The 115343-nt window shown below is 57.7% G+C and carries 105 protein-coding genes, 1 pseudogene and 1 riboswitch (2 of these 107 cut by a window edge); of the genes and pseudogenes, 36 read left to right on the top strand and 70 right to left on the bottom strand.

Annotated elements, in window-relative coordinates:
- Both M2366_RS07700 and M2366_RS07695 read right to left on the bottom strand, forming a co-directional pair.
- Positions 1–313, bottom strand: the beginning of a protein-coding gene (locus tag M2366_RS07700) for a PAS domain-containing sensor histidine kinase (protein WP_259269350.1). The gene continues 1775 nt to the left of window position 1, outside the view; only the first 313 of its 2088 coding nucleotides appear in the window; it begins with the start codon at positions 311–313; the stop codon falls past the left edge of the window.
- The gene (locus M2366_RS07695) at positions 310–1449 is read right to left on the bottom strand and encodes an FIST signal transduction protein (RefSeq protein ID WP_259269456.1); all 1140 of its coding nucleotides are present in this window, start codon (positions 1447–1449) and stop codon (positions 310–312) included. Before M2366_RS07695 ends, M2366_RS07700 begins: the two co-directional genes overlap by 4 nt.
- Positions 1450–1727: 278 nt before the next feature.
- On the opposite strand from M2366_RS07695, the gene yvcK reads away from it, so the two are divergent.
- Positions 1728–2636, top strand: coding sequence for a uridine diphosphate-N-acetylglucosamine-binding protein YvcK (yvcK, locus tag M2366_RS07690; RefSeq protein ID WP_224430815.1), 909 nt, complete (start codon positions 1728–1730; stop codon positions 2634–2636).
- Between the two features lie 16 nt (positions 2637–2652).
- On the opposite strand, the gene M2366_RS07685 is transcribed toward yvcK, so the two are convergent.
- From M2366_RS07685 to M2366_RS07660, 6 genes are all read right to left on the bottom strand, one after another.
- Positions 2653–3000, bottom strand: a complete 348-nt coding sequence (locus M2366_RS07685) for an Hpt domain-containing protein (RefSeq protein ID WP_042043351.1) — start codon at positions 2998–3000, stop codon at positions 2653–2655.
- 284 nt (positions 3001–3284) lie between these two features.
- On the bottom strand, positions 3285–4046 hold the full coding sequence (locus tag M2366_RS07680) for a Nif3-like dinuclear metal center hexameric protein (protein ID WP_224430816.1): 762 nt from the start codon (positions 4044–4046) through the stop codon (positions 3285–3287).
- Between the two features lie 167 nt (positions 4047–4213).
- Positions 4214–5596 (bottom strand): sigma-54 dependent transcriptional regulator, encoded by a 1383-nt coding sequence (locus tag M2366_RS07675; RefSeq protein WP_259269349.1) that lies wholly within the window; start codon positions 5594–5596, stop codon positions 4214–4216.
- 88 nt (positions 5597–5684) lie between these two features.
- Complete coding sequence (locus M2366_RS07670; protein ID WP_224430818.1) at positions 5685–6719, bottom strand: PAS domain-containing sensor histidine kinase; 1035 nt, start codon at positions 6717–6719, stop codon at positions 5685–5687.
- A 106-nt stretch (positions 6720–6825) separates the two neighbouring features.
- Positions 6826–8247, bottom strand: a complete 1422-nt coding sequence (locus tag M2366_RS07665) for a sigma-54 dependent transcriptional regulator (RefSeq protein ID WP_259269455.1) — start codon at positions 8245–8247, stop codon at positions 6826–6828.
- 226 nt (positions 8248–8473) lie between these two features.
- Positions 8474–9466: a DUF2726 domain-containing protein gene (locus M2366_RS07660; RefSeq protein WP_259235706.1), complete on the bottom strand. Its 993-nt coding sequence runs from the start codon at positions 9464–9466 to the stop codon at positions 8474–8476.
- A gap of 192 nt (positions 9467–9658) precedes the next feature.
- Between M2366_RS07660 and M2366_RS07655 the strand changes: the two genes are divergently transcribed.
- From M2366_RS07655 to ppx, 3 genes are all read left to right on the top strand, one after another.
- Positions 9659–10171, top strand: a complete 513-nt coding sequence (locus M2366_RS07655) for a glycine cleavage system protein R (RefSeq protein ID WP_259269348.1) — start codon at positions 9659–9661, stop codon at positions 10169–10171.
- Between the two features lie 81 nt (positions 10172–10252).
- The gene (ppk1, locus tag M2366_RS07650; RefSeq protein ID WP_259235705.1) at positions 10253–12325 is read left to right on the top strand and encodes a polyphosphate kinase 1; all 2073 of its coding nucleotides are present in this window, start codon (positions 10253–10255) and stop codon (positions 12323–12325) included.
- A complete protein-coding gene (ppx, locus tag M2366_RS07645) occupies positions 12315–13805 on the top strand; it encodes an exopolyphosphatase (protein ID WP_259269347.1) in 1491 nt (496 codons plus the stop codon). The genes ppk1 and ppx overlap by 11 nt, the downstream gene beginning before the upstream one ends.
- A gap of 63 nt (positions 13806–13868) precedes the next feature.
- Here the strand turns inward: ppx and mgtE are convergent, their stop codons facing one another.
- The 14 genes from mgtE to M2366_RS07575 form a co-directional block, all read right to left on the bottom strand.
- Positions 13869–15209 (bottom strand): magnesium transporter, encoded by a 1341-nt coding sequence (mgtE, locus tag M2366_RS07640; RefSeq protein WP_259235703.1) that lies wholly within the window; start codon positions 15207–15209, stop codon positions 13869–13871.
- Between the two features lie 114 nt (positions 15210–15323).
- Positions 15324–15493: riboswitch (M-box (ykoK) riboswitch) on the bottom strand.
- Between the two features lie 114 nt (positions 15494–15607).
- Entirely contained in the window at positions 15608–16813 is a 1206-nt protein-coding gene (flgL, locus tag M2366_RS07635) for a flagellar hook-associated protein FlgL (protein WP_042043338.1), read from the bottom strand.
- A 3-nt stretch (positions 16814–16816) separates the two neighbouring features.
- Positions 16817–18817 (bottom strand): flagellar hook-associated protein FlgK, encoded by a 2001-nt coding sequence (flgK, locus tag M2366_RS07630; protein WP_259235702.1) that lies wholly within the window; start codon positions 18815–18817, stop codon positions 16817–16819.
- Between the two features lie 3 nt (positions 18818–18820).
- Positions 18821–19882, bottom strand: a complete 1062-nt coding sequence (gene flgJ, locus M2366_RS07625) for a flagellar assembly peptidoglycan hydrolase FlgJ (protein ID WP_042043335.1) — start codon at positions 19880–19882, stop codon at positions 18821–18823.
- Between the two features lie 75 nt (positions 19883–19957).
- Positions 19958–21052, bottom strand: a complete 1095-nt coding sequence (locus M2366_RS07620) for a flagellar basal body P-ring protein FlgI (RefSeq protein ID WP_042043334.1) — start codon at positions 21050–21052, stop codon at positions 19958–19960.
- A gap of 14 nt (positions 21053–21066) precedes the next feature.
- Entirely contained in the window at positions 21067–21738 is a 672-nt protein-coding gene (gene flgH / locus M2366_RS07615; RefSeq protein WP_042043333.1) for a flagellar basal body L-ring protein FlgH, read from the bottom strand.
- A gap of 39 nt (positions 21739–21777) precedes the next feature.
- Positions 21778–22566, bottom strand: a complete 789-nt coding sequence (gene flgG / locus M2366_RS07610; RefSeq protein WP_042043331.1) for a flagellar basal-body rod protein FlgG — start codon at positions 22564–22566, stop codon at positions 21778–21780.
- A 13-nt stretch (positions 22567–22579) separates the two neighbouring features.
- Positions 22580–23326 (bottom strand): flagellar basal body rod protein FlgF, encoded by a 747-nt coding sequence (locus M2366_RS07605; protein ID WP_042043330.1) that lies wholly within the window; start codon positions 23324–23326, stop codon positions 22580–22582.
- A 132-nt stretch (positions 23327–23458) separates the two neighbouring features.
- Positions 23459–24799 carry a flagellar hook protein FlgE gene (gene flgE, locus M2366_RS07600; RefSeq protein ID WP_259269346.1) on the bottom strand — a complete coding sequence of 447 codons (1341 nt, stop codon included), beginning with the start codon at positions 24797–24799 and terminating at the stop codon, positions 23459–23461.
- 10 nt (positions 24800–24809) lie between these two features.
- Positions 24810–25538 carry a flagellar hook assembly protein FlgD gene (locus M2366_RS07595; RefSeq protein WP_042043327.1) on the bottom strand — a complete coding sequence of 243 codons (729 nt, stop codon included), beginning with the start codon at positions 25536–25538 and terminating at the stop codon, positions 24810–24812.
- A 17-nt stretch (positions 25539–25555) separates the two neighbouring features.
- Positions 25556–25975: a flagellar basal body rod protein FlgC gene (gene flgC, locus M2366_RS07590; protein WP_005894515.1), complete on the bottom strand. Its 420-nt coding sequence runs from the start codon at positions 25973–25975 to the stop codon at positions 25556–25558.
- A 103-nt stretch (positions 25976–26078) separates the two neighbouring features.
- A complete protein-coding gene (flgB, locus tag M2366_RS07585) occupies positions 26079–26483 on the bottom strand; it encodes a flagellar basal body rod protein FlgB (RefSeq protein WP_042043325.1) in 405 nt (134 codons plus the stop codon).
- Between the two features lie 62 nt (positions 26484–26545).
- A complete protein-coding gene (locus M2366_RS07580; protein WP_042043324.1) occupies positions 26546–27370 on the bottom strand; it encodes a protein-glutamate O-methyltransferase CheR in 825 nt (274 codons plus the stop codon).
- Between the two features lie 18 nt (positions 27371–27388).
- Positions 27389–28300, bottom strand: coding sequence for a chemotaxis protein CheV (locus tag M2366_RS07575; protein WP_042043323.1), 912 nt, complete (start codon positions 28298–28300; stop codon positions 27389–27391).
- A gap of 234 nt (positions 28301–28534) precedes the next feature.
- On the opposite strand from M2366_RS07575, the gene flgA reads away from it, so the two are divergent.
- From flgA to M2366_RS07560, 3 genes are all read left to right on the top strand, one after another.
- Positions 28535–29140 (top strand): flagellar basal body P-ring formation chaperone FlgA, encoded by a 606-nt coding sequence (flgA, locus tag M2366_RS07570; protein ID WP_042043577.1) that lies wholly within the window; start codon positions 28535–28537, stop codon positions 29138–29140.
- Between the two features lie 89 nt (positions 29141–29229).
- Complete coding sequence (gene flgM / locus M2366_RS07565; protein WP_224430828.1) at positions 29230–29550, top strand: flagellar biosynthesis anti-sigma factor FlgM; 321 nt, start codon at positions 29230–29232, stop codon at positions 29548–29550.
- Positions 29547–29963: a flagella synthesis protein FlgN gene (locus M2366_RS07560; protein WP_224430829.1), complete on the top strand. Its 417-nt coding sequence runs from the start codon at positions 29547–29549 to the stop codon at positions 29961–29963. The genes flgM and M2366_RS07560 overlap by 4 nt, the downstream gene beginning before the upstream one ends.
- A 132-nt stretch (positions 29964–30095) precedes the next feature.
- Here M2366_RS07560 and yfcE read toward each other — a convergent pair whose 3' ends face one another.
- Together yfcE and M2366_RS07550 are read right to left on the bottom strand one after the other, a co-directional pair.
- Entirely contained in the window at positions 30096–30665 is a 570-nt protein-coding gene (gene yfcE / locus M2366_RS07555) for a phosphodiesterase (RefSeq protein ID WP_042043320.1), read from the bottom strand.
- Positions 30665–32323, bottom strand: coding sequence for a peptide ABC transporter substrate-binding protein (locus tag M2366_RS07550; RefSeq protein ID WP_259269345.1), 1659 nt, complete (start codon positions 32321–32323; stop codon positions 30665–30667). The genes yfcE and M2366_RS07550 overlap by 1 nt, the downstream gene beginning before the upstream one ends.
- Positions 32324–32694: 371 nt before the next feature.
- Between M2366_RS07550 and M2366_RS07545 the strand changes: the two genes are divergently transcribed.
- Positions 32695–33597 (top strand): DMT family transporter, encoded by a 903-nt coding sequence (locus M2366_RS07545; RefSeq protein ID WP_042043315.1) that lies wholly within the window; start codon positions 32695–32697, stop codon positions 33595–33597.
- A gap of 181 nt (positions 33598–33778) precedes the next feature.
- Here the strand turns inward: M2366_RS07545 and rsuA are convergent, their stop codons facing one another.
- Complete coding sequence (gene rsuA / locus M2366_RS07540) at positions 33779–34471, bottom strand: 16S rRNA pseudouridine(516) synthase RsuA (RefSeq protein ID WP_042043314.1); 693 nt, start codon at positions 34469–34471, stop codon at positions 33779–33781.
- Positions 34472–34636: 165 nt separating this feature from the next.
- Between rsuA and M2366_RS07535 the strand changes: the two genes are divergently transcribed.
- The gene (locus tag M2366_RS07535) at positions 34637–35839 is read left to right on the top strand and encodes an HD-GYP domain-containing protein (RefSeq protein WP_259269344.1); all 1203 of its coding nucleotides are present in this window, start codon (positions 34637–34639) and stop codon (positions 35837–35839) included.
- 41 nt (positions 35840–35880) lie between these two features.
- On the opposite strand, the gene M2366_RS07530 is transcribed toward M2366_RS07535, so the two are convergent.
- On the bottom strand, positions 35881–36072 hold the full coding sequence (locus M2366_RS07530; protein WP_259235697.1) for a hypothetical protein: 192 nt from the start codon (positions 36070–36072) through the stop codon (positions 35881–35883).
- Between the two features lie 315 nt (positions 36073–36387).
- On the opposite strand from M2366_RS07530, the gene M2366_RS07525 reads away from it, so the two are divergent.
- Both M2366_RS07525 and M2366_RS07520 read left to right on the top strand, forming a co-directional pair.
- On the top strand, positions 36388–37281 hold the full coding sequence (locus M2366_RS07525) for an EamA family transporter (protein WP_259269343.1): 894 nt from the start codon (positions 36388–36390) through the stop codon (positions 37279–37281).
- 90 nt (positions 37282–37371) lie between these two features.
- Entirely contained in the window at positions 37372–39186 is a 1815-nt protein-coding gene (locus tag M2366_RS07520; RefSeq protein ID WP_259269342.1) for an extracellular solute-binding protein, read from the top strand.
- Between the two features lie 73 nt (positions 39187–39259).
- Here M2366_RS07520 and M2366_RS07515 read toward each other — a convergent pair whose 3' ends face one another.
- Together M2366_RS07515 and M2366_RS07510 are read right to left on the bottom strand one after the other, a co-directional pair.
- The gene (locus M2366_RS07515; protein ID WP_042043575.1) at positions 39260–39652 is read right to left on the bottom strand and encodes a DUF2750 domain-containing protein; all 393 of its coding nucleotides are present in this window, start codon (positions 39650–39652) and stop codon (positions 39260–39262) included.
- A 244-nt stretch (positions 39653–39896) separates the two neighbouring features.
- Positions 39897–40448: a hypothetical protein gene (locus M2366_RS07510; protein ID WP_042043306.1), complete on the bottom strand. Its 552-nt coding sequence runs from the start codon at positions 40446–40448 to the stop codon at positions 39897–39899.
- A gap of 211 nt (positions 40449–40659) precedes the next feature.
- Between M2366_RS07510 and M2366_RS07505 the strand changes: the two genes are divergently transcribed.
- Entirely contained in the window at positions 40660–40911 is a 252-nt protein-coding gene (locus M2366_RS07505) for a TIGR02647 family protein (RefSeq protein WP_042043305.1), read from the top strand.
- On the opposite strand, the gene M2366_RS07500 is transcribed toward M2366_RS07505, so the two are convergent.
- From M2366_RS07500 to M2366_RS07470, 7 genes are all read right to left on the bottom strand, one after another.
- Complete coding sequence (locus M2366_RS07500; protein ID WP_259269341.1) at positions 40895–41242, bottom strand: hypothetical protein; 348 nt, start codon at positions 41240–41242, stop codon at positions 40895–40897. The genes M2366_RS07505 and M2366_RS07500 overlap by 17 nt on opposite strands.
- A gap of 248 nt (positions 41243–41490) precedes the next feature.
- Entirely contained in the window at positions 41491–41700 is a 210-nt protein-coding gene (locus M2366_RS07495; RefSeq protein ID WP_042043304.1) for a cold-shock protein, read from the bottom strand.
- 208 nt (positions 41701–41908) lie between these two features.
- Positions 41909–43009, bottom strand: a complete 1101-nt coding sequence (locus M2366_RS07490) for a dihydrolipoamide acetyltransferase family protein (RefSeq protein ID WP_224430836.1) — start codon at positions 43007–43009, stop codon at positions 41909–41911.
- A gap of 94 nt (positions 43010–43103) precedes the next feature.
- Complete coding sequence (locus M2366_RS07485; protein WP_259269340.1) at positions 43104–44090, bottom strand: alpha-ketoacid dehydrogenase subunit beta; 987 nt, start codon at positions 44088–44090, stop codon at positions 43104–43106.
- Positions 44083–45177, bottom strand: coding sequence for a pyruvate dehydrogenase (acetyl-transferring) E1 component subunit alpha (gene pdhA, locus M2366_RS07480; RefSeq protein WP_042043301.1), 1095 nt, complete (start codon positions 45175–45177; stop codon positions 44083–44085). The genes M2366_RS07485 and pdhA overlap by 8 nt, the downstream gene beginning before the upstream one ends.
- Positions 45178–45415: 238 nt before the next feature.
- Positions 45416–46438 carry a succinylglutamate desuccinylase gene (astE, locus tag M2366_RS07475; protein ID WP_259269339.1) on the bottom strand — a complete coding sequence of 341 codons (1023 nt, stop codon included), beginning with the start codon at positions 46436–46438 and terminating at the stop codon, positions 45416–45418.
- 262 nt (positions 46439–46700) lie between these two features.
- On the bottom strand, positions 46701–46910 hold the full coding sequence (locus M2366_RS07470) for a DUF1127 domain-containing protein (RefSeq protein WP_042039552.1): 210 nt from the start codon (positions 46908–46910) through the stop codon (positions 46701–46703).
- 725 nt (positions 46911–47635) lie between these two features.
- Between M2366_RS07470 and uhpT the strand changes: the two genes are divergently transcribed.
- The 5 genes from uhpT to M2366_RS07445 all read left to right on the top strand — a co-directional run bounded on the left by uhpT (position 47636) and on the right by M2366_RS07445 (position 53831).
- Positions 47636–49042 carry a hexose-6-phosphate:phosphate antiporter gene (uhpT, locus tag M2366_RS07465; RefSeq protein WP_259269338.1) on the top strand — a complete coding sequence of 469 codons (1407 nt, stop codon included), beginning with the start codon at positions 47636–47638 and terminating at the stop codon, positions 49040–49042.
- Between the two features lie 209 nt (positions 49043–49251).
- A complete protein-coding gene (gene uhpA, locus M2366_RS07460) occupies positions 49252–49842 on the top strand; it encodes a transcriptional regulator UhpA (protein WP_259269337.1) in 591 nt (196 codons plus the stop codon).
- The gene (gene uhpB, locus M2366_RS07455; protein ID WP_259269336.1) at positions 49839–51356 is read left to right on the top strand and encodes a signal transduction histidine-protein kinase/phosphatase UhpB; all 1518 of its coding nucleotides are present in this window, start codon (positions 49839–49841) and stop codon (positions 51354–51356) included. Before uhpA ends, uhpB begins: the two co-directional genes overlap by 4 nt.
- A gap of 30 nt (positions 51357–51386) precedes the next feature.
- Positions 51387–52721: an MFS transporter gene (locus tag M2366_RS07450; RefSeq protein WP_259269335.1), complete on the top strand. Its 1335-nt coding sequence runs from the start codon at positions 51387–51389 to the stop codon at positions 52719–52721.
- A gap of 210 nt (positions 52722–52931) precedes the next feature.
- Positions 52932–53831 (top strand): DNA replication terminus site-binding protein, encoded by a 900-nt coding sequence (locus M2366_RS07445; protein WP_259269334.1) that lies wholly within the window; start codon positions 52932–52934, stop codon positions 53829–53831.
- 201 nt (positions 53832–54032) lie between these two features.
- Here the strand turns inward: M2366_RS07445 and M2366_RS07440 are convergent, their stop codons facing one another.
- The 26 genes from M2366_RS07440 to icd form a co-directional block, all read right to left on the bottom strand.
- Complete coding sequence (locus M2366_RS07440; RefSeq protein ID WP_259235687.1) at positions 54033–57881, bottom strand: DEAD/DEAH box helicase; 3849 nt, start codon at positions 57879–57881, stop codon at positions 54033–54035.
- A gap of 284 nt (positions 57882–58165) precedes the next feature.
- On the bottom strand, positions 58166–58849 hold the full coding sequence (locus tag M2366_RS07435; protein WP_259269333.1) for a YceH family protein: 684 nt from the start codon (positions 58847–58849) through the stop codon (positions 58166–58168).
- A gap of 168 nt (positions 58850–59017) precedes the next feature.
- Positions 59018–60751 carry a PglL family O-oligosaccharyltransferase gene (locus tag M2366_RS07430; RefSeq protein ID WP_259269454.1) on the bottom strand — a complete coding sequence of 578 codons (1734 nt, stop codon included), beginning with the start codon at positions 60749–60751 and terminating at the stop codon, positions 59018–59020.
- Positions 60752–60851: 100 nt separating this feature from the next.
- Positions 60852–61859, bottom strand: coding sequence for an LPS O-antigen chain length determinant protein WzzB (locus M2366_RS07425; protein WP_259269332.1), 1008 nt, complete (start codon positions 61857–61859; stop codon positions 60852–60854).
- A 160-nt stretch (positions 61860–62019) separates the two neighbouring features.
- Positions 62020–63030, bottom strand: a complete 1011-nt coding sequence (locus M2366_RS07420; protein ID WP_259269331.1) for an NAD-dependent epimerase — start codon at positions 63028–63030, stop codon at positions 62020–62022.
- A 73-nt stretch (positions 63031–63103) separates the two neighbouring features.
- Complete coding sequence (locus tag M2366_RS07415; protein WP_259269330.1) at positions 63104–64270, bottom strand: nucleotide sugar dehydrogenase; 1167 nt, start codon at positions 64268–64270, stop codon at positions 63104–63106.
- Between the two features lie 80 nt (positions 64271–64350).
- Complete coding sequence (rfbC, locus tag M2366_RS07410; protein ID WP_310508865.1) at positions 64351–64866, bottom strand: dTDP-4-dehydrorhamnose 3,5-epimerase; 516 nt, start codon at positions 64864–64866, stop codon at positions 64351–64353.
- Positions 64867–65166: 300 nt separating this feature from the next.
- Positions 65167–66069 (bottom strand): dTDP-4-dehydrorhamnose reductase, encoded by a 903-nt coding sequence (gene rfbD / locus M2366_RS07405; RefSeq protein WP_259269328.1) that lies wholly within the window; start codon positions 66067–66069, stop codon positions 65167–65169.
- Positions 66070–66108: 39 nt separating this feature from the next.
- Entirely contained in the window at positions 66109–68070 is a 1962-nt protein-coding gene (locus M2366_RS07400) for a nucleoside-diphosphate sugar epimerase/dehydratase (RefSeq protein ID WP_310508864.1), read from the bottom strand.
- 63 nt (positions 68071–68133) lie between these two features.
- Complete coding sequence (locus M2366_RS07395; protein ID WP_259269327.1) at positions 68134–69309, bottom strand: DegT/DnrJ/EryC1/StrS aminotransferase family protein; 1176 nt, start codon at positions 69307–69309, stop codon at positions 68134–68136.
- A 29-nt stretch (positions 69310–69338) separates the two neighbouring features.
- Positions 69339–69977, bottom strand: a complete 639-nt coding sequence (locus M2366_RS07390; RefSeq protein WP_259269326.1) for an acetyltransferase — start codon at positions 69975–69977, stop codon at positions 69339–69341.
- Positions 69970–70569, bottom strand: coding sequence for a sugar transferase (locus M2366_RS07385; protein WP_259269325.1), 600 nt, complete (start codon positions 70567–70569; stop codon positions 69970–69972). The genes M2366_RS07390 and M2366_RS07385 overlap by 8 nt, the downstream gene beginning before the upstream one ends.
- Positions 70562–71788, bottom strand: coding sequence for a glycosyltransferase family 4 protein (locus tag M2366_RS07380; protein WP_259269324.1), 1227 nt, complete (start codon positions 71786–71788; stop codon positions 70562–70564). The genes M2366_RS07385 and M2366_RS07380 overlap by 8 nt, the downstream gene beginning before the upstream one ends.
- A gap of 11 nt (positions 71789–71799) precedes the next feature.
- Positions 71800–72672, bottom strand: a complete 873-nt coding sequence (locus M2366_RS07375; RefSeq protein ID WP_259269323.1) for a glycosyltransferase family A protein — start codon at positions 72670–72672, stop codon at positions 71800–71802.
- A complete protein-coding gene (locus tag M2366_RS07370) occupies positions 72657–73865 on the bottom strand; it encodes an O-antigen polymerase (RefSeq protein ID WP_259269322.1) in 1209 nt (402 codons plus the stop codon). Before M2366_RS07370 ends, M2366_RS07375 begins: the two co-directional genes overlap by 16 nt.
- The gene (locus M2366_RS07365; protein ID WP_259269321.1) at positions 73862–74866 is read right to left on the bottom strand and encodes a glycosyltransferase; all 1005 of its coding nucleotides are present in this window, start codon (positions 74864–74866) and stop codon (positions 73862–73864) included. The genes M2366_RS07370 and M2366_RS07365 overlap by 4 nt, the downstream gene beginning before the upstream one ends.
- 562 nt (positions 74867–75428) lie before the next feature.
- A complete protein-coding gene (locus M2366_RS07360) occupies positions 75429–76463 on the bottom strand; it encodes a 3-oxoacyl-ACP synthase III family protein (RefSeq protein ID WP_259269320.1) in 1035 nt (344 codons plus the stop codon).
- A complete protein-coding gene (locus tag M2366_RS07355; protein ID WP_259269319.1) occupies positions 76453–77199 on the bottom strand; it encodes an SDR family NAD(P)-dependent oxidoreductase in 747 nt (248 codons plus the stop codon). The genes M2366_RS07360 and M2366_RS07355 overlap by 11 nt, the downstream gene beginning before the upstream one ends.
- A gap of 1 nt (position 77200) precedes the next feature.
- A complete protein-coding gene (locus M2366_RS07350; RefSeq protein ID WP_259269318.1) occupies positions 77201–78208 on the bottom strand; it encodes a ketoacyl-ACP synthase III in 1008 nt (335 codons plus the stop codon).
- 20 nt (positions 78209–78228) lie between these two features.
- Positions 78229–78447, bottom strand: a complete 219-nt coding sequence (locus tag M2366_RS07345; protein WP_259269317.1) for a phosphopantetheine-binding protein — start codon at positions 78445–78447, stop codon at positions 78229–78231.
- Positions 78448–78454: 7 nt separating this feature from the next.
- Positions 78455–79087, bottom strand: a complete 633-nt coding sequence (locus M2366_RS07340; RefSeq protein ID WP_259269316.1) for a NeuD/PglB/VioB family sugar acetyltransferase — start codon at positions 79085–79087, stop codon at positions 78455–78457.
- 37 nt (positions 79088–79124) lie between these two features.
- Complete coding sequence (gene vioA, locus M2366_RS07335; protein ID WP_259269315.1) at positions 79125–80234, bottom strand: dTDP-4-amino-4,6-dideoxy-D-glucose aminotransferase VioA; 1110 nt, start codon at positions 80232–80234, stop codon at positions 79125–79127.
- A gap of 39 nt (positions 80235–80273) precedes the next feature.
- Positions 80274–81704, bottom strand: a complete 1431-nt coding sequence (locus M2366_RS07330) for a lipopolysaccharide biosynthesis protein (protein ID WP_259269314.1) — start codon at positions 81702–81704, stop codon at positions 80274–80276.
- A 4-nt stretch (positions 81705–81708) separates the two neighbouring features.
- Positions 81709–82584, bottom strand: a complete 876-nt coding sequence (gene rfbA / locus M2366_RS07325; protein ID WP_259269313.1) for a glucose-1-phosphate thymidylyltransferase RfbA — start codon at positions 82582–82584, stop codon at positions 81709–81711.
- Positions 82584–83669, bottom strand: a complete 1086-nt coding sequence (gene rfbB / locus M2366_RS07320) for a dTDP-glucose 4,6-dehydratase (RefSeq protein ID WP_259269312.1) — start codon at positions 83667–83669, stop codon at positions 82584–82586. The genes rfbA and rfbB overlap by 1 nt, the downstream gene beginning before the upstream one ends.
- A 551-nt stretch (positions 83670–84220) precedes the next feature.
- Positions 84221–85474 (bottom strand): NADP-dependent isocitrate dehydrogenase, encoded by a 1254-nt coding sequence (icd, locus tag M2366_RS07315; protein WP_042039561.1) that lies wholly within the window; start codon positions 85472–85474, stop codon positions 84221–84223.
- A 412-nt stretch (positions 85475–85886) separates the two neighbouring features.
- Here icd and M2366_RS07310 point away from each other — a divergent pair, with 412 nt between their 5' ends.
- The 4 genes from M2366_RS07310 to M2366_RS07295 all read left to right on the top strand — a co-directional run bounded on the left by M2366_RS07310 (position 85887) and on the right by M2366_RS07295 (position 90237).
- Complete coding sequence (locus M2366_RS07310) at positions 85887–86993, top strand: ABC transporter substrate-binding protein (protein WP_259269311.1); 1107 nt, start codon at positions 85887–85889, stop codon at positions 86991–86993.
- 119 nt (positions 86994–87112) lie between these two features.
- Positions 87113–88165 (top strand): iron ABC transporter permease, encoded by a 1053-nt coding sequence (locus tag M2366_RS07305; protein WP_224430869.1) that lies wholly within the window; start codon positions 87113–87115, stop codon positions 88163–88165.
- On the top strand, positions 88158–88925 hold the full coding sequence (locus M2366_RS07300; protein ID WP_224430870.1) for an ABC transporter ATP-binding protein: 768 nt from the start codon (positions 88158–88160) through the stop codon (positions 88923–88925). Before M2366_RS07305 ends, M2366_RS07300 begins: the two co-directional genes overlap by 8 nt.
- A gap of 64 nt (positions 88926–88989) precedes the next feature.
- Positions 88990–90237, top strand: coding sequence for an MFS transporter (locus M2366_RS07295; protein ID WP_259269310.1), 1248 nt, complete (start codon positions 88990–88992; stop codon positions 90235–90237).
- 133 nt (positions 90238–90370) lie between these two features.
- Here the strand turns inward: M2366_RS07295 and M2366_RS07290 are convergent, their stop codons facing one another.
- Entirely contained in the window at positions 90371–91249 is an 879-nt protein-coding gene (locus M2366_RS07290; protein WP_259235660.1) for an AraC family transcriptional regulator, read from the bottom strand.
- 129 nt (positions 91250–91378) lie between these two features.
- On the opposite strand from M2366_RS07290, the gene manA reads away from it, so the two are divergent.
- Complete coding sequence (gene manA, locus M2366_RS07285; protein WP_259269309.1) at positions 91379–92590, top strand: mannose-6-phosphate isomerase, class I; 1212 nt, start codon at positions 91379–91381, stop codon at positions 92588–92590.
- 227 nt (positions 92591–92817) lie between these two features.
- Here the strand turns inward: manA and M2366_RS07280 are convergent, their stop codons facing one another.
- Both M2366_RS07280 and malX read right to left on the bottom strand, forming a co-directional pair.
- On the bottom strand, positions 92818–94008 hold the full coding sequence (locus tag M2366_RS07280) for a MalY/PatB family protein (protein WP_259269308.1): 1191 nt from the start codon (positions 94006–94008) through the stop codon (positions 92818–92820).
- A gap of 90 nt (positions 94009–94098) precedes the next feature.
- Positions 94099–95670, bottom strand: a complete 1572-nt coding sequence (gene malX, locus M2366_RS07275; RefSeq protein WP_259235655.1) for a maltose/glucose-specific PTS transporter subunit IIBC — start codon at positions 95668–95670, stop codon at positions 94099–94101.
- A 315-nt stretch (positions 95671–95985) separates the two neighbouring features.
- Between malX and M2366_RS07270 the strand changes: the two genes are divergently transcribed.
- From M2366_RS07270 to M2366_RS07215, 12 genes and pseudogenes are all read left to right on the top strand, one after another.
- On the top strand, positions 95986–97023 hold the full coding sequence (locus M2366_RS07270) for a Mal regulon transcriptional regulator MalI (protein WP_042039511.1): 1038 nt from the start codon (positions 95986–95988) through the stop codon (positions 97021–97023).
- A gap of 176 nt (positions 97024–97199) precedes the next feature.
- Positions 97200–97469: a hypothetical protein gene (locus tag M2366_RS07265; RefSeq protein ID WP_259269307.1), complete on the top strand. Its 270-nt coding sequence runs from the start codon at positions 97200–97202 to the stop codon at positions 97467–97469.
- Between the two features lie 73 nt (positions 97470–97542).
- Positions 97543–97685 (top strand): annotated as a pseudogene (locus tag M2366_RS07260) (GNAT family N-acetyltransferase); the annotation flags it as partial.
- 572 nt (positions 97686–98257) lie between these two features.
- Positions 98258–100153, top strand: coding sequence for a fructose-specific PTS transporter subunit EIIC (locus M2366_RS07255; RefSeq protein WP_259269306.1), 1896 nt, complete (start codon positions 98258–98260; stop codon positions 100151–100153).
- A 150-nt stretch (positions 100154–100303) separates the two neighbouring features.
- Positions 100304–100609, top strand: a complete 306-nt coding sequence (locus tag M2366_RS07250) for a PTS fructose transporter subunit IIB (RefSeq protein WP_224430878.1) — start codon at positions 100304–100306, stop codon at positions 100607–100609.
- On the top strand, positions 100609–101376 hold the full coding sequence (locus M2366_RS07245; RefSeq protein ID WP_259269305.1) for a PTS sugar transporter subunit IIA: 768 nt from the start codon (positions 100609–100611) through the stop codon (positions 101374–101376). The genes M2366_RS07250 and M2366_RS07245 overlap by 1 nt, the downstream gene beginning before the upstream one ends.
- 129 nt (positions 101377–101505) lie before the next feature.
- Positions 101506–102324, top strand: a complete 819-nt coding sequence (locus M2366_RS07240) for a pseudouridine synthase (protein ID WP_259269304.1) — start codon at positions 101506–101508, stop codon at positions 102322–102324.
- Positions 102325–102582: 258 nt separating this feature from the next.
- Positions 102583–103071, top strand: a complete 489-nt coding sequence (locus M2366_RS07235) for an NUDIX hydrolase (protein ID WP_224430881.1) — start codon at positions 102583–102585, stop codon at positions 103069–103071.
- A gap of 166 nt (positions 103072–103237) precedes the next feature.
- On the top strand, positions 103238–104344 hold the full coding sequence (gene mnmA / locus M2366_RS07230) for a tRNA 2-thiouridine(34) synthase MnmA (protein WP_224430882.1): 1107 nt from the start codon (positions 103238–103240) through the stop codon (positions 104342–104344).
- A gap of 262 nt (positions 104345–104606) precedes the next feature.
- Positions 104607–105218: a high frequency lysogenization protein HflD gene (gene hflD / locus M2366_RS07225; RefSeq protein ID WP_042039499.1), complete on the top strand. Its 612-nt coding sequence runs from the start codon at positions 104607–104609 to the stop codon at positions 105216–105218.
- Positions 105219–105244: 26 nt separating this feature from the next.
- On the top strand, positions 105245–106615 hold the full coding sequence (purB, locus tag M2366_RS07220) for an adenylosuccinate lyase (protein ID WP_224430883.1): 1371 nt from the start codon (positions 105245–105247) through the stop codon (positions 106613–106615).
- Positions 106616–106770: 155 nt separating this feature from the next.
- Complete coding sequence (locus tag M2366_RS07215; protein WP_042039497.1) at positions 106771–107913, top strand: cupin domain-containing protein; 1143 nt, start codon at positions 106771–106773, stop codon at positions 107911–107913.
- Positions 107914–107991: 78 nt separating this feature from the next.
- On the opposite strand, the gene M2366_RS07210 is transcribed toward M2366_RS07215, so the two are convergent.
- From M2366_RS07210 to M2366_RS07190, 5 genes are all read right to left on the bottom strand, one after another.
- Positions 107992–108513, bottom strand: a complete 522-nt coding sequence (locus M2366_RS07210; protein ID WP_259269303.1) for a GNAT family N-acetyltransferase — start codon at positions 108511–108513, stop codon at positions 107992–107994.
- A 177-nt stretch (positions 108514–108690) separates the two neighbouring features.
- Positions 108691–109677 carry a GNAT family N-acetyltransferase gene (locus M2366_RS07205; RefSeq protein ID WP_259269302.1) on the bottom strand — a complete coding sequence of 329 codons (987 nt, stop codon included), beginning with the start codon at positions 109675–109677 and terminating at the stop codon, positions 108691–108693.
- A 50-nt stretch (positions 109678–109727) separates the two neighbouring features.
- Entirely contained in the window at positions 109728–110366 is a 639-nt protein-coding gene (gene pdxH / locus M2366_RS07200) for a pyridoxamine 5'-phosphate oxidase (RefSeq protein ID WP_157013822.1), read from the bottom strand.
- A gap of 184 nt (positions 110367–110550) precedes the next feature.
- Positions 110551–110910, bottom strand: a complete 360-nt coding sequence (locus M2366_RS07195; RefSeq protein WP_259269301.1) for a hypothetical protein — start codon at positions 110908–110910, stop codon at positions 110551–110553.
- Positions 110907–112910 carry a reprolysin-like metallopeptidase gene (locus tag M2366_RS07190; RefSeq protein ID WP_404972790.1) on the bottom strand — a complete coding sequence of 668 codons (2004 nt, stop codon included), beginning with the start codon at positions 112908–112910 and terminating at the stop codon, positions 110907–110909. The genes M2366_RS07195 and M2366_RS07190 overlap by 4 nt, the downstream gene beginning before the upstream one ends.
- Positions 112911–113137: 227 nt before the next feature.
- Between M2366_RS07190 and M2366_RS07185 the strand changes: the two genes are divergently transcribed.
- A complete protein-coding gene (locus M2366_RS07185) occupies positions 113138–114349 on the top strand; it encodes an RsmB/NOP family class I SAM-dependent RNA methyltransferase (RefSeq protein WP_042039493.1) in 1212 nt (403 codons plus the stop codon).
- A gap of 81 nt (positions 114350–114430) precedes the next feature.
- On the opposite strand, the gene M2366_RS07180 is transcribed toward M2366_RS07185, so the two are convergent.
- A complete protein-coding gene (locus M2366_RS07180; protein WP_042039492.1) occupies positions 114431–114772 on the bottom strand; it encodes a Grx4 family monothiol glutaredoxin in 342 nt (113 codons plus the stop codon).
- Positions 114773–115078: 306 nt separating this feature from the next.
- Between M2366_RS07180 and sodB the strand changes: the two genes are divergently transcribed.
- On the top strand, positions 115079–115343 hold the start of the coding sequence (sodB, locus tag M2366_RS07175; RefSeq protein ID WP_042039491.1) for a superoxide dismutase [Fe]. It continues 320 nt past the right edge of the window; only the first 265 of its 585 coding nucleotides appear in the window; the start codon lies at positions 115079–115081; its stop codon lies beyond the right edge, outside the window.

Genomic DNA, 115343 nt, shown 5'->3' with positions numbered 1-115343 from the left:
TAGAATGGCGCCAGGTTTGACCACACTCCCCGGGCTCGGTGCTCAGATGGGTGACGCCCGATCCTTGCTCCCAGGCAAGGACATCCGCCTGCTCGAAACCGATAAAGGGCTGCAGGCTGCGGATCAGGCTGTCGAGCACCTGATCCAGCGTGCGGGCCTCGGCCAGGGTGCCCAGGCCGGCCAGCAGGGTCTGCGACTCCTGATGATACTGCTCCTCCCGCGCCCGACAGTGCACCAGCTCCAGCAAGGTCGCCTGCAGCTTGTCGTTCAGGGCTTCCAACTCCTTGCTGTCGGGGTTCGGAACAGGGGTCATGCGGGTTCTCCCAGCAGTATCACAGCGGAGACCATCAGGTTGCCGTGCGCCAGCTCGCCATAAGGCAAGCGCCCCTGCTCGCCGAAGGTAAAGGGGGTAATAAAGGGGATGGCGCCGAGCTGGGTCTCGAACAGGCTGCCAAATTCGTGGATCCGCTCCCCGAGCGCCAGCCGGCAACCGGCGCAGAAGATGAGCAGGGCGCCGAAGGGGCGCATCTCGCGGCAGCGGCCATAGGCGGGCTCGATGCGACCCGCCGCCAGACTGCGGGCGAGGAGCCCCTCTTCACTGCCATACATGAGCGTCAATCGCTCCCCTAGCTCGATATCGGTAAAGAGCCGCAGCCCACCACGGGCCGTCACCGCCTCCGGGTGGGAGAGCTTGTAGTAGGGCACCCCATCCAGGGTGCCCCGCTGACGCGCCAGCGGCGCCAAGGTGCTCTCCTTGAGGATGGGGCCGACCGGCAGGGTATTCACTCCTCGCCACCGGGCATAGACCTGGGCCGCTGGCTCACCATCCAGAGTCAGCACCTCACGCCCCTCCCTGGCCGTCACCACCCCATGATGGGCGGTGGCGAGGTAGCCGGAGTGAAACTGGAACGCCAGCTCACAGTCCGGATAGAGCAGTGCCAGCACGACCCCCTGCTTGCCCTCCCCTGCTTGCCAGCAGACTTGCCAGTCGCCACTCACCCTGTCGTCGGCGGCCGAGCCCCCCACCACTGGCACCTGGCTGCCAAATTCGGCCTCAATGGTCCCCAATACGGCCTCCTCCTGACCTGGACTGGCATGGAGCAATATCATGGCCGGCAACTCGCCCGGACGCGCCGCCTGGGCCATGGCGCCATGCAGCAGGCTTTTCATGTCAATCTGGTCACCGAGCGCCCCGGCCACCCCATAACTGCCCCGCTCATCGCACAGGGCCGCCACCGCCAGCCCCCAGCCCCCGGCACTGTGATAACCGGACTGGGTCTGTACCCCATGGCAAGAGCTGCATCCGATGAGGCGCGTGTTGGGATAACGGCTAGTCAGCTGAGCACGCAAGATGGCGGCATCATGGGCCTGGGTGAAATAGACAAGCAGCAAGGCCGGCTCCCCCTGCAGGGTCGCCAGGCGTTCGCACACCTCGCGACAAGCAAGCATCGAGCTGGTTGCAAGGGAGTGAGCCGTCAGAAAGTCCACCTGCTATCTCCTGTTAAATCTCATTGAACGATGACGCCTGGGAGCATCCGGGAAACAGGCCCGTTCTTGCATCGACCCTGTCATCGCAATCGGGGCCAAGAAAATCAGGTGCAGCGATCAAGCAAAAGTCATACCCTTTGCGAAAAATTCCGCTGTTGCCGAAAAATCGGATCAGGGGCAAACAACAACATGGGGCCCATGACTACACTGGGCCATCATGAGTCAGCACGGGGATCTCTATGTGGCAGAAAAATATCAATGACTTCCAGCATGTCGTTGCCATTGGCGGTGGCCACGGCCTGGGTCGGGTGCTCTCCTCCCTCTCTTTCCTCGGCGAACGCCTGACGGGCATAGTGACCACCACGGATGATGGCGGCTCCACCGGGCGGCTCCGTCAGGGTCAGGAGTGCATCGCCTGGGGCGATCTGCGCAACTGCCTCAATCAACTGGTCACCGAGCCCAGTATCGGCAGCATGCTCTTCGAGTATCGCTTTGCCGGCCGGGGCGAGCTGGCCGGTCACAACCTTGGCAACCTGATGTTGCTGGCGCTGGACAATTTGTCGGTGCGCCCTCTCGATGCCATTCGTCTCATCAGCAACATGCTGAAAATTGAGAGCAAACTGTTGCCCATGTCGGAGTTTCCCACCGATCTCAGCGCCCGCACCGCCTGTGGCAACCAGATCCTCGGTGAGGTATCCATCGACAAACTGGACAGCCCGCCCCTTTCACTCACTCTGAGCCCCAAGGTGGCGGCGACCCGGGAGGCGGTATGCGCCATCGCCGAGGCTGACATGATAGTGCTGGGACCAGGCAGCTTTCTCACCTCCATCATGCCCCCCCTGCTGCTGGAAGAGATTGCCCAGGCCATAGGTCAGAGCCGCGCAAAATTGGTCTTTATCACCAATCTGGTGGCGGAGAAGGGGCCGGCTGGCCAGATGGATCTGCTGACCCAGTGGCGCTGGCTCGAACAGCACATTGGCACGGGGCGGGTCGATGCCATCATAGGTCCGCAGGGTCAATACCCGGCCGAGCTGGATGGTTTGCTGATGACGGCCTATCTGGGTGAGGAGGGCCTGCCCCATCGTCACGACAGGGCCAGGCTCAAGGCGGCGCTGGACAGGGCAATTCACTGGCGCAAGCGTCACTGACCCCGGCGCCAGGGATTCAGGATGATGGCTGGCAGTAATGGTTCAACTGGGTGAATACCTGGGGCAAAGACTGCTGCAACTGGCCGATGAGCAGGCCGCTCTCGGCGCTATCCTGACGCTGGCAGGCCAGCTCCAGGGCCACCACCTGCTGCTGGCTGAGCCGGGCACCATAACTGGCGCAGGACGATTTGAGGCTGTGGGCCAGTCGCCCCAGCGCCCGCCACTCTTCCTGCTCATAAAGGGGCGGCAATTGGGCAAGCTGCTCGCCCACCTCCTCGATAAAGACCCCGATCACCACGGGCATCATCTCTTCGCCAATGTCTTCGGCCAACTGGGCCAAAACCGCCTGATCCAACAGTGTCATCTTGCCTCCTGCAATGTGGTATCCAAATAGAACATAGATCAATGGCGGCGAACAGGGGGAGTCAAATCATCCCCATGCATCCTGGCCTGGGGATGGAGAAACTGTGATCTGGCTCCATTATCGTGAAGTGGCCCGCCCCATGTCATCGCAATGACTTGCAACAAAATTAACATTCAGGCAACAATGCGAACCATGAGAATGAGCAGGGCTCAATATCACCTCATCCCTTTTTGCCTGTATGGCTGCTGCGAAGAACCAGGGTAGATTTCTACCCTGGTATTTTTTTAGACCGGGTTGTCGATATCGACAAAGATCACCTCAACGCCATGCTCGGTGGCCAACCACTCTCCCAGTGCCTTGACGCCATATCGTTCGGTCGCATGATGGCCTGCGGCGAAAAAGTGCATGCCCATCTCCCGGGCCGTGTGTATGGTCTGCTCCGACGCCTCCCCCGAGATGAACGCATCTATGCCCTGCTCCGCGGCGAGGTTGATATAGCTCTGTCCCCCGCCGGTACACCAGGCCACGGTTTCGATGAGGGCAGGTCCGCTCTCGCCGCAGTGCAGCACAGTGCGGCCCAGCCGTTCGCCAATCCGTGCGGCCAACGCCTCACCGCTCAGGGGTTCGTCAAACTTGCCGACCATGGCCACGCTTTTCTTGTCCCAGGGCTCCAGACCACGACGCACCCGGATGCCGAGCAGCTTGGCCAGCTGGGCATTGTTGCCAAGCTCCGGATGGACATCCAGTGGCAGGTGATAGGCGAACAGATTGATATCATGGGTGAGCAGCGTCTTGAGGCGGCGCTGCTTCATGCCGGTGACAACCTCGGCCTCCCCCTTCCAGAAGTAGCCATGGTGTACCAGTATGGCGTCGGCTCCCTCGGCCACGGCGGCGTCGAGCAATCCCTGGCTAGCGGTGACCCCTGTGACTATCTTGCGGATCTCGTCGCGCCCCTCGACTTGCAGGCCATTGGGGCAGTAATCCTTGATGGCATGGGGTTCGAGCAGCTGATTGAGTATGTTGGTGAGTTTCTGGCGGCGGATCATAGGCCCCTCTGTGCCCGGATGGGCGAGCTGACAAAGGGCCATGATAATCGAGCCCGCCGACCAAGGCCATGGTGGCGGGCTCACACTGGTGTCCTTGGCCCGTCAGCGAGACGGCAAGGGCGCCAGGGTCAGGCGCGACTGGGGCGCCTCCGGTTGCAGGGTAGGGCTCAGGCGGGCAGGAGAATACCCGCCTCTCGCATCTGCGCCAGCTTGTAGCGCAAGGTGCGCGAGCTGATGCCGAGCCGCTCGGCAACGGCTTTACGGCTCCCCTTGCAGTCGTGCAAGGTCTCCAGAATGATCTGGTGTTCCTGCTGCTTGAGCTCGCTGCCGAGCCGCTCGCCGTTGAAGGGGCGCTCGACATTGCCCGCAGTGTCCGCCGGGATGAGTCCGGCCTCGCCGACCCCCAGCGCGAATGCCCCCACGTCTCCCGGCTCCAGGATCAACTGGGCGACCCCTATCTCGCCATCGGTGGAGAGGATCAGCGCCCGCTGCACCACATTGTCCAGTTCGCGCACGTTGCCGGGCCAGGGATGGGCGAGCAGCAGCGCCGCCGCCTGAGAGTCCAGCCTTGGGGTCGGCAACCCTTGTTGAGCCGCATGGAGCGCAAGCAGGTGCTCGGCCAGGGGCAGTATGTCCCCGGTCCGCTCCCCCAGGGCGCGCCAGTGCAGGGGGAACACATTGAGCCGGTAGTAGAGATCCTCCCGAAACAGCCCCTCTTGCACCGCTCTCTTGAGGTCGCGATTACTGGTGGCAATGACCCGCACGTCCAGGGGGATCATCTTGCGACTGCCGAGCCGCTCCACCTCTTTCTCCTGCAATACCCGCAGCAGCTTGGCTTGCAAGGAGAGATCCATCTCGGTTATCTCATCGAGCAGCAGGGTGCCGCCCTGGGCTTGTTCGAACTTGCCAGGACAGCCCTGCACGGCGCCGGTGAAGGCCCCCTTGTCATAGCCAAACAGGGTCGCCTCCAGCATGTTCTCCGGAATGGCGGCGCAGTTGATGGCCACAAAGGCTTGTTCACTGCGCGGGGAGTGGTCGTGTATGTAGCGGGCCAGCACCTCCTTGCCCGTACCACTGGGACCGGTCACCATGACGGTGGCCTCGCTTCTCGCAACCCTTGCTGCCAGCTGGAACAGCTCGGCACTGCGCGGATCCCCATGCACCACAGTACGCCGCTCCACTTTCTGAGCCGGCACATAGCGACTCACCTGGTTGAGCAGCACCTCGGGGGAGAAGGGCTTGGCGAGATAATCGATGGCCCCCTCGCGCATGGCGCGCACGGCACCATCTATGTTGGCATGGGCCGTCATCAGCAGCACCGGGATCTGGGGATAGGCCTGGCGGATGTTGCCCAGCAAGGTGAGGCCATCCATGCCCCCCATCTGAATGTCGGAGATCACCATGTCGAAGGGCTGGCGCGACAGGGCAAGCAGCGCCCGCTCACCGCTCTCGGCCTCACGACACTCGTAACCGCCGAGCAGCAGGGTATCGATCAGCGCCTCGCGCAGACCGGCATCATCTTCAACGACCAGGATCCGGGCCTGACTCATACGCTTGCTCCCAGGGACTGAGCGGTCTCATTGGAATGGAAAATCAGGGTGACGACTTGGTCATCCCCCCATCGGAGGTCTGCGACACTCATGCGACGACTCCCAGGGCTAGAGCGCCCTCATGCAAAGGGAAAGAGAGGGTAAAGCAGCTGCCCTCCCCCGGTACCGAGGTCACCTTGACCTCCCCCTGATGGGCCCGCACCACGGATTGCACCACGGCCAGCCCCAGGCCCGTGCCCTGGCTGCGGGTCGTAAAGAAGGGTTCAAAGATCTGGGCGAGTTGTTGATGGGTCATGCCTTTGCCGTTGTCGATCACCCTCAGCTCGACCCTGTTGTCGCTGCGCACCGCACTCACCATGAGGGAGTTGGCCCCCGCCTGGGCGCCATTGGCAATCAGATTATTGATGGCACCCGCCAGGGCATTGCTGTTGGCAAGCAGGCAGAGATCGGGCTCAGGGGCCTCGATATGCAGGCTGCACTGCTGTTGATGGCAGAACGCCTCGGCGCCCAGTTGCACCTCGCCCAGCAATCCTTGGACCGAGATGGGGGCCACCACCTGGCTCTCGCCACTGCGGGCGAACAGCAAGATGTCGCTGATCTGTTTTTCCAGATCCTGCAACCTGGCCATCAGTTTTTGCTGAAACAGCACCCGTGATTCCGGCTTGAGGGTGCGGTTGGCCAGGTTGGCGCCATAGAGCATGGCCGCGGACAGGGGGGTGCGGATCTGGTGAGCCAGGGAGGCCGCCATGTTGCCAAGTGCAGAGAGGCGCTTCATGTGGTTGACCCTGTCCTGGAGGCGGCGGGTCTCGGTGAGATCGGTGAGGAACACCAGCTGGCCAGGTTGATCCGGCAACGGCTGGGTAGAAAGCTGCACCCGGCGACCATCTCTCAGGGAGATCTCGTGGCCGTCATCGGCCCTGGGCTCGAAGCAGCGGCCGATGATGGCGCGCCAGCTCAACCCTTCCAGCGGCTCGCCGAGCAGCGCATGGGCTGCGGGGTTGGCGCGGGTGATGGCCCCCTGGCCGTCGAGCAGCAGCACCCCGGTCGGCAGCGCCGTGAAAATGGCATAGAGCTGACTGACTTCGTGGGACTGGACCGGGTTGTCTTGCTGTTGGCTCGTCATAAACCTGACCTCAAACGGGGAGTACGTTCAGGTTATTCAAGTTCTATGCCAGATAAATTTACTGTTTTAAATCATTAGGTTAAATAGGTGCGTCAAGGGGTTGACCCTAGGCTTCCTTGCTCATGCCGTATTTCTTCATCTTCTCGACCAGGGTAGTGCGGCGCATGCCGAGCAGATCGGCGGCCCGTGCCACCACCCCTTCCTGGGATTCCAGGGCCTGGCGGATCAGCTCCACTTCCAGGTCGGCCAGCATCTCCTTGAGGTTGACCCCCTCCAGGGGCAGCTGCATCAGGTTGCCGTTGCCAGGGCTCGCCAGCAGTTCGGGAGGATCCTGGAACACGGCTGCCAGGGCATCGCGCTCATCCATCTCGGTCAAGCGAGCGTCTCTGGGTTCGCACGGCAGCAGTCGATAGCGGCTCGGCAGATCCGAGACATCCACTATCTGCTGGGGATAGAGGATCAGCAGACGCTCAAGCAGGTTGGAGAGCTCGCGCACGTTGCCGGGCCAGGGGTATTGCAGCAGGGATTCCATGGCGCGCTGGGTCAGGCGAATGTAGCCCTGATGCTGCTCCGAGTGGCGATTGAGCAACTCCTGCAGCAGCAGCGGAATATCATCGATACGATCGCGCAGGGGGGGGGTATCGATAGGGAACACATTGAGGCGGTAGTAGAGATCTTCCCGAAACTCCTGGGTGCGGATCATCGCCTCAAGATCCCTGTGGGTCGCCGCTATGATGCGCACGTCCGCCTGGATAGGCTTGCCGCCACCGACCCGGTCGAACAGCCGCTCCTGCAACACCCGCAGCAGTTTGACCTGCATCGGCATCGGCATGTCGCCAATCTCGTCGAGGAAGAGGGTGCCGCCCTGGGCCAGCTCGAAGCGGCCACGCCGCGCCGCGATGGCGCCGGTGAAGGCCCCCTTCTCATGACCAAACAGTTCGCTCTCAAGCAATTCTGCCGGAATGGCGCCGCAGTTGATGGGCACGAAGGGACCGCCAGCACGAGTGGAGAGTTCATGGATGGCGCGCGCCACCACCTCCTTGCCGGTCCCGGATTCTCCCAGGATCAGCACATTGGCATCGGTCTGCGCGACCTGGCCGATGAGACGGCGCACCTCTTGAATGCCCTTGCCCTTGCCCACCAGAAGTCGCAACAGGGTTTGACCCTTGTCATGGGTCTGCTGTTTCGGGTGCAAGGAGACAAACGCCTGGCAAAAGTGCAGATGGCGGGTCAGGGATTCATAAGAAAACGGCGCCTGGGCCACCCCGATGAAGTTGCTATTGGGCAGCGCTATCTCGGTCAGGGAGACGAAGGGGGTGCGGGGGTATTGTTCGAGCAGCGCGCTCAGGGGACGATCCGCCAGCTCGCCGATCAGGACCCCTTGCAGGGGGCCCGAGGCTTCGATGGCCATGTCGAGATCCCCCTGTGCGACCTCTTGCCAAGGCATTCCCATGAAGGAGAGCACTGTACCCAACTGCTGGCGTCTAGCGACATCCGTATCCACTATCAGCACGCCCATTGCCATCATATTCATCCCTCTTCCACCGCCGATTCTTATTGCTATCGCCAGCCACCCCGCAAGCGGGGGGAGGCACAAGGCGCACAAAGTGCCAAAATTCCGGCACCTTGTCAAAAACTGTCGCGCCAGAATGTGTCCTGGCCGACATAGTGGCAACAGATGTTTCCAATCAGGGACGTTACGCCCCACCAACCTTAATCACTCGAGTCCGAAAATCCCATTCCGATCGCCAGTTTCAGTGCTGCGGGTTCGGCTTGAGGGTCGCATAGCGGCACTCGGGGAAACGGGTACAGGTGAGAAACTGCTTGCCGGCATAGGGCCCCTTGCGGGCCTCGCGATCCAGCAGAGGCGCGCTGCAGCGTGGGCAAGCATGGGATTTGGCCGGCGCCGCATCATCCTGGTCATGGATCTTGTGGTCCTGCTCCGTGCCCTCCTCGTCCTCATCCAGCGAGGTGGCGGTGAATACCCCCTGGGGCATCGCCTCTGGCTCGCCACTCGCAGACGTCTGGGGGAGGGATCTCATCATGGGCAGATCAAGGGGGGCCTTGTCCGTGTCTTGCTCCCTGTCATGACGACGGCCAGCCCCTTTGCTGGTGCGCCCACTCGCCGCATCGGCCTGGGGCCGAGTCAGCGGCCTGGGGGTATCGCCCAGATCCACGGCACCCAGGGATTGCGGGTTGAAGGTCGGTTCGCGCCTTGCTCCCCCGCTGAGCGCGGGTTCCATCAGGGGGTCCAGCGCGTCCTCGGCAAGCAACAAGGCCTGCACCTGTTCTCTGAGCTCGTCGAGATCCGCCGCCTCCTGCCCCCCCAGGAGCAAGAGCGGCAAGTCGGCGCGCTCACACAGCTGCTGCAACCAGCGATCCCGGCTCGGCCGACGCTTGCCCTGCCCCGGCGCCAATCGCTCGACCGCGCAGACCAGCGACAGATCCTCGGGGTCACAGAGCAGATAGTCGAACTGACGATCCCCCATGCTGGCCAGCTGCTTTTGCCATTTTCCCTTGCCAACCCCCTTGCCCGGCAGCAGCACGTCTTTGAGACGAACATGGGTAAAGAGTTGCACTTCCCCTTGCAGCAGTGCCTGCAAGGCCGCGAACTCGCGATGGCGCTCCGATGTCATCAGCGTCTCTTGCAAGGAGCAGGAGACAAGCCTGGCACGGCGAGCACGCCAGACAAACAGGACAGCAACGAGGGCCAGTACTAACAGACCGGGTAACAGCAAGCCATTCATGGAGGGGGCAATCCGACTAACGAAAGAGGGGCATAATATTACCACAACCCCCGGCCACAACCGCTATCTGTCAAGGCGCAAAGGCCGGATGCGGCCATCGGCAGAATAATTTCGGTTTTGGCCGGGTCAGGGGGTTCATCTGGCCTGCAACGGCAGGCACAATGAAGTGGACTCACACACAAGGAGAGCAGGATGCAAAAGCAATTGGTTGTCACAGTCATAGGCGCAGACAGACCCGGCATAGTGGAAGAGTTGGCCGCCCTCATCAATCTGCAAGGGGGCAACTGGCTCGCCAGTTCCATGAGCGAATTGGCCGGTCAGTTTGCCGGCATCCTCCAGATCAGCGTGGACGATGCCCACTACCGTACCCTGTGCGAGGCGCTCTCCCTGCTGGTCGGACTCAAGGTGAGCTTCGCCGAAGGGGTGCTCAGTGCCGAGCCCGAACGCCAGCTGATGCTTACGGTCACCGGCAACGACAGACCCGGCATTGTCCATGAAGTGGCGAGCATCTTGCGCCAGCTCGGCGCCAACGTCATCGACCTGACCACGGGCTGCGAGGCCGCCCCCCACTCCGGTGCGCCGCTCTTCTATGCCCATGCTCTGGTCGCCCTGCCCCAGGGGCTGGCCCTGCCGACCCTGATCGATGCCCTGGAGTCCCTCTCGGACGATCTGGTGGTCGACATCGATCAAGACGTGGAAGATTGATGCTGCTGTCATTAAAGCGTCACAAAACCGTCATCTAATGAGGCCCATTCGTTCCACGGGATTGGATAAACAGAGGCACTGATGAGCACCGACAAGCTGTATGAAGAGAAGGAACTGAGCTGGCTCTCTTTTAACGAGAGGGTGCTGCAGGAGGCGATGGACAAGACGGTGCCGCTCATCGAGCGGATCCGCTTCCTCGGCATTTTCTCCTCCAACCAGGACGAGTTTTTCAAGGTACGGGTCTCCGAGGTGAAGCGCCGCATCCTGATCAACGAGGTCCATGGCGGTGATGACGAGGCCAAGGGGCTGCTGCGTGCCATCCAGCAGAAAGTGATGGCGCTGGGCGAGGCGTTTGACAACACCTACAAGGAGCTGCTGATTGCCCTCGCCCGCCACAATATCTTCCTGGTCAACGAGAATCAGCTCTCCGACAACATACAGCTGTGGATGCGGGTCTTCTTCAAGGAGAAGGTGCTGCGCCACCTGATCCCCATCTTGCTCAACAAGGAGGTGAACCCGGTCAAGTTTCTGAAAGACGAGTACACCTACCTAGCGGTGGAGATGAAAAAGCAGGGCCAGGTGATCCAGTACGCCCTGGTCGAGGTGCCGACCGACGACCTGCCCCGCTTCGTGCAACTGCCCTCAGAGGGCACCCGCCGCAAGAAACAGATCATCATTCTCGACAACATCATCCGCTTCTGTCTGGATGACCTGTTCAAGGGCTTCTTCGATTACGATGAAATCGCCGCCTATGCGGTCAAGCTGACCCGGGATGCGGAGTACGATCTCTCCGACCAGCTCGATCTCAGCCTGGTCGACAAGATGAGTGATGGCTTGAAGCAGCGCCTCACCGCCATGCCGGTACGCTTCGTCTATGAGCGGGAGATGCCCGCAGCCATGATAAGCTTCCTCAAGCTCAAGCTGCAGATCAGCTCCTACGACGCCATCATGTCCGGTGGCCGCTATCACAATTTCAAGGATTTCATCGGCTTCCCCAATGTCGGCCGTGACTATCTGGAAAACCCCAAGCTGCCGGCCCTCGATTGCCGCGACTTTGATGGCTTCGTCAACGCCTTCGATGCCATTACCAAGCAAGACATCTTGCTCTACTACCCCTATCACAAGTTCCACCACTTCACCGAGCTGGTGCGCCAGGCGGCCTTCGATCCGGCAGTGAGCGCCATTCGCATCAATATCTATCGGGTCGCCAAGAAGTCGCGCATCATCCACTCTCTGGTCGATGCCGCCAACAACGGCAAGAAGGTGACTGTGGTGGTCGAGTTGCGGGCCCGCTTCGACGAGGCGGCCAACATCGACTGGGCCAATGTCTTGACCGACGCCGGGGTCAAGGTGGTGTTCGGGGTACCCAGCCTCAAGATCCACTCCAAGCTCTGCCTCATCACCCGTCTCGAGCAGGGTGAGGCGGTGCGCTACGCCCATATCGGCACCGGCAACTTCAACGAGAAGACCGCCAAGACCTATACCGACTTCTCCCTGCTGACCCGCAACCCCGACATCACCGCCGAGGTGGAGGGAGTATTCGAGTACATCGAGTACCCCTACCGCCGCTACAAGTTCAATCACCTGCTGGTCTCCCCCATCAACTGCCGCCGCCAGCTCTACCGGTTGATTGACAACGAGTTGACCAACGCCAAGGCGGGGCTGCCCAGCGGCATCACCCTCAAGATCAACAATCTGGTGGACAGAGACCTCATCAACCGTCTCTATGCAGCGGGCCAGGCCGGGGTGCCCATCCAGATGATCATCCGTGGCATGTGCGCCCTGCGCCCCGGTGTGCCGGGTCTCAGCGAAAACATCAGAGTGATCAGCATCATAGATCGCTTCCTCGAGCATCCACGGGTCATGGTGTTTCACAACAAGGGCAATGTGCAGCTCTATATCTCCAGCGCCGACTGGATGAGCCGCAACATCGATGGTCGCATCGAGGTGGGCACCCCCATCTATGACGATCGGCTCAAGCAGCGCATCCTGGATATACTGGAGTTGCAACTGAGTGACACCACCAAGGCGCGGGTCATCGATGCAGAACAGCAGAACCTGTATGTAAACCGGGGCAACAGGCGCAAGATCCGCTCCCAGGTTGCCACCTACGACTATCTCAAACGCATCGAGTCAACTCCCCATGGACAATAGCCTTTATGCCGCCGTCGATCTGGGCTCCAACAGCTTCCACATGGTCATCGCCCGTCTCACCGACGGGCGCATGCAGATCATCGACAGGATCAAGGAGCGGGTCCGGCTGGCGGAGGGGATGGATGATCAGCATAGAATGTCGGTCGAGGCCATGGCCCGCGGTCTCGCCTGCCTGACCCTCTTTGCCGAACGGCTCACCAACATCAAGCCGGATCAGATCCGCATCGCCGGCACCTATACCCTGCGCCGGGCCAGCAATGCCCGCGAGTTCGTCGCCAAGGCAGCCAGCTTGCTCCAACACCCCATCGAGGTGATCAGCGGTCAGGAGGAGGCCCGTCTCGTCTATCAGGGCGTGGCTCACACCCAGCATATCGAGGGGCCTGTGCTGGTGGTGGATATCGGCGGCGGCAGCACCGAACTCATCATTGGCGAAGGATTCGAACACAAGGCGCTCACCAGCCGCAAGATGGGGTGCGTCAGCTTCACCCAGAGCTTCTTTGCCAACGGCAAATTGAGTGAAAAGGCCTTCAACAGTGCCGTGCTGGAGGCGCAGCATCAGCTCGCCCCCATCATCAACCAATACCATAAGCTCGGCTGGCAGAGCTGCCTGGGCAGCTCCGGCTCGATCCGTACCGTGCGCGACGTGTTGCAGGGGGAAGGCTGGACCGATGGCAGTATCACCCTGGCGGGGCTCGAGCGCCTCAAACGGGAGTTGCTCGAGCACAAGAAGGTCGAACAGCTGAAGTTCTCTGGCCTGGCCGAGGATCGCCAAGGGGTGTTTGCCGCGGCGGTCGCCATCCTGCTTGGGCTCTTTACCTCCTTGCCCATCGAGCGGATGGAGTATTCGGACGGCGCCTTGCGCGAGGGGCTGCTCTATGAGTTCGAGGAGCGTCTGCAGCACCACGACATTCGCGAGCGCACCGCCCTGGCGCTGTCCACCCACTATCGCATCGACAAGCGCCAGGCGACCCGGGTCGAGCAGAGCGTGCTGCCCCTGTTTGATGCCCTGAGCGATCCCTGGCAGATGCCCATCGAGCCTTATCGCGCCATCCTCGGCTGGGCGGCGCGACTGCACGAGATTGGCCTTGCCATCAACTACAGCGGCATCCATCGCCACTCCGCCTATATCTTGCAACATACCGACTTGCCCGGTTTCAACCAGGACGATCAGGCCCTGCTTGCTGCTCTGGTGCGCTTCCAGCGCAAGGGGCTCAAGCTCTCGGAGCTGCCCGCCCTGCCCAACCACGATGAACACACTGTGCTGCGCTGCATCCGCATCCTGCGCCTCGCGGTGGCCGCCCACCACAGACGCCAGGACAAGCTGTTGCCTGAATGGCGAGTGCAGGCCGCCGGGGATCAGCTGGTGGTCACCCTGCCAACCGACTGGTGCGAGGAGAACCGGCTGCTGATGCAGAATCTGGAAAAAGAGCAACGCTACTGCCAGGAGCATGGCTGGCCCTTGCTGTTTCAACTGAGCTGAACCATACCCCCGAAAACAACAAAGGCAGCCTGGGCTGCCTTTGTGCATTTGATCTCTGCGCGTTCAATTCAGCTCAGGCAGGATCAGCTTGGCTATCTCGAAGTAGATGATGAGGCCGGTGCCATCGACCAGGGTCGAGATGAAGGGGGCCGACACCACGGCAGGATCCATCCGCAAGCGGCGCAGCAGCAGGGGAATGATGGAGGCGACGATGGCGCTCCACAGCACGATGGCGATGATGGTCAGGGTGACCACCACCCCCACTTCCACGCCCACCCCCAGACTCCAGGCCCGTACCCAGGCAGCCACGGCGATGGCTACCGAGACCAGCATGGCGGTGGAGATCTCTTTGCGCAGCACTGTGCCAAGGTTGCGCAGACTGACCTCCCCCACCGCCATGGCCCGCACCAGGGTGGTGGTGATCTGGGTGCCGCTGTTGCCGCCCGTGCCGATGAGCAGCGGAATAAAGAAGGCCAGGGCGATGGCCGCCTCCAACTGCTCCTCGAAGGCCCGCAGCACTGTGCCCGTATAGGCCTCGGCCACGAACAGGATCAACAGCCAGCCGATACGCTTGCGCCACAGCTGCCAGGGGGTGGCATGGAGATAAGGGGTTTCGAGGGGGGACGAGCCACCTTGCAACTCGGCATCCTCGGTGGATTCGAGTTCGAGTATGTCGGCGGCATCATCCAGGTGGAAGATGCCGAGCAGGCGACCATCGGATTCCACCGGCAGGGAGAGCAGATCCCGCTCCACCAGCATCCGCGCCGCCAGCTCCTGATCCATGCGGGCGTCGAGGCGGATCAGATCCCGCTCCATCAGCTCGCACACCGCCCTGTCCGGCTCGGCCACCAGCATGGTCTTGAGCGAGAGATAGCCGAGCAACTGGCCACTCTCATCGACCACATAGATATCCTGGAACACCTCGGCGTTGTCCCAGGCATCGTGGATCCGCTGTTTGGCGCTGGCGATGGACTCCTCCCCCTTGAGGGTGAAGAAGTCGTGACGCATGTGAGCGCCCACCGACTCGCTTGGCCAGCGGAGCAGCCCCTTGAGCTCGGCACTCACCCCGGATGGCAGACTCGCCAACAGGGAGGCGCGCTCCCGTTTCCCCAGGCTGCGCAACATGGCAAGCAGCTCCCGGCGCGGGATCTTGCCTTGCACCAGGGCCAGCACACTCGGGTGCAGGCGCAGCAACAGCCGGGCACCGCAGGTGCGGGCCAGCATGCCGAGCAGTCGGGCGCCATCGGCCCCCAGGGTATCAAACAGACAGTTGAGCTCTTCCTGGCGCAGGGCGAGCAGCTGGTCGGCCCGCGCATCCGGGGCCAGTTCATTGTCGAGCCAGGCCTGCAGGGTGGGCAGGTCGAGCAGTTGATGACGGTTCAGTAACAGATGTGTTTTCTTCATCGAAGATAAGCCTTTGTGATCCCGGCGAGCCGGGCTATCCCGCGAGGGATGGGCTGATAAGAAAACAGCAATTGATGGACGAGAAATCGGCAGGAAATGACGCCGTTCGGCGTGTCATCATCCCCACGTGCCAGCTTTAGCACTGCATAACGTATCCGGCGAACCGGAAGCCACTTGGGTTTACACCTTAATCCGATGAAAACTGTCCTGAGCTTGGGCGTCTCTCGACGTCGTGAGATCAGTGGCCTGTGTTTATGCAGGAGCCTCGCCTAACGAGATGCTGCGAAAAAGCAGGCAGATGCGACGCACCTTGCCTGCCCTGCTATGGTCGGTCAGACCCGCCAGGGAGTCAAACGCTATGAGCCTTTATTAACAATCCCTTACAACTCTCAAGCCGGTTAGCGAATGTAGTCGAACAGGGTCAGCTTGCTGATATTGCTAAACGCCTGCTGAGAGGCGCTCATGGCCGCATTCTCCTTGGAGAGGGTCGAGATCACCTCATAGAGATCGATCTCGGACACCTTGGCCCTGGCCTGCTGGTTGAGGGTATCGAGCCCGGTATTGGAACTCATCACCTGCTCCAGGCTGTTCATTCGCCCCCCCAGCGCACCGAGCCCGGTGTCCATCCGTTGGCGGGCATTGCCCAGATGGGCCTGGGCATCCTGCGATCTCAGCTGGAAGTCATCATTGGAGAGATTCGGGTCGCGCAGGGCACCGAGAAAGTCGGAGATACCATTGAGAATGTTGTCGTTCTTTGGCTGATCCAGGGAGAACTCCTGCACTGTGCCGGCGCCTTGACTCAGATTGAGGGTGAGGCCGTTGAAATTGATATCCTCCCCGGCCACATAGTCGCCATTTTGCAGCACATTGCCGCCCACGTCGGTGATCTGGTAGCTATCCGGCACCCCCGCCACCGTGGTAACTGTGTATTTGTTGCTGGCCAGGGCGCTGTCATAGTTGGTGCGATAGAAGTTGTCGAACTGGCCTTGAGCCCCCACCTTGACCTGGATATCGGCGGTATCGGCACTGGCAGTGCGCCGGGTCGGCACCGTCTCGAACAGATCCAGACCCGAATCATTGGCGGGGATGCGCACCGTGGAGGAGACCTGGATCTCCCGCTGACCGGTATCCCCCTGGAACACATAGTTGCCGCTGGGATCCTTCACGAAGGGTTGAGTCTTGCTCTGGTTGCCGCCGAAGATGTACTCCCCTTGCGAATTCTTGCTGTTCATCAGGTCGAACATCTGTTGCTGCAAGCCTTCCAGCTCCTTGGCCACAGACTCGCGATCCGTCTGACTCAGGGCCGAGTCGTTCGCTTTTTGCATCAGGGTCTGAGCACTGAGCATGGCATCATTGAGGGAGCTGAGGATGGTCTCCTCGTGACCCAGGCTGTTCTCCAGCAGGCTGCCATTGACGCCATATTGCTGGAACAGGTCTATCTCCTTGGTCAGCGCCATCTTCTGGCTCATGCCGGACGGATCCTGACCCGCCGTCTTGAACTTGTCCCCGGAGTAGAGCTGCTCATAGGCGGTATTTTGCCGCTCGGCCGCCGCACTCAGGGAGGAGAGCCCGCGGTTGTACATCATGTTGGTGGTGATGCGCATGACTTACCTCACTGATGACAACAGGGTGTCGAAGATGGTTTTGGCGGTGGTGACCACCTGGGCCGAGGCGGCATAAGCCTGCTGGAAGCGAATGAGATTCCCCGCCTCCTCATCCAGGCTGACCCCGGAGACACTCTCGAAGATGGCGCTGCTCTGCGCCAATTTGCCCTTGTTGGCCAGCATCTCGGTGTTGGCCTGACTGGTCTTGTTGCCCACCCCGACCACCAGCCCGGTATAGGCCTCGTTGAAGGTCATCTTGTCATTGCCGCTGGCGGAGCTGCTGCTCTTGCGCACCAGATCCTTGTTCTGCAACTCGGCCAGGGCCAGACCGTTGGCATTGTCGGAGAAACCATTCTTGTTGTAACTCAGGGTGAAGCTGTCATTGGCCTGGACCTGACCCGTGATGCTGAATTCATAGCCTGGGCTCTGACCCGGATCGGCGTACACCTTGGGGCCACCGAGCGGGCTCTCGAGGGCGGCCATCAGGTTCTGGCCCTTGCTGCTGGCGGGCGCGACCCCTATGAGCGTGGTGCCATCTTTCTCATAGACCTCATAGTTGCCACTGCCGTCTATCTTGACCACTTGCGGCGCTGCGGGATCCAGGTCATTGCTGGCAAAACCCGAGCCTGTCCCCGTGTTGCCTATGGTGCCGAGGGAGATGATGCCCGAGCCCAGGTTCTGACTGCTCTTGTCGGCCTTGAGGGGAGAGGCCAGCGCCAGATCCTCGGCGCGGTTGATCAGCTTTTCAATCCCGGCTGCCGCCTGTTTGGTCGGTTGCAGCAACAGCTTGTCCCCTGCCGCCGGCGTGCCGGACAAGTCGATGGAGAGTCCATGACCCGGCACCTCGAAACTGGCGGGCGGCGTGCTGCCGGTGGCGACGGAGGTACGCTTGCCATCACTGCCGATGGCGAAGACTTCAAAGCCGGTGGCACTGCTGAAACTCACCTCATAATCGAGGGCGGTCACCTCGCTCCCCTTGCCGGGCACGAAGTGGACCATGGCCTCCCCCGAGCCGGTGTTCTTGGCAAAGGGCAGCCCTTCGCTGCTGGGCAAGGAGAAGAGGTCCCCCCCCAGCTCGTTGTCGAGATCCAGGCCCAGGCGGTTCTGCTGGTTCATGGCGTCGGACAAGGAGATGGCGAGTTGCCCCAGTTCACGCTTGGTCGGTTCGAGATCGCGACGGGCAGAGAAGAGGCCCCCAAGGCCGCCCCCCAGCACCTTGTTGTCTATCTTGGCCTGATTCTTACCGAGATTGAGCTGCAGCTCCTTGTCCCTGGAGTCGGGATCCCCCGGGATCACCGTGAACTGGGCCACAGAGCCATCCAGCACCAGTGAGTGGCCCGAGCTCATGTTGACCAGCACGCTGCCATTGGGCTGGGTGACGGTACGGATATCCATCTTCTGTGAGAGCTGGGCAATGGCATCATCGCGCTGATCGTAGAGCATCAGGTTCTCTTCCCCCGTGCCCTGGGTGCGCACTATCGCCTTGTTGATCTCGTTGATGTTATTGAGCAAGCTGTTGACGTGCTGGGTCTCGTCATCGATGCGATCGTTGATGACGTCACTCTGTTTGTCGAACTGGGAGGAGAGGGTGTGGAAGCGGTTCACCATGCTGCCGAGCCCGGTGAGGGTGGTATTGCGCGCCCCCAGATCCGCCGGCGATTCGTTGGCGGTATGGAACCCCTTGAAGTAGGCGGTGATGGCCGTGCCGACGCTGTTGCTGGTATCCCCCAGCAGGCTGTCCACGGTAGAGAGCTGTTCGAAACGCATGGAGGATGCGTTGAAGGCGGAGGTGTCGCGACGCAGCTCACCCTGGGCATACTGGTTGATCACCCGCTCGCTCATGCTCTCACCCGTGCCAAACCCGATGGCATTGGTGTAGATCAGGGTGCGTTCCCGGGTATAGCCCTGGCTATTGACGTTGACGATATTGTTACTGGTGGTCTGCAGCAGTTTCTGATGCGCCAGTACCCCAGAGGTTCCTATCCCAAGCAGATCGCTTGCCATGCTTTACAGCTCCGTGTCTGTGTATTGGGCAATGTGTTCACTGCGCAATACCTGTTTCAATTTATTGGCGTACTGGGGGTCGGTGGCATATCCGGCCTGCTGCAATGCCTCAAAATAGCGATCCGGGCTGTCGGCCTTGGCCAAGGCGCCCTTGTAACGGCTCCCGGATGTCAGGAAATCAACATAGTCATTGAAACTCTCTTCGAACGAGTCGTAGGAGCGAAACGCCGCCTTCTGACGGGAGGCGACACCCTGCTCATACTCCAGGGTGCTGACCACGGCCTTGTCCCCTTGCCAGCGCGGATCGGCCTTGATGCCAAACAGGTTATGGCTCATCTGGCCGTCCCCATCCTTGATGACCCGCTTGCCCCAACCACTCTCCAGGGCCGCCTGGGCGACCAGCACCGCCGGGTTCAATCCCAGCTTGTCGGCGGCCTTCTTGGCCATCGGCATCAACTTGCTGACAAAATCGCTGGGGGAATCAAAACCGCTGCCCGCCGAGGGGTCGCGCAGCCCCTGAGGAGGCTGCTGTCCCATGGCCGGTATGCTGCGATGGCGCCTGCCAAGGGCGGCACTCCCGGTCAACTCTCCTGGCTCCATGGTCTTTTCAGCAAAATCCTTGCCAACTTTGGAGGCTTCGATCAGACCATGCTCACTGCCGGTCGGGGCCACATAGGGTTTGTGCGCCCGTTCGGTGCGCTGGGGCAGCTTGAGGACGCGGCCATCCTCATGTTTGAAGCTGTCAGGGGAGAACTGCTTGACCACCATGTCGGCCAGCCCCAGCCCGCCTTTCCCTGACATGTCGGAGACTCGCTGCTGGTCGAGCATGCCTTCGTAGAACTGGGTGTAGCTGCTGCTAAAGGGGTTGTCCGCGGTCAATGCCTGGCTCGCCTCGCGCATACCCTTGAACAACATCTGGCTGAAGATGGATTCGAACTGGCGGGCTGCCGACTGGAGCGCCTGCTGCTTGCCCTCCTTGGTAAGGCTCATTTGACGCAACTTATCCAGATTCTGGATATCCTGCACCATGCCTAAATCCACGCCTTTATTGTCGATATTCGCCATCTTGCTTACCTTCTTTGCCGCCTGTGGCAAGCCCTTGCCGGTTGGCTGCCACGGGGCAGCCAAGGTTGGAGAATGTTACAAAATAACCAGCTGACCTTCGATGGCACCCGCCTGCTGCAGGGCTTCGAGGATGGCCATGAGATCGCCCGGCGCGATGCCGACCTGATTCACCGCCCGGACCAGATCATCCAGGGTGGCACCGGTATCGAGCTTGAACATGCGCCCCGGCTCTTGCTGCACATTGATGGTGGAGTTGTTGGTGACCACCGTATCCCCCCCCGCGAGCGGGTTGGGTTGAGAGACCTGCTGGTTCTCGGCAATGGTCACCGTCAGGCCGCCATGGCTGATGGCCGCAGGCTTGAGCCTGACCTGGCTGCCGATCACGATGGTGCCGGTGCGCGAGTTGACGATGATCTTGGCCGCCTCGGCACCCGGATCCACCTCCAGGTTCTCTATGGTGGCAAGATAGGCGACTCGCTGACCCGGATCCCGGGGGGCAAACACCTTGACCGAGGTGGCATCCAGTGCCTGGGCGGTATTGGGCCCCACCAGATTGTTGATGGATTCCGCCAGGCGGCGCGCCGTGGTGAAATCGGAGCGATTGAGGTTGAAGGTGATGGTATCGCCCTGACTGAAGGAGTTGGGCACCTCACGCTCGACGGTGGCGCCATTGGCAATGCGGCCCACGGTCGGGGTATTGACCACCACCTTGGAGCCATCGGCTCCCTCGGCGCCGAGACCACCGACCACCAGACTGCCCTGGGCCACCGCATAGACGCGGCCATCCAACCCCTTGAGGAAGGTCTGCAGCAAGGTGCCGCCCCGCAGGCTCTTGGCCTCACCGATGGCGGAGACGGTCACGTCTATGGTCTGGCCCGGCTTGGAGAAGGGGGGCAGGTCGGCGTGAATGGCCACCGGTGCCACGTCTTTTATCTTCGGCTTGATGTTATCCGGCACCTTGATGCCGAAGTTGTTGAGCATGGTGCGAAATGTCTGTTCGGTGAAGGCGTTGTTCTTCTCGCCGGTGCCGGGCAGACCCACCACCAGGCCATAGCCCAGCAGCTGGTTGTTACGCACCCCTTCGACCGAACTGATGTCCTTGATACGGGCAGCCTGGGCCGCCAGGGGTAACAGGCAGCAGCACAGACAGAGTAGACGGAGTCGTTTCATGGGTTGTCCTAGCACTAGAGTGGCCACCAGGGACCATTGAAGAAACTGGTCAGCCAGCCCTGTTCCTGGGTATTGGCCAGGTCACCGGTACCACCGTAGTGGATACGGGCATTGGCCACCTTCTGGGAGGAGACGCTGTTGTCCGAGGTCACGTCTTCGGGGCGGATGAGGCCGGTGATACGGATGTATTCGTTGCCGTTGTTGAGCATGATCCACTTCTCGCCACGCACCACCAGGTTGCCGTTGCTGAGCACCTTGGCCACGCTGACCGAGATACTGCCCTGCAAACTGTTGCTCTGATCCGCCTTGGCCTGCCCCTTGAAGGCGGAATCTTGCCCGATGGAGGCCGACATATTGTACGCGCCGGCCGTGATGGGCACGCCCCCCAGGCTGACCGGATCCAGATTGAAATCATTCTCCTTGCCGGTCTGGGTGTTGGCCTTCTTGGAGGCGGAGGTCGACTCGGCCAACTCGATGGTGATGATGTCACCGACCTTGTGGGCCTTGATGTCCGAGTAGATGCCATTGACCTGATCGGGCTGGAAGATGGCACCGGTCGGGCGCACCGACACCGGTTCGGATTCACCATAGACCGGGGAAAACTCGGGGTCGTCCGGTTTGGCGGTATTGAGGGTGCTGGTACACCCCCCCAGCGCCAACAGGCCCAACATCCAGATGTGTTTCATTGCAAGACTCCCATTACTACTGCTGGGTCAGAGAAGAGGTTATGTCCGTTGGGTCAGGTAGGACATCATGGAGTCCACCGCCGAGATCACCTTGGAGTTCATCTCGTAGACCCGCTGGGCCTGAATGAGGTTGACCAGCTCCTCGGTGACGTTGACGTTGGAGACCTCCAGCATGCCCTGCTTGATGACACCCAGTCCGTCCGCACCGGCCGTGCCTTCGATGGGCGCTCCGCTCGACTGGGTCTCGAGGAACATGTTCTCACCCATGGGCTGCAGGCCGGAGGCGTTGACGAAGTCACTGATGTTGATCTGGCCAATCACCTGGGACTGACCGTCCCCCTTGAGCTGGATGGAGACCTGACCATCCTCGCCTATGGTGACGCTCTGGGCGTTTTCCGGGATCTGGATCTCGGGCTGCAACGGATAGCCGTTGCCCGGGGTGACGATAGTCCCCTCATCATTAAGGGTGAACTGGCCGTTGCGGCTATAGGCGCTGCTGCCATCGGGCAGTTGCACCTCGAAGAAGCCACGCCCATTGATCATCAGATCCAGGGAGTTGTCCGTGGTCTGCACGTTGCCCTGACTGAAACTCTTCTGGGTGGCGACCACCTTGGCCCCCGCCCCCAGCATCAGGCCGGACGGCAGCTCGGTATCGGCCGAGGAGCGCCCCCCCGGCTGATTGATGTTCTGATAGAGCAAATCTTCGAAGATGGCTCGGGATTTCTTGTAGCCAACGGTACTGGCGTTGGCGAGGTTGTTTGAGGTAACGGCGATGTTGGTCTGCTGGGCATCCAGTCCCGTCTTGCCTATCCAAAGTGCAGGATTCATGTCTGGCTCCTAATTAGCTGATACGCAGCAGCTGGGTTTGGGCTTCGTCGTTTTCCTCGGCCGTCTTCATCATCTTGACCTGGGTTTCAAACTGACGTTGCAAACGAATAAGGTTGGTCATCTCGTCGACCACATTGACGTTGCTGTTCTCCAGCGCACCGGCGATCAGCCCCACATCGGCAGAGGCCGGCTCAGGCTGGCCATCCTTGCGGCGAAACAGCCCATCTTGCCCCTTCTCCACCGCATCCGCCGCCGGCCTGACCAGCTTGATGCGCTGAAAATCTTCCGGCAAATTGGGGGCGGCCCCTTCCGGGCGACCGGTGATGGTGCCATCCCGGTTGATCTCCACCTTCTCGAGGGGCAGCGGCAATACGATGGGCCTGCCTGCGTCATCCACCACATTGAGCCCGGTACTGGTCTGCAGATTGCCGGTGGCACTGAGTTCCAGATTGCCCATGCGGGTGAAGGCCTCCCCCCCCTTGTCATCCTGTACCGCGATCCAGCCCTGACCATCGAGGGCCACGTCCAGATCCCGCCCCGTGGTCATCAGGGAGCCGTGCTGCAGGTTCTGGCCCGGCCGCTCGGTCATGGCAAATACCCGGGTCGGCAGCCCTTCGCCAAACGCCTGCATGGCGCGAGCCTGCTCGAAGTCAGACTTGAAGCCCGTGGTGTTGGCGTTGGCCAGGTTGTTGCCACGCACAGCCAGGCTGTTCATGTTCTCTTTGGCACCGGACATCGCGATATAAAGAAGGTGGTCCATGGGTTCTCCGTCAAACAGATGACTCTGCCTGGAATAAAGCAATTAAGATGCCAAGAAGATTAGATGGATTTTAAGGTGTTGATATATAAAGAAAGGGCGCCGAGGCGCCCTTGTGTGCTGGCCACAAACTTATCAGCGGATCTGCAATATGGTCTGCTGCAGCGAGCTGTTGATTTCCAGAGAACGGGAGTTCGCCTGGAAGTTGCGCTGGGCCGTGATGAGATCCACCAGCTCCGAGGTCAAATCCACGTTGGACTGCTCCAGGGCCGACGACTTGATGGAACCGAAGGTGCCCGAGTTCGGGGTGCCCGGCAGACCATCGCCGGAGAGCAGGGATTCACGCCAGGAGGTATCCCCCACCTGAGTCAGCCCCTGGGCGTTGGCAAACTTGGCCATGGCCACCATGGCCACCTTGACCGTGGTCGCGTTGCTGTAGGTCGCGGAGACGATGCCGTCATTGGTGATCTCGACCTTGGTCAACCGTCCTACCGTGGAGCCATCCTGGGTCAATTTATTGACTTCAAACGGGGAGGAGTACTGGGTCACGCTGCCGAACTTTATCTCTATGACCTGGGTGGGATCGGCGCCATTGTCGATGACGCCCGCCCCCGGCGTACCCAAGGCTTCGGTCTTGATGACCGCCGGAGTAATGGTGTTCACCTTGCCATCGGCATTGAACGTGATATTGGCGCTGAGCGGGGGGGTGGCCACCCCGGTTGCCGGCGTAGTGATGGCACCACCGGTGATATCGATGGGTTTGTCGCCCTCATACAGATACATGCGCCAGGAGGTCGGGTTGGCCGACTTGGTGGGGTCGGTCGCATCCGCATCCTTGACGAAGTACTGGGTGATGGTATGAGGCTCACCAAGGGAGTCGTAGGAAACCACAGAGGTGGACGACGAATAGGTGGATGAATCCTTGGGATCGAAGGTAGAGGGGTTGACGACCTGAGGGGTCGCAGTCGCAGGCAGGTTAAAGCTGGCCTCGACCGTGGTGGTCTGTTTGGGCTCACCCGCCTTGTCCGGGATCTGGATGGGCTTGGTGGCATTGAGGCTCACCGCCTTGGGGGTGCCGTCGGCATTGATCTCGTACCCCTGCAGGAAACCGCCGGAGTTATTGACCATGTAGCTGTTTTCATTGAGCTTGAAGGCACCGGCCCGGGTGTAGCTGCGATCCAGGGCATTGACCCCGTCCGAGGTGACGAAGAAGCCATTGCCCTGAATGGCGAGATCCAGGGAGTTGTTGGTAAATTGCAAGGCCCCTTGCTGGAACTGCTGCGCCACGGCACCGGTCGCCACACCATTGCCCACCTGGGTCTTGGAGTTGACGAAGATGGAGTTGGCATAGACATCGGCAAACTCGGCACGGGACTCCTTGAAGCCGATGGTGTTGACGTTGGCAATGTTGTTCGCGGTGACGTTCAGGTCTTTTTGAGCCGCATTGACGCCACTGAGGGCATTGTTAAATGACATGTCTTTCTCCTTAGATCACTGCGTTATTGGTTGGGGTGGGCGTCGGGGTCGACTTGCTGCCAGAACCGGAAATTTCCAGCACATCCGTGAGGTAGATACCGCCCAGCCCTTTGAGTTTCAGGGTGCTGGGTGAGCTGGCCGAGCCCAGGGTGACACTCTCCACCTGGGCATAGGTCAGGGCCGGCAGGCTCTCGGACTTGCCCGCGACCGTTGCGCTGGCTTCAATCTGGTACTTGCCTGTCTTGGCGGGATTGCCATCCTTGTCCAGGCCATCCCAACTGAAGGCCACGTTGCCCTGGTGATCGCCCTCGAGGGCAAACTCCTTGACCACCTGGCCACTCTCATCTTTCACCGTCACCTTGACGTTGCTGCCGCCATCACCGGTTGCAATGACCCCCGAGATGTCGCCGCCTTTTTCCAGATAACCGGTATTGGACGGGATCAACACATCCTGGCCGACCAGTGCCGAGGCCTGCAGCGCCTGGCTCGAGGTCATCAGGCTGTTGAGGCTCTCCATCTGGGAGGAGAGATTGTTGATCCCCTCGGAGGTAGACATGGACGTCATCTGGGACAACATCTGGGCGTTATCTACCGGCTTGAAGGGATCCTGATAGGAGAGCTGCATGGTGAGCAGCTTGAGGAAAGACTCCTGATCCAACTCCTTTTTCTGGACTGTGTTTGCGGTCTGGTTCGATGCAACGCGATTGACGCCCAGTACGCTGTCATAGGTATCTGCCATTTACTTGCCGCCCCCTATCAGGACTTACCGAGATTGAGGGTCTGCTGCAGCATGCGCTTGGCAGAATCGGCAATCTGGACGTTGGTTTGATAACTGCGCGAGGCGCTGATCATGTCAGCCATCTCCTCGACCATGTTGACATTGGGTTTGAAGATGAAGCCATCCTTGTCGGCCATGGGGTGATTGGGATTGAACTCCTTGAGCAGCGGAGCCTTGCTCTCAACGATGCCCTTCACCTCGACGCCGACCGACCCCTGGCCATCGGACATGGCCTGCTCCAGCTGGGCGGCAAAAACTGGCCGCCTGGCATGGTAAGTTCCTTCCACACTGGAGCTGACGCTGTCGGCGTTGGCCATGTTGCTGGCCACGGTATTGAGTCGCACCGACTGGGCACTCATGGCAGAACCTGCGATGTCAAAGACCTTGAACAAACTCATTGCTGTGCTCCTTGGTTTTGTTGCAAGGCCTGGTCCAGGCCGCGGCGTATCGGATCATTGCTGAAGCGGTAAGCGATCAGGCATAACAAAGCGTCAGGCTTCATCATCCCTGCTCTCCCTTGAGGGCCTTGAGCAGGCCGCTTATCTTGCCGTTCATGAACTCGACCGAGGTCTGGTATTCGAGACTGTTGCGCAAAAACTCGCTGCGTTCCTGCTGCAGATCGACGGTGTTGCCGTCCCCGGTGTCGGGCTGGAGCGGGTTGCGGTACTGGGATGTGCCCGGCTTGTCCATGTTCAAGGCAAAGTGGCGCTCGCTGGTCGTGGCCAGACTGAACCCCTGTTGATGCTGCTGCGCCTGGGCCATGGCATCGCCGAAGTTGATGTCCCGGGCCTTGAAGCCTGGGGTATCCGCGTTCGCGATATTGCTAGATAGCACCTCGGCACGTTTGGCGCGCACGCTCAACGTGTATTGATGAACACCAAAAGCCTTGTCGAATGAAATTGCCATAACACACCTCCTGCTTGCTGGATTCTTAGCAAGAGGTGTGCCAAAGGAAGAGATGGGAGGGGTTATTTGACTTTGTAAACAATACCGGGGTTGCAGCGGATCATCTCGAACCTGTCGGTGAGGCCCGCCAGGGACTCCGAGGCACCCAGCATCAGGTAGCCGCCCGGATTCAGGCTGGCCGCGAACTGGTTGAGGATCTTCGACTTCACTTCCGGGGCAAAGTAGATGAGCACATTGCGGCAGAAGATGATGTCGAACTTGCCGAGCAGGCTGTAGCTTTCCAGCAGATTCAGGGGGCGGAAGGTTGTCAATTTTCTGACACGATCCACGACCCGCATCTTGTTGTCACCATGGGGCTCGAAGAACAACTTCTTGCGCTCAGGGGAGAGGCCGCGGGCCAGCGCCAGGCTGTCGTATACCCCCTCCTTGCACTGATTGAGCATGGTGGTGGAGATGTCTGTGCCGATGATCTGTACCCCGCCCGGCAAGGTACCAGGGCGTTTGACCTGCTGCTCCAGCGCCGACATGGCGATGGAGTAAGGCTCCTGACCCGAGGAGGAGGCCGCCGACCAGATCTTGATGGGGCGGCCACTCTTGCCCAGCTCCGGGAAGATCTTGTCGGTGAGCAGCTGGAAGGGATAAGCATCCCGAAACCAGAGGGTCTCATTGGTGGTCATGGCATCGACCACCGCCATCTTCAACTCCCGCTCACGCAGGCTCATGGAACGGGTCACCAATTCAGACAGACTCTCGATGCCAAACTGAGCCATCAAGGGGGACAGGCGGCTCTTCACCAGGTATTGCTTGTTGTCACCCAGCACAATTCCGCACTGCAGCGCCAGAAAGCTGCTGAATTGCTTATATAAGTCGTCTGACAGTGTCTTCATGTATGCGTTCTTCTTGTTTTAGAGTGCGCCTTGAACGGCCTTGGCCAACTCATCGGGCTGAAACTTGGCGATAAAATTGTTCGCCCCGACCTTCTGCACCATGGCCTGGTTGAACACCCCACTGAGGGAGGTGTGCAGGATAACATGTAAATCCTTCAGGCTGGGATTGTTGCGGATCTCGGCGGTGAAGGTGTAACCATCCATCTCGGGCATCTCTATGTCCGAGATGACCAGGGCGATTTGATCCTTGATGGGGCCATTTTTGGCCATCTCCAGCAGCATGTTGAGGGCCTCGCGGCCATCTTTTGCCAGCACGCATTGCACACCGATGGCATCGAGCGCCCGCTGCACCTGTTTGCGCGCCACCGAGGAGTCATCGGCCACCAGCACCGGTCGTCCCTGGGTATTGTGCTCTGCGCTCACCGCCACCAGCTCCTGGCTCACCTCGGTCGAGACCGGGGAGATCTCGTTGAGGATCCGCTCCACATCGAGGATCTCCACCAATTCGCCATCCACCTCGGTGACCGCCGTCATGTAGTTGATGCGTCCTGCCCCCTTGGGGGGTGGCAAGATAGATTCCCAGTTCATGTTGATGATGCGTTCGACCGACTGCACCAGGAAGCCCTGGATGGATCTGTTGTATTCCGAGATGATAATGAAGCACTTGGAGAGATCGGCGATGGGCCTGTTGCCCATGGCCATGCTGATGTCGATCACCGAGATAGTCTGGCCACGAATGTGCGCCACACCGCGAATGCAGGGGTTGAGCTTGGGCATGACAGTCAAGGGAGGACACTGTAGCACCTCGCGCACCTTGAAGACGTTGATGCCAAATCGTTGACGCCCATTGAGTCGAAACAGCAGCAACTCCAGGCGATTTTGCCCGACCAGTTGAGTCCGTTGGTTTACCGAGTCCAGAATACCGGCCATACACACTCCCTAAAAACGCCTGGCATTATTCATGCATGTTGTGCATGCGCCATGTTGACTCGCGCCAGATTCCCAGCGGTTCCAGGAACCCATCTTGGCGCGAGCATAGTGAACAGTTGTCTTATACGTTATCCACTTATCGACCAGCGGACGAAAATGATTAACAGACTTTTCCTCATCCTGTTGCTGCTCAGCGGGGCCAACAAGGCCCTGGCGTCCGACATCAATGCCGGGTTGCAAACCCGGGCGGAGGAGTTCGTGCGCGATCAGCTCTCCTTGCCCCTCGATGCCCGTGCCGAGCTCAGTGCCGCCAGCATAGATACCCGCTTGCAGCTCACGGCCTGCGAGCATGATCTCGACATCAGCCTGCCTGCCAAGATGGAGATCAGACGCAACACCACTGTCTACCTCAAGTGCAACGAGACGCCGGGCTGGGATCTCTATCTGCCGGTGCGAGTCAGCATCCAGAAGCCCTATATCACCGTCTCGGAAGCCATCGCCAAGGGGGATATTCTCGGTCGCAACCAGCTTATCCAGGCCTACGAGGATCAGACCCTGATCCGTGGTGACTATATACAGGACATAGAGGCGCTGGTCGGTACTCGCAGCAAACGCGAACTCAGACCCGGCCAACCGGTGCGCCTGAATCAGATCTGTGTGATCTGCAAGGGCGATCAGGTTACCCTCATCGCCGAAAACAGCAGCATGCAGATCAAAACCATGGCGCGCGCCTTGCAAGATGGTAGCTTCGGCGACATGATCAAGCTGGTTAATATCAGGTCCGGCAGGACGGTACAGGGCAAGGTGAATTCAGTCGGCTCCGTTATTGTCAGCTTCTGAATGAATTTTTTGGTAATTTTCCCTAAAGTTCCGGTAGCTTAGACCGATAAACGGGTAAGCAGGCAGCAAAGCGAATAAAGGTAACCAAGATGGCTATTAACAATATCAACAACTTGGCAGGTAATCGGGTACAAAATACCGGTAACAGCCAGAGCAGCGTGGCCAAGTCGACCAACGGCGGACAAGATGCCCGCACCACTCAGGTCAAGGTCGATTCAGTCTCCCTGACCAGTGAGGCGCAACAGTTGCAACAAGTACAGAAAAACCTCAACTCGGCATCGACCGGGAATGAGAGCCGGGTGGAAAGCCTGAAGAAAGCCGTGGCCAGTGGCCAGTACCAGGTCAATGGCGAAGCCGTTGCCAAGAAGATGTTCAGCTTCGAAGCCAAGCTGGAAAAAACCCTGGGATGATGAGTCTGGCTGCACTGCTGCAACAACAGCATGATCAGCTGACCCAGATGCAGGGTTTGCTGAGCGAGGAGTTTGAACTGCTCAAGCAGCGCAGAGCCTTGGAGTTGCCGACCCTGGCAGAACGTAAACAGCAGTTGCTAGGTGCCATAGAGGCGCTTGATACCAGTCTGGCCCAGCAGCCCGATCTTCAGGATAGGCTCGCACACCAGCCGGATATCATGGCCAGGATCGCCGATGCGCTGGTCGCCTGCCAGCAACAAAACGATACCAATGGTCGCCTGCTGGAGCTGAGTATTGTCTCCAATCGTCGCCTGGCCGGTTTCCTGAACCAGCTGCGAGACAGAAACTCGCTCACCTATGATGCCAAGGGAAACACCCGCTCCGGCACCCGCTCTCCGGGGATCAAGGCCTAGCCTCTCCCGTCTGCCTTCCCGGCCCCTCAGGGCACCCTTTTCGCTTTACTCATCGCCGATCTTCACTCGTGAGCCGCCTAACCATCGGGCTGGGCACTCAGGCTCACCACTATCATCTCCCCTCACCCCTGCTCAGGCAGACCCCTCTGCCAGAGAGAGCCGCTGCAGCACCCGTCCATCCTGCGCCGCCCGCAGACTCAGCTCCCCCGCTTCATAGCAGACCAGGCTGGCAGGTAGCTCGCCCCGGGGAAAACAGAGGGAGCCCGGATTGACCATGACCCGCCGTTGCTCGCCCTGCCCTGTGCGCCTCAGCTCGGGCAGGTGGGTATGACCGCTCAGATAGAGGCTGCCCGGCGGCAGGGGGACGGCATCGGCGTGGTAGAGATGACCATGACTCATGAACCAGCGCCGCCCATCGACCAGCAGTTGGTTGTAGGGCGCCATCATGGGGAAATCGAGCAGCATCTGATCCACTTCCGAATCACAGTTCCCTCGCACCGCCAGAATGCGACTGGCCAGGCCATTGAGTCGTGCGGCCAGCGCCGCCGGCTGGTAGCCCTCGGGTACGGGATTGCGCGGACCATGGCTCAGCAGGTCCCCGAGCAGCAGCAAGTGATCCGGCTGCCAGGGCCCGAGCCAGGCCATGACACCGTCAAAGGCGCTCAGGCTGCCATGCAGATCAGAGAGAATGGCGAGTCTCATCACTTGGCCCCTGAAGGAGTCACGAAATAGAGATCCTTGGTGGCGATCGCCCCCTTGAGATTGCTGCTGGGCAAGCCACGCAATTGGGGATCGACCAGCCGCATCTGGTTGTAGTGATAGAGAGGGATGACGGGCACATCCTGCTCTATCAGACGCTCGGCCTGCTGATAGAGGTGGTTGCGGCGCTGCTCATCCAGGGTCGCCGCGGCCTGCTCTAACAGTTGATCATAGTGAGGGTTGCAGTAGCCACTCTCGTTTTGCGGATCCAGGCAGCGCAGGGCATTGAGCATGGCAGAGGGTTCCACATAGTCACCAAACAGGAAGGATCGCGCCACCATGAAGTCACCGCTGTTCTTGGCAAGCTGATAGGCATTCCACTCCATGTTGCGCAGTTCGACCTCGACCCCGAGGGGCTTCCACATGCTGGCCACCGCCAGCGCCATGCGTTTGTGGTTCTCCGAGCTGTTGTAGATGAGGGTCAGGCGCAGGGGATGAGTCTCGTCGATGCCCGCTTCCTTGAGGAGCTTAACGGCCATGGCGCTGCGGATATCCTGGGAGGCATTCGCAAGCTCAGGGGTGGTGGCCGTATAACCCGGCATATCTGGCAGCAGGCGCCAGCTGGGCAGCTCCCCCTGAGCACTCACCTTGTCGGTCAGCAGCTGGCGGTCGATCACCATGCTCAGGGCCTGGCGTACCCGCACATCCTGCAACTCGGGTTTGTTCATGTTGAAGCTATAGAGATAGGTGCCGAGCAGCGGCAGGCCCCAGAGCCGTTCAGGGGCAGTGGCCTTGATGCGGGCATAGTAATCCTGGGCGACCCGGTTGGTGAGCTGGATCTCTCCCGCCTCGTAGCGCAGTCGTTCGGCATGCTGGGAAGCGAGCGGCAGATAGGTGACCCTATCGATGCGAGTGTGGCCGTTGTCCCAATAAGCGGGGTTGCGCTCGGCCTCCAGCCGCTCGTTCATCACCCAGCTAGTGAGCCGATAGGCACCATTGCTGACGAGATGAGCGGGCTGGGTCCACCCCTTGCCAAATTCGGCAATCACTTGCCGTGGCACCGGCACGAAGGGGCGCTGACTGATGAGCTGCAAAAAATAGGGGGCGGGCCGCTCCAGGGTCACCTTGAGGATCTGATCCCCCTCTGCAACCACTCCCAGCGAGTCAAGATCCAGGGCACCGGCATAGATGGAAGCGGCATTGTTGATGCCCGTGGCCAGCATCAGCCCCGCCGAGGGAGATGCCAGGGCGGGATCGAGCAAACGGCGCCAGGCATAGACAAAATCCTCCGCCTTGAGGGGCGTGCCATTCGACCAGTGCAGGTTGGGGCGCAGGAAGAAACGCCACTCCAACCCATCCGGGCTCTGCTCCCACCTCATGGCCTGGGCCGGTACTATCTTGCCCTCGCCATTTTCGCTCACCAATCCCTCGAACAAGTCGACCAGGATCACTTCACCGGGAAAGCCGCTGCGCACCAGGGCCGGATCCAGGGATTCGGGCTCGGCACCATTGCCCTTGACCAGGGTCTGACGGGGGGCGAGATCCGGGGCGGCATCCACGGGCGTGGCGAGGGCCACCTGGCTCAAGGTGCCGCCACATAGCAAGGCGCACAACAGGGGGGAGATCCGGCGCAGGGCGGGATGGACAAGACGGTGATACATACAACTGACCTCTTTTCGCAATGCTTTACCAAACATGAGGGGAAGGCCGACGGCGCGCCTGATGACGAATGCATGATGCCGTCCTTGTTATCCCCGAAAACGCCCCGTATTGTATCCGGCTCGCCCCTGAGATGGAGTCTTTCGGGCATTTTTTTTCGTCGTTGGCATGAAATCCGGATGACTGGCGCAGGCAACGGTTTGACGCACCTTTCCCCCTTGAGACGCCGCAGTCTTTATGCAGTATGAGTCACGGGTGCAGGGCGTGGCCTGCTACGGCTTTGCAGCTACTTTTTCGTTGTTGTCATGAAGGTCGGGGAGTGGCACAGGTCGCCGCCTGACTCGGCCTTCGGACTGGATGTTCAGAGGTCTTTATGGGGTACGAGTGGCTGGCGCTGGCTGCCGCCAGTTTATGGGCGGTTGCCGCCCTGATATCGGTCAAACCGGCTCGCCATCTGGGGGCCTTCGCCTACAGTCGCTGGCGCATGTTCCTGGTCAGTCTAATGCTGGGGGGGGCCAGTCTGGCAACGGGTGGCTGGCAGAGCCTGAGCGCCGGGGCCGTGCCTCTGCTGATCCTCTCGGGTCTCATCGGCATCTTCATTGGCGATACCGCCCTGTTCGCCTGCATGAACCGACTCGGCCCCCGTCGCAGCGGCCTGCTCTTCTCCTGCCATGCGCTCTTCTCCGCCCTGCTCGGCCTCTGGCTGTTTGACGAGACGCTCACCGGCTGGCGGCTGCTTGGCGCCCTGCTGGTGCTCACCGGGGTCATGCTGGCCATACTCTTCGGTCGGCGCGGCCAGTCCCATGACTGGGAGCAGGTTCGCGGCCACATCGCCATCGGCATAGGGCTGGGTCTGACTGCCGCCCTGTGTCAGAGCCTGGGGGCCATCATTGCCAAGCCGGTGATGGCCGGCAGCGACATAGACCCGGTCAGCGCCTCCGGGGTGCGCATGGCCAGCGCCCTGTTTGCCCATTGCGTGCTGCGCCTGCTGCGGGTGCCCCTCGCCATGCCCCTCAACCCCATCAATCGCCCCATTCTCGCCATGATTGGAGTCAATGGTTTCCTGGCCATGGCCTTGGGGATGACACTGATCCTGGTTGCCCTGCGCCAGGGGGATGTGGGCATGGTGGCCATTCTCTCCGCCACCACCCCTGTGGTGCTGCTCCCCCTGCTCTGGTGGCATTCGGGTCAGCGCCCCAGCCTGCCCGCCTGGGCGGGTGCCCTGCTCGCCACCCTGGGCACCATTCTGGTTCTGGGCATGAGTGGCAGCCATTGAGTCATGCCCTCCCCCATGGGACCTGCTGAACAGGCGCCGCCCCTGTGGGCAACGCCGCTCCCTGACCCTCAGGGAGGGGATGAGAAGCCATAAAAAAACGGCGGGAGCCTGTCAGCCCCCGCCGTTTTCCCATCCCATATCCCCGCTCCTGCCCAGACAATGTGGCTGGGCACCAGGTGACTCAGAACAGGGCAATCTCTTCGTCAGTCAGCTCACGATACTCGCCAAGTTCCAAGGTCTCATCCAGCATCAGCGGGCCTATCTGCTCACGGTGCAGGCCGACCACCTTGTTGCCGATGGAGGCGAACATCCGCTTGACCTGATGGTACTTGCCCTCTTGGATGGTCAGCCGCGCCTCGCACTCCCCCAACAGCTCGAGCTTGGCCGGGCGCGTTTTATCGGTCTCGTTGCGCAGGAAAACCCCATCGGCAAACAGCGAGACCGCATCCTGATGCACAGGGTCCGCCAGCCAGACGCGGTAGGTCTTGGCACACTCGTGGCGAGGCGAGGTGATGCGATGGGACCACTGGCCATCGTCGCTGATCAGCACCAGGCCTGTGGTATCGAGATCGAGGCGCCCCACCACATGCAGCTTGCCGATGGCCGGCTCATCCAGCAGCGCGAACACCGTCGTGTGATCCGGATCCTCATTGGAGCAGACATAACCTTCCGGTTTATGCAGCATGAAGTAGCGGTTGCGCCTGTCGAGGCTCAGCATGACGCCGTCAAACTCGATCTGGCTCTGTTCGTTGATATGGAAAGCGGGTTGTTTGACCACGATGCCATCCACTATGACCTCTCCTCGCCTGATCACTCGGCCCGCCAGGGAGCGGGTCAGATCGGAACAGTCGCAAAGAAATTTATCGAGCCGCATTCACTACCTCAACATTGCCATCGGGAAAAGGGCGACATTATATCGGCCAACCGTGACAACTCCAGCATTAACGCCCGCCGGGCCTGTGACGGTCTCCGAAACCAGTGGTAGACTCGCCCCATAATCAGCCTAAGTGACCAGGCACCATCATAAAGGCAGAACCCTATGATCTCAGCCTCCCCCCATCCCGTCATTGCCATCAGTAGCCTCAAACCCGGCATGTTCGTGGTAGCCATCATCAGCCAACGGGGCGACATGGAGATTGCCCAGACAGGCCGGGTCAACGATGAGCGCCAGATTGCGGCCCTGGTGACCCGCGGCGTGCTGAGGGTGCGGGTCGATCTCAGTCGTAGCAAGCTGGCCAAGGCTTCCCCCCCTTGTGCCGCCGAGCAACCAGACAGCCCCTCTCTCTCGATGACGGCCCCCCAGGGGCCCCGTGTCCCGGGTGAGGGGCGCGAGCTCAAGATCCGCCGCCTCTATCAAGAAGCCCGTGAACTGCAAGGCAAGTTCATTCGCCAGCTCAAGGCGGGCGAACCCATCGATATCACCTCGCTCGCCACCGTGGCCGAGGAGATGGTCGACACCATGTTCAGTCACGGGGATGCGATGCTCTGCCTGGCCCGCATCCGGGCCAAGGATGCCTACCTGATGGAACACTCCATGAACGTGGCCATACTGCTCGCCAACTTCGGCCGCTATCTGGGGCTCGAGCGCAGCGTGCTCAAGGAGTTGACCCTGGGAGGACTGCTCCACGATGTGGGCAAGATAATGACCCCGGATGCCGTGCTCAACAAACCGGGCAAGCTGACTGACGAAGAGTTTGCCATCATGCGCGAGCATGTGGTGCACAGCCACGACATCCTCAAGGCGACGACGGGTATCACCCCCACCATGCTGGAGGTGGCCGCCAACCACCATGAGCGGCTGGATGGCTCAGGTTACCCCCGCCACCTCAAGGGAGAGCAGCTCTCGCTCTACACGCGCATGAGCGCCATTGTCGATGTCTATGATGCGGTGACGGCAGACAGGGTCTACAAGCAGGGAATGCAGCCGACCCAGGCGTTCAGGATCCTGCTCAAGGGGGCTGTCACTCACTTCGATGAGGAACTGGTGACGCGTTTTATCAAGTGCATGGGGGTCTATCCGGTTGGCACCCTGGTACTGCTCTCCAATCAGCGCCTGGCCCTGGTGATGCAACGCAACGAGCTGGCGCCACTCAAGCCCCTGGTCAAGGTGATCTATCACGCCACCCAACGGCACTACCTGGAAGTGCAACTGCTCGACCTTGCCAAAGCCAGCGTCAATGAGACCATAGAGAGCACCGTGGATCCCAAGGATTATGACATCACCCTCGCTCATTTCATCTGACGACACCACGGCGCTATAAGGGAGTCCGGTGCCGGCCGCGCTCAGGCTGGCCGATCGGTACCGCTGCCAGGCGCGGTCCAGTGGGTGATGAGAAACTCTCCATCGAGGGGAGAGAGATCGAAGCGCAGGCAGGCCTCCTCGATAGCATGGGGATCACTGGCGTGTCCCTCGGCCAACCAGCGTACCGCCCGGCGCAGATCCTCGCCATGGGGAAGCAGGGAGTGATCGCTCATGGGGTACCTCCATATTTACCATTAATCAGGACCCGCACCGCGGGTGCTCTCCCTTGGAGTTTAGTCTGCGCAACCCCTCCCGAGCACTTCCCTGACACTTGGACAATCAAGGCAGCTCGCCAGGGGATGACCCCATCACAGGCGGCTTTGAGCATTGGCATCTTGTATCGAGTGCCGGCGCCCCCCAACGGACACCTAAATCAGCCTGAAACTGGCGTTCCGGTTGACGCCGGGCACCCTGTCGAGGTTATGCTCGACACCTTGCCTGCCTGTCCTGGCGGGATCATTACCTTCGCTATCAAACAAGGATGTGTCATGCAAGCCAAGGACAAGTGTCTGGCAGCCCTGGTTATCCTCTGCTGGGGCCTCAATTTCGTGGTGATCAAGTGGGGGCTGGACGGCATACCGCCCCTGCTGCTGGGCGCATTGCGTTTTGTCGGCGTGGTCTTTCCCGCCATCTTGCTGGTACCAAAACCCACCATCCCCTGGCGCTGGCTGCTGGCCTACGGCGGAACCATCAGCCTGGCCCAGTTTGCCTTCCTGTTTAGCGCCATGAAGTTTGGCATGCCCGCAGGCATGGCCTCCCTGGTGCTGCAATCTCAAGTGGTATTTACCCTGCTGTTCGCCATGATCTGGCTGGGAGAGCGCTGGCAGCCCCACCACTGGGTTGCCCTGCCGTTGGCAGGAGCCGGTCTCTACCTCATCGCCACTCATGGGGAAGGCAACCTGACCCTGCTCGGCTTCGTGCTGACCCTGTGCGCCTCCGCTTGCTGGGGACTGGGTAACGTCATCAACCGCCAGATTGGGCTGCGCTATCAGGTGGCCTTGCCGAGCCTGATCGCCTGGGGTGGCCTGGTGCCCATAGTGCCGTTTCTCGCCCTCTCCTGGCTGTTCGAGGGGCCGGCGCTTATCGTCCATAGCCTGCAACAGTTCAGCTGGAAAGGGTTGCTCTGCGTGCTTTATCTCTCGCTGATTGCCACCTGGCTCGGCTACGGGCTGTGGGGCCGGCTGCTGATGCGCTACCCCGTAGCCCAAGTGGCGCCGCTCTCCCTGCTGGTTCCCTGCGTCGGCATGGTGACTGCCGCCATCTTGCTCGATGAGCATCCAACCCCCTTGCAGTGGCTGGGCTCTGCGCTGGTGCTGCTCGGCTTCCTGGTCCACCTGCTGGGGGGGCGGTTGGCCCTGTCCAAACCATTGACCCGGGCCTGATGCCCTCTCATGATGGGCCATGCCAATGGCTTGGCCCGCTATTGTAAAATAAACGCCTCAACACGCAGCCACGACAAGGAAGCAAAGGATATGCGACTGAATCACCTGGGGGCCGCCGCCCTCGCCCTGTGCTGGACTCAGCTCGGCTGGAGTGCCACCCTGCCAACGGATCTCAAGTGGGAAAGCAACGATACGGATCCCGTCTATGCCGATCCGGCTGCCCAGCGGGGCGGTACCTTTCGGACCTTCATGACCAGTTTTCCGCTGACCCTGCGCAACTATGGCCCCGATGCCAATGGCGCCTTCGCCGGTTATATGCGGGAAAACCGGCTGCCCCTGCTGGCCAGCCACCCCGACACCGGCAATCCGATCCCCATGCTGGCCAACCAGTGGGCGTTCGGGGCCGATCACAAGACCATGTATTTTCGCATCAACCCCAAGGCCCGCTGGTCCGATGGCGTACCGGTCAGCGCAGACGACTTCCTGTTCACCCTCAAGATGCTGCGCAGCAAGCAGATCAATGCCCCCTGGTACAACAACTACTACAGCACTCAAATTGTCGATGTGATCAAGTTCGATGACCACACTCTGGCCATCACCAGCGGCAGCGAGAAGAGCCGGGAAGACTTGCTCGATTCCCTCCCCTTCTCCCCCGAGCCCAGTCACGCCATCACACTCGATGACAACTGGGTGCGGGAGTACAACTGGAAGGTATTGCCGGTGACGGGCCCCTATCAGCTCAGCGAGGTCAAGAAGGGCAAATCCGTTACCTTCAGCCGCATTCCCGACTGGTGGGGTAACGACGAGCGCTACTTCCAGCACAGGTTCAATCCCGACCGTATCCAGATCAAGGTGTTGCGCGATCTCAACATTGCCTGGCAGCACTTCCTGCGCGGCGAGCTGGATACCTTCGGACTGGTGATCCCGAACTGGTGGCACGACAAGACCAAGACCCCCGAATTTGACAAGGGCTACATAAACCGTATCTGGTTCTATACCCAGACCCCGCAATCCCCGAGCGGCCTCTATCTCAACATCGATGACCCTTTGCTGAGCGACCTCAATGTCCGGCTCGGCATCCAGTACGCCCTCAACATCGACAAGATGCTGAGTACCTTGCTGCGTGGCGACTACCAGCGCCTCAACAACTATGGATCCGGCCAGGGAGACTTCACCAATAACGCCCTCAAGGCGCGGCCCTTCGACCCTGCGCTCGCGCGCGACTATTTCGCCAAGGCGGGTTTCACCAAAGCCGGGCCAGAGGGCATATTGCAAGATGCCAAGGGCAGATCACTGTCACTGAACGTGATCTACACCACCTCGGAGCACTCCCAGCGCCTCACCCTGCTGCGTGAAGAGGCCAAAAAAGCGGGTCTTAATCTGGAGCTCAACCTGATGGATGCCTCAGCGGGCTTCAAGGCCATGCTGGAGAAGAAACACCAGAGCGCCTGGATGGCCTGGAGTACGGGACGTTATCCCGCCTACTGGGAATATTTCCACAAGGTCAACGCCCACAAGCCACAGACCAACAACATCATGAACATCGATGATGACGCCATCACGGCCCTGGTGGAGCAGTACGACAAGGAGTTCGATTTTGCCAAGAAAGCCGAACTGTCACGGCAGATCCAGGCCCGGCTCTATGAGCTGGCCAGCTTCGTGCCCACCTATCAGGTTCCCTATACCCGGGAAGGGGCCTGGCGCTGGATAAGACTGCCCAAGGAGATTGCCACCGCCAAGAGCGAAGTGCTCTATTGGCCCCTCGATGGCTTCAACTCCGGCTACAGCTACGGCGGTCTGTTCTGGATAGATGAGACGGTGAAGAAGGAGACCCTGAACGCCATCAAGCAAGGCACCCGCTACCCTCAGGTCAATATCCGCGACACCCGCTACCTGCAGCCCTGAGTCCGTCATCGGATGCCCAAAACGACACAACCCCGCCAATGGCGGGGTTGTGTTTAGCACAAGCGGAGGGGAATTAACCGCGCTTGGCCTGCTTCTGGGCAACCGCATCGGCCACGTCGGCAGGCTCGAGTACGATGCCTTCCTGATCCGGGGTCGGGAACACGGCCACGCAGAGCTCATCCTGCTCCATGCCTTCCACCCAGCGCTCCAGCCACACCTTGAGGGTGATGGACTGCGGCTTGCATTCAGCCCACTCGCCTTCGGCCCAGGCCTGGGCGTATTCGGGGTGCGGCCATACCGGGATGCAGTCTTCGTCTTCGGTGGTCAGCATCATGACGCCGTGTTCGTCGGTCAGCACGAACAGCTCTTCGTGCTCGACCAGCTTGCTGATGAAGTGATCAAAGCGGTAGTCGGCGTTCAGTTGCAGCGCGGCATTGCGCTCGGTCTCGGTCAGTTCATAGCTCATGGTCAAGTCTCTTATGCAGTGCCAAGGATCGCGATGGGCCTGGGCTGCCGAGTCGATGATGACCCGAACCGGGCTGGCTCGCGCAATAAAGGGCGACATGTTCACATCTTGCCGCAGCCTTGTCCAGTGAATGGACGCCCCGCGCCGTCAGGACACGGCTGGTTCGCGCCAGTTAAGGATGCCACCTGGTCAATCAGGGCGGCTCAAACAGGGTGACCCCGTAAACTCAACGGTTTCATCATCTCTACAGTGCGGGAATATGCAGCACTATCTCGGCCTGCTCACTCAGACGCTGACGCAGCCAATAGGCCGATTCAACCTCGACGAAACAGAGCAGATCCTGCCCCTTGGCCGCCGTCATCAGCTGCGCAAATCGCAGCTCCTGCTGGCGTTCCCAAGCCTGGGCCAACTTGCTGCCATGAGCCTCATCCACCACTCCCCTGCGCAGTTCAAACAGGTTATCGGTGATCGGGTGATTGATCTTGGCCGCACTGCCCCAGTAAAGGCGCAGGTTATCCAGCATCTCTTCGTCGTAGTTAGCCAAGGCGTCCAGCTCGGGGGTATCACCGCTGTCGCTCACGGCAAAATCGCACCAGCCAGCGGAGAGGGAGGCAAGCTCACGCAGTGCTTGCGGGGCTACCTTGGCACGCAAGGCCGCCACATCCGGACTGCTCAGAGGGGGTAACCAGACCTCCCCCTCATGCTCGCTCAACGGGGACAAGAGCTGCGCCACCGGATAGATGGGAAACTGGGGAGAGAGACGATGAAGCAGAGAAATCAATGTGATGCGGGTCATGCGGGTTGCCTTGGAGAAGGGAATACGAGGGACTGGGCCGATGAAGCCCTATCCTATCACGGTGAGCGGCAATGCTCATCGCACCGCCTGCCTGAAAAATCGCCATACGGCCCGTCCACCCACCATAATCGCCAATACTTTGACCCAGCGCCCACTAAACTCCCTCGGGGAGTGCTAATTTGCATACATCATTAGCGTAAGGAGCCTGTCCATGATTGGGATCGACCAGATTTCTGAAGACTTTATCCATGAACTGAAAGTACTGGCCTGCTTTGATCCGGCGAATTTGAGTGTGGGGATCAAGTTACGCAGTGATATGAGTGATACGCTCTGCCAGGCGGCAGGACGCCTGCATCAGCAGGGTCTGATCAGCGCCGAGGATGGCGGCTATCTGACCCCCTTTGGCATGACAATGGTTGAACACCTGCAACACCTGCTCGTGGCCCTCAGGCCGGTGGCATAGGCGCCGCCCAGAGCGAAAAGTTCAACAGTTCCCAGCGTGCGCCTTGTTGCAGGTGACACGCAAACAGCAAAGGACCTTCGGGTCCTTTTACATTGCCGTCCACCAGCCACTGCTGGTCCCTGTGGGGCACGGGGCGGGTCTCAATACTGATGGGTGCGGCCTCGCCCCCGAGTCGAACCTGCAAAAATTGCAGGCAAGTGAGGCGGGCCTGCTCGGCGGCAACCAGATCAGGCTGTGCCCCGGCTACCGGAGACGCTTGAGTGGCTGATGGTGGCAAGGTGAGCGCCACAACGACCGCCAGGCAAGCGGCGAACCAGATCCTTCTCTTCATCGACGAACCTGCCGAGCAGTCCTGTTCCTGTTGATAGCTTATTTCTAACACACTCAGACGAGCACGCTCAACCCGCCATGACGCAGTGATGTCAGTCTCAGCCACACAAGGCCATATCCAGAGCAGGAGTGGTCATATCACGAGGGAAATCGCCGCCATCCCTGCCGCTGAGATCAGCTTGGCAAAGCCCAGATAGACAAAAAGCCGTGGTACCAGAGGCACCACGGCTTTCTTAAATTCTGTAACAATTACAGAGCGGTTACGTTCTCAGCCTGCGGGCCTTTCTGACCTTGGGTCACGGTGAACTGTACACGCTGACCTTCAGCCAGGGTACGGAAACCGTTGCCTTGAATGGCGCTGAAGTGTACGAACACATCCGGGCCATTTTCTTGCTGGATGAAGCCGAAGCCTTTGGTTTCGTTGAAGAATTTAACGGTACCGGTGATCATGTTAGACATATCTATTAAACCTGTATTCAAAAATTACTCGTGCCTTGAAAGGCGGATAAAGCTTCGAAAAGAGGGAATGACTTATGGACACTAGAAGGGGATGTGAAACATCGTATTCAGTAACATAAATATTGCCTTTTTCAAGCTCGACTGATTATACGTAGCTTTGTTCATTACGCAAACATATTTGTGCCCTGCCAATGGCAGGGCACAAGGCCTAGCAGGCAGGGGCCTCCAACGCCTTGACCAGCGCCTTGAGGAAGCGCGCCGCCTCGCCGCCGGTGCAGGCTCTGTGGTCAAAGGTCATCGACAATGGCAGGGCCCTGACCGGCCTAGCCTCCCCTTGCACGAAGACCACCTTATCGAACAGTGTCCCCGCCCCTATGATGGCCACCTGGGGCGGTGTCACTATCGGGCTGGCGTAGCGACCGGCGATGGCACCGAAGTTGGTGAGGGTGATGGTCGCCCCCTGGAGCATCTCCCGCGGCACAGCCCGCGCTTTGACGTCGGCTATCATGCGATCCAGCCCCTGGCGAATGTCGCCAGGCTCCCGCTCGGCCACATTCTCCATCACAGGCACATAGAGCCCATGGCGTGAGTCCACGGCGATGGCCACATTGACCTCCGTAAACAATCGCCGCGACAAGGTCTCGCCATCGAACCAGGCGTTCATCGATGGTTCGGCCCGACAAGCGACGCCGATCGCCTTGATGAGACGTACCGTCACATCTTCCTCGGCCCGCCAGGCTCGCAGATCGACCTCATCGGTGATGCTGACCGGTACCACGGTACGATGCGAATGTTCCATTGCCTTGGCCATGGCCCGGCGAGCCCCCTTGAGGAACTCGTTGCCGCTGCCTTGCTGCGCCTCGAACGCCTGCTGGACATCCAGCTCCAGCACCAGGCCGCCAGCGCCACTACCCTTGAGGTTATTGATGTCGATGCCCAGCTGCTGGGCGAGTTGACGTACCGCCGGCATGGCCTGCACCAGACGACCGCCAGCAGCCAGCACACCGGCCACGAAGTGATCCTCTATATGTTGCTGGCTGCTGCTCACCTTGCCCACGACGGTGCCATCATCTTCTCCGCCCTCAAACTCCACCAGGGGGGCGCCTATGTGCAATATGTCTCCCTCCTGACCACAGAGCCGAGCGATGACCCCATTGACTGGCGAGGGCACATCCACCAGCGCCTTGGCCGTCTCGACCGAGAGCAGCACCTGATCGACCTTGACCGCATCGCCGGCAGCAACCTTCCACTCCACGATCTCCGCCTCGGCCAGTCCCTCGCCCAAATCCGGCAACTTGAAATATTTCATGATCCGTTCTCCATCCGCGGGGACATCACCAAAGGTTGAAAAATCTCATGACTCTTTTTTGCTCGACGGCCAGTTCGCCACAATGTGAAGTAGTTCATAGCCACTTGTTCTCCATCAGCTGGTGCGCCGCCAGGGCGATATCCTGCTCGGTGATGAGGTAGTGCTCCTCATTACGGTAATAAGGCACGGCGGCATCGACACCGGTGAGCCGCTTTGGGGGGGCCTTGAGGCTGGTAAACGCCTCTTCCGTCACCCTGGCCACTATCTCGGCCCCCACCCCGAAGCTGCCACACGCTTCATGTACCACCAGCAGGCGGCCTGTCTTGCGTACCGAGGCGAGTATGCTCGCCATGTCGAGGGGCTTGATGGTGGCGAGATCCAGCACCTCGCACTGGATGCCCTCATCGCTCAGCCCCTGGCTGGCACGCATCACCTCCAAGATACAGGCTCCCCAGGCCACAATGGTCAGATCATGACCGCTGCGCAGGGTAAAACAGACATCCAGCGGCAAGCCGATGCCGTCATCCACCACATCGGATTTCATGGCGCGATAGATGCGATCCGGCTCGAAAAACATCACGGGATCCGGGCTGCGGATGGCCGATAAGAGCAAGCCATAGGCCCGCTTGGGACTGGATGGGATCACCACCCGCAAGCCGGGAATATGGGCAAACAGCGCCTCCACACTCTCGCTGTGGTGCTCAGGGGAGTGGATACCGGCGCCATAAGGAGAGCGATAAACGATGGGGCAACTGAGCCGGCCCCGGGTGCGGTTGCGCATCCGTGCCGCCTGGCAGATGATCTGCTCCATGCCGGGGAAGATGAAGCCCTGGAACTGGAATTCTGCCACCGGCTTGAGTCCCTGGGTGGCCATGCCGACCGCCACCCCGGCGATCAGCCCCTCCGCCAGCGGGGTGTCTATCACCCGTTTGAAGCCGAACTTGTCGCGCAGGCCGACGGTGGCGCGAAACACCCCGCCATTGACCCCCACATCCTCACCCAGCACCACCACGTCGGGGTCGTGTTCCATCTCGTGATGCAGCGCCAGATTGATCGCCTCGAGCAGTGTCATGTCACTCATGGTGTCGCCCTCCCTGCCCGGCCATGGCCTTGTCGATGATGCGCTGACGCTGACCGAGATAATCCCGGGGCAGCTCGGCAAACTGGTAATCGATGAGGGACTCCGGCGGTTGCGCCGTCAGTGACTCATAGGCGGCAACAGCGAGATCCACTGCCTTTGCGGCATCGGCCAGCAGAGCCTGCTCCTGCGCTTCGTCCCACCAGCCTCGCTCGGCCATGAACTGGCGCAGCCGCTTGACCGGCTCCTTGGCCCAGGCGGCTTCAACCTCGGCGGCATCGCGGTAGCGGGTCGCATCATCGGCGGTGGTATGGTCGCCGAGCCGGTAGCTGATGGCCTCGATCAGGGTGGGTCCCTTACCGGCGCGGGCCCGCTCCACCGCGCTCAGGGTGGCATCGTAGACGGCGAGCACATCATTGCCATCGACCTGGATGCTGGGTACCCCGGCACCAAGGCCCTTCTGGGCCAGAGTCGGCGCACTGGATTGCAGCTTGCGTGGTACCGAAATCGCCCACTGGTTGTTGTTGATCACCATCACCATCGGCAGGTGCCAGACACCGGCACAGTTGAGCCCCTCCAGGAAATCCCCCTTGGAGGTGCCACCATCCCCTATGGTGACCACGGCGACCCTGGGCTGGTTGCGCAGCTTGAACGCCGCCGCGACGCCGCAGGCATGGGTCACTTGCGTGGCGATGGGCACGCAGATGGGCAAGTCCTCAGAGGGCGTGCCATCTGGCTTGTTGAAGACGCTACCCCGCTCATCACCGCCCCAATACTGAAGATTCTTCTCCATGGGCACGCCACGCACGAACAGGGTGGGCATGTCGCGGTAGTAAGGCACATAGACATCCTGGGCCTGCATGGCGAGACCGACGCCAATGCCGACCGCCTCGGCCCCCAGATGGGAGGGGAAGGTCCCCAGCTTGCCGGTGCGTTGCAGGGCGATTGCTTTCTTGTCATAGCTGCGCACCATCACCATGTTGCGGTAGAAAGTGTGCAGCAGCTCCTTGTCCAGCCAGGTCGGAAGTGTGGCGACCGGGCGCCCCTCCTCATCGAGGTAACGAAGGAAGGGGATGTCGACATGGGTCATAACTGGCTCCTTGCCGTGATTGCGTCACCACCAGCGGCGACCCTTAAAATGTAAACAAGTTGTTAAGCAAAGCGCAATGCGGCAAAAGCAAATAACCCCAGTGATATCCTCTTTATTTAGCTCAATAAGCAGCCAATCGGTCTGACGCGCAGGCAACAAAAAAGGAGCCAATCCAGGCTCCTTTTTCCATCATCTGACCGCCAGGCCCGTCCCGTCAAGGGGACTCGTTGTCAGGGGATCAGGCATCCCACAGCCGGGTTGGCACCACCAGCAGCATGGTTCGCTGGCCGATGGCCACATTGGCATTGGGAAATACCACGGCTTCCCGCTCTTTCTCCACCAGATGGCGCAACTCGCCATCTTCCGCCAAGACAAATCCTTGGGGAAATTCGGTGAAATTGTCGACATCGCTGGCAAACAGGAAGCGAAAATCGGCACTGCGCTTGTTGATCACCCGATCGATGGCAAAGATGTTGAAATCCTCGGGCCGCCAGGGCTCCAGCGCCACGCTCGCCTCGCACACCAGCTCCTGCAGTGCCTGTCTGGCCTCGATGAAGCGGGTCATGTCATTTTCGCCAAAGGGGCGCACCTTGCCGAGCTCCACCGTGAAGCCGTAGGCATCGTGCTGACGGACGCTGTAATAGCTGAAGGTGGTGGTCGGACCGTTGGAGAGCAGTATGGTGCGCACCCCGCAGGCACCGAGGAAGCGGATCTGCTCCTGGCTGTAGGGGCGATCATGGGGGAAAGGATAAACGGCAAACTTCTCGTGACGGGAGCCGCGAATGGCGGTGTGCAAGTCATAATGCAGGCGTTCGGCCCCGGGCGTTGAGTAGAAGCGGGACACATATTGCTCGAGACGCATAGCGCGGATCCGCTCTCTGTTGCACAGCCCCTCCCCCTTGCTGTGGGCGCCGCTAAACAGCCGGTTCATGTTCTCTTCCAGCTCGCGCACCCCCAGGTTCATGGCCGCCGGATTGCCAAACAGGAACAGCACCCGATGGCGGGCGCTCAACTCACCGCTGAGCAGCTTGCCAAGCAGCTGGTTGCAGATCTCGATGGGGGCCGTCTCGTTACCATGGATGCCGCAGGAGAGCACTATCTCCTTGAGGGGCTCGGCGCGCAGCTGGCTGGCCGGTTCGATGCAGAGCACCCCGGTGTCCCACACCTGCGCCTGCGCGCCATCGGCCAGGGAAAAAGAGAAGGGATCGAGCTGCCATTCGTGACGGCGGGTCAGCGCCAGGAAATCATGTTGAGGGATCATCCGTTTCACCATCTTGTCACTGTCGATGGCGCCGATTATACGGTAGCGCTCTGGCTTAAAAACAATTTTTTAAACAAATTCAACCATTAGCATAACAATGCAAGGGGAACAGGAAAGGATGCAGAGGTGACAATGAGGGCTCATGCTGAGCAGATGACGCAAAGAAGGAAGATGGCACTAGTAGAGATCGGCGGTATGGCAGAGAGACTATGGTTGGCACTATCGGCCAGCGAAAAAAAACGAGGCATCCGTGCCCGGTCAATCAACCACGCCAGAACGGCTTGGTGGTTTCCTGATAACGATCAGATTCGTTCAGGCCGATATCTTTGAGCAGATAGGCAGGCAGCTCGGAGAGCTGGCGACGACTACGGCTACGCTCCAACCAGGTCAGGAAGGTCTGTTTGGCACGAACCATCAGATTCAGTTCGCTGGACTGCTGATAACCGGCTTGGGTATAAGTCATGTTGGCCATGGTGCGGCTCCTCTTAATTAGTTGCCGCAAGCTTAGGAGTTGTCCACCCATGTCTCAATTGACGAATTTTGATACAACACATTAGTAAAAGTAATATAAGAAATCCGGCAAGAAAAATCACCAAGACAATGATTAATAAGTAAAAATTAAAAAACAAAAGTCTATTTCAATGCAAACAGCAGATTGTTCTTTTAAACGCCAGGTTAACTATTCACTTTATATTTGAGCTTATGCAATGCTCGTCATGGCGAACAGTTTGCCTATTTCCCTCATCCCGATGAAATGATCCATGGGTGATAACGGGATGTTTCCAAAAATAACAAATGAACAATTTCATTACATGGCCACCCTCCTCATATTCTCACTCCATTTATTCGCCATGGCCAAGACTCATAGGGACAAGATCCCAACATGACCCCCAACGCCCCCATGTGACTCACCTCACGATTCCCGCCCACTGACCGCCAAACTAGGACATTTTCCTAACTCCCCTAGGGATGGCTCTCACGCCATTTGCGCCGCGCCTCATTACAGTCGGCTCACCTGATGCAATTCCCCGACGCTCGCCAAGGCGCAGGTTTGGGCATGGGTTCAATCGACAGGAGAGCGAGGTGCACAGTGCGACCCGCTTGCTGTTGCCCTTTCCGTGGCGTGACCTCTAACAACCCATCAACCAATGGGAGGCCCAGCGGAAATACCGTCTATCTCGCAGAGGATGAACGAAGATGTTGAAATTTCTCCAACAGGTCCGGGTCCCGACCCTGGAACTGCCGGTCGAAGCCCGGCGCAAGCTCTGGTTCAAGCCATTCATGCAATCTTATCTGGTTGTATTCATTGGCTATCTGACCATGTATCTGATCCGCAAGAACTTCAACATCGCCCAGAACGACATGATCCAGGAGTACGGTCTCTCCATGACCGAGCTCGGCATGATAGGCCTTGGCTTCTCCATCACCTACGGGGTGGGCAAGACGGTCGTCTCCTACTATGCCGACGGCAAGAACACCAAGCAGTTCCTGCCGCTGATGCTGATCCTCTCCGCCCTCTGCATGCTGGGCTTCAGCGCCAGCATGGGCGGCACGGGTTTTAGCCTCTACTTCATGATCTTCTTCTATGCCCTGAGCGGCTTCTTCCAGAGCTGTGGCGGCTCCTGCAGCTACTCCACCATCACCAAGTGGACCCCCCGCAACAAGCGCGGCACCTATCTGGGCATGTGGAACCTCTCCCACAACGTGGGCGGCGCCGGTGCGGCCGGTGTGGCGCTGTTCGGTGCCAACTACCTGTTCGATGGCAACGTGCTCGGCATGTTTATCTTCCCCTCCATCATCGCCCTCATCGTCGGCTTCGTCGGCCTGCGTTTTGGCAGCGACTCGCCGGAAGCCTATGGTCTGGGCAAGGTAGAGGAGCTGTTTGACGAAGTCGCGAGCGAAGAGGACATCGCCACCGAAGAGCAGAAGCTGACCAAGGGTCAGATCTTCGTGAAGTACGTGCTGATGAACAAGGTGATCTGGCTGCTCTGCTTCGCCAACATCTTCCTCTACGTGGTGCGCATCGGCATCGACCAGTGGTCCACCGTCTACGCCCACCAGGAGCTCGGCTTCTCCAAGGAAGTCGCCATCCAGGGCTTCACCTTCTTCGAAGTGGGCGCCCTGGTCGGCACCCTGATGTGGGGCTACCTCTCGGATCTGGCGAACGGTCGCCGTGGTCTGGTGGCCTGCGTGGCACTGGCGCTCATCATCGCCACCCTGGGGCTCTACCAGCACGCCACCACCCAGTTCATGTTCCTGGGCTCCCTCTTCCTGCTGGGCTTCCTGGTATTCGGTCCGCAACTGCTGATCGGCGTGGCCGCCGTGGGCTTCGTGCCGAAACAGGGCATCAGCGTGGCCGACGGGGTCAAGGGCACCTTCGCCTACCTCATCGGTGACAGCTTCGCCAAGCTGGGTCTGGGCATGATAGCCGATGGCACCCCCATCTTCGGCCTGACCGGCTGGACCGGCACCTTCGCGGCGCTGGACATGGCCGCCGCCGCCTGCCTGGTGCTGATGGCCTGCGTGGCCGTGGCCGAGGAGCGCAAAATCCGCCGCATCAAACGGGAACTGAAAGCCGCCACCCTGGCTGCCCAATCCGTCTGAGCAGCACACAACCAGGCAGCTCCTCACTGAGCACTTGGTCACCGGGCGCCGCTAGTGTTTAATGCCCCCTGACCAGACATGCCTGCTCATCGCCGTGATCCAGATGCCAAGGCGCCCCTTTCGGGGGCGCCTTGGCTGTTATCCCTGCCGGGTAGGGCACGTCTTTGGTAGCCATTCGCTATCACAACCCCCACCAGGAGGCGGGCCCCATGATCAAGATTGCCCTCATCGACGATCACCAGATAGTCCGCTCCGGCTTTGCCCAACTGCTCAATCTGGAACCCGATCTGCGGGTCGTGGCCGAGTTTGGCTCCGCCCGGGATGCCTTGGCTGGGTTGCCCGGTTGCGGCGCCCAACTCTGTGTGTGCGACATCTCCATGCCGGATCAATCCGGACTGGATCTGCTCAGGCAACTGCCCACCGGCCTCGCCGTGGTGATGCTGTCGGTGCACGACAGCCCGGCGCTGATCGAGCAGGCGTTGCAGGCCGGTGCCAAGGGTTTTCTCTCCAAGCGTTGCAGCCCGGAGGAGCTGATCGCCGCGGTGCGCACCGCCGCCCACGGCGGCTGCTACCTCACCCCGGACATAGCCCACAAGCTCGCCAGCAACAACCAGGACCCCCTCACCAACCGGGAGCGGGAGGTGGCGCAGCTGCTGGCCCGCGGGCTGGAAGTGAAAGCCATCGCCGAACAACTCGGCCTCTCCCCCAAGACGGTGCACGTGCACCGCGCCAACCTGATGGACAAGCTCAAGGTCAGCAACAACGTGGAGCTGGCCCACCGCATGCTGGACAGCTGGTGATCTCCCGGTTTACCAGCTATGTCGCCATCTCCCTGGCGGCCAGCTTCATTTTCGCCGCCGGCTGGTTCTGCCTGTGGAGCATCGGCCTGCATCTGGCGGGTGGCCCAGTGCTGGCGGTGTTGCTGTTCCCGTTCGGGTTGCGACTGGGCCTGCTGCTGCAAAGCCCGCTCCCCTACTGGCCGCCGCTGCTGCTCAGTGAATCCCTGCTGCTCTACTGGCTCGACAGCGAGATAGGCCTGCCAGCCTGGCCACTCATTCAGGTCGGCAGCCTGCTCACCCTGCTGCCGCTGCTCATCGCCCGCCGCCAGCGGGTACGCAACGACTGGCAGCAGCTGCTGGTGCTGCTCGCCACCGTCACCGTGGCGGCACTGCTGCAATCCCTGCTCTGGCATCTGGTCGGGGAAGATGGGCTCACTGCCCTGCTGCTCACCCTGACCGGCGGCCTGACCCTCACTTCAACCTGCATGCTGATCTGGCACTATCTGACCCGCGCCACCTGGGTGCCGCTGGGGCCCGCATTGGTGGATCAACCGGTGGACTGGCGCTTTCGTCATCTGGTCTGGTATCTGCTGCTGTTCGTGCTGAGCCTGGGGCTGCAGCTCGGCCTGCCCGATTCCCTGGTGCGCTTCACGCCGTTTTGCCTCGCCATTCCCATCATGGCCATGGCCTGGCGCTACGGCTGGCAGGGGGCCCTGCTCGCCACCTTGATGAACACGGTGGCCCTGATGGCGGGCCAGGCCTGGCACGAACACCCCCTGGATCTGCTGCTCTCCCTGCTGGCCCAGAGCCTGACCGGCCTGCTGCTGGGGGCCGGCATCCAGCGCCAGCGCGAGCTCAATCAGGCACTGACCCGCCAGCTCGCCCACAACCGCCAGCTCACCGAGCGGCTGCTGGAGACAGAGGAGAGCATCCGCAAGGAGGTGGCCCGTGAGCTGCACGACGACATAGGCCAGACCATCACCGCCATTCGCACCCAGGCGGGCATCGTGCGCCGCCTCGCGCCGGACAACCCAGGGGTCGGCCAGAGCAGCGCCCTCATCGATACCCTGTCGCTCGGCATCTATGACGCCGTGCGCGGCCTGCTCGGCCGGCTGCGCCCCCGCCAGCTCGACGACATGAGCCTGGAGCAAGCGGTGCGCGGGTTGCTGCGGGAACTGGAGCTGGAACGCCACGGCATAGTCACCCGGCTCGAATGGCGGCTGGCGGACGAGGATCTCTCCGATGCCCAGCGGGTCACCCTGTTTCGAGTCTGCCAGGAGGGGCTCAACAACGTGGTCAAACACGCCAACGCCAGCTCGGTGCGCATCCGGGCCCACCAGCAGGGTGAGCGCTTGCAACTGCTGCTGGAAGATGACGGCTGCGGTCTGCCCGAACAGGCGCCCCAGGGCTATGGCCTGCTCGGCATCCGCGAGCGGGTGCAGGCGCTGGGGGGCAGCCTGCAACTCTCCTGCATTCACGGCACTCAACTGACCCTGAGCCTGCCCTGCCGCAAACGGGAGGATCACCATGAATAACCTCTCCCGCCCCCTTGCGAGGGTCGCCTTATGCTGAACTTTATGAAAAGCACGCCGCCCCAGCAGCTCATCCGTGATCAGGCAGAAATAGACGCCTGTTATCGTCACTGGCGCCTCCACATCTTGCTGACCATGTATCTGGGCTATGCGGTCTTCTACTTCACCCGCAAGAGCTTCAACTTCGCCATGCCGGACATGCTGGCGAGCGGCATCCTCGGCAAGGCCGACATCGGCATGCTGTGGACCCTGTTCTACCTCACCTACGGCTGCTCCAAATTCTTCTCCGGCATCATCAGCGACCGCGCCAATCCCCGCTACTTCATGGGGCTTGGGTTGATGGCGACCGGGGTCATCAATATCTTGTTCGGGCTCTCCTCGTCGCTCTGGCTGTTCGCGGCGCTCTGGGTCGCCAACGCCTTCTTTCAGGGCTGGGGCTGGCCCCCCTGCTCCAAGCTGCTGACCAGCTGGTATTCGCGCAGCGAACGGGGCGTCTGGTGGTCGGCCTGGAACACGGCCCACAACGTGGGCGGGGCGTTGATCCCGCTCATCGTCAGCACCATAGCCCTGCAGTATGGCTGGCGCTACGGCATGATAGTGCCGGGGCTCATCGCCATACTGGTCGGGCTGATCCTCTGCTGGCGACTGCGGGATACCCCTAGAACCCTGGGGCTGCCCACGGTCGGCGAGTGGCGAAGCGATGCGCTGGAGATAGCCCAACAGACCCAGGATGCCGATCTGACACCGCGCCAGATCCTGCACAAGTACGTGCTCGGCAACCCCTACATCTGGCTGCTGGCCTGCTGCTACGTGCTGGTCTATGTGGTGCGCACCGCCATCAACGACTGGGGCAATCTCTACATGACCGAGCAGCGCGGCTTCAACCTGATGAGCGCCAACTCGGCCATCTCCATGTTCGAGGTGGGGGGCTTTATCGGCGCCCTGGTGGCGGGCTGGGGCTCGGACAAGCTGTTCAACGGCAACCGGGGGCCGATGAACCTCATCTTCGCGGTGGGGATACTGCTGGCGGTGGGATCCCTGTGGCTGATGCCCTTCTTCAGCTACGTGATGCAGGCGGCCTGCTTCTTCACCATCGGCTTCTTCGTGTTCGGCCCCCAGATGCTGATCGGCATGGCGGCGGCGGAGTGCTCCCACAAGGATTGCGCCGGGGCCGCCACCGGCTTCGTCGGCCTGTTCGCCTACATGGGGGCGGCGCTGGCGGGCTACCCCCTGGCCAGGGTGATGGAGATCTGGCACTGGAACGGCTTCTTCGTGGTGATCTCGGTGGCCGCCGGGGTCTCAGCCCTGTTGCTGCTCCCTTTCCTGAAGGCCCAGGCGCCTCGCGTCCTCGCCACCGAACCGGGTTGAACCGGGTTGAACCGGGTTGAACCGGGCAATGGGGATCCAGACCCGGTTGCTGCTCTACGCCTTCAAGCTCAAAGCCCAGGCACCTCGTCAGCAGGGCACGGCGCCCCTGTTCGGTAACAGTTGACACAAGATGACTGTTTATTTATACAGTTATCTTGCGGCGAGCAGATGGCGGCTTGCCCCACTCCCCACGTCACCGAGAGATGAACCATGGAGACCTTTACCCCCAAGGCCGCATTGCGCCAGCAGATGAGTGAGCTGGAAACCTTGTTGGCCGAACTGGCCGCACAGTTGGAGCAGCTGCCCCTGCTGGAGGCTCAGGTCTACCCCCTGCCCCCTGTGCTGCAAGGCAAGGAGCATGACCCCATCAGCCAGATAGCGGTGGTGCAGCTGTGTGGTGAGGCCGCCCGCGAGGCGGCGATTGCCGCCTATCAACATCATGGCGCCCGCCCCGGCTGCTCGACCAAGTCCACTCAACGCCTGCCCGGCTGGCTGCGATTACCCGCCCGTTGCGCGGCCCAGCTCAGTCCCCTGGTGGAGAAGATCAATCATTGCAAGCAAGGCTTCAAGACGCTGGTGCAGCAAGCAGGGGGACGGGATGAGAAGTTCGAGCTGGTCCACGATGCCCTGCCCGGGGTCATCACCTTGCAGATCTATCGCCAGCTCACCCTGTTGACCGGGGAGCTCCACTCCTTCGGCTTCACCTGGGCGGACAAGCAGACCATCCGCCGCCTCGGCCGGGAGCAGGTGATCACCATGCTCGAGCGCAGCCGTCACTATGTGCCCATGCTGTCGAACCCGTCGCAGTGGCAGCAGATGGTGGATCAGGAGGTATACGACATCCGTCGCCTGCCCGCCGCGGCCGAGTTGCGGATCCGTCGCCCGGTCAAGACTCACCCCATGGTCAACCTGCTGTGGCGCGATCGCGAACCGAGGAAGCAACAGATCAAGGCGAGCCTGCCACTGCTGCTCTGCGCCGATGACTCTCCCCTCATCAAGCCGCTGGGTCACTATCCTCCCAAGCTGCGCCAGCCGAGGCGGGATCGCAAAGGGGGGGAGCGCCTCATCATCGATCGGCTGCATCTCTATGTGTATGAGCACCTCGACTAACGCAGCTCGGCCCTGCGGGTGCGGCGCCAGCCTGAGCCAGCAGGTTGTACGGTTCGGTGACAGGGGCAAGAAGAGAGCTGTTGCGCAGTCGGTGGGCTGCCCGCAGACAGGCACTGACCGTCGGCGGCAGGCAACAAGGGGAATAAAAACGCCCCTTCTCTTTGGGAGAAGGGGCGTGATCGGCAGGAAAGGAGGCGAGTATCAGCCCATCAACAGGGCACGCAGACTCTCCACGTCCAGCCCTCTTACCTCGGACTGGCCGCTGAGCAGGCCATCGGCCAGGGCGCGCTTCTCATCGTGCAGGGCCACTATCTTCTCCTCCACCGTCTGTTCGCACACCAGGCGATAGACGGTCACCGGCTGGGTCTGACCCATACGGTGGGCGCGGTCACTGGCCTGATCTTCCACCGCCGGGTTCCACCAGGGATCCAGGTGCAACACGGTATCGGCCTGGGTCAGGTTGAGACCCGTCCCCCCGGCCTTCAGGCTGATCAAAAACAGCGGTACCGGCTCGTTGCGAAATCGCAGGATGGACTCCTGGCGCGACTTGGCGGAGCAGCCACCATCCAGATAGCAGTAATCCCAGCCCCGCTTGCCGATACGCTCGCGCAGCAGGCTCAGCAGGTCGACGAACTGGCTGAACACCAGCACCCTGTGACCGTTGTCGATGGCCTCCCCAAGCAGGGCCATGGCTTCGTCCAGCTTGCTGTTGCTATGGGCCCACTCCGGCATGATGAGAGAGGGCGAACAGCAGAGCCGCCGCAGCCGGGTCAGGCCGCTCAGCACATGCATCAGGGCGCGGCCATCGGCGCTTTGCACCTGCTGCACCACCTCGCGCCTGGTCGCCTCATAGAGCTGACGCTCCTCGGCCGACAGACTGATGTGGTGCACTATCTCCGTCTTGTCCGGCAACTCGGTCAACACCTGCTGCTTGAGGCGACGCAGGATGAAGGGGCTGATCACGGCCCGCAGCAGCGCCATGTGTTCCGGATCCTTCACCGCCTTGCCGAAGCGACGCTTGAACTCGCCCAGGCTGCCGAGCAGACCCGGGTTGATGAAGGTAAACAGACTCCACAACTCCCCCAGATGGTTCTCGATCGGCGTGCCCGACAGGGCCAGACGAAAATCGCCATCGAGCTGGAACAGCAACTTGGCGCGCTGGGTACCGGCATTCTTGATCTGTTGGGCCTCGTCCAGCACCATGCTTGCCCAGCGGCGCCCCTTGAGCGCCGACGCCAGTCCGCCCAGCATGCCGTAGTTGACCAACACCAGCTGACCCGGCTTGGCCTCGGCGATCTGCGCCTCCCTGTCCATGCCTGGCTCGAAGGTCACCACTTCCAGCTCGGGGGCGAAGCGCGCCACCTCCTCTTGCCAGTTGGTGACCACTGACTTGGGCACCACCACCAGGGCGGGGCCCAGGTGCTGGCGCATACGCAACACGATCAGCGCCTGCAGCGTCTTGCCCAGCCCCATGTCATCGGCGAGGCAGGCGCCAAAGCCGTGATGGGCCAGGGTCGCGAGCCAGCGCACCCCATCTTTCTGGTAGTCCCGCAGCGGGGTGAGCAGCTCAGCCGGACAGTCAACCTCCTGTTGCCACTCCGCCTGCAACTCCTGCCAGGCGCTGTCCCCTTGCGTGCTGATCACCGAGAGCAGGCGGGTCAGTGGATAGGCGAGCCGGGTGTTGACCCTCTGCTCTTCGTCGAGCATGGCCCCCAGCATGGTGAGCCGCTCCACCAGCTTGTCACTCAGCACCAGACTGGTCTGCTCGTCGAGCTGGACGGTTCGCTGGCCCGGGGTCAACTGGCGCAAAATGAGGCGCAGATCCAGGATTTCGTGTTCATCCAGACTGAGGCTGCCCTCAACCTGGAACCAATCCTGGCGCCGCTCGATACGCAGGCTCAGAGCCGCTTCATCCAGGCTCTTGAGGCGGGCGCTGTCCTGATGCCAGTGAATGCGTATCTGCTGCTCCACCAGCTCGGGCAAAGCATTGACCAGAGAGAGTGCCTGCTCCCCCTGCAGCAGCCATTCGGTGCCGGGCAAGTCGATGGGCAGCTGATTGCGCAGGCTCTGGGCCTCGCGCTTCTCTTCCGCCAGATCTCGCAACCAGTAGAGTGACTCTTTCATCCCCTGGCGCACCACGGCCTCCCCCTTGCCCAGGGGCAAGGCGGGCATATCGTCAAGCTGAGTGACCAGCCTGACCGCGAGCTGGCCATCCTGCCAGTCGAGCTGGACCGACGCCAATCCGGGCCAGGACTTGAGCTCGACATTGCCTTGGAGCCCAGCCACCTCGCTGTGCCAGGGCAATCCAGGAATGGCGTTGAGTGTCTGTTGCAGGGCGGCCAGCCCCTCCCCCGGCAGGGGCGGGATCGACGCCAGAGCGGGCAGCAAGGGCTGCAAGCCGGGCGGCGTCAGCATCAACTGCCACAGATCCTGGGCCAGCGGCACTATGTGCGCCCCCTTGCTGGCCTGAGCCGGGCTCAATACGCCGCGCATGCCGGCGTCCTCTGCCACTATCTGCAGCAAGGGGGCACTCAGGGCAAGCTGCAGCTTCTGCCCCTTGGCGTTGAGCAGACGGGGATGCTGGGCGAGCACGGGCCAGAGTTCATCCGGCAAGCGGCTCATGTTGCGCGGCAGCAGCCGCACCAGCGCCCAATCCTCCTCATCGAGCAGGGCCGCATATTGCGTGGAGAGCAGACCAGGATCGACCCGGCGACCGGCGGTCCACTCCCCCTTGGTGCTCTGTTTCTGGATCTTGCATTCGAGCTCGGGCCCTTCTGCGTGCAGCAGCCAGACCAGTTGCTCCTTGTTTTTCCGCCCCCCGCTGGCACGCCCCAGCCCCTGCAGCCAGTTGAGCCAGCTGGCCGATGCGGCGCCCTTGTCATCGTCGTCATCCTCATCCCCCTGCCCGTTCAAGTCAGCGTTCAGGCGATCGAGGGGGCCTTGCCTGGCCGCCTGGCCGAGCAATTGCCGCAGCAGATCCTGACAGAACCCCATCAGACGATGGCGAGGCGCCACCCCGAGCAGTGCGTCAAGATCCCACTTGTGCAAGATGGCGACTTGCGGGCTCTGGCCACCGTGGCGGGCCAGGGCACAGAGGTCGAGCCAGAGGTAGCCCCAGTGCAGTTCGTCGGCGGGCAGTTGCAGGGTATCAAACAGCCCCACCGCCTGACCGTGGCGATCCCCCGCCCATTGGGCGATCAGATCCTGCAGCAAGGGTTGCTGCTGACCCAGGCTGCGCTGCCACAACTTGCGCTGACTGCTGGCAAGTTCGGGGTCCGCCTGCTGCAACCAGCCAAGCCAGAGCAGCATCATGAAATTATGCGGATACTGACCCTTGCCATGACGTGCCTGCCACCCATTGAGGGCACTCAGCAGCGCCTCCACCAGGGGGGCACTCCCCCCTCGCTCCGCCAGGGTCATCAGCTCGGGCCAGCCATTGGGGTGATCGGGGACACTATCTTGTAACGCCGCAAGGTCAGCATCCGCGTCATCACACAACCAGTGCCATTGGGCGGCCAGTTGCTGGTAGCAGGGCTGCAACTCGGCAACCACAGTCGCCTCGGCCAGGGGCCAGGGGCCAGGGGGGCAATCCAGATTCGCCTGCAGGGCGAAGTGCTCGAGCAGGATGCGCTGCCACTGGGGGCTGGATCCTGAGAGCAGGGCGTGGGATTCGGGCACATCGAGCAGGGCCAGCAGATCGGCACCATTGAGATAGGCTGGCGGCTCGCCGCCAACCCCCAGGCAGAGGGATCGCACCAGGGCCTGGACGGGATCCTGGCCGGTCAGGCTAGGCACCCGCGACCAGTCAGGCATAGGACAGCGTCCCTGGCGAACTCCCAGAATGAGCGCCAGTGTTCCCTCGGCACTCAGGCTCCAGAGCTGTTCGCCCCGCAACCGGATCAGTCCCTCGTCGTGCAGTTGCGTCAACTTGTCGATCAATACCTGGCCCAGCGGCAGCTGTTCTTGCAGATAGCGGGTACTCACGGCACGCTGCAACTGCAGCTCGCCGAGCAAGGCATAACAATCTGGAGACAAGGTTGGTGCAGACATCAAGACTCACGCGAAGGAGCAAAAGCGGAATTTTACCGGGAAAGCGCCTTCGGCTCGACCCTTAACCATGAAATAACGCAAATTAAATGGCTTGCCACAAAATGCCCGCTCATCCTGAGAGGCGACTGCGCAGCCAGATAGCAAGCCTGTGGGGATGATGAAGGGATCAGGACGGAGCCTGTGAAGATAAGGGCAGTAGGGCGCGGCCAGGGCCGACAGACAATGCACCAGGGCTGGCCGCCTCTTGATGGCGGCGCCCTGGTGCATCAGAGAGTAAGGGACGATTAAGAGGCCAACTCATCCAGACGCGCACTCAGGGCGGCGACCTGGCCACGCAACTCGCTGATTTCCTCCTCCAGGGTTTCGACGCGCTCAGCGAGGGCTGCGTTGGAGGCATTCGCCCCGCTGCCGCCAGGCTCGCGTCCTGCGTAGGCACTCACCTCGTCACTCGCGACCCCGCTCACCTCGCCACTGAACAGGTGGGCAAAGCGGGATTCGCGCTTGCCTGGTTCACGGGCCAGCTTGACCACATAGGGGCCCTGCTCCATCAGCTCATGCAACACGGCATCGACCTGGGTCACATCCTCGAACTGGCAGAGCCTGTTGGTACGCGATCGCAGCTCCCCCGGCGTCTGCGGGCCACGCAGCAGCAGCTCGCAGACGATCCCCAGCGCCTGGGCATCGAATTTGAGATCGCCAAACTCGGTATTGCAGAACCTGTGCTGATAACGCGGCACCCGGGCGTTGAATCCGGCCGTATTGACCACCAGTCGCTTGCGGATCAGCTCGTCAACCACGGCGCGGATCTGCAGCTCTTCGAGCTCCAGCACCGGATCTCTATTGCTCTTCTGGTTACAGGCATTGACCAGGGCATTGAGGGACAGTGGGTATTGATCCGGCGTGCTGATCTCTTTCTCGATGAGGCAGCCGATCACCCGGGCTTCTAATGGGCCTAATACCAACTCCATTGCAGACTCCCTTTATAAACAAGATATTGCATTCAGTGCCCTATCTTATCCCGCGGGAGCCCCCCGTCCAGCCTGGCGCCCTGATTTTGCGATAACGCCATGACCTTGGTGAAACAAACAGCAGTCTTGTCGACCAGGCGCCATCACTGGCTGGCTAGCCGCGCCGCATCAGTGAGCCTGCGTTGCCGTGGAGCTGGCAGAGACTGCGGGGCGCTTCTCCAGCGCGGTGGCCACAGAGGTGGATTTACCGCTCAGCAGCGGATCCGCCGGGTAGAGCAGCAATGCCTGCTGGCGCAGAGCCTTGGCCTCCTCCTCTCGCCCCAGGGCATTGAGGGCTATGACCATGTTGGCGTAGATGTTGACGCGGGGAGTATGGCGCACAAACTCTTGTCCCCATGCGAGGTAAGCCGCCAGCTCCTGCAGATTGTTGGTCTGCAAGCCCACCAGCAGGCGCACCGAGTTGACGTCGAATTCGACCCGAGTCAGCCAGGCGAGGGGATTGACGACATCCAGCAACAAGGTGGGTTGCTTGTAGCCGCCCCGCTCATACTTGGTCACCACCCAGGCGGTGTGAATGGCGGTGAGCATGAAAGGTACCACCAGCAGGGGGATGCCGATGGCCAGAAAACGCAACAGCAACCAGGGACGGTAGACATGCTCACGCCAGTCGGGCCCTGGGGTTTGCTCCTCCACCTCACTGTCGAGCACGAAGATGAGCAACAACAAGACCCACCAGTGGGCGATAGAGTGGTAGAAGGGATATTCGGTCTGGCTGTGCAGCACGAGCGGGGTCACCAGGGCCAACAGCGCCAGCCCCTGGCGCCATCTTGCCTGACTCAAGCGCCACAGCAGTGCAACCCCCATCAGCAACATGCCCAGCATGGGGGCTATGCCCCCCTCCACCGCCCAGTAGAGAAACTCGTTGTGGGGATGATCCAGGTTGTACTCAATTTGCACCATGTCTGGCTGCAGCGCCTTGTCGGCCATGTAGTGATGCAAGAACACCGACTCAAAGCTGCCATAGCCCCAGCCACTCCAGGGCGACTGCATGATGAGCTTGATGGCATAAGGCCAGTAGATGGATCTCATGCCGCCGGACTGATAGACCTCCAGCCCCCGTTTGGCCCCGGCAATCAGGTATTGGGATAGCAATCCCAGCAAGATGCCGAGCGAGACCAGCAGCAATACCCGGGTCAGCAGCTTGCGACTCTTGAGCATGGGCAGCAAGAGCCCCAACCCCAGCAGGGCGCCGAGCTGACCCACCCGGGATTGCAGCACGACCAGCAACAAGGGGCACGCCACCATGAGGCCATAGCGTAACCCTTGGAGCCAGCGCCTCTTCAGCCGCCCCTCTCCCTCCAGCCAGACGGCCAGTACCAGGCCGGTGGCCATGAAGCTTGCCATCACATTGGCCTGCTGGAAGATGCCATAGGGGCGATTGGCTCGGGTGTCATAGCCGAGCCAGTTACCCGGCACCAACAGGTAATACTCTATCAACCCGAGAACAGCCTCAATCCCTACCGCGGCCAATACCAGATAAAGCAACTGCTCACGCCTATCTGCATCCAGCGCCCACTGATAGAGGCAAAATAGAAACAACAGGCCGGCAAAGAGCCCCAACAAGCGGGGAATGGCATAGTCCTTTAGCTCAAAACCGGGATAGGCCATGGGCAACAGCAGCAGGAGAGCCCCCACCCAGAGCCAGCCCTGCAAGGATGACCAGACTAGCCGCTGACGCAGTGTGACCTGCCAGAGCCCCAGCCCAATGGCCAGGCTGGCAAACACCCAGCCCCAGGCATTGAACGGCAGGTAGAGCCCTGCACCGCCCGGGTTGTGCATGAAGAAATGCATGCCCAGCAACAGATAGAGTGCGAAGAGTCCAAAAAATCCTTTTTCCAGCATCTGGCCAGCATCCTGAGATTGTCTATTCACCCAGCATAACCCTTTGTCTCAAAAAATAAAAAAGAGGGCCTAAGCCCTCTTTCATCATGCCGATATGGCGTTACTTGACGCTGTCTTGTTCACGGAAGGCATAACGCACCAGCACTATGCCAACCCCCAGCATGCCGCCGAGCAGGGTGGCCAATACCACCACCAATGAGCGTTTGGGCTTGTCCCGGGACAAGGGCTCGCTGGGCGAGGCCAGATAAGCGAACGACTGGAACGGCAGCTCCTCAAGCTTGATGGCCTGGAGGCTGCTCAGTTGCAGGCGCAGATCGCTCAGGGCCGGGTTCAGAATATCGGGGTTGTCGATCTCCTTTAATACTTTGAGTTTCTCTGCCAGAGCACGGGAACCCCATTCGATGGCGAAGCCATCACGGGCATTGAGATTCTCAACAGGAGCATCGATCCCGGCAGCGCGGCTGATGCGCAAGCTGTATTGGGTGCGAAGGATATCGTCTTGCAACTGCTTGAGGGTATCGGCCCTGGCACTCTCATACTGAGTGTTCAGCGTCTTGAGTCGGTTCTGCCAGATGGTATCCAGCTCCTTGCCCTTGGCCGCAGACTCCTGTTGCTGGATAAAGGCGATATATTGCTCCAGACGCTGCTTGGCCTGCTCGGCCGTGTCCGCGGCAAAGGAGATAATGACATCTTCACTCAGCTTGTCCGGGGCCTTGGCGTCTATCCCTTCGGCCATCTTCTTGAGCAGCAGGCGCTTGCCCTTCTCCTCGGTGACCTCAGATTGAGCCGCCTCTGCGTCGAGATAGCCCTTCTCAATCAAGAATTGGCGTTTGTTATTGAAGCTATTGAAACTATTGACGAAGTCACTGTAAAGCGCCTTCTTGTCGAAGGCGGTGAAGGCGGTCGCCGGTACCTGGGCGTTCATCAACTGATTGATATTGAGCTCGAGGGACTCTATCTCCTTGAGGGTCGGCTGCTTGATCTCGGCCTGGCTGACCCAGACTTGAGGCGCCAACATGGCATAGGCGATACCACCAGCCGCAAACAGGGCCGCGATGCCGAGGATGAGTAACTTGCTGCGCCAGAGCGTCACGACAAGCTCTCTCAAATCAATCTCATCACTGGGTCGGTTTTGAGACCAACCTGGCGGTAACGCAGTTTGCTGGGTAGGCAAGGTAGGTTCTTGATTGCTCATGCTGTCACATTTCTCTTATTGGAAATTGGATTGGCTAATCGATACGGCAAGGGTCGCAGCGGTTCTGCCGGGATCAAGCTTGCTGATAGTAGTCACGATACCAGTCGATAAAGGTTTTGACACCTGCTGCCACCGTCATCTGTGGCTGATAGCCAACGGCATCGAACAGGCCCCGAGTATCGGCCCAGGTGGCATGCACATCACCGGGCTGCATCGCCATCATATTCTTGATGGCCGGTTTGCCGATGGCCTGCTCCAACGCCTCGATAAAATCGAGCAGTCGTACCGGGCTGCCATTACCTATGTTGAACAGACGATAGGGGGCCGAACTCTCATCCCTTGCCCCTTGGCTGGCGGTCCACTCAGGGTTGGCAGTCGGCACATGGTCCGCCACCCGTATTATCCCCTCGACGATATCATCCACATGGGTAAAGTCCCGGGACAGCTGGCCCTGGTTATACACATCGATGGGCTCGCCCGCCAGGATAGCCTTGGTGAACTTGAACAGCGCCATGTCGGGTCGACCCCAGGGGCCATAGACGGTGAAGAAACGCAGACCAGTGGTGGGAATGCCATAGAGATGGGAGTAACTGTGCGCCATCAGCTCGTTGGCCTTCTTGCTGGCCGCATAGAGCGAAATGGGGTGATCCACACCATCCGTGGTGGCGAACGGCATCTGGTCGTTAAGGCCATAGACCGAGCTGGATGAGGCGTAGATCAGATGGCCGATGCCATGATGGCGACACCCTTCCAGCACGGTCAGGTGGCCCACCAGGTTGCTGTCGGCGTAGGCAAAGGGGTTATCGAGGGAGTAGCGCACGCCCGCCTGGGCGGCCAGATGAACCACCCGCTCGAAGCCCCCATCGGCAAACAGCTGAGCCATGCCGGTACGATCGGCCAAGTCCAGCCGGATGAATCGAAAGCCGGGCAAAGGGGCCAACTGCGCGAGGCGAGCCTCCTTGAGGCTCACTTCGTAGTAGTCATTGAGGTTGTCGATACCGATCACCTCATGGCCGTCAGCGCAGAGCCGCTGCACCAGATGAAAGCCGATAAAACCAGCGGCGCCTGTGACCAGATACTTCATGGGAACACCTTCAATAGCCTTGGGATAAGCCCCATCCGAGGGTGCAGACAGGGCCTCAATAATTGTTCTCTATTTAGTCGCTACCAAACAGGTCCCGGGTATAGACCTTGTCTGCGACATCGCTCAGCTCGCTTGCCATGCGATTGGAGAGTATCACATCGGATATCTGCTTGAACTCTGCCAGATCGGTGATGACCCGAGAGTTGAAGAAGCTCTGCTCCTTGAGGGCAGGCTCAAACACCACCACCTCGATCCCTTTTGCCTTGATCCGCTTCATCACCCCTTGAATGGCAGAGGCGCGGAAATTATCGGATCCCGATTTCATGATCAAGCGATAGACACCCACCACTTTGGGGCGACGCCGGATGATGGAGTCGGCAATGAAGTCTTTGCGGGTGGTGTTGGCATCGACGATGGCCCGCACCAGATTGTTCGGTACATCGTCGTAGTTGGCCAGCAGCTGCTTGGTGTCCTTGGGCAGGCAATAGCCGCCATAACCAAAGGAGGGATTGTTGTAATGGCTGCCGATCCGTGGATCCAGCCCCACCCCTTCGATGATCTGGCGACTGTCCAGACCATGGGCCTGGGCATAGGTGTCCAGCTCGTTGAAGTAGGCCACCCTCATGGCGAGATAGGTATTGGCAAACAGCTTGATTGCCTCCGCCTCAGTGCTGTCCGTCAACAGCACCGGCACATCCTGCTTGACGGCGCCGCCTTGCAGCAGGGCAGCGAACCGCTCTGCCCGCTCGGAGCGCTCACCCACTATGATGCGCGAGGGATGCAGGTTGTCATGAAGTGCCCGCCCCTCTCGCAAAAACTCGGGTGAAAACATCAAGTTATCGCAACCAAGCTCTTCTTTGAGCGCCTTGGTATAACCCACGGGAACGGTCGATTTGATCACCATCACCGCCGTCGGATTGATGGCTATCACATCCCGGATCACCGCCTCGACCGAGCGGGTATTGAAGTAGTGGGTGTCCGCATCGTAGTCAGTCGGGGTCGCTATGATGACAAAATCAGCCCCTTGATAGGCCTGATGCTTGTCCAGAGTGGCCGTCAAATTGAGCGACTCGTGAGCAAGATAATGCTCCAGCTCGGTATCGGCGATAGGAGACTTGCCCTGATTGATCAACTCAACTTTTTCCGCCACCAGATCGAGGGCGACCACTTCGTTGTGCTGCGCAAGCAGCACGGCATTGGACAGACCGACATAGCCGGTCCCTGCTACGGCAATTTTCACCATGGGTTACCTTGTTGATTAAATTAAGTTTCTTATTTTGAATCAGTAATTGTGTCACAAAATTGCGAGTCGACCCTAACTCAGAATGGCGGGAAGAGAGGTGCATCAGCATCCTTGTCGGACAAGAGCAGCGGGATACCAGTCAAAATGGGCCAGTTAATCGCCAGTACCGGAGAGTCCCAACGAAAACCACACTCTCCCGCCGGAGAATAGTAGTCACTGCATCGATAGAGGACATCGGCCCCCCCGCTCAATACATAGAAACCATGGGCAAAGCCGGGGGGGATCCACATCTGGTGGTCGTTTTCATCGGACAGGATCTGGCCGACCCACTGCCCATATGAAGCTGAGCCCCGGCGCGCATCGACTGCCACGTCGAAGATGGCCCCGCTGACCACTCTGACCAATTTACCCTGTGGTTTATCCACTTGGCAGTGGAGCCCACGCAGGGTGCCCTGCTTGGAGTGACTGTGATTATCCTGCACCAGGGAATAGCTGCCACAGTGGCGCTCAAACTCATCCTGGCGTAGGGTCTCCATAAAATATCCCCGCTCGTCCCTGTGACGAGTGGGGATAAGCAGTTTGACTTCTGGCATGGCAAGGGATTGATACTTCATCATCTGCCTTTAAAAAATTCAGCGGGAGACGAACCCCATAGGGATGAAAGGCGGCAGTGACTGGCATCTCCTGGCAAGCGCTCGAAGCGAGAAAGAGCCTGCGGCGTACTGATGGTCGGGATGCCGCAAATACTGCTCAACATCAGACTGAAGCGGCGCGCGCATCGGCTGATCTGGCCTTTGTTGATGGCCAGGGTCACAGGATAGGGCTGGGTGGCCAATATGAGGTCGTGAGGTGGTTTGGCCAATGAAGAGGCCAATATCATAGTGCTAGCTTAATCACTTGATGAGCTGCCCAAGCGTCTCCCTCACCCCCTCTCGCCAGTCCGGCAGGGCAATGCCAAAAGTCGCACGAAATTTTGCAGTGTCTAGACGGGAATTAAGCGGCCTTGTGGCAGCAACAGGATAGAGATGGCTCGGCACTGGATTTAGCTTGCTCACCTGGCGTTCATATCCCCTTTTTTTAGCCTCAGCAAAGATAAAACGAGCATAGTCGTACCAACTCGTCTCCCCCGCGGCAGTCACATGGTAGAGCCCATCAAGTGCGGGATTAACCAAGGTCTGCTCGATGGCATGCAAGGTCACCTCCGCCAACATAGTGGCAGAGGTCGGTGCGCCAATTTGATCGCAGACAATAGAAAGCCCTTCGCTTTTTTGTCCTTGATACAACATGGTCTTTAAAAAATTTAGCCGATACGGACTGTGCAACCAGCTAGTCCTGAATATCAGATGACGGCAGCCACTGGCCATGATGGCCTGCTCACCTTGCCACTTGCTTTGCCCATAGATATTCACAGGTGCGGGAAGATCCGCTTCTCTCCAAGCCCTATCTCCTCCCCCGTCAAATACGTAATCAGTAGAAAAATGTACCAGTAAGGCCCCAACCCGCTTTGCCGCGTCCGCCACTACCCTTACCGCCTGGCTGTTTACTCGAAAGGCAAGTTCGGGTTCAGCTTCAGCCTGCTCGACCGAGGTATAGGCAACGGCGTTGATAATGACTTCTGGCCGGAACCGGGTGATAGCATTAGTCAATCGAATCGGTTTCAGAAAATCTGCCTCTGCTCGTTCGAGCAGAACCAAGACCTCGTTGCCCATCAACCGATGCAACGTCTGACCTAATTGCCCACTACTGCCCATCAGCAAGATCTGTGGTAGCGAAGACCCTAACGGCTTGTGATTCATAAGAGATGCTGACTCATGTGTAAAATGGCTGCGTTCATGTCAATGGATAGGCGGGTAAGCCTCCGTATTCAAAAACTCGATATCAGTGATGGTGGGAGCCACTGAAGCCGAGCTCAACTCGGCTCGCGCCTTCCATACCAGATCACAAATACCATCGGTGGGTGTAAAGGCAACTGGCGCCTCCAACAATAAATGGCGGAGTTGTTCATGATCGAACTCATGGCAAGCCGCATCGATTTTAGTCAGCAAGATACGCAGCTCTGGCCAAGGCAACATATGTTCATTTGCCATCATTATTCTCGAATGACGAGTCCCTTCTACATTGTCACCAATAAGCAGTTCTTCAAATAGCTTCTCACCCGGGCGTAACCCCGTGATGTCCACTTCGATATCTCCGCTAGGGTTTTGCTCATTTTTCAGCGTTAACCCACTTAGTCGGATCATCCTATGTGCCAACTCGATAATTTTTACCGGCTGTCCCATATCCAGCACAAAAACATCGCCACCACGGCCCATAGCACCTGCCTGGATCACTAACTGGGATGCTTCTGGAATGGTCATAAAATAGCGAATGATATCAGGGTGAGTCACAGTTAGAGGGCCGCCGTCTCTAATTTGTGCACGAAACAGCGGAACTACCGAACCTGAGGAACCGAGTACATTACCAAAACGCACCATACAAAAACGAGTCCGAGTTTGAGCTCGGGCCAATGCTTGCAATATCAGTTCGGCCAAGCGCTTGCTCGCCCCCATAGTATTCGTTGGCCGTACCGCCTTGTCGGTTGAAATAAGAACAAAAGTTTCTACTCCGGCCTTGATCGCTGCCTGAGCACTATAAAGAGTGCCAAATATATTATTGCGTACTCCTTCTACCACATTGTATTCAACCAAGGGAACGTGCTTGTAAGCGGCAGCATGGTAAACAGTTTGTATCTGAAGATTCTCCATGATGGTGCTTAAACGATTTTGACGCTGCACCGACCCCAGCAAGGGTACTATCTCCAATTCAATATTGGCATTCTGGCAAATTTCCTTAAGCTCCTTATCGATTGCATATAAGGCATATTCAGATATCTCGAAAAGCACCAGCCGACTCGGTTTATATCGCACAATTTGACGACACAACTCAGACCCAATAGACCCTCCAGCCCCAGTAACCATGACTCGCTTGCCACTGATGTTGGCATTCATTAATTCAGGAATAGGAGCAACAGGATCTCTACCAAGGAGATCTTCAATCGATACCGTCCTTAGTTCATCGATATGAGCATAACCTGCCACTAAATCAGCCATACCAGGAATAGAAAGCACTTCACAGGGAAAATGCTCCAAGCGTTGAATAACCTCTTGTCGTATACTTCGTGATGCGCTAGGCATGGCCAATAGGATTTTTTTTATGTCAAATCGAGTAATCAACTCAGAGATAAATTCAAGGCTATAGACATTTACTCCCTGAATCACTGCTTTTTTTAAAGCCGGATCATCATCGACAAATGCAACGGGAAAATACTCCTGGCCCTGATTCAAAGCCAACTGTAATTGCCGTCCGGAGGCTCCTGCACCATAGATCAATACTGCCGTACGCTGGCGCTTTCCACGATTGACAAAAGTCCTGAAAAACAGGCGAACCCCTCCCACCAACAACACAGCAAAAGAAAAATAAATAACAGATACAGTTCTTGGTAGCGATGCTTCCATGAAGAAAGCCAGCATCACAAGTACCATTGTAGAAATAAATACCCCTAGTGATACCGTCCATAACACTTTAAATCCAACGTAGCGTAACACCGCCCGATATAGCCCCAACCGCATAAAAATAATGATAGTAATCGGAAGAAGCAGCGCTAACATTTGCCAATGAATGACACTCTGCAACGGTATCTTTACATCTAATCTTACCCAATACCCTCCCCAAAACGCCAATGAGATCAATATTGAATCAGTGAATACACTAATTATTCGCTTGTATAATCTAGGAATACCAAGAAAAGAAGTTAACATGATCCCACCGTACAGTTTTAATAAGGAAAAATAAAGTATTCAACATCACCTAAAGAGATTCCCTTATTTACATGCCAATGACAAAACTTCTGCCACAGCTCGGCAGGTGCGCGTCATTTCATTAACCGTCAAGGTGGGATGTACTAACATCATTATACTGGTTTCTCCTAATAGCTTTGCATTAGCAAGTCGGATTTTGGGGCGCCATGATGTATTGTCAAACGCTTTTTCCAAATATACCTCTGAGCAACTCCCTTGATAGCAAGGTATACCACGCGCCACTATTTCATCAATAATTCGATCGCGATTCCACCCCTCAGCCAAATTCTCTGGATTAACAAAAAAATAATGCTTGTATTCAGCATGCGTCACATTATTTGGCACCTTAACCAAGCGCAATACAGGGAATTTCTCCACGACAGCATCCAATTGGGCCGCATTGGAAATGCGAGCTGCCGTCCAACTATCCATACGCTTAAGTTGAATTCGGCCAATAACAGCTTGCATCTCCATCATCCGCCAATTGGTACCAAAACTATCATGCACCCAGCGAAAACCTGGTGTATGTTGCTTGCTATATACAGAGTCAAAATTTTTACCATGATCTTTATAAGACCACATTGCTTGCCACAAAGCTTTATCATTAGTAGTAACCATCCCCCCCTCACCACCGGTAGTCATTATTTTATCTTGGCAAAATGACCAAGCCCCAACATGGCCAATAGAGCCCACCGAGCGTCCTTTATACTTGGCACCATGTGCTTGAGCACAATCTTCAATTACCGAAAAACCTTTTTCAGCTGCCAGCGCCATGATAGGATCCATATCTGCTGGCATCCCAGCCAAGTGCACAACAATGACTGCCTTTGTATGTGGAGTCAGCACAGCATTAATTGTCTCAGCAGTAATATTCTGACTATTAAGATCAACATCAGCAAATACTGGATTTGCTCCAGCTGTTACCACAGTGGAGACCGAGGCCAAAAAAGTCCTTGGTGTCACAACAACATCATCCCCTGCCCCAACACCGATAGCTTTAAGCGCTACATCCAATGCCAAAGTACCATTAGCTAATGCAATCGCATAATCGGTATCAGCCCAGGCCGAAAACTCTTTTTCAAACTCACGACACTCATTACCTGTCCAGTAATTAACTTTATTTGACAAGATAACTTTACTAACCGCATCAGCCTCTTGTTGTGTAAAAGAAGGCCAAGGAGAAAAAGAAGTATTGAGCATGACATGTCCCTTACTACTAATAAATTTTATTAATGAGAAATAATAACAGCAGGAGTACCAACCACAGTTTTATAGTTTGGTACATCTCTAATCACTGTTGCTCCAGCACCAACGACCGCTTCATTACCCACCGTAATCAATTGTTTTATTTGTGCACCAATACCAACCCAGCTTAACTGGCCTACGTTGACAGATCCGGCTAAATTCGCACCGGGACTAATATGAACTCCATCAGATAAAATACAATCATGGTCTATGCTCGAGGCCGTATTTATAATGCAGCCCTTACCAACATTGGCGAACGCATTAATTACTGCATTCGCCATCACAACAGTACCTACTCCTAAGCTGGCATAACGGCTGACTGCCGCATTGGGATGAATCAATGGTTTAAGAATAGCTCCAGCTTTCAGTAACAAGAGTATCTTTTGCAAACGAGTAGCATTGTTACCAATCGCAACCACTATCAAGTCATAATCATGGGCAACTTCCAGCAAACTGGAAAAATCACCCAAAATGGCCCAATGATAAAGAGTCGTTAATTGTGGCCAATCGTCATCAAAAAAATCAATTTTCATAAAGCCATTTAGTTCGGCCATATCAGCTATCACCTTACCATGACCACTTGCACCTAAAATGGCACATCTTGGTATAGCTAGCTTAGTCATTACTATTCCCTTTAAACGGTTCAATGGTGACATGACCTTCTGCCGAAATATTTTCCTTGAGCAGCACTTTTTTTACTGTTAAAAATAATATTTTAATATCGATCCAGAATGAATAATTCTCGACATACCACACATCTAGCTTGAATTTCTCATCCCAGCCAATACCATTACGGCCATTGATCTGAGCCCAACCAGTTACCCCAGGACGAACCTCATGGCGACGAGCCTGTTCTAAGCTATAGAGTGGAAGATATTGCATCAATAATGGCCTTGGTCCCACTAAGCTCATTTCCCCCTTTAAGACATTCCATAACTCAGGTAACTCGTCAAGACTGGCATCACGCAATTTGTTACCAAACGGAGTCATCCGCTCCGCATCTGGTAATGGATTACCTTGTATATCTACAGCATCCTTCATAGTCCGAAATTTAACCATACGAAATGGTCTACCATGCAAACCGGGACGAGTTTGATAAAAAAGGGGTGGTGAACCTAATTCTTTACGTATTTTCCACCATATAAAAGCCATCACAGGGGAGAACAATATCAGTGCAAATAAAGCTAGTAAGAAATCAAATACTCGCTTAATCATTTAAAGCCCTTACCAAGGTGTCTTCCAATTTTTTCGCCATAAAATCACGCGAATACTCATTATAAGCTAATTGATGGCAGGCATTTTTAGCTCGCTGATATTGTTCATCATCATAAAGAAATTCATGCAAAATGGATGCTGATAATTCAGTATCATAAGGATTTAATACTACGCCGCACTGATTTTCTTCAATAAGTATTTGTTGCCAGCCACCATAATTGATGGCTATTGGTGTACCCGACGCCAGCGCATCAAATAATTTGTTAGCAGAGTTATGCCACATCTCTTTAATTGGACCAAAGAGAGAGAGTGATAAGTCAGCAGCGGATAACAATCGTACTATTTCTGTCTTGGCTACAGGTTCAAATACATAAAAGTTAACATTGAGCACACCGATCTCTTCGGCATAACGCACCACATCATTTTTTTGCATCCCATCACCAATGGCTACAAAACAAATATCATTACCAAGTTTTAACGAAGAAAGTGCAAGCTCAACCATATACTTGATGTTATTAATTAATCCAAAAGTACCTGTATAAACGACTAGCTTGCGGCCATTAACAAATGACCATTTGTTTAGCTTATATTCTATTCCAATATCTTTTGAAACATCAAATAACGATGTATCACAACTATTCGTCGCTAAAGTCACCAACTCAGGTGCAATGCCCTTTTGAATGATACCATCACACATACCTGGCGAAAGACCAACTAACCGCTTGGCATTCTTGTATGCAAAGACCTCAAGCCATTTTGCTAACTTGATAGCCACCGGATTTTTGAGCACACCAATGGCAATCGGTAGTTCAGGCCAGAGATCTCTCACTTCAAAAACCATTGGTATATTTTTAATTTTTGAGTATATGACAGCAGGTATAGCTATCGTCAGCGGAGTACTAGTAGCCAATACAACATCTGATTTAATTGTAAGAGCTTTAATTGTTGCACGAATAGAAAAGTTGATAAACTTTATAATTCTATTAAAAAAGCTGTCTTTATTGGAATATGCCATGTGTAAAACATTCAATTTAATACCGTCTAATTCTAATTGGTTCCACCCTTGATGAAAATGAAATTGAGATGAAATAAAAGCAGATGAAGTAATAAACTCAACATCATGGCCATTTTTAACAAATCGCTTTGCCATTTCATAGGATCGAGTTCCAGCACTAGAATTTGGAGTTGCAAAATATTGATGTAGATATAATATTTTCAAAACATCGCTCGCTATTGAATAGTGTTTTTAATAAAGTCTTTACTTGTCATATTAAAGTGCGACATTGCTTTATTAAATTGAATAGTATTCATCCCATTCTGTACGTTGTTAGTTTCTAAACCTTTTCCCAAAGAAAATAAAACTGGTATAAAATGTATATTTATATTCATAACTAATTTACAACCAAATCCTTTTTTCATGGTACAAAATTTATACCAGACATCATCTGCATACTCACAATTCGCTAGGATATTGTTAATATCAAACATGTCATCTGAAAGCGAGTCCTTAGGATAGCAAATCCCTGAAACACCTGTAGGCATTAATAATGAATCGTTTTCATTACAAATATCGACATCAGTTATCCACTCCCTATAATCTGTTGATTCTCCATCACTGTTAAATTTGATCGATTTTCCTCTGTAGCAGTACACATATCCTAGAACTGAATCATTTGATTCTTTAAATTTTTGAAGCCAGTATGTAGGGTAAAAAACATCATCATCAGCAGTAACTACATAGTTAAATTTATAGTTTTTTCTATTTTGACAGAAATGAGTTAGTTTCTTATATGAGCGCAAGTTTTCATGATTAAAGTTAATCTCGATACCTCTTGACTGAAGCCGTTTGAGAGTACTAGGTAGTTTCCTATCTGGTAAGTCCTCATCACTTAACCATAAAATAATTCTAGATGCTTTGTATTTTTGATTAATTAGACTTTCTATAGTAAGAAAAACATACTTTAATCGCTTATTATATGTTGTCAAACTAATGATGTACTCCCCATCCTTGTTGAAGGTAATCTTACGTCTAGAAAATAAATTAACACAAAAATAATATACGCTTAGGATAAATGAATTAATAATTATTACGATTTTTTCCATTTTAAATCCTTTACCATCAAAAAAATAAAAATAAAAACAAACATAAAATGCGGTTGATCTAATGGGCTTACTGAAAGTGCTGAAATACCATTGAAAAGAAATAAATAATAACAAGAAATTGAAAACAATGTGTTTTTTATGTGGTAATAATAAATTAACGCTACAAATAGGACGGGAGATAACATCACCCCTGCACTACCAAAATCACGGTAAATGGAAAAAAAAATAGTTCCAAATGCGTTCACATACTTAGGAGTACCACTACCTATATTAATTTTCTCATTGAGATATGTAATATTTTCTATCGAAATCGGTGTGAAATACTTAGGGTCAGATAAAAAAATCTCGAAATAATATTTAAGTGGTAATGTTAGATGGCCTAATAAATTTAGGCCAAATGTATGATCATGAATTAATGATAATTGATTCTGAAAATTCAAGTCAAAGATTGAGATACCTAGACTAAAGTAGCTTAATGGGTAATACATTACAATACCAAATATATCAAACGAACCAAATCGATTTGCAGCTGATAAAAACACAACACCAATAAATATTAAAATAAGCAAGGTAAGTTTTTTCTTATTTCTGTTAATTGGACTTAATGCGTCTAACCGTTTATTCAAAAACAAAAAAAACAAAACAATAATAACGAGGAAAACAGGATAATTAACTTGGAACAAGTATGTATAGATAAATAGTTGGCTAATCACAAAAAACATCTGCTGATAGTTCACTACATTTTTAGTGTGTATACTTGCTACCTGTACAAAAAAGACACTAACTAGCGAAGGATATACATAGATTTTTAGTAATGTATCAACCAACCCAATACCTGAAACTAACCCCCCGCCATCAATCTCCCCCCCCCGTCTCATCAAAAAATACTCTGAAAATGGAGTAACTAACATCGCTGACTTAAAAACAGAAAATACCAATATAACAAATGGTATGACATGAAAAAATACAATTTTAAGTTTCGATAAATTCAAATCATGTTGAAAATATTCTGTGCCATAATTATTTACGGCTCTATCTCTAATCAGAAACGAACTGAGTATAAATATCAATGCTGCAGATATAAAAAAAAACACTGTGTAAGGTGATAAATCCTTATACATCATAAAACCAGATATATTAATGATTAGAGATACAAACCAGAACAATCCAATAAAAAAAATACTCAGCTTCATAAAAATACCTTTCTTATCACTCTACGAATAAAAAGTGATATTTTTATTTTTTTAATGTTTTTCATTGCAAATATTAACACATCTTGGTATTCATAGTTCCGTATACCTAATATTATGCAGTCTTGTAATTCTTCGGCTATTTTTTTATCAAATAAACTTTTATATTTCGGAAGAAATAAATCTGAAACATGTTGGATATCTGAAATAAAAGCATATGTATTGGAAAACTTAACATTTAAATTTTTCAAATTAGCCTCAGACCAAGAACCAGAAGATTGAACTCTGTATGTGCTCATAACTTCATTCAGCGCAACGATTTTTTTTCCTTTATTAGCGGCAAAAATTTCAACAAAAAAATCACCTACGCCTGCCTTAAATAACATTGATTTTAATTCATCATGGTGTTCAACTAATGATTTCCTAAAAAAATACGATGACGTTGGGGAAAATTGTCCAGGGTTAAGAAAAATATCATCAAGCGAATATCTATCTTTTTCAAAACACCAATTTGTATTCTCAATAAGTTGGCCATTCTTTAGGCCAGCAGCACTGTGTATACATAAATTTGACTCAATGTCATTTTCCAACGCATCGAATTGTTTTGATAATTTTTCTCTATCGCTCCAAAAATCATCCCCTTCACATATAGCAATATACTTACCACGTAATTTTTTATATACGAATTTAAATGGTGATATTCCTTTGGAGAATTGATTGCTGTGATGTGATATAACATTAATAACATTTGGATATTTCTCTTTATAAAGCATAATGATTTCAAGTGTTTTATCACTAGAACAATCATCATTTATTATTATCTCAAATGGAAAGGATGTCTGCTGATTAATGAAACCATTGAGAGCATCAGATATGAATTCTTCGTGGTTATATGCAGTACAAACTATTGAAACCAATATTTCACTGCCTTCCCATTCAGCAATTAAGTCATCCTCTGACGTCAACATTTCAATTTGATTTGATACATAAGATAATGAAATCAAAACTATCTCCAAACATTATATATCGGATGACTGAAAAACAGACATAGCGTTACCTGATCTAACAGCGAGTGCAATTTCGAAGTGCAACATTTACCTATGCTACCTAACTGCACTGCAGGGCAAGAGCCTGAAAAACCTCATCCTGCAAAGACTCGCGCTAAGTACGCGGCTCAACGCAGCCTTCAGCCACTAGGCTGTTCAGTACTACACCAATTCTTGATGGCTTTCAGCCTATCCAGAACGTGAACGAACATCTGCTGGCATATGTTTAGGCCAATTGCTAATCTAGCGGCCAGTTAGACATAATTTTAGTTTCAAAAACAATAATTATAATAACGTAAGCGTTCACCAGGGCAGGGGGGAAATTCACCGTGAAGCTGTATGAACGCCAAAATTCAGACGGATTATCTGCCACACCCACATTGCACTTGGTTGTTGCAGATAATTTATCTACAACCCACAGTGAGATTCGATTGTCAAGATACCCGATAAACGGTTACATAATAACCTGTAGTGGTGCATAAAAATATTAAATGCAGGCTGACTTCATAAAGTGAAAAAACTACCATTCAACAACACATCCAGCCCATGAATAACCTACGCCAAATCCACAAACAAGAACTTTATCACCATTTTTTAATTTACCTTGCTTGATCGCCTTTTCAATACCTAAAGGAATGGATGAGGATACAGTATTACCATAATCTTCATAGGATATTAAAAATTGTTCTTCGGTGAAGCCCGTTTTAATTCTTAACTTATCTAACATGAATTTATTTGCTTGATGGAATATAACTCGTTCAATATTCTCTTGCTTCAGGTTTGCAGACTCAAGGATCTTCCCAACACTTTTAGGTACTGTCTTCAATGAAAATGTCAATATTTCCGCACCATTCATATAAAGGTTACTTAAGGAGCGTTTGTTACCACTTGCATCCTCAGTCTCAAGACGTGAATCATTTGACATGGGATACTTTGAACCACCATGAGGAACGATGAGATTGCGAGCGCCCTTACCATCTGTTCCAAATTGAAAACCATGAATATATTCAGTTTGTGATAGTTTGCCTTCAATCAGTGTTGCGGTAGCGGCATCACCAAATAAAGTGCGAACACTCTTATCATTATGGTTTATATAGCGAGAGTAAAGCTCTGATGTCAAAAGTAATACTTTCTTAGCCTGCTTGGATTCAATGAGCGCCTTAGCTAAACTCAAACCATACACGTAACCAGAACAACCTAAATTAAAATCGAGTGCTCCTGCCGTAGTCGGAATATCAAGTTCATGTTGAACTATGCATGCGGTAGTTGGCAGAAGATAATCAGGGCTTTGCGTGCACAAAAGAATATAGTCAATTTGCTCCGGTAAGACATTATTCTTGTCAAATAAGTTCTTTGCCGAATTTACAGCCATGCTAGAGCAAGTTTCATTTGCTGATGCTATATGCCGAGATCGTATTCCAGTTTTTTCGTATATTTTTTCTACGCTCCACTCTGGATACTCCATAGCAAGCTGTTCATTTGTAAGCACATTTTCAGGAAGGTATGACGCCACACAAGATATAAACGCTTTTAATGTTTCTTGTTCAGTGCGCACTGTAACCTCCATCAACAAACAATGTTGTGCCTGTTATCCATTTAGATAAATCGCTGCTCAAAAAACCAGCAGCATGGGCAACATCTTCTGGCTCACCAAAGCCTAATGGATGTTTCTGCAAAAGTTTTGATAGTTGCTCTTCTGTTATGTGCTTTGAAAAGTCATGTAACATTTCAGTCTTAATCATTCCAGGCGCGAGACAGTTCACCCTGATATTTATTCTCGCCAATTCCATCGCCAGTGACTTTGCTAATCCTTCTAAAGCTGCTTTACTGGCAGCATATGTTGAATTTGCTGGTTCGCCACAACTAGCTGCAACAGAACTTAGAAAAACAACACTAGTGCCTAGTGGGTTAAATCGACCTTTCTTCCTAAGAAATTTAACGATAAACTGAGCACTTTTTACGTTAGCACTAAAGCAATCATCAAAGTCTTTTTCTTGTAAAGCTTGTAAAGGCAATGTTTTTTTGATCCCAGCACAGTGTACAATTCCATCTAGCACACCGACTTTATCAGATATAGAATCCATTAATAACTGTATTGCTTCCACAGAATCCAAGTTTGCAGTCAGTGCTGTATGTGTGTGGCCTGATAAAGAAACTAATGTTTCATTTAACCTTTGTTGATTACGGCCTGTAATTACCAGTCTTGCACCTTGGCAACTAAAATACTGTGCAATAGCACGACCGATACCCGATGAAGCCCCGGTCACTAGAATGGTTTTATCTTGCAACATACTAGTTATCATTTATTAAAACCTCGACAGGCAACAGTATACTCTCACTCAGATCGCACATTACAGCTCCCCATGAAAGTCCAACACCAAAACCGATTAGCAGAGTATTTTTATAATTTTCTCGTTTTCTTGCACACAAAGTGACTGGTATAGACGCACAACTGGTATTGCCATATTCATTGATGCTAATTGCAACTTGTTCAGATAAAAAATTAGATTTTTTTGCTAGGTGCTTAAGCATAAAATGATTTGCTTGATGGTAAATACAAGCATCTATGTCACTTGAGCTTAAGCTTAATTCTTGTAGAAATTTATTTACTAATGCAGGTACGGTCTTCAACGTAAAAGTGAAAACCTCTCCTCCATTCATTTCAAGAAATGCATTATTTGCACCTCTGTTTACATCAGAGCTGATTTGATTTCGCGCTACGATATTTTCCCAGCCTGAGCCATTACTGCCTAGTTCAAATTGCAATAATTTATTATCTTCATATTGTAATGCAGTGGCGCTACCTGCATCACCAAAGAGTAGTTCAGTACTTCTATCACCAGGCTTAACAATTTTACTAATCGTATCACCAACCAAAAGTAGAACTTTTTTAATACCTGAATTGACTAAGCTAGCTGCAACATTTAAACCATACACATAACCAGAGCAACCGAGGTTTATATCAAACGCCATGACGGTTTCTGGTAAGCCTAACTTATGTTGTAATATACATGCCGTTGCAGGTAATTGATAATCAGGGGTTTGAGATACAAATATAAGTGCACCAATATCTTGAACATCCCACTTCAAATTCAATAGTAATTGACGTGCTGCTTGTAAGCATAGGTCTGCGGATGTGGTTGTCTCATCAACAACGTAACGACTTTCAACGCCTATACTGGAAATAAGCTTGAGGGTTTCTTTATCACCGTATACTTGCGATAAGTCAACATTGTTGATTTTCGTGGTTGGTACAACACATGAAATCCCCTTAATAGCAACATTTTTTATAGCAAGCATCAGAAACCCTCAAGGTTTTATTATTTAACCAAATTAACTAAGTCAGCAACACACTTTACAGAACTTACATCTGCTGGCGCGATTAGCTGATCAAAGTTCGAGTCGATCTCAGATATGAATGTTACAACAGCCAAGGAGTCCCAAAGCCCGTCATGCAGTTCCATTTCAAGAGTAAGGTTTTCTACATCGATCTCGATAATGTCAGCAATGATTTCTAAGATTTGCGTTTTTTTATTCATTAAATCCTCACTTGATTTTTTTGGCTGGATTACCAAACATGGTTGTCCCTGGTTTCACTTTACTAATAACAACACTTCCTGCGCCTATTATTGCTCCTTGACCAACTTTAACTTTAGGGATAATTAACGCGTGCGACCCCATAAAGACTTTATTATCCAAATAAACATGCCCAGTCACATCGCAATGACCACTTAGCGTGCAAAAGTCACCTAATGTTACGTCATGGCCAACTGATGAGTAAGCATTAACAGTCACTGCAACTCCAACTTGTATATCAGTGGTTAACGTAGCATATGGACAGACTACTGTGCCTTCTCCAATTGCCACATTCTCACCAATAAATGCAGTCTCATGTATATAGGTCAGTATCTTAACACCTAGACTTTTATAGTGTTCATACAGTTTTTCTTTGAAATCACAATCGGAAACTGCAATGATAACAGCATCAGTTACATCTAGCTTGTTACTTATTGCTTGATCGACGATCTTGAAACCAATATTAAATCCATTTAAATCTGACGGATAATCAGACAAGAATCCTTCAAGCTTAAAACCATCTACAATAAATTCTTTTTTTGAGATATAAGAATATATTTCTCTTGCAAATCCGCCTGCACCAACCAGATACAACTTATTCATATCTAACAGCTCATTAATTTTTAGTTAAAAATCATTGTCAACAATTTTTAATTGTCTCGATAATTTGCATTTGCTCATCGGCACTCAATTCGTGGAATATTGGCAAACAAAGCACTTTATCCGCCAGTTGGTTAGCCTCGGGCAGTTGGCCAATCTGCGCACTTGGCAATCCGCGGTACATCGGCATATTGCTGATTAATGGATAGAAATAGCGACGTGACAAAATATTATTTACCTTTAATTTTTCATACAATTCATCGCGGCTAAGTGGGTAATCAGCTTCAACCAAAATGGGGAAGTAGGAGTAGTTACTGTTAGCTTCAGGATGATGTTGATAGATGGTAATACCCTGCACATCGGCCAATGCAGTGCGATATCTGGTATCGACAGCTTGGCGTTGCTGCATAGCTTGATCAATATGTTTGAGCTGCACCAGACCGAAGGCGGCATTGATTTCACTCATTTTGCCGTTGATACCTGGAGCTGTTACAGTCAGCTCGTCGGCGATGCCAAAGTTTTTCAAACAGTCAATACGCTGTTTGGTTTTAGCATCTGGGCTGATAATGGCACCGCCTTCAAACGTATTAAACACCTTAGTAGCATGAAAACTAAGAATAGAAAGATCACCCCATTTAAGTAGGCTTTCACCTTTATAATTTACTCCAAATGCATGGGCTGCATCATATATAACCTTGAGACCATAGCTATCAGCAATCTTCTGAATTGCTGCGACATCACAAGGGTTAGAGTAACAATGTACCGGCATAATTGCTGTGGTTCGCGGGGTAATAGCCGCTTCTATCTTGGCCGGATCAAGATTAAATGTTTCAGGATCGATATCGACAAAGACCGGTTCTAAACCATTCCACATAATCGAGTGGCTAGTGGCAACAAATGAATAAGGGGTAGTAATCACTTCCCCGTTGATACGCATCGCTTGCAAGGCGGTGATCAAAGCAATTGTGGCATTATTAAAAATGGATATATGCTCAACACCTAGATAGCGACAGAGCTCTGCCTCCAATTGCTGATGAAATGGACCGTTGTTAGTAAGCCAACGATTATCCCAAATTTTTTCAAGATAAGGAATAAACTCACTCAGTTCAGGAAGAAATGGCTGAGTGACAGGGATATTTTTATTGTTCATGTTAGGTTCCAATAAATTCATTTAATAATTAAGTATTTTCTAGCTACGCAGGAACGTTCTCAATTGCAATAGCAAAGGCTTTTGCATAAATAGCAAATAAAATGCATAGCTCAATAATGCAACGGTCACATTTATCAACAATTGCAACCAAGGTACTGCTTGTGAGTATACTCCAGCAGAGTATGCCAATGCGGCACAAAGTATTACAGCCAACCAAATAGGAAATAGATCTTTACATTGTTGCCATTGACTGAGCTGGGTTATTTTTCCTGTATAATAAGTATTCAGAAATAGAGCTAAATACGAAACGACACTTAACCCAAGACACATGATAAAGACACCGAAAGGTATGGTGACTAGTAATACAGCCACACCAATTATTTTTTTCAGTACCTCCAGCTTTAAAAACAAATCACTGCGTCCGGTAACTTGCAATAAATTTAAATTAATAGCATGAATGGGATATAACATATAACCAAAACACAGTACACTAAGTAAACTTGCTGCAACCTGCCACTGTGCACCCAATAATAGGGTTAATAATGGTTGAGCGATAAGCCCCAAACCGATGATCAAAGGAAAAATCACCACCGCAGCAATTTTTAGCGTTAGTCGATAGGCGTTCTCCATTTTCATTGGATCGTCTTGCAACTGGCTAAACATTGGATATGTGACCCGCTGGATAATGCCAGTTAGGGTTGCTGCTGGCACGCTAGCTAGTTGATTGGCTTGGGTGAATTGGCCGACAACGGCAGGGCTGAATTTCTTACCAATGATGATCTGGTAAAGATTGTTGTATATGACATCCAACAAGCCAGAGAGCAACAATTTGCTACCAAAACCAAATAGATAGGTGAACGAGGTTTTAGTGATTTTCCCACGCGGTAGCCAAGGAAAAAACAGAGTAAACAACAAGAGGTTGCAACAGGCATTGAGCAATGTTTGCACCACTAATGCCCATACACCATAGCCGTTAATCGCCAACATCGTGGCAGTTACACCACTGACCAATACACTGATGACTGATATTTTTGCTTGGGTTTTAAAATCCATCGCCACAGTGAGCTGCATGCGAGGTATTAGGATAAATGCATTAATTAATACCGTGAGGCCCAATACCCGTAGCAAGCTTTTCAACTCAGCTTGCTGATAAAAGTCAGCTATATAGGGCGCACTACAATATAACACGAGATAGCAGAGGCTCGATATCGCAATATTGTAGTAAAAAGCAGTTACCAAATCATTGTTTGTTCGGTCTGTTTTACGAATTAATGCCGACGTAAAGCCGCTATCAACAAAAACATTAGCTATAGCAATAAATACCGCCAGCATACCGATTAGACCAAAGGCTATTGGCCCGAGCAATCTGCCCAATAACAGAGTAATGCCCAACTGCATGCCTTGAGTTAATATACGCTCGATGGCACTCCATTGCAGGCCTTTTTTAGTTTTAATTGCGAGATCTGACATGGAGTTAAAGTTTACCCAAGGACAATAGATATTGACCGTAACTATTTTTACTCATTAATTCGCCGCGAGAAATCAATTGATTTAAATCAAGCCAATCTTGGAGGTAGGCAATTTCTTCTAAGCAGGCAATTTTATAGCCTTGGCGTTTTTCAAGAGTTTCGACAAATTGCGCAGCCTCTAGCAGGCTTTCATGAGTACCGGTATCAAGCCAAGCAAAGCCACGACCAAGCATCTCAACATGCAAATTACTCTGGTTGAGATACATCTCATTTAAGGTGGTAATTTCTAATTCACCACGGAGAGAGGGCCTAACCAGCTTGGCCTGTTTAATTACATCATTGGGGTAAAAATAGAGGCCTGTAACCGCGTAGTGGCTCTTTGGATTAATAGGTTTTTCTTCGATTGAGATGGCTTTTTGCTGTTCATCAAACTCGACGACTCCAAAACGCTCTGGATCTTTTACCTGATAGCCAAACACAGTTGCACCAACCCCTGTTTGGGCTTTTTCAAGTGCTTTTTTTAACTTGGCACTAAAACCTTGGCCATAAAAAATATTATCGCCCAGTACCAAGCATACCGGGTCATCGCCAATAAATTCTTCGCCAATAATAAATGCTTGGGCCAAGCCATCAGGAGTAGGTTGTACAGCATAGTCAAGGGAGATACCAAACTGACTTCCATCACCCAGTAAACGCTGAAAACTGGCTTGGTCTTCCGGTGTCGTAATGATCAAAATATCTCTGATTCCCGCCAACATCAGCACCGACAGAGGGTAGTAGATCATCGGCTTGTCATAAATAGGCAATAGCTGCTTGGATACGCCCATGGTGATAGGGTAAAGGCGAGTACCAGAACCGCCAGCCAGAATAATTCCTTTCATTACTTCTCTTCCCCATAGTGCTGAGCGACCCAGGTCTGGTAGGCACCGCTCTTGACGTTGCCGACCCACTGTTGATTATCCAGATACCACTGTACTGTCTTGCGAATACCGGATTCGAAGGTCTCTTGCGGTTGCCAATTCAGTTCGCTGCTCATCTTGCTGGCATCAATAGCATAACGGCGGTCATGGCCGGGTCGGTCGGTCACATAGGTGATTTGATCGCGATAGGAGCTCGTTTTGGGCACCATCTCATCGAGCAGATCGCAGATGGTGTGCACTACTTCCAGGTTCTGCTTCTCGTTGTGGCCACCGATGTTGTAGGTCTCCCCCACCACACCAGTTGTCACCACCTTGTAAAGGGCACGGGCATGGTCTTCCACATAGAGCCAGTCACGGATCTGGTCGCCCTTGCCATAGACCGGCAGCGGCTTGCCATCCAGGGCATTGAGGATCACCAGCGGGATCAGCTTCTCGGGGAAGTGATAGGGGCCGTAGTTGTTGGAGCAGTTGGTAACCACAGTCGGCAGGCCGTAGGTACGGCGCCAGGCGCGCACCAGGTGGTCGCTCGAAGCTTTGGAAGCAGAATAGGGGCTGCTGGGGGCATAAGGGGTAGTTTCGGTAAAGAGCGACAACGCCTCGCCAGGGGCAGCCTCATCCGGATGAGTCAGGTCACCATATACCTCATCGGTGGATATATGATGAAAGCGGAAGGCAGACTTGCGTGTCTCGTTCAGCCCATTCCAGTAAGCACGGGCCGCTTCCAGCAGCATGTAGGTGCCGACGATATTGGTTTCGATAAAATCGGCAGGGCCTGTGATGGAGCGATCAACGTGGCTCTCGGCCGCAAGATGCATCACGGCATCGGGTTGATGCACTGCAAATACTCGATCCAGCTCGGCGCGGTTGCAGATATCTACCTGCTCGAACGCATAACGATCGTTGCCTGAAACCTCGGCCAAGGACTCCAGATTACCCGCATAGGTCAGCTTGTCGAGATTGACCACTGAGTCTTGAGTATTGCTGATGATATGACGCACAACAGCAGAGCCGATAAAGCCAGCCCCGCCAGTAACGAGAATTTTCATAGATATGCTCTTGAATAAGAATGAATGCAGAAATGGATGCAGAAATGAGATTGGCCGAGACTATCTGTCTGATACAAGTGGGGCATCTAACTAGCCGTTTATTGCAATGGTGATACCGAACACCATAGCTACCGCCCCTGGGTTACAGCCCCCAGTTTGCTGCTTTTGACCAGATTGTGTGTGCGCACGGATCATGATGTTGACCTCAGGTGACACGTTGAACTGCAAGGCGGAGCATCGGGGCTCTGAGACGAGCTGACACACTATTGATTAGCTATGGGCAAATAATGTCAAAGGTGCCCACAGATGGCGCTTAAAATCAGCTTCGGATTCTAGCATCCTCCCTCTCCCAAGAGTACAGAAAAGGAAATTATCAGGGTCCGTTTGGTTGATTTACAGACAATTAATCAGGTGTCGTTGGAATCTTTCCTTTGGACTGGCAACGTCATTGCCAACATCTGGCCCATGGTTCATCAACTGGCGGTATTGCCTCAATGAAAAAGGCCGCCATCATCTGATGGCGGCCTTTTAATATCAAAACAATCAATAGATTACATCTGATCGATCATGTCCTGAGCGAACTCGGAGCAAGAGCGCAGCGTGGCCCCTTCCATCAGTCGCTCGAAGTCATAGGTGACCGTCTTGTTGGCGATGGCTTGTTCCATCCCCTTCACGACCAGATCTGCCGCTTCGACCCAGCCGAGGTGGCGCAACATCATCTCGGCGGAGAGGATGAGGGAGCCCGGGTTGACCTTGTCCTGGCCTGCGTACTTGGGCGCGGTGCCGTGAGTTGCTTCAAACAGGGCCACACCGTCGCCGATGTTGGCGCCAGGAGCGATGCCGATGCCGCCGACCTGAGCGGCCAGGGCGTCGGAGATGTAGTCGCCGTTGAGGTTCATACAGGCGATGACATCATACTCGGCCGGGCGCAGCAGGATCTGTTGCAGGAAGGCGTCGGCGATGACGTCTTTGACGGTGATGACCTTGCCGGTCTTCGGGTTTTTGAAGGAGCACCAGGGGCCGCCGTCGATCAACTGGGCATCGTACTCTTTCTGGGCCAGGGCATAGCCCCAATCCTTGAAGGCACCTTCGGTGAACTTCATGATGTTGCCCTTGTGGACCAGGGTCACGGAGTCGCGATCGTTGTCGATGGCGTACTCGATGGCGGCACGCACCAGGCGCTCGGTACCGGCTTTGGACATGGGCTTGATGCCGATGCCGCAAGACTCGGGGAAGCGAATTTTCTTCACGCCCATCTCGTTTTGCAGGAAGGCGATGACCTTTTTGGCCTCATCGCTATCCGCTTTCCACTCGATGCCAGCGTAGATGTCTTCGGCGTTTTCGCGGAAGATCACCATGTCGGTCAAGTCAGGACGTTTGACCGGGCTAGGAGTGCCCTGGTAGTAACGAACCGGGCGCAGGCAGACGTAGAGATCCAGCTCCTGACGCAGGGCCACGTTGAGAGAGCGAATACCGCCACCGACCGGGGTGGTCAGCGGGCCCTTGATGGCCACATGGTATTCACGAATGAAATCCAGGGTTTCGGCAGGCAGCCAGGCGCCTTCGCCATAGATGTGAGTCGACTTCTCACCGGTGTAGATTTCCATCCAGGCGATTTTGCGCTCGCCTTTGTAAGCCTTCTCGACCGCGGCATTGACCACGTTCAGCATGGCAGGGGTCACGTCCACACCGATACCATCCCCTTCGATAAAAGGAATGATGGGATTGTTCGGTACGGTCAGCTTGCCATCGGCTGCTACTGTGATTTTCTGGCCCTGGGTCGGGACTACTACTTTGCTTTCCATCGGCATCTCCTAACTTCCTTTTGTTATCAATCTGATCGTTTCCGCGGCCATCTTAGCCCATCCTTTTACATAATCAAATGGTGAGCACACTGCGCGGACCATAGTCGCGCACTGGATCACAATGCGACTGCGCCGACCCAAAGAAGAAGATGAGTCCGGGCTTTTCCCCTCCCTTCCTCAGCAGTGCACACCCGGGGTGCCATGGTTGCATCGCCCTCCCCCTGGGGTCAAAAATCAGCCCGTTCCGAGAAAGGCAGGCCCTCGCGGGGGGCGGGGATTAGACCACGCAGACGCCCCTCCCGGGGAGAAAAAGAGAGGACTGACCATGTAGAACCTCATTGCTTTTTGAACATTAAATAGTAATAGTTCTCACTTTCTTTTTAAGCCGTGTCCCCCCCCGAGGTTGTACAAGATGTTTCGTCACCCCCTGGCAAGAGTGTTGCTGTTAGGCCAGCTCGTCCTGATGAGCTGGATGGCACAGGCCGCCGCCCCCGTTGAAGTGGAAGATGTGATGGGCCGCAAGGTCTCCCTGAGCCTGCCCGCGAGCCGCATCGTGCTCGGTTTCTATCCCGAGGATTACCTGGCCGTGGCCGGTGAAGGGGGCGCCGATCGCCTGGTGGGCATGTCCCGTGGCTGGTTCGTCAAGTCCCGCCCCGCCATCTGGTCCCTCTATGTGGCCAGTCTGCCGCAACTGGCCAAGGTGCCCGACCTTGGCAACGTGCAGGATCAGAGCTTCTCCATCGAGAAGACCCTGGCGGTCAAGCCCGATCTGGTGATCCTGGCCCAGTGGCAATACGAGGCCCTCGCCCCGGATCTGCCGCGCCTCGAGCAGGCAGGCATTCCGGTGGTGGTGGTGGACTACAACGCCCAGACCCTGGCCCGCCACATGGCGAGCACCCTGCTGCTTGGCAAGGTGACCGGCCAGGAGGCCCGTGCCCAGAAGATGGCCGACGAATACAAGGCCAAGATTGACACCATCACTTCCCGGGTTGCCCAGGCGAAGCGCCAGCCGCCCCGGGTCTACATCGAGCTGGGGGACAAGGGCCCGGCCGAGTACAGCTACACCTATGGCAAGGACATGTGGGGCGCCATGGCCCTGCTGGCCGGCGGTGACAACGTCGCGGCCCCCTTCGTCGAACGCTGGGGCCCCATACACCCGGAGCAGCTGCTGGCGAGCAAACCCGAGGTGATCCTGATGGCGGGCTACGAGAGCGTGAGCAGCGCAGAGGCGATGCAGGTTGGTCAGGACGTCTCGGCCGAGACGGTGCGCCAGTGTCTGCAGGGCTTTGCCGCCCGTCCGGGCTGGAGCGAGTTGCCTGCGGTGCAGCAGGGTCGCCTCTACGCCGTCTATCACGGCGCCACCCGCAGCATCATGGATGCCGCCCTCATCGAGTTCATGGCCAAGGCGCTCTACCCCGACTTGTTCGAGGATCTCGATCCCCTGGCCACCTATCAGGGCTTCTACCGCAGCTATCTGCCCATTCGTCCCCAGGGCACCTTTATGCTGGGTATCAAGTAATGGCAGGTTGAACCTGACGGGCCGGACTTTTCCGACCCGAGTCGGGAAAGTCCCTCTTCGTCATCCCTCTTCAACCCTTGCGGGCGCCCCTTGAGAGCGCCCGTTTCAGGATGGTTATCATGAATGATTTGGCTGCCCTGCAGCAGACCCTCACCCGCCAGCGGCAACGAGAGCGCCGCCGCTGGCACTGGCTGGCGCTGCTCACCCTGGTGCTGTGCATTACCCTGGTGCTCGACATCGCCACAGGCCCCTCCCTGCTGCCCCTTGGGGAAGTGATCGATGCCCTGCTCTCCCCCGCCCAGGCGGACTCCATGACCCGCACCATAGTCTTTGACATGCGCCTGCCCATCGCCCTGATGGCTCTGGTGGTCGGCGCCTCCCTCGGCCTTGGCGGCGTCCAGATGCAGACCCTGCTGGACAACCCCCTGGCCAGCCCCTACACCCTAGGGCTCGCGGCCGCGGCCGGGCTTGGCGCCGCACTGGCGCTCTATACCGGCGGTCTTGGGCTGCCTCCCCTGATTGCCATTCCGGCCGGTGCCTTCATTTTGTGCATGTTTGCCGCCAGCCTCTTGTTTGGTCTAGCCATGATGCGCAACATCAGCAGCCAGACCCTGATCCTGGCGGGCATAGCCCTGCTGTTCCTGTTCCAGTCCCTGCTCTCCCTGCTGCAGTTCCTCTCCTCCCCCGAGCTCAACCAGCAGATCATGTTCTGGCTGTTTGGCAGCCTGATGCGCACCAGCTGGGATGCCTTGCTGATCACGGCCGCCGTCACCCTGATCTGCAGCGTGCTCATCTATCGGGATGCCTGGGCCCTCACCAGCCTGCGGCTGGGGGAAGCCCGTGCCCGGAGTCTCGGGGTCAACGTGGACAGGCTGCGCCTCAAGACCCTGATCCTGGTGGCCCTGCTCACCGCCACCGCCACCAGCTTCGTCGGCATCATCGGCTTCGTCGGCCTGGTGGCCCCCCACATAGCCCGCATGCTGGTGGGGGAAGATCAGCGCTTCCTGATCCCGCTGTCGGCCCTGTGCGGCGCCTGCATGCTGTCGGCGGCCTCGGTGCTCTCCAAGTCCATTGTTCCCGGTTCCCTGTTTCCCATCGGCATAGTCACTGCGCTCATTGGCGTGCCCTTCTTTATCTGGCTGATCCTCGGCAAGGGGCGTAAACGTGCTTGAAATATCCCGACTCTCCCTCACCATCGGCCAGCAGACCCTGCTGCGGGAGCTCGACCTCACCCTGAACCCGGGTCAGGTCCATGTGATCATCGGCCCGAACGGGACCGGCAAGACCTCGCTGCTGCGCGCCCTCTTTGGGGAATTGACCCCGGCCGCTGGCGACATCCGTCTGGGGGGCCAGAGCGCCCACCAGATGACCCAGGCCAAGTGGCGTCAGCAATTTGGCTACATGCCCCAGAATATCCAGCTGGAGCTGGACTTGAGCGTCATCGAAGTGGTGGTGCTGGGGCGCCTCGACAGCCTCTCCATGCGCCTCGCGGACGAGGATATCCTGGCCGCCGCCCGCGCCTTGCAGGCCCTCGGCATCGCTCATCTGGCGGATCGTCCGCTCTATTCCTTAAGCGGCGGCCAGCGGCAGATGGTGCTGTTCGCCCAGGTGCTGCTGCGCGACCCCCGCATCATGATGCTGGACGAGCCGGTCAGCGCCCTCGACCTTCACCACCAGATGCAGCTGATGGAGCACCTCTGCCAGCAGACCCGGGAGCAGCAGTGGATCACCCTGGTGGTGCTGCACGATCTCAACCTGGCGGCCCAGTTTGCCGATCAGCTGATCGTGCTGGCAGATGGCGACTTGCAAGCGTTCGGCCCCCCCGCCCGGGTGCTCGATGCCGACCTCATCGAGCGCCTCTATCAAGTGCCGGTACAGATAAGTCACGATCAAAGCGGCATCCCCTTCCTTCGTACCCTGCGAAGACAATGATGACGAGACTTCCCATGACAGCGCCTGCGGCCTGGCCCGCAACCGGCCCCCGGATGCACGCAACATGAACGGCGCCTCCTACTGGCGGGACTGGCAGGCCATGAGCCCGGCCGCCCGCCTGCTCATCATCAATGGCCTGGCGTTCAATCTCGGCTTCTACATGATGCTGCCCTTCCTCGCCCAGCACATGGGCAGCGGCCTTGGCCTCGCCGGCTGGGCCTGCGGCCTGGTGATGGGGATGCGGGTCTTCAGCCAGCAGGGGCTGTTTTTGCTGGGAGGAACGCTGGGGGATCGCATCGGCTATCACCCCGCCATCGTCTGGGGTTGCCTGGTGCGATCGGTCGGCTTCCTGCTGCTGGGCTGGGCCGAGTCCCTGCCCATACTGCTGCTGGCGGCGGCCCTGACCGGCTTTGCCGGGGCCCTGTTCACCCCCTGCGCCCAGGCCTATCTGGCGAGCGAATGCGGCACCCCGAGCCAGCGACAGCGCGCCTTCGCCCTGCACAACCTCGCCAGCCAGGCGGGCATGCTGCTCGGCCCCCTGGTCGGCCTGACCTTGACCCAGCAGAGCTATGCCCTGACCGGGCTCTTGGCGGCGAGCCTGTTCGCCCTGCTCGGGGTGTTGCAGTATCGGGTGCTGCCCAAACGCCCGGTGGCCAACCAGAGCCCGCGCGGCGCCATTTTGCAGCAGTGGCGTGCCATAGTGCGCCAGCGCTCCTTCATGATGTTCACCCTGCTGGCGGGCAGTTATCAGATCCTGTTCCACCAGCTCTATCTGGCCCTGCCTGCCCAGATCCAGAGCCTGCCGGACGCCACCGAGCTGCTTGGCGGCGTCTTCACCCTCTCGGCGGTGATCGGCGTCCTGCTCCAGCTGCCCGCGTCGCGCCTGGTGGAGCGCCATCTTGGCGTCCCTCTGGCAATGGGGCTAGGCATAGGGCTGATGGGATTGAGCTATCTGGCCCTGCCCCTGCTGGCCCCCTGGCCGACGGCGGGGGTATTGGCCCAGGTGGCCCTGCTCTCCTTGGGTTCCATCCTCTGCTTCCCGCTCTTTGCCGCCCAGCTGCCCCGTTATGCGCCCCCCGACCAGCTCGCCAGCTACTACGGCTTCTATGCCAGCGCCGGGGGCTGCATGGCGCTGTTTGGCAACCTGCTGATCGGTTTTATGCTGGGGGATGCGGGCACTCGCCCTAGCACGGCCATCTGGCTGCTGCTGGCGCTCGCCGGGATCTTGGCCGGAGCAGGCCTCTATGCGCACCTGAGATCGGGTATGGCAGCCCGAGCCACCTCTTCGCCAGATGACTCGCAGGTGATCTGACGAGGCAGGCAGCCTTCATTTGGCGCCCGATATCAGCCTCATCCGCCAACCGGGAATGCGGCCAACAACCCCGCGACGGGGTGCCCCGGACAGCTCTCCCCCTCCTCTTTTCCATCATCACAGTCTGGGCCACTCACGCTCCCGTCAGGGGCTGGCCCTCCCCCTGAGGCTGGCTCAGGGCGCGGTATTGGGAGGGGGTCAATCCGGTTTTTTGCTTGAACACCCGGCAGAAGTAATTCACATCGCCGTAGCCGCAGCGATTGGCCACCTCTTCCAGGCGGAAGCGGTACTTCTTGAGCATGAACTTGGCTCTGTCGATCCGCACCCAGCTGATGTAATCCGCCAGCCGCATATGACCCTGCTCACGAAACAGGTGGGAGAGATGACTGGCCGACAGGTTGAAGCGGTGGGCGATGGAGTCACGACTGATGGGGCGGTGAAAATTTTCCTGGATATAGATGCAGATGCCATGAAACAAGTCCGCACCCCGTGGCCGCTCGGTCGCCGATGCGCCAAGCAGTTGCTGGGCACTGGTCAGCAGCGCCAGCAGCAGATGGTTGTCGGTGGGGGAGCGGCCGGGATCCTCGGTCAACACGTTGAGGGCCGCCAGAATATGCTCTGTCACATGACCGGCCCGGGCCATGATGCTGTGTTTTTGCACATCGAAGAAATCGGGATCTTCCCGACGTTTACTCACCAGGCTAAAGCCAAGCTGGCGCTTGCCGAACAGCAGGCTCAGCACCGAGCAATCCGTGCTCCACTGCGGCTTGTTCCAGCCATTGGGCGGAATATAGAGCGCCTGCCCCGGCAATATCCGGATCTCCTGGCTACCCTGCCCCTTGTCCCAGACCTGATTGACATACTCGCCGCTGAACACCAGCTCGAGGCGGGGAAAGTTGACCTGGTAGCTGAAGCTGGGCGGCACCCCCTGCTCACTGGCAAACCAGACTCGCTCGAAGGGGGCCTGCTCAGTGATGGCGTCGTCGAGCAGTTGGCTGAAGATGAGTGACATGATGATCCCGGTCAAGAGAGAGGCAAGCGGTTGCGGCCGCCGCAACCGCCCATGTTATAGTCCGGGCCGGACCGTCAATTCCACCCTTTTCTTCAAACAACTTTCTTCAAACTAAATGAGGCGTCCCTTATGAGTTGTCGTGATCTTCCCTCCTTTCTGTTGATGAAAAACCCGATCCAGGGCTACGAATGGGGCAGCCGTGACGCCCTCACCACCCTGTTTGGTATCCCGAATCCGGACGGCAACCCTCAGGCCGAGCTGTGGATGGGGGCTCACCCCAATGGCTGCTCCGAAGTGAGCCTAGCGGGCGGTGCGCAGAAGCTTTCCGTCGTTATCGAGGCCGCCCCCAGCGCCGTGCTGGGCGAGGCCACCGTCGCCCGTTTCGGCAGCCTGCCGTTCCTGTTCAAGGTACTCTGCGCCGAGAAGGCCCTCTCCATCCAGGTACACCCCAGCAAATCCCAGGCCGAAGCGGGCTTTGCCAAGGAAGAGGCCGCCGGCATCTCGCCCAAGGCGAGCAATCGCAACTATAAAGACCCGAACCACAAGCCGGAGCTGGTGTTTGCCCTCACCCCCTATCAGGCGATGAACGGCTTTCGCACCATTCCCGCCATCCTGGCGCTGTTCGAGCGAGTCAAGCTGGCGGCTATCGCCGATCTGGTAGCGGCCCTCGCCGCCGCTCACGCAGCGGATCAGGGTGAAGCCGGGTTGCAGCACTTCTTCCACCAGTTGCTGGTGCTGGAGGGAGCGCGCAAAGAAGCCGCCCTGGCGGGCCTGCTGAGCTATGCCGCCGCCCATCAGGATGAGGAGACCTTTGCCCTCATCACCAGCCTGACCGCCCAGTATCCGGGAGACGTGGGCCTCTTCTCGCCGCTCTTGCTGAACGTGGTGACCCTCAAGCCGGGTCAGGCCATGTTCCTCGATGCCTGCACCCCCCATGCCTATGTGCGCGGCACCGGCCTCGAGATCATGGCCAACTCCGACAACGTGCTGCGGGCAGGGCTGACCCCGAAATACATAGACGTGGCAGAGCTGCTCGATTGCACCCGTTTTGTGGCCAAGCCGGATGATCAGATCCTGCTGGCCCCTCGCCTCGACGGTGCTGTACTGCACTTTGAGGTGCCGGTACCTGACTTCACCTTCAGCGTCTACCCGGCCGGTGGGCACCAGCTCATCACCACCAGCGCCGAGATCCTGTTTGCCATCGATGGCAGCGCCACTCTCAAGCGGGGCGACGAGACGCTGCGCATCGAGAAGGGCCAGTCCGCCTTCGTCCCCGCCGCCACCGACAGCTACCATCTGCTGGCCGAGGGGCGGGTCGCCCGCGCCGGCAATCGCAGCTAAGGGGGGCCATGACCCCCTGAATGCGCAAGGGCCATCAGAAGATGGCCCTTGTTTTATCCACCCCCTCCCTCTTCTGCTGCGTGGATGTGCAGATCGGGGCGCTCGCCATCCTTCGGGGTCTCCATTTATTCGGGGGAAAGGTGTAAACCATATTCAGGGCGAAACACTGACATAACAAAGGGGCCGTAAGGCCCCTTTGTTATTGACAACCTTGACTCATACAAGCATCAAACCAGCTCGGTGAGTGCGCCTATCAGGGCATCTAATCCCTTGTCCACCTTCTGCCGTGAACAACCCACATTGAGGCGGATAAAGCCTGTTCCCTCGGGGCCGTAGGTGTCGCCGCGCATGATGGCGACCCGGTATTTCTCCACCAGCAAGCTTTGCAGGGCATCCATCTTTTCCGCCCTGTCGATGCCGAGTCCGTTGAGATCAATCCAGGCGAGATAGGTGCCCTCGGGCACTTGGTAGTCGATGGCCGGGAAGGCGGCATTGAGCCGCTCGGCAACGTGCGCCAGATTGCCATGCAGGTGGCGCTTCAGGGCATCGAGCCAGCCATCGCCATCCCGGTAGGCGCTGATATGGGCCAGGATGCCGAGAATGGGGGGGGAGGAGAGGCCATGGGCGGCCTTGAGTTGCCGTAAATACCCTTCCCGGCTCGTCACCTCAGGGATAAAGGCATAGGCGCCGCCAAGGGCCGGAATATTGAAGGATTTGGAGCCCGAGCTGACCTGCGCCCAACTGTCATCTGGCGCCACCTCGCTCCAGGGCAGGTAGGGGGTAAAGCTTATATCCATATGGATGTCGTCCGAGATCACCCTGACCCCGTGGCGCTGGCAGATGTCTGCCATGCGGGACAGTTCATCCCGGGTCCAGACCCGGCCTGTGGGATTGTGGGGGCTGCACAGCAGCAGGATGCGGCAATCGGGGCGGGCCGCCTGTTGCTCAAAACAGACCCAGTCGATCTGATAACGCCCCTCCCTCTTTTGCAGCGGGCAGGGAAGCAATACACGGTCGCTGGCCGCCAGCATATTGCCGAAGGCGTCATAGGCGGGGGTGTGCACCAACACGCCCTCCCCCGGCGCCGACCAGAGGCTCACCAACTGAGCGACCACATAGATGACCGAGGGGCCATAGACCAGGGTCTCGGGGTCGAGGCTGGCGCCATGACGGCGGGCAAACCAGCCGCTCACCGCCCCCTTGAAGTCACTGTGGTTCCAGCGGCTGTAGCCAAACACCCCGTGTTCCAGCCGCTTGGCCAGCGCCGCGCGTATGCAGGGGGCTGTCTCCAGATCCATGTCCGAGATGGTGAAGGGGAGCAAGTCGGCATGGCCGAAGCGGTCTGCCACATAGTCCCACTGGGTACAGTAGGTGCCGTGGCGATCGACCGGGCGCTCGAAGTCATAAGTTTCATGCATGCTATTTCTTTCTCCATCAATGCGGCGAATGGCCAGGAAGAATGGATAAGGGGGCATCAGCCCCCGACATTATCTTGCTAGCGCGGACGATCAGGTCCCCATCAGGCTCTGCAGCTGGTTTTTCACCAGGTGCACCTGAGGGCCTATCACCACCTGCAGGTTGTGCTCGTCGAGCTTGATCACCCCGATGGCGCCATTGGCTTTGAGCAGCTTGTCATCGACCCGGCTCATGTCCTGCACCGACATCCGCAGCCGGGTGATGCAGTTGTCCAGCGCCAGTATGTTGTCGGCGCCCCCCAGGGCATTGAGGATGATCTCGCCGTTGTAACCGCTGCTGCCCACGGGTTTGCCCGCCGGTTGCGGGGCGTCGTTGCTCTCAATCTCGCGGCCCGGGGTCTTGAGGTTGAAGCGGACGATGGCAAAGCGGAACACGCCGTAGTAAACGGCAAACCAGATCGCGGCGACCACGGGCACCAGATACCACTTGGTCGCGGTGCCCTGCAGCACCCCGAACACCAGAAAATCGATGAGGTTGCCATCGGTGTTGCCGATGGTGACCCCCAGGAGCCCCATGGTCATGAAACCCAGACCGGTCAGGATGGCGTGGATGAAGTAGAGCACCGGCGCCACGAACAGGAACAGGAACTCCAGCGGTTCTGTGATGCCACCGATGACGCAGGCCACCACCCCGGACACCAGCAGCGCCTTGATCTTGCCGCGATTTTCCGGTCGGGCGCAGTGATACATGGCCAGTGCCGCCCCCGGCAGACCGCCGAGGAAGGCGGGCATCTTGCCCTGTGACAGGAAGGAGGTGGCGGAGACCGAGAAGCCGGTGGTGTCGGCGCAGGAGAGCTCGGAGTAGAAGATGTTGAGGGCGCCGCTCACCTCGTTGCCGCACACCAACTGGGTGCCGCCCGCTTCGGTGAAGCGAATGAGCGCCACCAGAATGTGGTGCAGGCCGAGCGGCAACAGCAGACGCTCACCGGTACCGAACAGGAAGGGACCGAAGGGGCCTGCGTGGGAGATGACGGCACCGATGCCGTTGATACCGGCGGCGAACCAGGGCCAGACCAGAGGCACCACCAGACCGACTACCCCCAGCACCAGCGCCGTGATGATGGGCACGAAACGGGCACCGCCGAAGAAGGCCAGCGCATCCGGCATCCGGTAGGTGTAGAAACGGGCATGCAGCTTGGCGACGATGACCCCGACGATGATGGCCCCCAGAATACCGGTATCGATGGAGCTGATACCGAGGATCGATTTCACCCCGTAGGCTTTCTCCGCCGCCCCGTCACCGATCACATTGGCCACCGTCAGGTAGAAGTTGATGGAGAGGTTGAGCGCCGCATAACCGACGAAACCGGCAAAGGCCGCCACCCCCTTCTCTTCCCGCGCCAATCCGAGCGGAATGGCGACCGCAAACATCACCGGCAGATAGATGAAGGCCACCAGCCCCACCTTGGTCATCCAGAGGAAGAGCAGCTGCAACACCATGTTGTCGAGGAAGGGCATGCTCTGCTTCACCGCATCGCTGGTGAGGGAGCTGCCGACCCCGAGCAGGATGCCGGAGAAGGCGAGCAGGGCCACCGGCAGCATAAAGGTCTTGCCGAGGCTCTGCAGGAACTCCCATATCGTGGATTTGGCGGGGGACTTGGCCATGTGACGGATCCTTGTGAGTTGAAGGTCAGGTCCCGATGTCGCTCTTCTTCACCCCCCTGGTTGATAAACGCAAGCAGGGGCGGAGTCCCATCAGGTTTTATAGATGATAAAACGTTTTATCAACTCACAAGTGCCGACAAGATCACAGAATCATGGGCAAAGATGGCAGCCTGTCGCAAATCTGTGAGGCAGATCCATGCCCGCGGGATGTAACGTTTCACTTGGGGATATGAGGGGTTATGCTGTGGCTATCTGCTCTCTTGCCCCTGGCTGCACGCGCGCTCTATGTCGTCACACTCCATGCCATCCAATCCTATGTCGCCCAGACCGCAAGCTGCGAAACTGGCCAAGATCACCGACGTGGCAGAGCTGGCGGGGGTCTCGGTCACCACAGTCTCCATGGTGCTCAACGGCAAGGGGCGTATCTCCCCCGCCACCGCAGAGCGGGTGCAGCAGGCCATCAGGCAACTCGATTATGTGCCCAACAGCGCCGCCGCCAACCTGCGCAGCCAGCACTCCAATCTGGTGGGCTTGATCCTGCGCGACATCACCGACCCCTTCTATACCGAGGTGACCGCCGGGGTGAGCGAGGTGCTGGAGCAGCAGGGCTATCTGCTGTTTCTGACCCAGTGCGGCCACAGCCCGGAGCGGTTGCAGCAGAGCATCCAGTCCCTGTCGCGCCAGGGGGTGGCTGGCATCATCTTCAATCCGGTGCGCGGCGCGGCGGCCAAGACGCTACAGACCCTGCTCGACTCGCAATTGCCGGTGGTGTGCGCCGCCCGCTCCTACTATCGCGATGACGTGGACTTCATCGGCCCGGACAACAGCCACGCCGCCCAGCAGGCCACCACCTATCTCATCGAGCAGGGTCATCGCCATATCGCCTACGTGGGGGGACGGGCCGACTCCCTGGCCCGCGCCGAGCGGATCGGCGGCTACTGCGCCAGCCTGCTGCAATACGGCCTGCCCTTCAAACCCGAGTGGATATTGGAGTGCGAGCGCACCCAGCGCAGCGCCGCCGACACCATAGCCCAGCTGCTGCATCAGCATCCCAAGGTGACCGCCATCCTCTGTCACTATCCCGAGGTGGCGCTGGGGGGCATCTACGGGGTGGAGGCGAGCGGGCGCAGCGTCGGCAAGGACAACTACATCGGCCAGCAAGTGGCGCTGCTCGGCTTTGACGACGTGGCGGAGGCGGAACTCACCTCCCCCGCCCTCACCTTCGTCAGCTCACCGGCCCGGGAGATTGGCCGCCAGGCCGCCCAGCGGCTGCTGACCCGGATGCAGCAACCGGATCTCGCCCCCAACCGCCATATCATCACCCCCAACCTGCAAAAACGAGAATCGGCCTGAGGCTCAGGCAAGGCTTCCTGGCTGCCCATGCGCTGGCACCAGCGCGTCATCACCTGGCCATGCAGACCAAGTTCAAGAGGCTCCCTCCTCCCATGGCTGACTCCCCCACATTGGGGGTTGAGAGGCCAGTGAATAAACCTATGATGGGCGCGCCATCCAGAACGGGAGTCGATGTCATGGTAACAACACAGCAGGCACAGACCGAACCACAGAGCGAAGTCCATCGCTGCGACCAGTGCGGGGAGCGCACTCACCATATCGTGGTGCTGGTTGCCCGAGACCACAGCCAGGACATCATGCCCAAGGAGCCGCGCAAGGCCTTCTGGCAAGCCTTTCGCGCCAGCAGCATCACCAACTGGGCATTTGGCGAGACCCTCGCCTATCAGGCCACCCATGTGAAGCACCTGATTTGTGAGCGCTGCGGCGAGAAGTTTCTGGAATATTGAGTGACCACCAGGTCCCGGGGGCGGCGCTACGCGGACAATCACCAGCACAGAGCGAGATAAAAGAGAGAGAAAGATGAAGTTTGTCGGATGGACCCCGGTCAACTGCCGCTGGCGCTGCTGCTGGAGGCAGATCCCGCAGAGGAGCAAACGGCCGAGATCTTCAATATCGCCGTTGCCCCCAACCGCCAGCAGCAAAGCATCGGCTCCGGTCTACTGCTGGCCTATCAGGCCACCCATGTGAAGCACCTGATTTGCGAGCGCTGCGGCGAGACCTTTCTCGAGTATTGAGTGGCTGTTACCCCGGCAAGGGGCGACGTGCTGCCTGGGGTCACCGTACCAAGCGGGCGGATAGCCAAGTCCGACGGCTCAACCCATTTCTCCAGCTTGCCCTCCCTCTTCTCCACCTGCCTCCCCCTGACGGCTGCCATTTATGTGCGTTGGCTCACATCTCGCCCCATCATCTACCCTCACAAATTTACAGAAGAAGCTTCTCTCTCCCGTCCTGACTGGTAGGGCCACAGCGATAGCACCGCAACCAGATATAAACTAACATCATGATTTTATGTGTAAAAATACAAGCGCCTTACTATCTTAGACCAATAGCTCGCTTTGGGATCCGGCTCACACTCAGGATTTTACCGCACAAAAATCCAGTAAACAGCATGTTTGTCCGATAGGGCAGTGGCCGCCATGCCACCATAATATGAGTGTCAACTTTGTCTGCATGTCCCGGGCGGCAATCCGGGAAGAGATGCCAACAGGCTCCGGCCAGGAGCAGGGAGAACGCCATGATCACCACCCTTATCAACGAGCATCTGATCAATCTCGATTTAACAGCGACATGCAAGGAGGAGGTCTTCAGCGAGATGGCCCGCTTGCTGGTCGCCCAGGGAAAAGTCAGCGATGAGCAGCAGTTCATCAAGGACCTGTGGGCCCGGGAAGCGCTGGACAACACCGGCTTCGAGGAGGGGGTTGCCCTGCCCCACGCCAAAAGCGCGGCGGTGAGCACCCCGGCGGTGGCCATCGGCATCAGCCGAGCCGGCATCGACTACGGCGCCGAGGATGGGCAGCCCTCCAAATTGTTCTTCATGATTGCCTCCCCGGCCGGTGGCGCCAACCACCATATCGAGGTGCTGGCCGAGCTCTCCGCCAAGCTGATCGAAGAGGGTTTCATCGCCAAACTGCTGGCCGCCAGGAGCTCTGCCGAGGCACTGGCCCTGCTGCTCGAGAAGAAAGAAGAGCAAGCCGCCCCAGTCGCCGACAAAGGCTTCATCATCGGTGTCACCGGCTGCCCGGCCGGTATCGCCCACACCTATCTGGCCGCCGAGTCCCTTGAGCGCGCCGCCAAGGAGCTGGGTTATGAGATAAAGGTGGAGACCAACGGCTCCATCGGCGTCAAGAACAGCCCGACTGCGGCCGACATTGCCCGCGCCAGCGCCATCGTGGTGGCCTGTGACAAGCAGGTGGACATGTCCCGCTTCAACGGCAAGCCGCTCATCAAGACCGGGGTCAAGGCCCCCATCAAGGATGGCAAGGGGCTGATCGAGCAGGCGCTCAAGGCGCCAGCCTATGTGGCAGACAAAGAGGACAAGAAGGGCGAGGAGCAGAGCGCCGGTGGCGGCAGCGGCGATCTCTACCGTTTCCTGATGAACGGCGTCTCCCACATGATCCCCTTCGTGGTCACCGGCGGCCTGCTGATTGCGTTGGCACTGGCCATAGGGGGTCACCCGACCCCGAGCGGCATGCAGATCCCGGAAGGGAGCATGTGGAACCAGATCCTCAACGTCGGCGTGGTGGCCTTCAAGCTGATGATCCCCGTGCTCTCGGCCTACATCGCCTATGCCATTGCCGACCGCCCCGCCCTGGCGCCGGGCTTTATCGGCGGCTGGATAGCCAATGACGGCAGCTTCTACGGCGCCGACGCTGGCACCGGCTTTATCGGTGCCATCGTCGCGGGCCTGCTGGTCGGCTACCTGGTGCGCTGGATAGCGACCCGCAACTACAGCAAGATGGTGCAACCCCTGGTGCCGGTCATGATTGCGCCCATCGTCGGTTCCCTGTTCATTGCCGCGGTGTTCATCTTCATCATTGGCGCCCCCATCGCCGACATGATGACCGGCCTCAACAACATGCTGCTCTCCATGAGCGGCGGCAGCATGGTGCTGCTGGGCATAGTACTGGGTGGCATGGCGGGCTTTGACATGGGGGGCCCGGTCAACAAGGTCGCCTTCCTGTTCTCGGTGGGCATGATAGCCTCGGGCCAGACCCAGTTCATGGGCGCCATGGCCTGCGCCATTCCTGCCGCACCACTGGGCATGGCCTTCGCCACCCTCATTGGTCGCAAGCTGGATGTGTTCGATGCCTCCGAAATCGAAGCGGGCAAAGCCGCCGGTGCCATGGGCCTGGTGGGCATCTCCGAAGGGGCCATTCCGTTTGCCGCCCGTGACCCGCTCGCGGTCATTCCGGCCAACGTGCTGGGCAGCATGACCGCCGCCGTGATGGCCTTCCTGTTCGGCATCACCAACAGCGTGGCCCACGGTGGCCCCATCGTGGCCCTGCTGGGCGCGGTCAACAAGCCGCTGCTGGCCCTGCTGTGCATGATCTGCGGTGCCATCGTCACCGGCGTGGTCGCCGTTGCCCTGAAAAAATTGCGCAAGGGCAAGCTGGCTGCCGTACCCGCTTAAACAACAGAAGCCCCGAACCACAAAGAGGCCCTCCTGGGCCTCTTTGTGTTGTCAGCGGCACACCGCAAGCTAGCCGGGCCTATCTGTCCGTTGGACATTTCGAGGCCAGACGTTATCTTGTCCCGGCGCTACCCATTTTTGCGAGGTCCCATGAAAGTCGTTGCCGTTACCGCCTGCCCCACCGGCATTGCCCACACCTATATGGCCGCCGAAGCGCTGCAAAAGGCGGCCGCCCAGCTCGGGTTGAAGATCAAGGTCGAGACCCAGGGCGCCATGGGGCTGGAAAATATCCTCACCGCCCGGGATATCGCCAGCGCCGATCTGGTGCTGATCGCCTCCGACATCGAGATAGAGCAGAAAGAGCGCTTCCTCGGCTGTCCCCAGCGCCAGGTATCGCTGGAGTCCGTGCTGCTCAATGCGGTCGCCGTGCTCAGCGCCCCGCCCCCCGCGCCCTGATGCTGAGCCGCGAGATCACCCTCTATTGCCGCCATGGCCTGAGCATCAGCCAGGCCCGGCAACTGAGCCGTATGGCGGGCCTGTTCAAGTCGCATATCCAATTGAGCAATCTCAGTCGCCGCCAGACCGCCGAGGCCAGCAGCCTGCTCGCCCTGCTCACCTTAGCCACCCAGCCCGGGGATCTCTGCCAGCTGTTGATTGAAGGACTGGATGCCGAACTGGCCCACATGGCGTTCAACTGCTGGTGCGTGGAGCTGGGCAAACCCCTTGGCCGCAGTGCGACGGCGCACCTCGCCGAGCAGCGCCTGGCCACCCACCAGCCCGACTACCACTTTGCCTTGCCCCAGGTGGCGAGCCTGTCTGCCCCGCACGCCAAGGCCCAGGTGCTGGCGCAGCTGATAGGCCTCCTGCCAGAGAGTCTGGTCAAAGAGAGTCCTGGCCTGCACAGTGAACTTATGGCCCGCGAGCAGGTCAGCGCCACCATCATCCGGGCGGGCATCGCCATGCCCCATGTGCTCAGTGCCGCCGTCCGCCAGCCCGCCCTCGCCATGTTGCACAGCTCAGAGCCCGTCGATTGGGGTTCCAGCTTGGGGGCGGTGCACAACATCATCCTGCTCTGCGCCCCCCAGCAGTTGCCCCCCGCCCAGCTCAGACCCCTGACCCGGCTGGCCCGGGCCATGATGGACGAGACCCTGACCCATGCCCTGCTCCACGCCAGCACTCATCAGGCCCGTCACGCCATCGTCATCGAGGGACTGCTGAGCTAGCCCCTCATCCCTGCCGCGAGCCCACTATCTTCATCAACCGGTCGGCCGGATCCCACGCCAGGGGGACAGATCCCGCCGCCGGGGGCCTGTGATACACTGTGGCCCCGCCATTATTGATGCCAAGATGCCATGAAACCGAGCCGCCCTCTCCTCTCGCCACGACCCTCATCCCGCCCGGCCGCCCCGGTGCGCACTCAAACCGGGGGCGCCAACCCGCCCGTGGCGGCGCAGGATCGCACCTTGTTGCTGCTCAACAAGCCCTACATGGTGCTGTGCCAGTTCACCGACGAAGGGGGCCGAGAGACCCTCAAGGATTACGTCAAGGAGCCCGGCATCTATGCCGCTGGCCGACTGGACCGCGACAGCGAAGGGCTCTTGCTGCTCACCAATGACGGCAAGTTGCAGGCCCAGCTCACCCAGCCGGGAGAGAAGACTCCCAAGACCTATTGGGTGCAAGTTGAGGGGATGGTGAGTGACGAGGCCCTGGCCGCCCTGCGCGCCGGGGTTGAACTCAATGACGGCATGACGCTGCCCGCCGAGGCACGCATCATGGCGGAACCTGAGGTGTGGCCGCGCAATCCACCGATCCGCGAGCGCCAGGCCATTCCTACCTGCTGGCTGGAGATCAAGATAGTCGAGGGCCGCAACCGTCAGGTGCGGCGCATGACGGCCCACATCGGCCACCCGACCCTGCGCCTCATTCGCTACGCCATCGGTGCCTGGACCCTGGATGGGCTGGCCCCGGGCCAGAGCCGTGCCCTGACCCCCGGCGAGATGCCCTCCCCCGCCCCTCGTCCCCGCGCGCCCAGAGCGGCGCCAACCCGCATGGCCGCGTCGACGCCCGCCAGGGGCCAGCCCCCAGCACGCGCCACCGACAAGGCAAGCACGGGGGCGAGCAGCAAGGGTTCCGGCCGCGCCAGCGCGCGCCGTCCGGCTCGTAAAGCCTGACCTTGTGCTGACCAGGGGCCTGTTGCGGTGAGCGGGATCACCGAGCGTGGTGCTCGCCCCATCACAGGGTCATCCCAGGCAAGCCCAAGGATCGGCCGCCTACCCCTGCCAGCTGGGAGATTCAGTCAAGGCTGCCCCAGCACCGCCACCCTGGCGGGCAAAGAGCGGGTGACAAGCCGGGCCGAACCCCCGATTATCTAAGCCAGCTCGAATTGCCCCCTTGCACCTTGCGGTGCCTATCTGCCCAGGAGCCTTGTTATGGATCACGAATATCTGCCCGCCCGCCTGACGGTCGCCGCCCTGGTGCACTGGCAGGGACGCTTCTTGCTGGTCGAGGAGGCGATCCACGGTGAGCGGCGCTTCAATCAGCCCGCCGGTCATCTGGAAGCGGGGGAGACCCTGATTGAGGCGGCCCGGCGCGAGCTCAAAGAGGAGACGGGGCTCGAGGCCGAGCCCAATGCCTGGCTCGGCAACTATCTGTTCAAACCCGCCGACAGCGAGGCCACCTTCCTGCGCACCGCCCTGGTGTTTGACCTTCACAGCGATCCGGGCCAGCATCAGCCCGCCGATCCCGATGGGGACGTGCTCGCCTGCCACTGGTTTACCCTGGCCGAGATAGCCGAGCGCAGAGCCGCCTTGCGCAGCCCCCTGGTCTGGCAATGCATCCAGGATTACCTGGCTGGCACCCGGTTGCCCCTGTGCGCCCTGCAAGCCTTCATCCAGGGCAAGTCCCAGACGGGCGTCTGACGAACAACGCCTGCCACGGGAGAGCCAGGCCCGCCCCTGCCGCCAATCCGGGACAAACGATTTCGCCACCCCCCGCTCAACCCGGGATCATGATTTGTATATGTGACCGAGGGCGCGAAATGCTGTTAGAATACGCCCCGTTTAAACGAACTGGTAACGACACTCAATGACAGATAACAGCCAAATCAAGGTGATCGTCGGCATGTCCGGCGGTGTGGACTCTTCCGTCTCGGCCTACCTGCTGCAACAGCAGGGTTACCAGGTCGAAGGCTTGTTCATGAAGAACTGGGAAGAAGACGACACGGACGAGTATTGCTCTGCCTCCCAGGATTTGGCTGATGCCCAGGCAGTCTGCGACAAGCTGGGCATGCACCTGCACACCATCAACTTCGCCGCCGAGTACTGGGACAATGTGTTCGAACATTTCCTCGAGGAGTACAAGGCGGGGCGTACCCCGAACCCGGACATCCTCTGCAACAAGGAGATCAAGTTCAAGGCGTTCCTGGAGTTTGCCGCCGAAGAGCTGGGTGCCACCTACATCGCCACCGGCCACTATGTGCGCCGGGATGACAGCACAGGTCGCCCGCGCCTGCTGCGCGGTCTGGATGCCAACAAGGATCAGAGCTACTTCCTCTACACCCTGAGCGAAGCCCAGGTGGGTCAGAGCCTGTTCCCGGTCGGCAATCTGGAAAAACCCGAGGTGCGCCGCATCGCGGAACAGCTCGAGCTCATCACCGCCAAGAAGAAAGACTCCACCGGCATCTGCTTCATCGGCGAGCGCAAGTTCAAGGACTTCCTGGCCAAGTTCCTGCCCGCCCAGCCAGGTCCTATCGAAACCGTGGATGGCAAGGTGATCGGCACCCATCAGGGCTTGATGTATCACACCCTGGGTCAGCGTAAAGGATTGGGCATTGGCGGCATGAAGGATGCCGGGGAAGATGCCTGGTATGTGGTCGACAAAGAGGTCGAGCGCAACACCCTGATCGTGGCCCAGGGGGATCACCCCCGCCTCTATTCGGATGGCCTCATCGCCAGCCAGCTGCACTGGGTGGATCGTACCCCCATTCGTGCGCCGCTGCGCTGCACCGTCAAGACCCGCTACCGCCAGCAGGATATCCCCTGCCTCATCCAGCCCATGGATGACGAGACCATTCGGGTCATCTTCGACGAGAAACAGGCTGCGGTGACCCCGGGCCAGTCGGCGGTCTTCTACGACGGAGAGAATTGCCTGGGCGGCGGCATCATCGAGCAGCGTTTCAACCATTCGGTGTGAATGAATCACGAGGGCCGCGCACATGCGCGGCCCTCGTCAGTAACCTGGCACTGTGCTGCAGTCAGCCGGTGCGCACGAACAGATCAAGACCGTGACCATATGCACAATACATTTCAAGGCAGGATCATGGTCTGCGGCGGCATCAGCCGGTGAATGAACAAAACAGGACCGTGACCATATGAAGGATACATTTCAAGACAGAACCAGGTCAGGGTCTGCGGCGGCATCAGCCGGTGAATGAACAAAACAGGGCCGTGAATGTATGAGCGATAAATTTCAAGACAGAACCATGGCCTTTGCCGGCATCTGCCAGGCGGCCTATCTGGTGCAGAAAGTGGCCCGTGACGGCAGCTGCGACGAGGCCGCCCTGCGCGAGAGCCTGCAAAGCGTGCTGGTCACCAATCCCAAGCAGCCCCTGGAAGTGTTTGGCAGCCACCTCGCCATTCGCGATGGCTACCGCGCCCTGGTCGAGCAACTCGGCGCCGATGGCAGCCAGAAGAATGCCGAGCTGACCCGCTATGTGGTCAGCCTGATCGCCCTGGAGCGCAAGCTGGCCAAGCGCAAAGATATCCTCAGCATGCTGGGGGAGCGCATCAGCCAGATTGGTCGCCAGCAACAGCATTTCGATCTGCTCGACGAGCAGATCCTGGCCAACATGGCGAGCATCTACAGCGATCTTATCAGCCCCATAGGGCCCCGTATCCAGGTCGCTGGTACGCCGCTGTTCCTGCAACAGCCGCTGGTACAACACAAGGTGCGCGCCCTGCTGCTCGCCGGCATCCGCGCCGCCGTACTCTGGCGCCAGCTTGGCGGCAGCCGTACCCAGATCATCTTCGCTCGCAAGAAGATGGTGGAACTGGCCAAACGATTTTAATCCCCCACACATCAGGAGTTCACCCCATGGAGTTGTCAGCGCTGACTGCTGTATCCCCGATCGATGGTCGCTACGGTGACAAGGCCGCCGCCTTGCGCCCTATCTTCTCCGAATTCGGTCTGCTGCGTTTTCGCGTCGAGGTAGAGGTGCGCTGGTTGCAGAAACTGGCCAGCCACGCCGGGATCCCGGAAGTCCCGACCCTGAGTGCCCAGGCCAATGCCGCCCTCGATGCCATAGTCCACGGCTTTAGCGAGGCGGATGCGGCTCGCATCAAAGCCATTGAGCGCACCACCAACCATGATGTGAAGGCCGTTGAGTACTTCCTCAAGGAGAAGGTGGAAGTGAACCCTGAGCTGGCGGCTGTCAGCGAATTCATTCACTTCGCCTGCACCTCGGAAGACATCAACAACAACTCCCACGGCCTGATGCTCAAGGCCGCCCGCGAAGAGGTGATCAAACCCTATTGCGAGCAGTTGATCAGTGAAATCAAGCGTCTGGCCCATGAGTATCGCGACATGCCGCTGCTGTCACGTACCCACGGTCAACCGGCAACCCCGAGCACCATGGGCAAGGAGATGGCCAACGTCGCCTATCGCCTGGAGCGTCAGTACCAGCAGATCATGGCGGTCGAACTGCTCGGCAAAATCAACGGTGCGGTCGGCAACTACAACGCCCACATATCTGCCTACCCGGAAGTGAACTGGCACCAGTTCGCCGAGGAGTTCGTCACCTCTCTCGGTCTGTCCTGGAACCCCTATACCACCCAGATCGAGCCCCATGACTACATCGCCGAGCTGTTCGATGCCATGGCCCGCTTCAACACCATCCTCATCGATTTCGACCGGGATGTGTGGGGTTACATCTCCCTGGGTCACTTCAAGCAGCGCACCATCGCCGGCGAGATTGGCTCCTCCACCATGCCCCACAAGGTCAACCCCATCGACTTCGAGAACTCCGAAGGCAATCTGGGTCTGGCCAATGCGGTATTCCAGCACCTGGCGAGCAAACTGCCCATCTCCCGCTGGCAGCGAGATCTCACCGATTCGACCGTGCTGCGCAACCTCGGCGTGGCAGTGGGTTACTCCCTGATTGCCTATCAGGCGACCCTGAAGGGCATCTCCAAGCTGGAAGCCAACGCCGCCGCCATGGCCGCCGATCTGGATGCCAACTGGGAAGTGCTGGCCGAGCCCATTCAGACCGTGATGCGCCGCTACGGCATCGAGAAGCCCTACGAGAAGCTCAAAGAGTTGACCCGTGGCCGCCGCGTCGATGCCGAGGGCATGCGCACCTTTATCGACACCCTGGCACTGCCCGAGCACGTCAAGGTGGAGCTCAAGAAGCTGACCCCGGCCAACTATATTGGCGCCGCCAAGCAGCTGGTTGATGAGCTGAAGTAAGTACCCGCTTGCCAACAGGGGCCCGCCGGGCCCCTGTTGTTTTGGCATTGCACAGTGAATCGCCATAAACCCTTGCCGGGCGGATGTCCCGATAAGCGCAGCCGCTGCCCTTATCAAGACCTCTGTCTGACCACTTAATTAGGTATGAGAAGCCCATGTACGAACTCAATCTGGATATCGCTCACTTCCTCGAACATCATTGGCAAAAGCGCCCCCTGCTTATCAAGGGCGGCTTCACGCAGTTTCAGGATCCCATCAGCCCCGATGAACTGGCCGGGCTGGCCATGGAGAAAGAGATAGAGTCGCGCCTCGTCACCTGCAAAGATGACCAGTGGACCGCCGAGCACGGCCCCTTCGAAGATTACGATCAGCTGGGCGAGCGTGACTGGACCCTGCTTATCCAGGCCTGCAACCATTGGGCTCCCGAGGTCCATGAACTGGCGGTGCCCTTCCAGTTCATCCCGGGCTGGCGTTTCGACGACGTCATGGTGAGTTTCTCCACCCCGGGGGGCGGCGTCGGTCCCCACATCGATCAGTACGATGTCTTCATCACCCAGGGGGTCGGCAAGCGCCACTGGCGGGTGGGGGATGCCCAGCAGATCACCGAGTACGCCGCGCACCGCGCCCTGCGTCACTGCGGGCCCTTCGAGGCGATCATCGATGTGGAGATGGAACCCGGCGACATCCTCTATATTCCGCCCGGATTCCCCCATGAAGGCTACGCCATCGAGCCCTCCATGAACTTCTCGGTGGGGTTCCGCGCCCCGGATGCCCGGGATCTGCTCACCTCTTTTGCCGATCACCTGATCGACAACGAGATCCGCACCGAGCGCTATGCCGACCCGGATCTCAAACCCTGCCGCCACCATGGCGAGATCCAGCAGCACGAGCTGCACCGCCTGCGCGAGCTTATGCAACAAGCGTTGGATGACGAGACCCTGTTCAAGGAGTGGTTCGGCGCCACCATCTCCGAGGCCAAGCACGATCTGGATGTCATGCCTCTGCCTCAGGACGACGCCCCGGATTACAGCAGCGATGAGGTGGCCGATCTGCTGACCCAGGGCCAGCCAGCGGTGCGAGTGCCTGGTCTGCGCTGCGTCTGGTTTAGCGACGACAACCAGACCTGCTACATCGATGGCGAGGCCTGGACCCTGGGCGAACCCGATGGCGCCGCCCTCAAGCTGCTGTGCGATCGCGATCTGGTGACCCAGTCCGACATGGTGGATCTCGCGGATCAGGCAGGCTTCCTGCACCTGTTCACCCGCCTGGTCAATCGCGGTTACTGGTTCTTCGACTGAACGGCGAACCGAACAGACAAAAAAGGCGCCTGATGGCGCCTTTTTGATGGGGTACTGTGGCTGACTGCTCGCCGGGCATCACTCTTCGTCAGCACTCTCTTCGGGGATCTCGTCGAACAAGGGGTGGTAGAGCACCTCTCCTTGCAGATTGGTCAGGCCACCCGCCTGCAGCTCCATGGCCATGAAGTGCTCGCTTGGCACCTCATAGCAGCAGTGCAGACCGAATTCACTGGCGGGACGAAACCCGAAACGAGCGTAGTAGACGGGATCGCCCAGCACCACCACTGCCTTCCAGTCCATCTCCAGCGCCGTATCCAGCCCCTCGCGGATCAGCTCCGAGCCGATGCCCTGTCCCTGCCAGTCCGGGTGCACGGCAACCGGTGCCAGGCCAAGCCAGGGCCCTTCCAGACCATTGATGGTCACCGGGCTGAGCAGCAGGTGGCCCATGAATTCATAGTCCTCCTCTTCCACCTGGGTCACCACGGCAGCGCCGCATTCACGCAGGCGGTTGACCAGTTCGGCCTCATCGGTGCGGCCAAAGGCGGCACTCACCAACTCATAGACGGGTAACATGTCGCCGGGGCGCTCGGTTCTCAGCATTAAGACAGACTCCTGATACAACTTGCCGCCATTATTCCACAGAAATCCCGCCGGGCCGGAACACCTTTGACCAGAAATGGGAGCTTTCCCCCAGGAAAACGTTACAGAGCCCGCCCCATCCTTGGAGGCTATTCCGCCTCTCCCTCTGCCTGAACACAGCCTCAAGGGGCACCAGGATTATCTCCCCCGGACACCGCGCCCCAAGCGCCAGTGCCGCACGACGCAATCGGGACGCTCGACCAGAGGCGCCATCCCCAGATCGCTCATGCCCAGTTTGGCCATCACCCGGCCAGAGGCCAGGTTGCTCGCCATGTGGCAGCCGTTGATCTCGGGTAAGTGAGCGCTCGCAAAGGCAAAGTCTCGCACCAGTATCGCCGCCCTGGTCGCGATGCCGAGCCCTTGCCAGGGCACACCGACCCACCAGGCCAGGGAGCCCTGGCAACTCAGGGACACAGTGCCCACAGGCGCAGCCTCCGCTTCCCCTTCCAGCCAGATGGCCCAGCTCCATGCCTGTCCCAGCCCTTGCTTGCGCCCGCAAAGCTGGAGCCAATCGCTGGCAGCCCCCTCGGGATAGGGGTGGGGAATATTGAGGGTATAACGGGCAATGGCCGCATCCTGGCAGTAAGCCGCTATCCAGGATGCATCCCTCGCCACCAGAGGACGCAGGCAGATGGCGCCGGCTAGCCGCGCCCCTCGCCGGGACTGAGATGCCTCTTCTGGAGAGAGAGCCGGCTCTCGCAGCCAGGGCAGCGTCAGGCGCCTTGCCAGCAGGCGCGTCAAGGCGGGGCCCAGCCCCTGAGTAAGGGACAGGGAGTGATCTGCACCACTGGGCCCCAGGGTCAGCAAGCCCTGCTCCTTGGCCAGTACCAGCAAGGCCGAGGAGGCGCTCAGCAAGATCTGCCGGTCTTGGGCCCCACTCGCACGCGCTGGCCCCCCCGCAGGCGCCAGCCAGTCAGCCAGCAGCGCGGATGCATCGAGCCGCCCATCCGGGCGGAATGCACTCTCCTGCTCCCAGGCGCCACCGCAGCATGCATTGTTATCTCCTCGCCGCCCCAGCAACCACCAGCTGTGCCCGGCGCGCTGCCAGGCGCTCACGTCAGGGAGCCAGTGAGCCTGGAGCAGATCCCTGTCGATCAGCAGGCCCATGGCACCCGGTCTCTCCACCTGAGCAGACCAGGCCCCTGAGTCATCAAAGGGGTGAGTGATCACTGCTGTCAGGGGGCCAATCTGTCTATCTGCCAACGCTCCCCTGCTCGCTGATAGAGGAAGCGATCGTGCAGCCGGTGCTCCCCCCCCTGCCAGAACTCGACGCTGTCGATCACCACCCGGTAGCCGCCCCAGAAGCTGGGCAGCGGCACCTCGCCATTGGCGAATTTCTGCTTCAGCTCCATGAACTTGGACTCCAGCACGCCACGGGCACTGATACGGGAAGACTGCTGCGAGACCCAGGCCGCAATCTGGCTATCCTTGGGTCTGCTGTGGAAATAGCGCATCACCTCCAAGGTGCTCAGCTTCTCTACGCGCCCTGTGACATGGACCTGGCGGTCCAGCATATGCCAGGGGAAGAGCAGGCTGATGCAGGGGTTGCCCGCCAGTTGCAGCGCCTTGCGGCTGCCCATGTTGGTGTAGAACAGCATGCCTGCCGCATCATAGTGTTTGAGCAGCACGGTGCGCTGCCAGGGCTGGCCGCTGGCATCGACGGTGGCAACCACCATGGCGGTAGGATCCGACAGCTTGGCTTCGCAGGCCTGCCCCAGCCACTTCTCGAACAGCGCCAGGGGCTCGACAGGCAAATCGGCTCTGTGCAGGCCACCCTTGCTGTATTCACGGCGCAGATCAGCAACATCCATCATCTTGTTTTTCCTTCTTTATTTTCCCATGACTGCGCAAGACGCCAAGGCTCTGTACCTGCCTCGGGGCTGTCATGTCCTGGTTGGCATTGTGCGACTAGCCCGGCCTTGCGACAAGCCTCAACTGCGAAGGGAGGCCATAGCCCCCCTCCCTTTTTCCCATCTGCATCCTGCGAGGCCTGGCGCGCTATCTTGCTCCCTCATCCCGTGGGCAGTGCGCCACTATCTGGCGATTATATGCTGCGGCAAAGTCAGTCAACGCCTGCTGTTGTGCCTCCTCCCCAGGCCTCACCAGATCCCCCAGCCCCTCCAGATAACGCATGCCACAGCGCCCCTTGACCGCCCCCTGCTGCTCGGCCGCAATGCCCGGCGCCATCTGGCCACGACCAGCCCGGATGATCACCCGGTGATCGCCGCGAGCCAGATGCTCACTGAGGACCTGCGCCACGCCAGGGATCTCAACGGCGGCCCTGGTGCCGGCCTGGGGGCTGGCATCGGCCTGGCAGCCAGCCAGCAGCAAGAGTCCCAGAGCCAACAAGGCCCTCATCTGTCACCCCGACGTCGCATGGCACCACCCAGCGCGAGCAACAACAAACTCCAGAGGCTCAGGCTGCCGCCACCGCCGCCTCCGCTGGAGTCATCAGTGGGCACTGTTGGTGTCGGACTGACCGTGCCTATGGTGCTGCCACTGCCGGTCAGGCTCAATCTGGGACTCAGGGCGAAGAAGATATTGCCATTGCAACTCAGCTTCAGTCGCCCCTGGCTGGTGACGGGCAGGGTCGGCAGCGTCAGGGAGGCGTTGCCACTGTTCGGGATGGCGCTGGCAAGCGGACTCCAGGCATGGCCATCATTGGCGCTCAAGGCCACATCGACCCTGGCACAAGAGATGGGAGCCGCCTGGCTGCCCGCCACCTGCCAGCGAATGGCCAGCGCTTGTCCCTCGCTCAGGGTGCCACTCAATGGGGAGGTCAGTGTGAAAGGGGATCCCGTATCGACCACCTGTACCTGCATCTCGTCACTGCCCACCCCGCCCTTGCCATCCCGGGCCGTCAGGCGAAAATTCAGGGTGCGGTTGGTGGTCGGCCACGCCTCTCCCTTGGCGAGGGTGCCACTTTGCAATGCACTCAGGCTGGGCAATAGTCGCTGACTCGAGGTGCCGGGCGCCACAAAGGGGAAGATGGGCCTGCTGCCATCATCGACCATGGTCGCCAGACTGGTGGAGGCGGCACCGCGATCGAGCTGCTCCCAGTTGTAACTCAGGCTGTCTCCATCGAGATCCGAGCCCCCCCCATTGAGCAAGAAAGGGGTATTGGCCGGGATCACATAGTCATTGCCCGCCGCGACCTGAGGCGCATTGTTGCTGAGCGCCTCCCGGGTGCCGCAACTCTGGTAGAACCCCATGTGCTCGCGCATCTGCTCGATGGACTTGCTGTGGAAATATGGCAGGCTGCCATCTTGCAGATCCTCCTCGCCGCACAAACCGGCGTAGCCCATGATGGAGCTGCCGCTGCCGGGCTCCCAGGCCTGCGCTGCGATACGACTGCCGCTGCCGCAGTCCCCGCTGGTGCCATTGAAGGTGTGATCGGCCCCCAGCTGATGGCCGAGTTCATGGGCCACGTAATCGATGAAGAAGGCATCCCCCACCGGAGCACTCGAGCCGGTCATCCCCTGGGATTTCAGATTGGCGACGCACAGGCTGCCCAGCATGGCCAGGCCCCCTCCCCCGGTGTTGAGCACGTGACCTATATCAAAGGGGGTCGCCCCAAGGGCCGTCGCCTGCACGCTCTGATTCTTGGCCATGTCACTGCTGTCGTTGCTGAACGGGTCAGTGGCGGGGTCGGTGTAGATGACGAGATCGTTGTTGGCGACCAATTGGAAGTTCACGCCGAGATCCCGCTGATAGACCTCGTTGACCCGGTTGAGCAGGGTGGCGATGGCTGCCAGTGCACCGGCCTTGGTCCCCGTGTGATACTGGGTGTACTCGCCCGACGCCGAGATGGCGATGACATAGCGCCGACGCTCGTTGCCACTCACCAGCACGGCCCGGGCGGCGGCGAGGGGCTGACCCAGCACCTCGTCAGCCTGCTGCTCGAGGGGACTCAGGGCATCGCGCTGGTCGTAGACCACATAACCCAGCCCATTCCTCAGGGGATCGACGAAGATGAGCCGACCCTGATAGTGAAACATGCCGTGAAAACCCAGGGGCCCCAGCTCGAAACGGCCGGTATCCCGCTCATCCTGCAGGCTCTGGCCGCTGAAAGTGAGGATCCCTGGATACTTGGCCGCCAAAGCGGCAGGCAACAGATCGTTGAGCGTCAATATGAAACCAACCTCTCCCCCCTCGGGCAGAGGCAGCACCAGGGTGCGCGCACCATCGGCCAGTGCCGTCAGCTGCGCACTGGCATCATCGACCTGGCGAAAGGCCCGCGCCCGCACCGCTAGCCCAGCCTCTTCCTGACCCCTGGCGGCCAGGGTGCGCCAGTGTGGTGCGGGTTCTGCCTGAACCTGACTGGCCATCAGGGGGATCAATAGCAGGAGTGTTCGCATCGACATCATCTGGATATCCTTATCGTCCGGGCCACTCAGGGCCATCATGGCTTGCTGCGCGAATGAGTATGGTGACCTCTCGGTGTGTTGACCGCCCCTGTCCCCATCAATTACGGGATCATGGCCGTTTATGGCGTCACCAGCAAGGGAAAGCGCGAGCGCTGCGGTTGCGCCAATCTGGTCTAACCCCTATCATTGCGCGGATTTCATCGGCCAAGGTTAATCTCATGCTCAAATCCCCACTGTTACCCCGTTTCGGGGATCTGGTTGATGCCATTCTTGACGACGTACTGACGCAGGGTCTCACCCTGGACCGTGCCTACGCCCGTCATTTTTCCGGCATCGAACTCAAACCCCAAGAACAGGCAAGGATTGCCCTGGTCACCGGCGATCTGCTGCGTCGCCTCAGCCTCTACTGCAACCTGTCCGGCATTCAAGTGCGTCAAGCCGCCAAGAACGTCTGGCCGCTGCTGCACAGCTGGCATGCGTTCCACAAGATTGATATGCCCAACCACCCCAGCTTGGATCGCTTCAACGAAGAAGCGTTTCGTCGCCGTCTGACCGAAGCCAAGAAAAACCCTGTGCTGATGGATGGCTGCCCCAGCTGGCTGGAAAAACTCGGTGCCGAGCAACTTGGCGACGCCTGGCCTGCCGAACGGGCCGCCCTGGCCTGGATGCCCAAGCGCTACCTGCGCGTCAACAGCCTCAAGTGCACCAAGGCGCAGCTGCAAGCCCAGCTCAACAAAGAGCATGTGAGCACCATCCCCGTTGAGGGTGTCGACAGCGCCCTGCAGGTCACCTCCGACTCAGCCCTGTTCCGCACCAAGGCCTTTGCCGATGGCTGGTTCGAACAGCAGGATGCCGGCTCCCAGCTGGTTGCGGCCGCCCTCGACGTCAAACCGGGCATGAAGGTGATCGATGCCTGCGCCGGTGCCGGTGGCAAGACGCTGCACATCTCCGCCCTGATGGAGGGCAAGGGCCGCCTGCTCGCCATGGACGTGGAAGAGTGGAAGCTGGAAAACCTCAAGCAGCGTGCCCGCCGCGCCGGTGCCCACAACGTGGAGACCCGCGTCATCACCAGCAGCAAGACCGTCAAACGCCTCAAAGAGAGCGCAGATCGTGTGCTGCTGGACGTACCCTGCTCGGGCCTGGGCGTACTCAAGCGCAATCCGGATGCCAAGTGGCGCGACACCGCCGAGCGTCTGCCGATCCTGATGGCACTGCAAGAAGAGATATTGCAGCGCTACAGCCAGATGACCAAGATAGGTGGCATCCTGGTCTATGCAACCTGCTCCATACTGCCCTCCGAGAACCGTCAGCAGATAGACAAGTTCCTGGCCGCCAACGAGCACTTCCGCCTGCTGGACGATCATAATGTCAGCCCGAGCCAGACCGGCTTCGATGGCTTCTATATGGCTCGTCTGGAGCGTATTTCCTAAAGGGAAATGCAGGGCATCATTGCCCATGAAAGAGGGGAGCCAATGGCTCCCCTCTTTGTATTTCGCAACCGGTAACAGCGCTTATTCTGCGGCGTCTTCCGACTTGTACTTGGCGGCGGTCTCTTTGACCAGGGTCTGCAGTTCGCCTGCCTGGAACATCTCAATCATGATGTCGCAGCCACCGACCAGCTCACCATCGACCCACAGCTGGGGGAAGGTCGGCCAGTTGGCAAACTTGGGCAGCTCGGCGCGGATGTCCGGGTTCTGCAAGATGTCCACATAAGCGAAGGGTTCGCCACAAGACATCATGGCCTGGGAGGCCTGGGCAGAGAAACCGCAGCTCGGAAGCTTGGGGGATCCCTTCATGTAGAGAATGATGGGGTTCTCGGCCAGCTGCTGTTTAATCTTTTCAATAGTTTCCATAGGTGCCTCACTAGAGCGATTTCGCCGATCATTCTACTGCAAAGTCAGCCGACCACAAACCGGCAAACCGAAAACGCGTCATTTACACCCGACTCAATACGCGGCAACTTGATCCCCGTCATGGCGAGAATCAAGAGTTGTGAGCCCATCTTTGATGCTGTTACAATCATTCGGCCCATTGGGCGCCCGTCCGGCAACCTCAGGACGTTCGCCCAGTCACGTAAAATAATGCTTTTCGCCCAAGAAAAGCCTATGCAATGTCTTGCAACCGTCGCTTTCGCACGGCCAGCCAATGGAGAGTAGAAAATGGCTTTCGAACTTCCCGCTCTGCCCTACGCAATCAATGCTCTGGAACCGCACATCTCCCAGGAAACCCTGGAATATCACCACGGCAAGCACCACAACACCTATGTGGTCAACTTGAACAACCTGGTGCCGGGTACCGAGTTTGAAGGCAAGTCCCTGGAAGAGATCATCAAGACCTCCACCGGTGGCATCTTCAACAACGCCGCCCAGATCTGGAACCACACCTTCTACTGGCACTGCCTCTCCCCGAATGGCGGCAATGAGC

This window comes from Aeromonas sp. BIGb0405 (assembly GCF_024807335.1).
GTDB lineage: Bacteria > Pseudomonadota > Gammaproteobacteria > Enterobacterales > Aeromonadaceae > Aeromonas > Aeromonas rivuli.
The sequence above is the reverse complement of the archived record's forward strand: the minus strand, read 5'-3'. Positions and strand labels throughout refer to the sequence as shown.

Coding starts and splice junctions, on each gene's coding strand:
- M2366_RS07695 (WP_259269456.1), bottom strand. CDS start 1,449: ATGCTTGCTTGTCGCGAGGTGTGCGAACGCCTGGCGACCCTGCAGGGG.
- yvcK (WP_224430815.1), top strand. CDS start 1,728: ATGTGGCAGAAAAATATCAATGACTTCCAGCATGTCGTTGCCATTGGC.
- M2366_RS07685 (WP_042043351.1), bottom strand. CDS start 3,000: ATGACACTGTTGGATCAGGCGGTTTTGGCCCAGTTGGCCGAAGACATT.
- M2366_RS07680 (WP_224430816.1), bottom strand. CDS start 4,046: ATGATCCGCCGCCAGAAACTCACCAACATACTCAATCAGCTGCTCGAA.
- M2366_RS07675 (WP_259269349.1), bottom strand. CDS start 5,596: ATGAGTCAGGCCCGGATCCTGGTCGTTGAAGATGATGCCGGTCTGCGC.
- M2366_RS07670 (WP_224430818.1), bottom strand. CDS start 6,719: ATGACGAGCCAACAGCAAGACAACCCGGTCCAGTCCCACGAAGTCAGT.
- M2366_RS07665 (WP_259269455.1), bottom strand. CDS start 8,247: ATGATGGCAATGGGCGTGCTGATAGTGGATACGGATGTCGCTAGACGC.
- M2366_RS07660 (WP_259235706.1), bottom strand. CDS start 9,466: ATGAATGGCTTGCTGTTACCCGGTCTGTTAGTACTGGCCCTCGTTGCT.
- M2366_RS07655 (WP_259269348.1), top strand. CDS start 9,659: ATGCAAAAGCAATTGGTTGTCACAGTCATAGGCGCAGACAGACCCGGC.
- ppk1 (WP_259235705.1), top strand. CDS start 10,253: ATGAGCACCGACAAGCTGTATGAAGAGAAGGAACTGAGCTGGCTCTCT.
- ppx (WP_259269347.1), top strand. CDS start 12,315: ATGGACAATAGCCTTTATGCCGCCGTCGATCTGGGCTCCAACAGCTTC.
- mgtE (WP_259235703.1), bottom strand. CDS start 15,209: ATGAAGAAAACACATCTGTTACTGAACCGTCATCAACTGCTCGACCTG.
- flgL (WP_042043338.1), bottom strand. CDS start 16,813: ATGCGCATCACCACCAACATGATGTACAACCGCGGGCTCTCCTCCCTG.
- flgK (WP_259235702.1), bottom strand. CDS start 18,817: ATGGCAAGCGATCTGCTTGGGATAGGAACCTCTGGGGTACTGGCGCAT.
- flgJ (WP_042043335.1), bottom strand. CDS start 19,882: ATGGCGAATATCGACAATAAAGGCGTGGATTTAGGCATGGTGCAGGAT.
- M2366_RS07620 (WP_042043334.1), bottom strand. CDS start 21,052: ATGAAACGACTCCGTCTACTCTGTCTGTGCTGCTGCCTGTTACCCCTG.
- flgH (WP_042043333.1), bottom strand. CDS start 21,738: ATGAAACACATCTGGATGTTGGGCCTGTTGGCGCTGGGGGGGTGTACC.
- flgG (WP_042043331.1), bottom strand. CDS start 22,566: ATGAATCCTGCACTTTGGATAGGCAAGACGGGACTGGATGCCCAGCAG.
- M2366_RS07605 (WP_042043330.1), bottom strand. CDS start 23,326: ATGGACCACCTTCTTTATATCGCGATGTCCGGTGCCAAAGAGAACATG.
- flgE (WP_259269346.1), bottom strand. CDS start 24,799: ATGTCATTTAACAATGCCCTCAGTGGCGTCAATGCGGCTCAAAAAGAC.
- M2366_RS07595 (WP_042043327.1), bottom strand. CDS start 25,538: ATGGCAGATACCTATGACAGCGTACTGGGCGTCAATCGCGTTGCATCG.
- flgC (WP_005894515.1), bottom strand. CDS start 25,975: ATGAGTTTGTTCAAGGTCTTTGACATCGCAGGTTCTGCCATGAGTGCC.
- flgB (WP_042043325.1), bottom strand. CDS start 26,483: ATGGCAATTTCATTCGACAAGGCTTTTGGTGTTCATCAATACACGTTG.
- M2366_RS07580 (WP_042043324.1), bottom strand. CDS start 27,370: ATGAAGACACTGTCAGACGACTTATATAAGCAATTCAGCAGCTTTCTG.
- M2366_RS07575 (WP_042043323.1), bottom strand. CDS start 28,300: ATGGCCGGTATTCTGGACTCGGTAAACCAACGGACTCAACTGGTCGGG.
- flgM (WP_224430828.1), top strand. CDS start 29,230: ATGGCTATTAACAATATCAACAACTTGGCAGGTAATCGGGTACAAAAT.
- M2366_RS07560 (WP_224430829.1), top strand. CDS start 29,547: ATGATGAGTCTGGCTGCACTGCTGCAACAACAGCATGATCAGCTGACC.
- yfcE (WP_042043320.1), bottom strand. CDS start 30,665: ATGAGACTCGCCATTCTCTCTGATCTGCATGGCAGCCTGAGCGCCTTT.
- M2366_RS07550 (WP_259269345.1), bottom strand. CDS start 32,323: ATGTATCACCGTCTTGTCCATCCCGCCCTGCGCCGGATCTCCCCCCTG.
- M2366_RS07545 (WP_042043315.1), top strand. CDS start 32,695: ATGGGGTACGAGTGGCTGGCGCTGGCTGCCGCCAGTTTATGGGCGGTT.
- rsuA (WP_042043314.1), bottom strand. CDS start 34,471: ATGCGGCTCGATAAATTTCTTTGCGACTGTTCCGATCTGACCCGCTCC.
- M2366_RS07535 (WP_259269344.1), top strand. CDS start 34,637: ATGATCTCAGCCTCCCCCCATCCCGTCATTGCCATCAGTAGCCTCAAA.
- M2366_RS07530 (WP_259235697.1), bottom strand. CDS start 36,072: ATGAGCGATCACTCCCTGCTTCCCCATGGCGAGGATCTGCGCCGGGCG.
- M2366_RS07525 (WP_259269343.1), top strand. CDS start 36,388: ATGCAAGCCAAGGACAAGTGTCTGGCAGCCCTGGTTATCCTCTGCTGG.
- M2366_RS07520 (WP_259269342.1), top strand. CDS start 37,372: ATGCGACTGAATCACCTGGGGGCCGCCGCCCTCGCCCTGTGCTGGACT.
- M2366_RS07515 (WP_042043575.1), bottom strand. CDS start 39,652: ATGAGCTATGAACTGACCGAGACCGAGCGCAATGCCGCGCTGCAACTG.
- M2366_RS07510 (WP_042043306.1), bottom strand. CDS start 40,448: ATGACCCGCATCACATTGATTTCTCTGCTTCATCGTCTCTCTCCCCAG.
- M2366_RS07505 (WP_042043305.1), top strand. CDS start 40,660: ATGATTGGGATCGACCAGATTTCTGAAGACTTTATCCATGAACTGAAA.
- M2366_RS07500 (WP_259269341.1), bottom strand. CDS start 41,242: ATGAAGAGAAGGATCTGGTTCGCCGCTTGCCTGGCGGTCGTTGTGGCG.
- M2366_RS07495 (WP_042043304.1), bottom strand. CDS start 41,700: ATGTCTAACATGATCACCGGTACCGTTAAATTCTTCAACGAAACCAAA.
- M2366_RS07490 (WP_224430836.1), bottom strand. CDS start 43,009: ATGAAATATTTCAAGTTGCCGGATTTGGGCGAGGGACTGGCCGAGGCG.
- M2366_RS07485 (WP_259269340.1), bottom strand. CDS start 44,090: ATGAGTGACATGACACTGCTCGAGGCGATCAATCTGGCGCTGCATCAC.
- pdhA (WP_042043301.1), bottom strand. CDS start 45,177: ATGACCCATGTCGACATCCCCTTCCTTCGTTACCTCGATGAGGAGGGG.
- astE (WP_259269339.1), bottom strand. CDS start 46,438: ATGATCCCTCAACATGATTTCCTGGCGCTGACCCGCCGTCACGAATGG.
- M2366_RS07470 (WP_042039552.1), bottom strand. CDS start 46,910: ATGGCCAACATGACTTATACCCAAGCCGGTTATCAGCAGTCCAGCGAA.
- uhpT (WP_259269338.1), top strand. CDS start 47,636: ATGTTGAAATTTCTCCAACAGGTCCGGGTCCCGACCCTGGAACTGCCG.
- uhpA (WP_259269337.1), top strand. CDS start 49,252: ATGATCAAGATTGCCCTCATCGACGATCACCAGATAGTCCGCTCCGGC.
- M2366_RS07450 (WP_259269335.1), top strand. CDS start 51,387: ATGCTGAACTTTATGAAAAGCACGCCGCCCCAGCAGCTCATCCGTGAT.
- M2366_RS07445 (WP_259269334.1), top strand. CDS start 52,932: ATGGAGACCTTTACCCCCAAGGCCGCATTGCGCCAGCAGATGAGTGAG.
- M2366_RS07440 (WP_259235687.1), bottom strand. CDS start 57,881: ATGTCTGCACCAACCTTGTCTCCAGATTGTTATGCCTTGCTCGGCGAG.
- M2366_RS07435 (WP_259269333.1), bottom strand. CDS start 58,849: ATGGAGTTGGTATTAGGCCCATTAGAAGCCCGGGTGATCGGCTGCCTC.
- M2366_RS07430 (WP_259269454.1), bottom strand. CDS start 60,751: ATGCTGGAAAAAGGATTTTTTGGACTCTTCGCACTCTATCTGTTGCTG.
- M2366_RS07420 (WP_259269331.1), bottom strand. CDS start 63,030: ATGAAGTATCTGGTCACAGGCGCCGCTGGTTTTATCGGCTTTCATCTG.
- rfbC (WP_310508865.1), bottom strand. CDS start 64,866: ATGCCAGAAGTCAAACTGCTTATCCCCACTCGTCACAGGGACGAGCGG.
- rfbD (WP_259269328.1), bottom strand. CDS start 66,069: ATGAATCACAAGCCGTTAGGGTCTTCGCTACCACAGATCTTGCTGATG.
- M2366_RS07400 (WP_310508864.1), bottom strand. CDS start 68,070: ATGTTAACTTCTTTTCTTGGTATTCCTAGATTATACAAGCGAATAATT.
- M2366_RS07395 (WP_259269327.1), bottom strand. CDS start 69,309: ATGCTCAATACTTCTTTTTCTCCTTGGCCTTCTTTTACACAACAAGAG.
- M2366_RS07390 (WP_259269326.1), bottom strand. CDS start 69,977: ATGACTAAGCTAGCTATACCAAGATGTGCCATTTTAGGTGCAAGTGGT.
- M2366_RS07385 (WP_259269325.1), bottom strand. CDS start 70,569: ATGATTAAGCGAGTATTTGATTTCTTACTAGCTTTATTTGCACTGATA.
- M2366_RS07375 (WP_259269323.1), bottom strand. CDS start 72,672: ATGGAAAAAATCGTAATAATTATTAATTCATTTATCCTAAGCGTATAT.
- M2366_RS07370 (WP_259269322.1), bottom strand. CDS start 73,865: ATGAAGCTGAGTATTTTTTTTATTGGATTGTTCTGGTTTGTATCTCTA.
- M2366_RS07355 (WP_259269319.1), bottom strand. CDS start 77,199: ATGTTGCAAGATAAAACCATTCTAGTGACCGGGGCTTCATCGGGTATC.
- M2366_RS07350 (WP_259269318.1), bottom strand. CDS start 78,208: ATGCTTGCTATAAAAAATGTTGCTATTAAGGGGATTTCATGTGTTGTA.
- M2366_RS07345 (WP_259269317.1), bottom strand. CDS start 78,447: ATGAATAAAAAAACGCAAATCTTAGAAATCATTGCTGACATTATCGAG.
- M2366_RS07340 (WP_259269316.1), bottom strand. CDS start 79,087: ATGAATAAGTTGTATCTGGTTGGTGCAGGCGGATTTGCAAGAGAAATA.
- vioA (WP_259269315.1), bottom strand. CDS start 80,234: ATGAACAATAAAAATATCCCTGTCACTCAGCCATTTCTTCCTGAACTG.
- M2366_RS07330 (WP_259269314.1), bottom strand. CDS start 81,704: ATGTCAGATCTCGCAATTAAAACTAAAAAAGGCCTGCAATGGAGTGCC.
- rfbA (WP_259269313.1), bottom strand. CDS start 82,584: ATGAAAGGAATTATTCTGGCTGGCGGTTCTGGTACTCGCCTTTACCCT.
- rfbB (WP_259269312.1), bottom strand. CDS start 83,669: ATGAAAATTCTCGTTACTGGCGGGGCTGGCTTTATCGGCTCTGCTGTT.
- icd (WP_042039561.1), bottom strand. CDS start 85,474: ATGGAAAGCAAAGTAGTAGTCCCGACCCAGGGCCAGAAAATCACAGTA.
- M2366_RS07310 (WP_259269311.1), top strand. CDS start 85,887: ATGTTTCGTCACCCCCTGGCAAGAGTGTTGCTGTTAGGCCAGCTCGTC.
- M2366_RS07305 (WP_224430869.1), top strand. CDS start 87,113: ATGAATGATTTGGCTGCCCTGCAGCAGACCCTCACCCGCCAGCGGCAA.
- M2366_RS07295 (WP_259269310.1), top strand. CDS start 88,990: ATGAACGGCGCCTCCTACTGGCGGGACTGGCAGGCCATGAGCCCGGCC.
- M2366_RS07290 (WP_259235660.1), bottom strand. CDS start 91,249: ATGTCACTCATCTTCAGCCAACTGCTCGACGACGCCATCACTGAGCAG.
- manA (WP_259269309.1), top strand. CDS start 91,379: ATGAGTTGTCGTGATCTTCCCTCCTTTCTGTTGATGAAAAACCCGATC.
- M2366_RS07280 (WP_259269308.1), bottom strand. CDS start 94,008: ATGCATGAAACTTATGACTTCGAGCGCCCGGTCGATCGCCACGGCACC.
- malX (WP_259235655.1), bottom strand. CDS start 95,670: ATGGCCAAGTCCCCCGCCAAATCCACGATATGGGAGTTCCTGCAGAGC.
- M2366_RS07270 (WP_042039511.1), top strand. CDS start 95,986: ATGTCGCCCAGACCGCAAGCTGCGAAACTGGCCAAGATCACCGACGTG.
- M2366_RS07265 (WP_259269307.1), top strand. CDS start 97,200: ATGGTAACAACACAGCAGGCACAGACCGAACCACAGAGCGAAGTCCAT.
- M2366_RS07255 (WP_259269306.1), top strand. CDS start 98,258: ATGATCACCACCCTTATCAACGAGCATCTGATCAATCTCGATTTAACA.
- M2366_RS07250 (WP_224430878.1), top strand. CDS start 100,304: ATGAAAGTCGTTGCCGTTACCGCCTGCCCCACCGGCATTGCCCACACC.
- M2366_RS07245 (WP_259269305.1), top strand. CDS start 100,609: ATGCTGAGCCGCGAGATCACCCTCTATTGCCGCCATGGCCTGAGCATC.
- M2366_RS07240 (WP_259269304.1), top strand. CDS start 101,506: ATGAAACCGAGCCGCCCTCTCCTCTCGCCACGACCCTCATCCCGCCCG.
- M2366_RS07235 (WP_224430881.1), top strand. CDS start 102,583: ATGGATCACGAATATCTGCCCGCCCGCCTGACGGTCGCCGCCCTGGTG.
- mnmA (WP_224430882.1), top strand. CDS start 103,238: ATGACAGATAACAGCCAAATCAAGGTGATCGTCGGCATGTCCGGCGGT.
- hflD (WP_042039499.1), top strand. CDS start 104,607: ATGAGCGATAAATTTCAAGACAGAACCATGGCCTTTGCCGGCATCTGC.
- purB (WP_224430883.1), top strand. CDS start 105,245: ATGGAGTTGTCAGCGCTGACTGCTGTATCCCCGATCGATGGTCGCTAC.
- M2366_RS07215 (WP_042039497.1), top strand. CDS start 106,771: ATGTACGAACTCAATCTGGATATCGCTCACTTCCTCGAACATCATTGG.
- M2366_RS07210 (WP_259269303.1), bottom strand. CDS start 108,513: ATGCTGAGAACCGAGCGCCCCGGCGACATGTTACCCGTCTATGAGTTG.
- pdxH (WP_157013822.1), bottom strand. CDS start 110,366: ATGATGGATGTTGCTGATCTGCGCCGTGAATACAGCAAGGGTGGCCTG.
- M2366_RS07195 (WP_259269301.1), bottom strand. CDS start 110,910: ATGAGGGCCTTGTTGGCTCTGGGACTCTTGCTGCTGGCTGGCTGCCAG.
- M2366_RS07190 (WP_404972790.1), bottom strand. CDS start 112,910: ATGCGAACACTCCTGCTATTGATCCCCCTGATGGCCAGTCAGGTTCAG.
- M2366_RS07185 (WP_042039493.1), top strand. CDS start 113,138: ATGCTCAAATCCCCACTGTTACCCCGTTTCGGGGATCTGGTTGATGCC.
- M2366_RS07180 (WP_042039492.1), bottom strand. CDS start 114,772: ATGGAAACTATTGAAAAGATTAAACAGCAGCTGGCCGAGAACCCCATC.